Annotated in this window: 90 protein-coding genes, 1 tRNA gene and 2 pseudogenes (2 of these 93 cut by a window edge); 45 read left to right on the forward strand and 48 right to left on the reverse strand. The window is 41.0% G+C overall.

The genetic code is table 11. From position 1 onward, the window contains the following. Nucleotides 1-1615 carry the 5' portion of a glycoside hydrolase family 3 C-terminal domain-containing protein gene (locus EZ456_RS04020; RefSeq protein WP_131527540.1) on the reverse strand. The gene continues 971 nt to the left of window position 1, outside the view, so the window shows 1615 of its 2586 coding nt (coding positions 1-1615); it begins with the start codon at nt 1613-1615; its stop codon lies beyond the left edge, outside the window. A gap of 335 nt (nt 1616-1950) precedes the next feature. On the opposite strand from EZ456_RS04020, the gene EZ456_RS04025 reads away from it, so the two are divergent. From EZ456_RS04025 to EZ456_RS04050, 6 genes are all read left to right on the forward strand, one after another. After that, nucleotides 1951-2850 carry a helix-turn-helix domain-containing protein gene (locus tag EZ456_RS04025; RefSeq protein WP_131527542.1) on the forward strand — a complete coding sequence of 300 codons (900 nt, stop codon included), beginning with the start codon at nt 1951-1953 and terminating at the stop codon, nt 2848-2850. A gap of 281 nt (nt 2851-3131) precedes the next feature. Next, nucleotides 3132-4562, forward strand: a complete 1431-nt coding sequence (locus EZ456_RS04030; RefSeq protein ID WP_131527544.1) for an arabinose isomerase — start codon at nt 3132-3134, stop codon at nt 4560-4562. Nucleotides 4563-4689: 127 nt separating this feature from the next. Further along, complete coding sequence (locus EZ456_RS25775) at nt 4690-4899, forward strand: LytTR family transcriptional regulator DNA-binding domain-containing protein (RefSeq protein ID WP_131527546.1); 210 nt, start codon at nt 4690-4692, stop codon at nt 4897-4899. A gap of 668 nt (nt 4900-5567) precedes the next feature. Further along, a complete protein-coding gene (locus tag EZ456_RS04040; protein WP_131527548.1) occupies nt 5568-6878 on the forward strand; it encodes a tyrosine-type recombinase/integrase in 1311 nt (436 codons plus the stop codon). 213 nt (nt 6879-7091) lie between these two features. Then, nucleotides 7092-7165, forward strand: a tRNA-Pro gene (locus EZ456_RS04045). Nucleotides 7166-7569: 404 nt separating this feature from the next. Then, nucleotides 7570-9021 carry a glycoside hydrolase family 28 protein gene (locus EZ456_RS04050; protein ID WP_131527550.1) on the forward strand — a complete coding sequence of 484 codons (1452 nt, stop codon included), beginning with the start codon at nt 7570-7572 and terminating at the stop codon, nt 9019-9021. A 692-nt stretch (nt 9022-9713) separates the two neighbouring features. On the opposite strand, the gene EZ456_RS04055 is transcribed toward EZ456_RS04050, so the two are convergent. The 8 genes from EZ456_RS04055 to EZ456_RS04090 form a co-directional block, all read right to left on the reverse strand. Then, nucleotides 9714-10433, reverse strand: coding sequence for a LytR/AlgR family response regulator transcription factor (locus EZ456_RS04055; protein ID WP_131527552.1), 720 nt, complete (start codon nt 10431-10433; stop codon nt 9714-9716). Between the two features lie 283 nt (nt 10434-10716). Next, nucleotides 10717-11208, reverse strand: coding sequence for a hypothetical protein (locus EZ456_RS04060; protein WP_131527554.1), 492 nt, complete (start codon nt 11206-11208; stop codon nt 10717-10719). Nucleotides 11209-11218: 10 nt separating this feature from the next. Then, the gene (locus EZ456_RS04065; protein ID WP_131527557.1) at nt 11219-11800 is read right to left on the reverse strand and encodes a hypothetical protein; all 582 of its coding nucleotides are present in this window, start codon (nt 11798-11800) and stop codon (nt 11219-11221) included. 13 nt (nt 11801-11813) lie between these two features. Then, the gene (locus tag EZ456_RS04070; protein WP_131527559.1) at nt 11814-12752 is read right to left on the reverse strand and encodes an NHL repeat-containing protein; all 939 of its coding nucleotides are present in this window, start codon (nt 12750-12752) and stop codon (nt 11814-11816) included. Nucleotides 12753-12763: 11 nt separating this feature from the next. After that, the gene (locus tag EZ456_RS04075; protein ID WP_131527560.1) at nt 12764-13237 is read right to left on the reverse strand and encodes a hypothetical protein; all 474 of its coding nucleotides are present in this window, start codon (nt 13235-13237) and stop codon (nt 12764-12766) included. 26 nt (nt 13238-13263) lie between these two features. After that, entirely contained in the window at nt 13264-14010 is a 747-nt protein-coding gene (locus EZ456_RS04080) for a hypothetical protein (RefSeq protein ID WP_131527562.1), read from the reverse strand. Nucleotides 14011-14056: 46 nt separating this feature from the next. Beyond that, the gene (locus tag EZ456_RS04085) at nt 14057-14731 is read right to left on the reverse strand and encodes a hypothetical protein (RefSeq protein WP_131527564.1); all 675 of its coding nucleotides are present in this window, start codon (nt 14729-14731) and stop codon (nt 14057-14059) included. 62 nt (nt 14732-14793) lie between these two features. Then, on the reverse strand, nt 14794-15543 hold the full coding sequence (locus EZ456_RS04090; RefSeq protein WP_131527566.1) for a hypothetical protein: 750 nt from the start codon (nt 15541-15543) through the stop codon (nt 14794-14796). A gap of 334 nt (nt 15544-15877) precedes the next feature. Between EZ456_RS04090 and EZ456_RS04095 the strand changes: the two genes are divergently transcribed. From EZ456_RS04095 to EZ456_RS04120, 6 genes are all read left to right on the forward strand, one after another. Continuing rightward, on the forward strand, nt 15878-18109 hold the full coding sequence (locus EZ456_RS04095; RefSeq protein WP_131527568.1) for a tetratricopeptide repeat-containing sensor histidine kinase: 2232 nt from the start codon (nt 15878-15880) through the stop codon (nt 18107-18109). Nucleotides 18110-19047: 938 nt separating this feature from the next. Next, nucleotides 19048-19443 carry a hypothetical protein gene (locus EZ456_RS04100; protein WP_131527570.1) on the forward strand — a complete coding sequence of 132 codons (396 nt, stop codon included), beginning with the start codon at nt 19048-19050 and terminating at the stop codon, nt 19441-19443. Between the two features lie 30 nt (nt 19444-19473). After that, complete coding sequence (locus EZ456_RS04105; RefSeq protein WP_131527572.1) at nt 19474-20280, forward strand: HipA family kinase; 807 nt, start codon at nt 19474-19476, stop codon at nt 20278-20280. Continuing rightward, entirely contained in the window at nt 20273-20665 is a 393-nt protein-coding gene (locus EZ456_RS04110; protein WP_131527574.1) for a DUF3037 domain-containing protein, read from the forward strand. The genes EZ456_RS04105 and EZ456_RS04110 overlap by 8 nt, the downstream gene beginning before the upstream one ends. Nucleotides 20666-20975: 310 nt before the next feature. Further along, the gene (locus EZ456_RS04115; RefSeq protein ID WP_131527576.1) at nt 20976-22703 is read left to right on the forward strand and encodes a hypothetical protein; all 1728 of its coding nucleotides are present in this window, start codon (nt 20976-20978) and stop codon (nt 22701-22703) included. Nucleotides 22704-22864: 161 nt separating this feature from the next. Further along, complete coding sequence (locus EZ456_RS04120; RefSeq protein ID WP_131527578.1) at nt 22865-26302, forward strand: hypothetical protein; 3438 nt, start codon at nt 22865-22867, stop codon at nt 26300-26302. A gap of 462 nt (nt 26303-26764) precedes the next feature. Here the strand turns inward: EZ456_RS04120 and EZ456_RS25485 are convergent, their stop codons facing one another. The 4 genes and pseudogenes from EZ456_RS25485 to EZ456_RS04135 form a co-directional block, all read right to left on the reverse strand. Next, on the reverse strand, nt 26765-26932 hold the full coding sequence (locus tag EZ456_RS25485) for a hypothetical protein (RefSeq protein ID WP_225876472.1): 168 nt from the start codon (nt 26930-26932) through the stop codon (nt 26765-26767). Between the two features lie 20 nt (nt 26933-26952). Then, nucleotides 26953-27075: pseudogene (locus EZ456_RS25780) on the reverse strand (hypothetical protein); the annotation flags it as partial. 8 nt (nt 27076-27083) lie between these two features. After that, nucleotides 27084-27302: a S41 family peptidase gene (locus EZ456_RS25625; protein ID WP_131527580.1), complete on the reverse strand. Its 219-nt coding sequence runs from the start codon at nt 27300-27302 to the stop codon at nt 27084-27086. A 389-nt stretch (nt 27303-27691) separates the two neighbouring features. Continuing rightward, nucleotides 27692-28105 (reverse strand): hypothetical protein, encoded by a 414-nt coding sequence (locus EZ456_RS04135; protein WP_131527582.1) that lies wholly within the window; start codon nt 28103-28105, stop codon nt 27692-27694. A 138-nt stretch (nt 28106-28243) separates the two neighbouring features. Between EZ456_RS04135 and EZ456_RS25260 the strand changes: the two genes are divergently transcribed. Then, complete coding sequence (locus tag EZ456_RS25260; RefSeq protein ID WP_205945020.1) at nt 28244-28417, forward strand: AraC family transcriptional regulator; 174 nt, start codon at nt 28244-28246, stop codon at nt 28415-28417. 385 nt (nt 28418-28802) lie between these two features. Here EZ456_RS25260 and EZ456_RS04145 read toward each other — a convergent pair whose 3' ends face one another. From EZ456_RS04145 to EZ456_RS04155, 3 genes are read right to left on the reverse strand one after another with little or no spacing between them, the layout of a single operon-like run. Further along, nucleotides 28803-29555 carry a LytR/AlgR family response regulator transcription factor gene (locus tag EZ456_RS04145; RefSeq protein ID WP_131527584.1) on the reverse strand — a complete coding sequence of 251 codons (753 nt, stop codon included), beginning with the start codon at nt 29553-29555 and terminating at the stop codon, nt 28803-28805. Continuing rightward, complete coding sequence (locus tag EZ456_RS04150) at nt 29556-31058, reverse strand: sensor histidine kinase (RefSeq protein ID WP_131527586.1); 1503 nt, start codon at nt 31056-31058, stop codon at nt 29556-29558. 16 nt (nt 31059-31074) lie between these two features. Next, entirely contained in the window at nt 31075-32346 is a 1272-nt protein-coding gene (locus tag EZ456_RS04155) for a TlpA family protein disulfide reductase (RefSeq protein ID WP_131527588.1), read from the reverse strand. Between the two features lie 519 nt (nt 32347-32865). Here EZ456_RS04155 and EZ456_RS04160 point away from each other — a divergent pair. Then, complete coding sequence (locus EZ456_RS04160) at nt 32866-33330, forward strand: Lrp/AsnC family transcriptional regulator (RefSeq protein ID WP_131527590.1); 465 nt, start codon at nt 32866-32868, stop codon at nt 33328-33330. A gap of 381 nt (nt 33331-33711) precedes the next feature. Beyond that, nucleotides 33712-34629 (forward strand): sigma-70 family RNA polymerase sigma factor, encoded by a 918-nt coding sequence (locus EZ456_RS04165; RefSeq protein WP_131527592.1) that lies wholly within the window; start codon nt 33712-33714, stop codon nt 34627-34629. A gap of 386 nt (nt 34630-35015) precedes the next feature. Here EZ456_RS04165 and EZ456_RS04170 read toward each other — a convergent pair whose 3' ends face one another. The 4 genes and pseudogenes from EZ456_RS04170 to EZ456_RS25505 all read right to left on the reverse strand — a co-directional run bounded on the left by EZ456_RS04170 (nt 35016) and on the right by EZ456_RS25505 (nt 38073). Then, the gene (locus EZ456_RS04170; protein WP_131527594.1) at nt 35016-36671 is read right to left on the reverse strand and encodes a protein-disulfide reductase DsbD family protein; all 1656 of its coding nucleotides are present in this window, start codon (nt 36669-36671) and stop codon (nt 35016-35018) included. Between the two features lie 14 nt (nt 36672-36685). Next, a complete protein-coding gene (locus tag EZ456_RS04175; RefSeq protein ID WP_131527596.1) occupies nt 36686-37135 on the reverse strand; it encodes a protein-disulfide reductase DsbD domain-containing protein in 450 nt (149 codons plus the stop codon). A gap of 26 nt (nt 37136-37161) precedes the next feature. After that, nucleotides 37162-37772 (reverse strand): annotated as a pseudogene (locus EZ456_RS25495) (PLP-dependent cysteine synthase family protein). Nucleotides 37773-37785: 13 nt separating this feature from the next. Next, nucleotides 37786-38073, reverse strand: a complete 288-nt coding sequence (locus tag EZ456_RS25505) for a pyridoxal-phosphate dependent enzyme (protein WP_225876462.1) — start codon at nt 38071-38073, stop codon at nt 37786-37788. Between the two features lie 755 nt (nt 38074-38828). Here EZ456_RS25505 and serC point away from each other — a divergent pair. The 3 genes from serC (at nt 38829) to EZ456_RS04195 (ending at nt 42246) form a co-directional block, all read left to right on the forward strand. After that, nucleotides 38829-39935 (forward strand): 3-phosphoserine/phosphohydroxythreonine transaminase, encoded by a 1107-nt coding sequence (gene serC, locus EZ456_RS04185; RefSeq protein WP_131527598.1) that lies wholly within the window; start codon nt 38829-38831, stop codon nt 39933-39935. Nucleotides 39936-39937: 2 nt separating this feature from the next. Continuing rightward, nucleotides 39938-41113, forward strand: a complete 1176-nt coding sequence (locus EZ456_RS04190) for a DUF1015 family protein (protein ID WP_131527600.1) — start codon at nt 39938-39940, stop codon at nt 41111-41113. Nucleotides 41114-41778: 665 nt separating this feature from the next. Next, entirely contained in the window at nt 41779-42246 is a 468-nt protein-coding gene (locus tag EZ456_RS04195) for an Lrp/AsnC family transcriptional regulator (RefSeq protein ID WP_131527602.1), read from the forward strand. Here EZ456_RS04195 and EZ456_RS04200 read toward each other — a convergent pair whose 3' ends face one another. After that, the gene (locus EZ456_RS04200) at nt 42247-42447 is read right to left on the reverse strand and encodes a hypothetical protein (RefSeq protein WP_131527604.1); all 201 of its coding nucleotides are present in this window, start codon (nt 42445-42447) and stop codon (nt 42247-42249) included. It abuts the gene before it with no gap. Nucleotides 42448-43103: 656 nt separating this feature from the next. Here EZ456_RS04200 and EZ456_RS04205 point away from each other — a divergent pair. Beyond that, on the forward strand, nt 43104-43817 hold the full coding sequence (locus EZ456_RS04205) for a hypothetical protein (protein ID WP_131527606.1): 714 nt from the start codon (nt 43104-43106) through the stop codon (nt 43815-43817). Between the two features lie 8 nt (nt 43818-43825). Here EZ456_RS04205 and EZ456_RS04210 read toward each other — a convergent pair whose 3' ends face one another. The 3 genes from EZ456_RS04210 to EZ456_RS04220 form a co-directional block, all read right to left on the reverse strand. Further along, nucleotides 43826-44941 carry a sensor histidine kinase gene (locus EZ456_RS04210; RefSeq protein WP_131527608.1) on the reverse strand — a complete coding sequence of 372 codons (1116 nt, stop codon included), beginning with the start codon at nt 44939-44941 and terminating at the stop codon, nt 43826-43828. Between the two features lie 242 nt (nt 44942-45183). Further along, the gene (locus tag EZ456_RS04215) at nt 45184-45924 is read right to left on the reverse strand and encodes a LytR/AlgR family response regulator transcription factor (RefSeq protein ID WP_131527610.1); all 741 of its coding nucleotides are present in this window, start codon (nt 45922-45924) and stop codon (nt 45184-45186) included. Nucleotides 45925-46313: 389 nt separating this feature from the next. Then, complete coding sequence (locus EZ456_RS04220) at nt 46314-46571, reverse strand: helix-turn-helix domain-containing protein (RefSeq protein WP_131527612.1); 258 nt, start codon at nt 46569-46571, stop codon at nt 46314-46316. A 731-nt stretch (nt 46572-47302) separates the two neighbouring features. Here EZ456_RS04220 and EZ456_RS04225 point away from each other — a divergent pair. From EZ456_RS04225 to EZ456_RS04235, 3 genes are all read left to right on the forward strand, one after another. Further along, entirely contained in the window at nt 47303-47575 is a 273-nt protein-coding gene (locus EZ456_RS04225) for a hypothetical protein (protein WP_131527614.1), read from the forward strand. Nucleotides 47576-48087: 512 nt separating this feature from the next. Further along, nucleotides 48088-48333 (forward strand): hypothetical protein, encoded by a 246-nt coding sequence (locus EZ456_RS04230; RefSeq protein ID WP_131527616.1) that lies wholly within the window; start codon nt 48088-48090, stop codon nt 48331-48333. Nucleotides 48334-48908: 575 nt separating this feature from the next. Next, nucleotides 48909-49406: a hypothetical protein gene (locus EZ456_RS04235; protein WP_131527618.1), complete on the forward strand. Its 498-nt coding sequence runs from the start codon at nt 48909-48911 to the stop codon at nt 49404-49406. 27 nt (nt 49407-49433) lie between these two features. Here EZ456_RS04235 and EZ456_RS04240 read toward each other — a convergent pair whose 3' ends face one another. After that, a complete protein-coding gene (locus EZ456_RS04240; protein WP_131527621.1) occupies nt 49434-49949 on the reverse strand; it encodes an RNA polymerase sigma factor in 516 nt (171 codons plus the stop codon). Nucleotides 49950-51365: 1416 nt separating this feature from the next. Here EZ456_RS04240 and EZ456_RS04245 point away from each other — a divergent pair. From EZ456_RS04245 to EZ456_RS04250, 3 genes are all read left to right on the forward strand, one after another. Continuing rightward, nucleotides 51366-51557 (forward strand): cold-shock protein, encoded by a 192-nt coding sequence (locus EZ456_RS04245; RefSeq protein ID WP_131527623.1) that lies wholly within the window; start codon nt 51366-51368, stop codon nt 51555-51557. 423 nt (nt 51558-51980) lie between these two features. Further along, nucleotides 51981-52127 carry a hypothetical protein gene (locus EZ456_RS25035; RefSeq protein WP_165501239.1) on the forward strand — a complete coding sequence of 49 codons (147 nt, stop codon included), beginning with the start codon at nt 51981-51983 and terminating at the stop codon, nt 52125-52127. Between the two features lie 345 nt (nt 52128-52472). Then, nucleotides 52473-53216 (forward strand): DeoR/GlpR family DNA-binding transcription regulator, encoded by a 744-nt coding sequence (locus tag EZ456_RS04250; protein WP_131527625.1) that lies wholly within the window; start codon nt 52473-52475, stop codon nt 53214-53216. Here EZ456_RS04250 and EZ456_RS04255 read toward each other — a convergent pair. The 6 genes from EZ456_RS04255 to EZ456_RS04280 form a co-directional block, all read right to left on the reverse strand. Next, nucleotides 53213-56203 carry a glycoside hydrolase family 3 N-terminal domain-containing protein gene (locus EZ456_RS04255; RefSeq protein WP_131527627.1) on the reverse strand — a complete coding sequence of 997 codons (2991 nt, stop codon included), beginning with the start codon at nt 56201-56203 and terminating at the stop codon, nt 53213-53215. The two genes, EZ456_RS04250 and EZ456_RS04255, sit on opposite strands and share 4 nt — an antisense overlap. A gap of 111 nt (nt 56204-56314) precedes the next feature. Further along, nucleotides 56315-58261 carry an outer membrane protein assembly factor BamB family protein gene (locus EZ456_RS04260; RefSeq protein WP_225876463.1) on the reverse strand — a complete coding sequence of 649 codons (1947 nt, stop codon included), beginning with the start codon at nt 58259-58261 and terminating at the stop codon, nt 56315-56317. Continuing rightward, nucleotides 58255-59961 (reverse strand): RagB/SusD family nutrient uptake outer membrane protein, encoded by a 1707-nt coding sequence (locus EZ456_RS04265; RefSeq protein WP_131527631.1) that lies wholly within the window; start codon nt 59959-59961, stop codon nt 58255-58257. Before EZ456_RS04265 ends, EZ456_RS04260 begins: the two co-directional genes overlap by 7 nt. Before the next feature lie 16 nt (nt 59962-59977). Continuing rightward, the gene (locus EZ456_RS04270; RefSeq protein WP_131527633.1) at nt 59978-63253 is read right to left on the reverse strand and encodes a SusC/RagA family TonB-linked outer membrane protein; all 3276 of its coding nucleotides are present in this window, start codon (nt 63251-63253) and stop codon (nt 59978-59980) included. A gap of 39 nt (nt 63254-63292) precedes the next feature. Continuing rightward, on the reverse strand, nt 63293-64519 hold the full coding sequence (locus EZ456_RS04275; protein ID WP_131527635.1) for an exo-beta-N-acetylmuramidase NamZ family protein: 1227 nt from the start codon (nt 64517-64519) through the stop codon (nt 63293-63295). A gap of 23 nt (nt 64520-64542) precedes the next feature. After that, a complete protein-coding gene (locus tag EZ456_RS04280) occupies nt 64543-65388 on the reverse strand; it encodes a phosphodiester glycosidase family protein (protein ID WP_131527637.1) in 846 nt (281 codons plus the stop codon). Nucleotides 65389-66035: 647 nt separating this feature from the next. Between EZ456_RS04280 and EZ456_RS04285 the strand changes: the two genes are divergently transcribed. After that, nucleotides 66036-66491 carry a JAB domain-containing protein gene (locus EZ456_RS04285; RefSeq protein ID WP_131527639.1) on the forward strand — a complete coding sequence of 152 codons (456 nt, stop codon included), beginning with the start codon at nt 66036-66038 and terminating at the stop codon, nt 66489-66491. A gap of 86 nt (nt 66492-66577) precedes the next feature. Here the strand turns inward: EZ456_RS04285 and EZ456_RS04290 are convergent, their stop codons facing one another. The 4 genes from EZ456_RS04290 to EZ456_RS04305 form a co-directional block, all read right to left on the reverse strand. Continuing rightward, nucleotides 66578-67066, reverse strand: coding sequence for a lipocalin family protein (locus tag EZ456_RS04290; protein WP_131527642.1), 489 nt, complete (start codon nt 67064-67066; stop codon nt 66578-66580). A gap of 207 nt (nt 67067-67273) precedes the next feature. Further along, nucleotides 67274-67558, reverse strand: coding sequence for a hypothetical protein (locus EZ456_RS04295; protein ID WP_131527644.1), 285 nt, complete (start codon nt 67556-67558; stop codon nt 67274-67276). Between the two features lie 214 nt (nt 67559-67772). Further along, nucleotides 67773-68174, reverse strand: coding sequence for a hypothetical protein (locus EZ456_RS04300; RefSeq protein ID WP_131527646.1), 402 nt, complete (start codon nt 68172-68174; stop codon nt 67773-67775). A 272-nt stretch (nt 68175-68446) separates the two neighbouring features. Then, nucleotides 68447-68680, reverse strand: coding sequence for a hypothetical protein (locus EZ456_RS04305; protein ID WP_131527648.1), 234 nt, complete (start codon nt 68678-68680; stop codon nt 68447-68449). A gap of 421 nt (nt 68681-69101) precedes the next feature. Between EZ456_RS04305 and EZ456_RS04310 the strand changes: the two genes are divergently transcribed. The 3 genes from EZ456_RS04310 (at nt 69102) to EZ456_RS04320 (ending at nt 71525) form a co-directional block, all read left to right on the forward strand. Then, a complete protein-coding gene (locus EZ456_RS04310; RefSeq protein WP_131527650.1) occupies nt 69102-69671 on the forward strand; it encodes a Crp/Fnr family transcriptional regulator in 570 nt (189 codons plus the stop codon). A 79-nt stretch (nt 69672-69750) separates the two neighbouring features. Further along, entirely contained in the window at nt 69751-70614 is an 864-nt protein-coding gene (locus EZ456_RS04315; RefSeq protein ID WP_131527652.1) for an SDR family oxidoreductase, read from the forward strand. A 560-nt stretch (nt 70615-71174) separates the two neighbouring features. Next, on the forward strand, nt 71175-71525 hold the full coding sequence (locus EZ456_RS04320) for a nuclear transport factor 2 family protein (protein ID WP_131527654.1): 351 nt from the start codon (nt 71175-71177) through the stop codon (nt 71523-71525). A 259-nt stretch (nt 71526-71784) separates the two neighbouring features. Here the strand turns inward: EZ456_RS04320 and EZ456_RS04325 are convergent, their stop codons facing one another. The 4 genes from EZ456_RS04325 to EZ456_RS25040 all read right to left on the reverse strand — a co-directional run bounded on the left by EZ456_RS04325 (nt 71785) and on the right by EZ456_RS25040 (nt 73784). Next, nucleotides 71785-71970 carry a hypothetical protein gene (locus EZ456_RS04325; protein WP_131527656.1) on the reverse strand — a complete coding sequence of 62 codons (186 nt, stop codon included), beginning with the start codon at nt 71968-71970 and terminating at the stop codon, nt 71785-71787. A 483-nt stretch (nt 71971-72453) separates the two neighbouring features. After that, entirely contained in the window at nt 72454-72777 is a 324-nt protein-coding gene (locus EZ456_RS04330) for a hypothetical protein (RefSeq protein WP_131527658.1), read from the reverse strand. 220 nt (nt 72778-72997) lie between these two features. Beyond that, complete coding sequence (locus tag EZ456_RS04335) at nt 72998-73549, reverse strand: cyclic nucleotide-binding domain-containing protein (RefSeq protein ID WP_131527660.1); 552 nt, start codon at nt 73547-73549, stop codon at nt 72998-73000. A 61-nt stretch (nt 73550-73610) separates the two neighbouring features. Then, entirely contained in the window at nt 73611-73784 is a 174-nt protein-coding gene (locus EZ456_RS25040; protein WP_165501240.1) for a hypothetical protein, read from the reverse strand. Nucleotides 73785-73936: 152 nt separating this feature from the next. Between EZ456_RS25040 and EZ456_RS04340 the strand changes: the two genes are divergently transcribed. The 4 genes from EZ456_RS04340 (at nt 73937) to EZ456_RS04355 (ending at nt 76833) form a co-directional block, all read left to right on the forward strand. Further along, nucleotides 73937-74542, forward strand: coding sequence for a Crp/Fnr family transcriptional regulator (locus EZ456_RS04340; protein WP_131527662.1), 606 nt, complete (start codon nt 73937-73939; stop codon nt 74540-74542). 125 nt (nt 74543-74667) lie between these two features. Continuing rightward, the gene (locus tag EZ456_RS04345) at nt 74668-75981 is read left to right on the forward strand and encodes a serine/threonine protein kinase (RefSeq protein WP_131527664.1); all 1314 of its coding nucleotides are present in this window, start codon (nt 74668-74670) and stop codon (nt 75979-75981) included. A 22-nt stretch (nt 75982-76003) separates the two neighbouring features. Then, the gene (locus EZ456_RS04350) at nt 76004-76489 is read left to right on the forward strand and encodes a MauE/DoxX family redox-associated membrane protein (RefSeq protein WP_131527666.1); all 486 of its coding nucleotides are present in this window, start codon (nt 76004-76006) and stop codon (nt 76487-76489) included. Between the two features lie 59 nt (nt 76490-76548). Further along, nucleotides 76549-76833, forward strand: coding sequence for a hypothetical protein (locus EZ456_RS04355; RefSeq protein ID WP_131527668.1), 285 nt, complete (start codon nt 76549-76551; stop codon nt 76831-76833). A 40-nt stretch (nt 76834-76873) separates the two neighbouring features. Here the strand turns inward: EZ456_RS04355 and EZ456_RS04360 are convergent, their stop codons facing one another. From EZ456_RS04360 to EZ456_RS04370, 3 genes are read right to left on the reverse strand one after another with little or no spacing between them, the layout of a single operon-like run. Further along, nucleotides 76874-78199 (reverse strand): TlpA family protein disulfide reductase, encoded by a 1326-nt coding sequence (locus EZ456_RS04360; protein ID WP_131527670.1) that lies wholly within the window; start codon nt 78197-78199, stop codon nt 76874-76876. Between the two features lie 7 nt (nt 78200-78206). Continuing rightward, complete coding sequence (locus tag EZ456_RS04365; RefSeq protein WP_131527672.1) at nt 78207-79625, reverse strand: RagB/SusD family nutrient uptake outer membrane protein; 1419 nt, start codon at nt 79623-79625, stop codon at nt 78207-78209. Between the two features lie 12 nt (nt 79626-79637). Beyond that, nucleotides 79638-82604, reverse strand: a complete 2967-nt coding sequence (locus tag EZ456_RS04370; RefSeq protein ID WP_131527674.1) for a SusC/RagA family TonB-linked outer membrane protein — start codon at nt 82602-82604, stop codon at nt 79638-79640. 873 nt (nt 82605-83477) lie between these two features. On the opposite strand from EZ456_RS04370, the gene EZ456_RS04375 reads away from it, so the two are divergent. From EZ456_RS04375 to EZ456_RS04425, 11 genes are all read left to right on the forward strand, one after another. After that, the gene (locus tag EZ456_RS04375) at nt 83478-83774 is read left to right on the forward strand and encodes a helix-turn-helix transcriptional regulator (protein ID WP_131527676.1); all 297 of its coding nucleotides are present in this window, start codon (nt 83478-83480) and stop codon (nt 83772-83774) included. 225 nt (nt 83775-83999) lie between these two features. Then, nucleotides 84000-84380: a Panacea domain-containing protein gene (locus EZ456_RS04380; protein WP_165501241.1), complete on the forward strand. Its 381-nt coding sequence runs from the start codon at nt 84000-84002 to the stop codon at nt 84378-84380. 2 nt (nt 84381-84382) lie between these two features. Further along, nucleotides 84383-84736, forward strand: a complete 354-nt coding sequence (locus tag EZ456_RS04385) for a hypothetical protein (RefSeq protein ID WP_131527680.1) — start codon at nt 84383-84385, stop codon at nt 84734-84736. Between the two features lie 659 nt (nt 84737-85395). Then, complete coding sequence (locus EZ456_RS04390; protein WP_131527682.1) at nt 85396-86046, forward strand: hypothetical protein; 651 nt, start codon at nt 85396-85398, stop codon at nt 86044-86046. 571 nt (nt 86047-86617) lie between these two features. Next, nucleotides 86618-86863, forward strand: a complete 246-nt coding sequence (locus EZ456_RS04395; RefSeq protein ID WP_131527684.1) for a helix-turn-helix domain-containing protein — start codon at nt 86618-86620, stop codon at nt 86861-86863. Nucleotides 86864-86895: 32 nt separating this feature from the next. Beyond that, nucleotides 86896-88629 (forward strand): DNA phosphorothioation-dependent restriction protein DptF, encoded by a 1734-nt coding sequence (gene dptF, locus EZ456_RS04400; RefSeq protein WP_131527686.1) that lies wholly within the window; start codon nt 86896-86898, stop codon nt 88627-88629. After that, nucleotides 88626-90035 (forward strand): DNA phosphorothioation-dependent restriction protein DptG, encoded by a 1410-nt coding sequence (gene dptG, locus EZ456_RS04405; protein ID WP_131527688.1) that lies wholly within the window; start codon nt 88626-88628, stop codon nt 90033-90035. The genes dptF and dptG overlap by 4 nt, the downstream gene beginning before the upstream one ends. Nucleotides 90036-90037: 2 nt before the next feature. Next, nucleotides 90038-95191 carry a DNA phosphorothioation-dependent restriction protein DptH gene (gene dptH, locus EZ456_RS04410; RefSeq protein WP_131527690.1) on the forward strand — a complete coding sequence of 1718 codons (5154 nt, stop codon included), beginning with the start codon at nt 90038-90040 and terminating at the stop codon, nt 95189-95191. 119 nt (nt 95192-95310) lie between these two features. Continuing rightward, a complete protein-coding gene (dndC, locus tag EZ456_RS04415; RefSeq protein ID WP_131527693.1) occupies nt 95311-96633 on the forward strand; it encodes a DNA phosphorothioation system sulfurtransferase DndC in 1323 nt (440 codons plus the stop codon). Then, nucleotides 96633-98705 carry an AAA family ATPase gene (locus EZ456_RS04420; RefSeq protein WP_131527695.1) on the forward strand — a complete coding sequence of 691 codons (2073 nt, stop codon included), beginning with the start codon at nt 96633-96635 and terminating at the stop codon, nt 98703-98705. The genes dndC and EZ456_RS04420 overlap by 1 nt, the downstream gene beginning before the upstream one ends. Then, on the forward strand, nt 98698-99096 hold the full coding sequence (locus EZ456_RS04425) for a DndE family protein (protein ID WP_131527697.1): 399 nt from the start codon (nt 98698-98700) through the stop codon (nt 99094-99096). Before EZ456_RS04420 ends, EZ456_RS04425 begins: the two co-directional genes overlap by 8 nt. Nucleotides 99097-99219: 123 nt before the next feature. On the opposite strand, the gene EZ456_RS04430 is transcribed toward EZ456_RS04425, so the two are convergent. Both EZ456_RS04430 and EZ456_RS04435 read right to left on the reverse strand, forming a co-directional pair. Next, complete coding sequence (locus EZ456_RS04430) at nt 99220-106071, reverse strand: AAA domain-containing protein (RefSeq protein ID WP_131527699.1); 6852 nt, start codon at nt 106069-106071, stop codon at nt 99220-99222. Nucleotides 106072-106078: 7 nt separating this feature from the next. Continuing rightward, nucleotides 106079-109729 carry an AAA family ATPase gene (locus EZ456_RS04435; protein WP_131527701.1) on the reverse strand — a complete coding sequence of 1217 codons (3651 nt, stop codon included), beginning with the start codon at nt 109727-109729 and terminating at the stop codon, nt 106079-106081. Nucleotides 109730-111364: 1635 nt separating this feature from the next. Between EZ456_RS04435 and EZ456_RS04445 the strand changes: the two genes are divergently transcribed. Beyond that, nucleotides 111365-111694: a hypothetical protein gene (locus tag EZ456_RS04445; protein ID WP_131527703.1), complete on the forward strand. Its 330-nt coding sequence runs from the start codon at nt 111365-111367 to the stop codon at nt 111692-111694. A 94-nt stretch (nt 111695-111788) separates the two neighbouring features. On the opposite strand, the gene EZ456_RS04450 is transcribed toward EZ456_RS04445, so the two are convergent. The 4 genes from EZ456_RS04450 to EZ456_RS04465 all read right to left on the reverse strand — a co-directional run. Then, a complete protein-coding gene (locus EZ456_RS04450) occupies nt 111789-112697 on the reverse strand; it encodes a trypsin-like peptidase domain-containing protein (protein WP_131527705.1) in 909 nt (302 codons plus the stop codon). 338 nt (nt 112698-113035) lie between these two features. After that, nucleotides 113036-113683: a nucleotidyl transferase AbiEii/AbiGii toxin family protein gene (locus EZ456_RS04455; protein WP_131527707.1), complete on the reverse strand. Its 648-nt coding sequence runs from the start codon at nt 113681-113683 to the stop codon at nt 113036-113038. Then, a complete protein-coding gene (locus EZ456_RS04460; protein WP_131527709.1) occupies nt 113683-114186 on the reverse strand; it encodes a HigA family addiction module antitoxin in 504 nt (167 codons plus the stop codon). Before EZ456_RS04460 ends, EZ456_RS04455 begins: the two co-directional genes overlap by 1 nt. 176 nt (nt 114187-114362) lie before the next feature. After that, nucleotides 114363-115343 carry the 3' portion of a hypothetical protein gene (locus tag EZ456_RS04465; protein ID WP_131527711.1) on the reverse strand. The gene runs 153 nt beyond the window's last position, so only the last 981 of its 1134 coding nucleotides appear in the window; the start codon falls outside the window, past its right edge — the gene reads right to left on this strand; the stop codon is at nt 114363-114365.

The raw sequence follows: 115343 nt of genomic DNA on the forward strand, positions 1-115343 counted from the left end.
CAAACCAGGTGCGTGATCCATCGTCAGAACTTACTGCCAATGTGTATTCGCCACTTCTATCAGGCACCAGCCAGCCACTCCAGCGTATAGATTTCTTTCCTGCGGGGATAAATGGATCAGGCGGGTTTTCTTTGGTGCTAAAATTTACCTGTGCATCGATTCTTTTCTTAGGTATTCCCTCCAGAAATTTATTGTCAAAATATTCAGCATCAAGCCCATTTTGCCCACTCTGTGATAATAACTCAGCTGAAGGTATCATTTCTACATTGAACAAGTCGAGTTTAGTGGGTACATAGTTTATAGTTGTTCCACTTCCAACGATATTTTTTATGCCCTGTAATGGGGTAATTGGTGTGTTTAAAGGAACACCGCTATAGCCCCCAAAAACGTTGATGTCAGCATTATGTCCAACAACAGCTATCGATTTGATCTTGTCTGCCTGGAGCGGAAGTATGCGTTTGTCGTTTTTTAAAAGTACTATACTTTCTTTAGCAGCAGTTAGGGCCAACTGCTGATGTGCAGCGCTACCTATCACCGAAGGGCTGATCTTGTCGTAAGGACCATATCCTAACCTATCGAACAGTCCAAGGCGGAATCTTACCCGTAATACGTTTTTTACGGCATTGTTTATTTCCTCATCACTTACCAATTTTTTTTGCCATGCCAATTTTAAATAATCCCTGATTAAACTACATCCGGCTGCACATTCCATATCCATGCCAGCTTTTATTGCGGCTGCTGCTGCTTCTTCCAGCGAGCCGGTAAACTGATGTTTACTAAAGATATTGCAGGGTGCACCACAGTCACTCACAACAAAGCCATCAAATTTCCATTCTTTGCGCAATACGTCTGTTAAGAGCCACCTGCTTGCTGTTGATGGTATCCAGTTCACTTTATTATACGCAGACATGATGCTCTGTGCCCTGCCTTCAGTTATACTGCTTTGAAAAGCCGGAAGATAGTATTCTCTAAGCGTTTTTTCGGAGATAATGGCATTTGCAGCAAGACGGTTGTTTTCCTCGTTATTGGCTGCAAGGTGTTTTGGAGTGGCTACTACTTTTATGTGGTTAGGATCGCTGCCCTGCAGCCCTTTGATATAGGCTACTGCAGCGCGTGAGGTGAGATAGGGATCTTCACCATAAGTTTCTGCTGTCCGGCCCCACCTGGGATCTCGGGCCATATTAATTGTTGGAGACCATAAGGTGAGCAAATCACTAAATGGCGCAGTTTGTTTCCTGCCTTGCCCGAGTTCATTCCATTTGCCCCGGGCCTCGTCAGATATTGCAGTCGCGACCTGATTGATCAGAGTAGGGTTCCAGGACGCGGCCAGACCGATGGATTGTGGGAAAACCGTAAATTTTCCGGGGCGCATTACCCCATGCAGACCTTCATTGCCGTAATAGTATTTGGCTACTCCCAGACGTTCTACCGGTAAGGATGTTTCTGATAACATACCGATTTTTTCATCGATGGTCAGTCTTTTCATCAGGTCCTGCAACCTGGTTTCTACTGGCAAGTTAGTATGGTTAAATGGAAACGGACCCAATTGTTGTGCAATGCCTAGGAAAGGGGAGATGCTCAAAAAGATCAGTCCCAAAGAAAATTTGATTTTCATCTGAAAATAATAGTTTTATGGTGTTAGGGTGAATATAGTACTGGTTGGTAACGGCATAAAATTCTGCTGCAGATAAATCAGTCTTGCATTCATCTTTACTGAGTTATTTGGTTAAAATTAAACCTGGCGATTACACCTGGCCGATAAAGTTGTCATTTAAATGCCTCAGATAGTAATATTTGTGCTGAATTATTTACGTAAACGATTTAGTTGTTGCGACACTGTCTTGAAAGTTTGCATGTTTTGGGTTTTTTAATGCACTTTTTGATATTAATTATCAGAACTTGTTTGGTAACGGAGTGTTTTGCTTAAATTAGGTACTTGAACTAACCAATATGGACACTTTCCGAAAATATATAAATCCAGGTGCCGGAGAAGATGCTAATCAACCTGATTGGGGAATCTCGATATTAAATGTGGGCCATTATATCCATCCTGCTGGAAAAATATATCCAGATGCCGTACATCCGGATGAATACTTTTTCGATTATGCAAAAGGCCGGGTACTCTCCGAATACCAGTTGGTGTACATCGCATCGGGGACAGGTATTTTTGAAGCCGAATTTATCGGTCAGGTAAATGTACAGCCAGGAACCATTTTTTTTCTGTATCCAGGGATATGGCATCGGTTTAAACCGGATGAGGAAAATGGCTGGAGCGAATATTGGGTAGGTTTCGGTGGTAGTTATGCCAATCACCTGATGAAACAGGATTGTTTCAGCCCTGAACACCCCTTGATATATATGGGCTTTAATGCCGAATTTATCAATATTTTTATCCAGCTGATTGATACCATAAAATTTGATGGAATGGGAAGCAATCAGCTTGCCGGATGTTTAACGATTCAGCTTTTGGGACTGGTATATGCCTCAGCGCTTTTAAAATTGCAGTCCAGTAGCCGCAAATCTCAGATTATCAATAATATCAAATATAGCATCCATGAAAATTTGAACAGTGATATTTCGCCGGAAAAGCTTGCAGAAAAACATAATGTAAGTTATGCGTGGTTTAGGAAATCGTTTAAAGAAATTACAGGCCAGTCGCCCGGACAATACCAGCTGAACCTCAAAATCCAAAAAGCAGCCAAAATGCTGCTCGAAACTGATCTGGGCATTTGCGATATTGCCTATCAGAACGGCTTTGAATCTGAATATTATTTTTCCAGGCTCTTCAAATCTAAGATGAATCTTTCGCCATCTAGATATAGAAAGGAATTCCTGAGTAGGAAAGAATGAAGTTCTTCCTATTGATAAGTTTATAAGCGCAATAAAAATCAAAATATGAATCTCAATGATCAAAAAGTGTATTTCTTCATCACTGACCAAGCAGTAGATTTAGCAGAAAATAATTTGAAAGATTTTACCTGACCAAATAGATAAAAATAATAGGATTATTTAAGTTAAAAGCACCTACTATGAAATCGTTTCCGATTGCTTAACCATTGCAGGGAAAAGCGGTGTTGGTAAATTTCAAAGAGACATAAGCTGTCCATAAAAAAAATAGAAACTAAATAAAGATGCGCAAAAATTCATTGAAGATTGGTCTCTTCGGTATTGGCCTTGATACCTACTGGGAGCAGTTCGAAGGTTTGGAAGACAGATTAAAAAATTATCTTTCTACTATTGAAAAAAAAATTAACACATTTCATCCAGATGTGATCAATCTTGGTATTGTAGACAATATTGATAAGGCATTTGATGCAGGAGACCGTTTCAGGAGTGAAAACGTAGATCTTATATTTCTTTATGTGAGCACATATGCACTTTCATCAACAGTTCTGCCTGTGGTGCAAAAGGCTAAAGTTCCTGTTATTATTTTGAATGTATCGCCTGAAGCTGCTATAAACTATGAAACGTTTAACCAGATGGATGATCGTGTAAAAATGACAGGAGAGTGGCTGGCATTTTGCGCGGCCTGTCCGGTTCCCGAAATTGCAAACGTTTTTAACCGCACAGGAATTAAGTTTCACCAGGTTACAGGTATGCTCAATGGAGATGAAGAGTTTTGGGAGGAGGTATCAGCATGGGTTGAGGCTGCAAAGGTTAAAAATATCATGTCGTACAACCGCATGGGCTGTATGGGACATTATTACAGCGGTATGCTGGATATCTATACCGATATGACAAAACAATATGCATATTTTGGAGGGCATATTGAAATGCTTGAAGTGGAAGAACTTGCCTCGCTAAGAAAAACGGTTACAGAAAGTGAGGTTGCGGAAAGAATTGAGCATTTCAAGCTACAGTTCGATATGCAGGCCGATTGTTCTCTCGAAGACCTTCAAGAATCCTCAAGAACATCAGTTGCATTGGACCTACTTGCCGAAAAATATAAACTTGGATCATTTGCATACTATTACAAGGGAACGGGAAACAAAGAAAACGAAGATGCGATCAGCTCGATTATCTTAGGGAATTCGTTGCTCACGGCTCGCGGCATTCCAGTGGCAGGAGAATACGAAATAAAAAATGTTCAGGCGATGAAAATCATGGATAGCTTTGGAGTTGGGGGGTCTTTTACAGAGTATTATGCCATGGATTTCAAGGATGATATAGTTTTGATGGGGCATGATGGCCCTGGTCACATAGCTATTGCGGAAGGAAAAACAAAAGTGAAGCCGCTTAAGGTATACCATGGAAAAGTTGGCAGAGGCTTATCGGTAGAAATGTCTGTGAAGAATGGCCCCGTTACCTTATTGTCAGTGGCCGAGACTAATGACGGTAAGCTTATGCTTCTGGTAGCGGAGGGAGAATCGGTGGAGGGACCTATTCTGCAAATTGGAAATACCAATAGCCGCTACAGATTCAGTATTGGTGCCCGTAAGTTTGTGAACGCATGGAATCTTAACGGGCCGGCACATCATTGTGCAGTTGGGGTAGGTCACATTGCCGATAAGATCGAGAAACTCGGGGAACTATTGGATATGAAAGTTGTCAGGGTCTGCTGATCGTAAGCCCCTGGCCCTTTAAAATTAATGTAAAATCTATTAAGTTTTAAATGGCTTATAATAAAGCAGATTTGTGAAAGAGGTAATTTTTTGTAAATAAGAACATGGAGTACATCCGGTCTGATTAATGGAACTACAGTTATTAAATAAAAGATTTCTTAGAATCCACAGGTCTTTTTTAGCTGCTATCGATAGTGTAAATGCTTTTAATACAGTTACAATTGAAATTAATAACTACAAGCTTCCTATTGGCAGAAGCTATAGGAAAATTGTACATTCTGTTTTATCAAACCCGTATCCATCTCCAGAAACGGACTTGGCCTTGGTTACAATTTAGAGATCCAATATTTATACACTATTTGATCTTGTATCTTATCCTCTTCAGTCAAAATGCCCAACCTTTGAGCAGGAACCGGGGAGAATATCATTAAATAACATCGAAAGTGAAAACGGTGTGTAGGGAAAAGTGAGGTGGAGTTTCACAGGCTGCCAGTGTTTAGTAAGATGTAGCTTTAAAAGCTCAAAATTGTGTTAGCTATCCCCTGAAAAATCATTATGGATACTATAAGATAAACCAATTTCATTGATTCCGCTCCGCTGATTGCAAAGTCTCTGAAAAATACTGATTATTAGAATTAATCAATAATTTGTTTTTGGTTAAGAAGCGTCAATAGGTTGTGGTTTCTTTAGGGTAAAGTTAATATGTGTGAATAATAACGAGTTACGTAAAATAAAAAACGAGACAAACAGCATGAAAACTGATTTGTCTCGTTTAGTGCTCCCGACGAGATTCGAACTCATATCGATGGTACCGGAATTTTGGGTCTTTAATGTGAAAAAGATTGTATAAATTTATAATAATAGGCCTTAAAGCCATCTATAAGCCAATATTTTTCATTAAACTCAAAAATCTAAAATTTGATTTTTTTGAGTTCAACAGGCTTTTTTGATGAATTAAACAGCCCTGTTTTACAAATAATTTACAGTTTTTTTTATTACATTATTATGGCAACAATAAGTGCAGTGGTACTCAAACATCAGATGAAAAAAGATGGGACCTTCAATGTAAAGATTCGTCTAACACATAAAAGACAAACCCGCTACATTGACACCAAGCAATTTGTAGTTAGAAAACAATTAGACCAAAATTACAACATTAAAGACATGTTTGCCGCGAAGCCAATCTACGATACAGTTTTTAAATATCGTGAATCTTTAACAAATTTAAATGATAGGGTAGATTATTATACCTGTGAACAATTGTTAGAATATATTCAGGCGGATGGAGAGAAAGTCGAGTTCATCTCTTTCGGTAGAAAACATATTGAAAAGTTAAAGGCTGAGGGACGTAAGGGAACTGTAACAAATTTCAGAAGCGCGGTAAATCACCTAATTGATTATTTTGAAAGGGAAGAAGTTTTTATCGATGAGGTTACCTCGAAGATGTTGAAGGATTACGAGGCTTATTTAAGAAAGCCCCGGACCTTGAACCGTGTCCATCGTAATGGTACTAAATTTCAAATCAAAACTGTAGGCCTTTCTGATGCCGGAATAGCGGGTGCAATGCGCGATCTTCGAGGGCTTTTCAATGTAGCAAGAGATACCTATAACGATGAGGACCTGGGAATAATCAGGATTCCCCATTATCCTTTTAAAAAATATAAAATTAAGCCTGCTCCCGAAACGAGAAAAAGGAATATTGATATTGAAACAATCAAGAAAATCAGGGATTACAAGCCAAGGATTGAAGATGGTATTGAAGCGACAACAAGGGATCTGTTTATGCTTTCCTTTTATGCATGCGGCACTAATGCTGTTGATATTTTTCATTTTAGAAAAGAGAATATGTACAATGGTAGGCTCGAATACAATAGGATGAAGACTAAGTCTAAAAGGAGAGATAGAGCTTTTATAAGTATCAAAATAATTGATGAAATGAAACCCATTCTCGATAAATATGTCGGAAAACTTCATGAAAGATTTTCTTCTGCAACGGGCATGAATTCAGCACTTAGTCAAGGCTTTAACAAGATCTGCCGAGAACTTGAAATCCCAAGAATTTCATTTTATTGGGGAAGACACAGTTTTGCTACAATAGCCAGAAATAAATGTCGAAAAAGTAAAGATGATGTTGCTCTTGCATTAAACCATGTAGATGAAACCCGAAAGACTACTGATATTTATATCGAGAAGGATTGGGATATTCTGGATGAAGTTCAAAATGCGGTTATAAGTCTGTTAAGAGATAGTCCACTTGGATACAGACCATTTTCATCGAATTTAATTTCTGGATTAAGTCTCTCCACTTGCCGTTAGATGGAGTCTGGAGTCGTAAATATTTGATTTTTCTAACATTCTACTACCAAGTATTAAATGCTGCTGGACACCCTATTGTAGATATCTTGTTTATTGGAGAATCTCCAAATTAATTTATTGTAAAATGCAAAATGTACTGAATAAAGAAATTAAGCAGATGGTGCCATATCTGTTAAGTCTTGTAACAGTCGCTTAATTTTGGGATCGGTTAATCGAGATGTAGCGTAGCCAGGTATCGCGCCAGCATGGGGTGCTGGAGGGTGGAAGTTCCAATCTTCTCATCCTGACTAAACTGAAAAACGATGTTAGAATTATTATTCTACTTCGTAATTGAAGAATTTTATGGTAAATGCTTATTGGGTATCTTCAACCTGTAAAGGTTGGAATTGTCCTGGTCAACATCAGCATGGGGATAACAAATTTACTGAAGTATGTCTTATCGGCCTTTGCGTAAAGATAACCTCCGGACAGCATCACAGTAGTTTCTCCCAACAATATCATGAGGGGTGGAGTAAACGTTATCTGGCCCAGTTTTAATGCTCCAGTAGTATTGTAGAATAAAGGCAAATAACCTTGTCGCAAATTAAGTTCAAACCATTGCAAATTATGGTAAAGAATATCAGCTCACTAAAGAATAGATTTGCTTAAACCATTTATAAACCGCATACGATGACATTTGACCTGCCTTAACATGAAGAGAACAGTCCTGTATTTTGTCTTCTTATTATTTGTATCATCTTGCTACGCCCAGACTTATAATATCCGAGATTTTGGTGCTAATTCCGATAGTACCAAACTTAACACCAAATCGATACAGTTTGCAATTGATAAATGTAATAAAGATGGAGGTGGCGAAGTTCAGGTTCCAGCTGGGACCTACTTTACTGGAACAATCTTTCTGAAGTCCAATGTATATCTCCGGCTACTTCCTGGTGCAATATTGCAGGGGAGCTATCACGTAAGCGATTACCCTGAACATGACATTTCATCCAAAAAGAAGCATGCTACAATCACACACAATGGAATGTACGTGGCTTGGTTAAAAGCCTTGATTATTGCAGATAATTTGACGAACGCTGGCATCATTGGCGAAGGAACAATTAAAGGTGCTGGTGAAGGAAGGGCATTTCAATTAGGTGAAAACAAGAATGGTAAGCCGATGAATGTTCTTTTTATCGGCTGTAAAAATGTGGCGCTTAAAGGTGTACGCATTCTTAATTCTGCACAGATTACAGTCTCTATATCCGATTGTGAAGAGATGTCTATCGATGGACTCTACATCAATAGCTTTGTTAACTGGAATACTGATGGCATGGATATAGATGGTAGAAACATTACTGTAAGCAATTGCATCATTGATTCGGAAGATGACGCGCTATGTTTTAAAAGTGAGTATACGGACAAGCCATGTGAGAATATTACAACCAACAATTGTGTGTTAGCCTCTAATTGCAACGGTTTAAAGTTTGGCACAGGTTCGAGAGGTGGCTTCAAAAACATCACGGTTAGTAATATTGTAATCAAAAAGCCGTCTCGGGACCTCTTAAGAAAGTGGAATATCTTGCCAGGCATTGTTAAAAAAATCAATACGAATAGCGTAAATACCGGAATTGTGATTTTAGGAGTTGATGGCGGTATCGTGGAAAACATCAATATTTCCAATGTTGTGATGACTGATGTAATTAGCCCAATAATGATTAGGGTGAGCAAACGTTTTTTGAACGAAGATGGAAAGCCATCAATTATGCGCAATATCTCAATTCATGATGTGTTTGCCGAGTCGCAGAGCATTATTCCTTCAGTTATTGCTGGCTTGCCGGAAAGCGTTATTCAAGATATACGGATTTACAATGTTAGGCTAATGTTGCCCGGCGATGTCAATTCCACAAAAGACTTTCCTATACGGGTACCTGAAAACGACAGGGGTTATCCGGAAAACCGGATGTTTGGACTGAAGCTGCCTGCAAACAGTTTGTACGCGCGTCATGTAAATGGTTTGTATGTCACTAATGTTTCTATCACGACTCAAGCACAAGATATCCGCCCTGTGTTCGTTTTTGATAACGTAAAAGATGCCATTCTAGAAAATATCCGGTTTAATGGTAATACCATTAAAAACAAGAGTATAGGCGGTACGAAATAAGTACTCATTGTGGCGGATAACTAATTTTCCCTACAATTCACCCTAAAAGAACACTCAATACATGTCAAGTAAGGTTAATTTTGAAGCAAGTGTAACTCGGAGCTATGTACTTCTTACCTGCATTTTTACAGCAGCGTAAATGCGCAGACTAAATCCAATCAATTTTCGGTAATAACTGGAAAAATACCTAACGATACGCTTCAGGTGGCTGTTAAGGACTTGCAGCGTTACATTACTAGAACTGTTCCCAATGCAAAAGTAATATGCTAAAAATGCCTGCCACAGGTCAATTGAAAGCATTTGCCGTCAAGACTGAAATTTAACGGTGTAATCTGTTTTGCTAATAAGGCCATGTATATTTGGTCAGCGTTTGGTTGAATTAGACCTTAGAAAGTGATAATCTGCTGAAAGCCGGATGCAGATAGACTGAGCTTATTTTTGGTGACAGGCGTTTATGATTACAGGCCTTGCCATTAAAGTAAGAAGCTTTAGAACCTAGGCTCCATCCCTCGCTTTCAAAATTTTTTTGCTGTTATCTGGGTTAATAACGGAACATGCATCCATTTTGTGTGTTCAAACATCAAAGTGAAGGTTAAATTCCGCTTACCAATATTTGCTTCATAATTTTATATTGGTTATGTGATCGCTGTATGGGTTGGCCCGGACATTATAAATTGATAAAAGAAGATCACTTAGAATAGCTTTTGCAATAACATTTCTTTACGCTGTGGCGAAACTTCTACCTCTGCACCATCACTGAACTCTAAAGTGCCTCCGTCACCTTTGCGGTATTTAACCACATAACTCAGGTTTACAATTACCGAACGGTTAATGCGCATAAAAAAATCATCGTTCAATTGTGTTTCATATTCTTTTAGTGTTTTTGAAACGATGATTTTCTTGTTGTCGGTAAGCAGGAAAACACTATAGTTGCTCATGGCTTCTACCCTGATAATGGTTGTTTTATCGATAATATAAATTCCTTCGGCAGTGGGTAAGGCTAGTCTCGCATTTAGAACTTCAGATTTCTTGCTTGGTTGCCTCATTCTACCAGCAACGCGTTTACGCAAACGGATTATGGCGGTTTTTAGATCATCTTCATCTACGGGTTTCATGAGGTAATCCACAGCACTTAAACGAAGTGCTTCCAGCGTATAGCTATCGTAGGCGGTGGTGAAAATTACCTCAAAACTAAAACTTCCCAAGCGCTCTAAGAACTGGAATCCGTTGAGGCCGGGCATTTCCACATCAAGGAACAGCACATCCGGATCTAACGCAATAATTGCAGCCAGGGCTTTTGCAGGTTCATTAAAAACACCCACAACCTGAAGTTCATCTTCGAAAGATTGAAGTTTCTGTGAGAGTAGTTTACTTCCTCGGGTTTCATCGTCTAAAATAACTGCCTTTAACATAGGGAGATGTGTTAATGCTAAAATTCGGGTTTTAAATCCGGTTAGCCAAAATTATAATGAGATTTTCTCTGCCACCAGGCGGAGTGGTAATTTTATTTCATTTGCTATAAAGATTGCGTTACCAATAATAATCTGTACAGACTATTCAATTGGAAAATTGGCTTCGCAACGACGACCTCTTACCGACAATCATCAAACTCTTTATTCTTTTTAAAAACTGACTTTTAACGATCTTCCTAAAGAAATCTTCATAGCGTAGAAAGACAGTGCTTTACGCCATTGCTCAATTCACCTGAGTACGCTTGTATGGCCTGAAATTTTTCAGGTAAAGGTACACCTCAGTACCAAAATCGCTTTCAGAACACATAATGGTTTGTTTTACTACCTCATTCTCTTTGCCAAAAACGGTTTTCCATGTGTTTTTACCTGGCTGGCTTGTGACCATACTATTTGCTGTTAAATCTATCGCTCCTGCTTTAACAAAACGGATCTCAATCATAAAATATTTAATTAGGCCATTAGTCTTGCGGTCTAAAAATAATAATCCAGCCCGATAATTAACAGGTTGTTTTAATGCAGCTAGCCAATTACCTGGTCCCTTTTCCCAACCACCATCATCATGTAAGGTAGCTGGCTGTGGAAAAGATATCTTAATTTTTTCTATGTCAGTCTGGCTTGTGGGTAGCTGTGTTTTTACCGGCACCTGTGAGCGGATCTGTGCACTACTGCCCAGGTATGTAAAGCCTAATAGGGCAAGGATGAGCATCTTTTTCATAACCCGCCGTTTAGAATGTATATTTTACGCCAATCCCACCATTTTCGGCACTGAAACCTCCGCCACTATTAAAAGTGAATACAGGCTGCCAATCGGCACTAATGGCGATGGGAATACTTTTAAGCTTATATTCCAGTCCTAAAACACCTAAAGCACCGATGGTAGTAGCTGGATCAACTAAATCATCATCGAACGAAAAATATTCGAAATGACCACCACCACCAACATACCATTTCAAGTTTGGTGCCCCATTAATAGGCTGGTGGTATTCGTACGCTACACTCACGCCAATCTGGGTGCCCAGGCCGTTAAAACCCCTGTAGGTAAATATGCCCTCTAAGGCGTGCTTTTCTTTTAAAAAGTGCTTTGCGGTGAGCGATATACCATATAGAAATTTTACCCCTACAGCAGTTTTGTAGTTGTTGGATGTGCTATAACTAATTGGTTTGGTGCTCGCTTTGGCTACCGCTGTTGTTTTTGCAGCTGGTTTGGTAACTGTTTTTGCTGCCGGTTTTTTTACCGGTGTTTTTTTTGTCTGTGCACTGATATTTATTGCTAAAGCACATAAAATGATGGTGAAGATCGTTTTCATGATTAATGTAGGATTAAGGTTGATAGAATAATATTTTGTTCTGGTTATAATGCGCTGCCAGGAGTCCGTAGCCTGTTGTTGTTTTTACGAAGGCTAAACCATAAATATCACCCGTGCCTGAGAGGGTTTTGGTACAGCCGCTGTAAGTAACTTCAGATGTTTGGATCTGGTTACTGTTTAAAAGCGTAATACGTTTGTTGCCCGGTGAGGCACCTGCAACAATATTTCCATAAGTTGCCACATCAACCAGTTTTGGTAAACTTACCACCACACTTTTACCAAGGCCGCCTGCTGCTGTTAATCCATATTTGTAAAGGCGATCGCTGCTGTAGCCGGTAAGGTACAGGGTGTCGTTAGCAATGGCCAGTCCCTTCGGACTTCCGAATACGCCAGCCACAACACTCATGGAACTGCTGTTTAAAGGGTCATTAAAACGTAGTAACCGATCCTTACCATCATCTGCAAGATATAGACGGTTTTTGCTGTCAAAAGCAATTCCCCGGGGATTAACAAAACCCTCCTGGATAACACGTAAGTACTGATAGGTTTTTACTCCATTGACCGTAGCCATTTTATAAATTACGATCCGTGCATTTTGCTCGGTTTCTGTAATGTACAGGTTTTCGTTATTGTCGAAAGCGATTGCTTCGGCACCCACACTTTGAAAGCTTTGGGCAGGTGCTTTCTTTGCCAGCAGATCACTGTAGCTGTTCCAGACTTTGGTTATTCCGGTAGAGCCATAAGGTTGTTTATACTCTGTAATGGCTACTTTCCCACTTGCAGATACGGCAAGGCCGCATGGATTTGACACATCAACAGAGGCAGTTAATTGCAGATCCGGGATGCCGCAGGTATCGGTGGGTCCACTTTTATCCTTCTTTTTGCAGGACATAATTGCTCCTGCCGCTAGCAGCAGGAACATTAGGAGAACGAATGATTTCAGGTTTTTCATGATTGATCTGATTAGATTTTTTTCAGTTCACCGGTATAATTTCCTTTTAACGGGCCTTTTGCGGTAGTAGCATTGAATGTAATGTTGTACTTATCTCCATCTTTGGAAATTACCACACTGCCGCCATTAATCTCGTCAGTGACATTGTTTATGGTTACCGCGCCTCCGGCAAAATTTGTGGCGGTGTTGTAAGGCGCCCCGTTTTTATAGGTGAATGAACCGATCGGAATTACATAGTTACCAAGATTTTTAAAACGGATCTGAACCGAGTTAAATTCTGGCGTAAGGAAATAAAGCCACGCGCCATCGCCATTTCCGCCCCTATAATCTCCGGAGTTGATGTTGTTGCTGCTGTTCTGGTAGTCAAATTTTCCGGCTATTGTTCCTGCTCCTTCGCCTTCTTCTTTATCTTTTTTGCATGAAGAAAGGGTAAAGAAAACGCCCAATATGATGAGCATTTTCATGATGGTTTTAAAGTTTTTCATTTTATTCGTTTTTTTAAGTGGATGAATTATTGTTTATTGGCCTGATAGGTAATGTTGTTCCGTTCTATAACCATAAGAGGACTATTGATATTTTTCCAGCTGGGTACCATGGCACCGATGAAATCGCTGTTGGCTTTAAAACTGCCGGCGGCCAGGGCATAATAGGGTACAGATACTTCGGGAGTAACAGCCATGATCGGCAAGACCTGGTTAATTGGAGGTGGATAATATTTTGTTCCGATCTGTCTTTCTTTGATGTCCCAGTCAATTGTTTTCGTACCTGTAAACCTGAAAAGTAGAGCCCCTGCCTTAAAATCGGCGTTTTCATAATTTTGAGCAGTATTGGTGTTTGCCAGGACAGCGAATTCAAAACCTTGGGCGGTATTGCCCTTATCAGTGTACTGGTAAGATTTTAGTGTCAACTGCCCTGATGCACTCTTTTCCAGCGCAAAACGGTAGGTGTAGGTTCCTGTTCCGTCTAGATCAAAAGTCAGCGTATTTTCGGCAACATCTGCAGTCATACTTCTTAAGTAGCCCTGGCGGTGCAGGTTAACTTTCAGCCCAGTCCCCTCCTGCGTGAAGGTCATTACTGCCAACTTCTGGTCGCCGGTTTTACGTGCTGCAACGATGTAATAAGGTAAAAGATCCGCTGTGCTTACTTTTTGGATGTTTTCAGGATTGTTTGGATCGTCAGGATCATTCGTGCCTTTTTTGCAGGCAGCGAAAAGCGCCATCAGTATCAGGACGCTTAGCATAAGTTTTAATGTTTTCATGTTTTTTTAATTAAGGTTTGATAATTTTCTATTATAGAGTGTTTAACTATTGATCTTTAGTAAATGCCGCGAAGAAAAAATTTGCTGGCGGATTTACACCGAAGTTGTACCTGCTAACCATCAGTTTGCCATTGAGGGCCAGAAAATACCTGGCTATACCATTCTCTGTAGCAATGGCCATTACATTTTTAATGGCTGTATAAGTATAAGTGGTAGCGGAAATGTGCACTGTTTCCTGATATTGGCTATCGGTGAACTTGTAGGAGAAAAACATCGAAGAACCGTTTTCTCTGCTCATCATGATGCCGCTATACCAATTACCCGTAAATTGATTGGTGCCCGGTATTTTATAAAGGTTGCTGCTCAGGTAATATTGTTGTAAGCCTTCAGCTTTGCTGATGTTTTCGTCGGCTATGGTAAAAACCCAATTGCTGGCACCTCCATAATTAACCGTAATTTTATTATTTTCGAAGGTATAATTCACCGCGATATTGCTCACCGCGCCCCAATCGTAAATTTTAGCCTGGCCATTTTCTTCAAAAGTAACCAGATAGGGATGTTCGAAATTTTTATTCCCGATAGTTCGGAGGTAAGTTCCAGAAATAAAATACTGTTTAATGTCAATAGTAGCTTTAGGTTCTTCCTTTTTAATTTTTTCCTTTTTGCAGGCGCTAAAAGTGAGTAACAGAATTGCGGTAGTGAGGTAGGTTAAGTTTTTCATGAGATCAGATTTAATTTTTCTATGCAATGTTTTAATCTGGAATTGACTGTTATTGGTTCTACTTAATTCAGCCAAACCACCATCTTATTATACATTTTATCAGTCCAGTCTCCACCACAGTGTGTACTGCAACCGTTATCTGTTATGCCTTCACTTTTGGCTTTAATTGGCGAATTTGCCGGGATTTGGTCGTAAAGGCTTTTTCCGTAATACTCTCCTTCATTGTTGCCACTGCAATTAATAGCGAAAATTGGAACCTTAAAATTCTGTGCATTCCAGGCGCCGCTACCCCCACACGCGGCCAGTACGCCTTTGCAATAACTAAGTGTGTTATTTGCTGATATGTCACTGAAGAGCATATATGAGGCGAAAGAATAGCCCCCAACCACAGCCTTTGTTTTGCTAATGTTGTATTTACCTGCTATAGCTACAATACATTTATCATAATCTTCTCCGATCATTTTTGCACTGGTATTCCAGGTCTCGGAGTTGGTATTGCCAGGGGTTCTACGGTATTTAACAATGGCTGCGGCATAACCGTTAGTGGCTGCTTTTTCGCAGATGGCCGTTTCTGCTGCACCGTCTAAGCTGCCTTCGTTAGGATTGTTTTCATCGTTGCCGCTGCCCATCACCAAAATGCCTTTAAAAGTTGTGGCATCTTTGTTGGTAAAGATTTTATAGGTAATGCCGTTTACAGTTTCAATGGTTTCTTTCAGATCGCCTTTAATTACTTCCTGAGTTTGATCAGTGTTTTTTTTGCAGGCGATAGCAAGTATAATGCAACAGGCAATCGCGATGGTTAAATTTTTCATGGTTGTATTTTTTGGATGATGTAATATTTATTTCCTTTTTGCTGATACAAGTTTAGCTAGTCCGTAAAAGGTATTTTTTCACAATGATTGGAGAAGAAGGATGGATGAGTGAACAGGTAGATGGGCTGAGGGAATGCCGGGATTAAAAAAGTCGGAAAACGAAGGCCGGTCACTGTAGCAGCAGGAGAAAAAATGGGGCAAGAATAATCTTTTCTGTGAAGCACCCTTTACAGTGAGTGGATGCCCAGTCTCATTTAGGGAAGGGGAATAACTATCCAATTAATTTTCTGTTATTTTGGGTAACCGGTCCGTTAGCAGTTTAATATTTAAAAGGATGAAGTCTCTTTTTCAATTTTTATATAGCATTAGCCTTGCCTTAATTGTTATTGGTATTGTAAATACTAAGGGATATGCTCAACAGAAGAAAATCGATTCGCTTGAAAGGGCGGTGCTCGGAAATCTTTCTAATAATGATCAAAAAGCAAAAGATCTTTTTTTTCTTGCTGCCAGCTTAATAAATTCTAATCCCAAAAGGAGTTTGGGTTATATTGATCAGATCCTATCTTTCGAAAGCAACATCAAAGGTTTTGCTATAGTTGCAAGTAGCTATAGGGTAAAAGGAATTATTTTAAATATGCTTGGAAGATTTCCAGAGGGAGTATCGGCATTAAGCACTGCATTGATTAAAGATAGGGCTGATAAAAATGCCTATGGAATGGCTGGTGATCTTTCCAGTTTAGCCACTATTTATCTTTATCAGTCTAATTTTCCGCAAGCTTTGAATTATTACCAACAAGCCACTAAAATACTGAGCCAGATCCCTGAAACCAATCCCGTAAATTACAGGGATAGAAAGCGGGATTTGGCTTCCATTTATGGCAATATAGGATTGGTTTATATGGAAACCAAGGATTATGTTAAAGCAATCAATCATTTTCAGAAAGCAATCGCATCTCATGAAAAACTGAATAATAAATTAGGTATCATACCCTCCCTGGGAAATATCGGATACGCATACAATAAGCAAAAAAACTTTGAAAAGGCTATTTTTTATTCAGATAAGGCCATGAAATTAGCGGATTCGATAGGTGATAAAGTAAGCTATGCCCGTGAAACTGGGAATTTGGCGGCTTATTTCAGTCAGAGTGGAAGATATGAGCAGGCCTTAAACTCCGGGCTAAAGGCCATCGCCCTAAACAAATCATTGGGAAATGCCAAAAGCATAGGTTTTAATATGCAGAATGTTGCAGAAGCTTACGCCAAAAAAGGAGACCTCGAACAAGCAAAATTTTACGGATTGGAAGCATTAAAAGTTGGACAGGATCTAAAAATACCTGAAATACAAAAAGATGCCAGTGAGGGATTAAGCAGATTATATGAAAAACTTAAATTGACTGATAGTGCACTTTTATATTATAAGCAATATGTGGTTTTTAAAGATAGCATTGATAACAGTAAAAAAAGAGATGAGATAGCCAGGTTGGGCATACAATATGAGTTTGATAAAAAGGAAGTAACCTATCAGCAGCAGCAGGTATTAGCCGATGAGCAGATGAAACAGCAGCGGTTACAACTGGCCTTAAACGCTGAACAGTTGAGTGCCAGTATGCGTTTAAGAAGTCTTCAACAAGCGCAGTTGCAGTTCGAAAAACTGGAAAAGGAAGAAAGACAGAAGCAATTGCTAATCTCTATCAATAACGGAAAGCTTCAGTCTGTTAAGGTAAAACAACTCTCTCAACAGCAGAAACTGAATAAATTGGAACTGAAACAGTTATGGCTTTATGCAATACTCGTTGTGCTGCTGTTAAGTTCTGTTTTATTGTTTTTATACAATAAGTACAGGATCAGGCAGTTACGGTTTAAAAATACACTGCAGCAGCAGCAGGCAGCCCAGCTTAATAGTGAATTGCGCTATCAGAACCAGTTGTCTGAAAGTGAGCTGAAAGCCATACGCTCACAAATGAATCCTCACTTCATTTTTAATGTGCTAAATTCTATCGAGTCTTATATTATGGATAATGATAAAAAGGTGGCTTCCAGATTGATCCAAAAGTTTGCAGCTTTAAGCCGTCTAATTCTGGAAAATTCAACCAAAAGCCTCGTTACCGCCGACCGGGAATGGAAGGCTATTAAGCTTTATACAGAATTGGAGGCGATGCGTTATGATAATGCTTTCAGTTATACCTTTAATATTAATGAGGACCTTGAACTAAAAGAGTTACTCTTGCCGCCAATGCTGATCCAACCCTTAATCGAAAATGCCATTTTACATGGGCTGATTGAGTCTCCACAGCCAGAAGCACATTTGGATGTAGACTTAAATCTAGAAACAGACCATATTTGTATAATCGTTACAGACAATGGAGTGGGTTATCGCAAAAAGACAAAACCACTGCTTCCGAAAGGTATAAAAGAAAAATCAATTGGACTCAAATCTATTTCGGAAAGGATAGATATGATTAATAAACAAAATCAAGCTTACAAAGCAACTTTCGACATCCATTTGGGCGATAATGAACACGGTACAATAGCAACAATTTGTTTGCCGATTATTAAGGCGGAATAAAATATTTTCACAACCATCATAATTATGAAGATCTGATAGCTTCCGATAATATCAGGTCATCTTCGATATTTCTGCTGAAACACCCGATCCCTTTAAGAAAGCAATGGTGGTTTAATTATTTATCATACAGATAAAATTTCCAATGGTTATAAATGATGCCTCGGAATAGGATATATATATAGTACATCTTCCCACACCAAACATCAAGGCCTGCGGTCAAATTTGTTTCTACCAATTCTGCTCAATTGTTTTATGATGTATTTCTTTAATGCCAGCTCTGTTTAACTGTGTCCGGTCGCTGCAATATATTCGGGATCAACCTGTATTGAGGTGTCGGCGGGCGAATTTTCTAAATAGGTTTTATCGACATCACCGAGGTATGCTTTCAGGTTTGCAATCCGATCAGTTATAGCTGCTTTCTTGCTAGATAGGCAATATCCTGGTTTATAGTTTCTTAGGTTAAAAGTGCTGGGTAGGTATCGCTGCTTATCCCTGTTATGGAAAAAAAGTAATTCAAGAAGCTGATATAGTTTTCAATACTTAAAGTTTCTGCCTCCTGGAATTGCAAAGACTAGCTGAGCACCTTTTTCTGGGAGATCTTTAAGCCGGAATATGGGACTGTTCTTTCATCCTCTTAATAAGATTTTAGATGCGAAAGAGTATTGACCAAAGTAATGAAGGACTCGATCGACTGCCCTCAAAGGTTTGACCTAGGCCATTTGATGGAAATGGCCAGGAATATGAATTTACTTTTTTGTCAATAACAATTGAATACTAATGTTCCGGCTTTAACTGAAAAATTTTAATGCTTACTGCTTTAAATACTTGGAGAGCCTTAACATATTGGTATATTAAAATATTGTTCACATAAAACGTTACGTTATTTAAAACTACAGAATAAGTCTTTTTTTTATTATATTGCAGTATACGCTTTCTATATGTTCAGATTACAAAAAATCCACGCTACCATTATTCCTAAAGGGATGGCTGTAAGACTTTCCATATTTCCATGTGTGAATGGATTTTGGATATTGGATGGGGAAGATTTCGCTAAACACGAAACACTTCCAGACCAGGTGATTAATTGTGATGACAGTTTTATCATTGAGGCAATTAACAAAGAAGATTTGAAAGAAGACTGCACAGCTAGAATTGATATTTATGACTCCAGCAAATGTCCGGAAATTCTGATCGGAAAACTAATACTCTCCATAACGGTAAAGTGGTCTACCTTTTATGATTGGTTTCCTGAATCCAATGATTACGTTACCCAAATGCAGGACTGTTATCATCCGCCAGCAACATTCCGCATTATAAAGGCGACCAGGTCGTGAAAGATAAATTTAGCCAGCTTATGATTTTTTATGTTAAAGGTTTATAAAGCTTTATCCTTCCAGGGGGTTGTCAAGGGGAGCAAAACCGCTCCGTGGCTGGTCCTTGTAAACGCAGATGGTGAGGTAAAACCGTATGTTATCAAGTTATTCGACCGCGAAAAACATTTTGAAGGCGATGCCCTAAGCCGAGAAGTGATGGGAAATGTGCTTGCGGGACAGTTTGGCCTAGACGTTCCCCATTGCGCTTTGATAGATATCAACGGTTCCTCATTCGAATCTTCAATTTTAAATGGTAAAGCACTTGAACGGTTTAACTCCCTGCAAATTAAGATTGCCTTCGGAACTGAATATTTATATCCGCATTTTTGTTTTTTTGACGGCATTCTGCATTCCAGGGCCGTTATGGACAACATCAAAATTCCTTCCCTTTTTGCATTCGATATCATGATCAGAAATACGGACCGGAGTTTCAAAAGACCAAATCTGTTGATACATTCTGGCTTAACTTATCTTATTGATTTCGAATCTAGCTTTCAATTTAGAAAAGATCCTTTAGGAGATGTGTTGATAAGGACTAAAACCCACACCTATTATTATATGCATGTGTTCCACAGGCTTTTGAAAGATTTGGATATTGATAAAAAGTCAATAGTTTTTGATGATTTTATAATGAAGCTCGGAGCCACCGAGTTTTCTTTCCTCAGTCCATATCTCAACCAACTGACAGGATTCGGTTTTGTTATCCAGGAATACCATCAGGCGGTTGATTACCTTGAAGCCATCAAGCAAAATAGATTTCGGTTTGATACAGCATTAAAATCATTGTTGGATGAATAATACTTTTGCATACATCATTTTACAGTATTGCCACTCTATCCTGACTAGGGAAGCCATCAATGTGGGCATACTGTTTAAGTTCTCCAATGAAAACGGGGTGAGGTTTTACCTGAAGGAAAAACATAAACTGGACCTGATTTACCAGGAATTTGATAAAACAGCTTTTGATTTAGCGTTAGGGAACATCTCTCAGGGCATCATCGACTATAATCAGGAAATAAAAGAATCCGAGGTAAAACTCGATCAGAACTTCACGGAAGTGATCAGAAACAAACTGAAATGGCAAGACTCGCTTTTACAGTTTTCGGACCCTTTTATCTCGGTTGCCATTGATAGCAATGAATCAACAATGTCCTGTTATATTAAGTTGCTGTTAAGTAATTAGTCCAGAAGCTTTGTTATTTTCTGCTTTTGCTCAAATAGTTGATTTTCAGCGTAACAACTTTGTCTCAGACGAAAAAAAGATGTCTGATTCGACCAATTTATTTGCTTATCAAAAAAAATCAATTCATCTTTATATTATGTAAGTTTATATTGCTTACGTGATCTAATTTGTTTTACAATCGTCTGTCTCGTTAAGTTTATGGAAGTGGAGTCCTGAAGCCACTTTTAAAAACGGGGCCAGCGCGGAGGCGGTAAAAGCGAAGGTGTAACCGAAAAGCCTTTAATCGAGTAGGAAACTTATCGCTTTATCTATGAGCATCACATCATCTAATCTCGGCTCTTCGGTTAATTTTACCGTTGCCACAACGCTTGAAGCCATCAATGCAACTATGTTTGAGTATCTATCCGGAACGGATTTGCCACTTATCAGCCTGTGTTGGACACAAAGTGGTGCCAACCAACCCTACGTACTGATTTCACTTGAGGATTTAATGAATCAAGCTGCCCCAGGCGGAACAAACGGAACAAATCCTTTTAATGTTCCTGGCTGGATAAGTGGGGATCCTGTAACAGCGGACATTACCAATATGCAGCAATCTCATTTTGTCTGCGGAATACAGATACAACTAGGTATCCCTCCAGGCATGGCCATGCCTGGCGCGCAAAACCCAAACAACTTACCTGTTTTGCCTCCTATACTGGCAATTAATTCGTCCAATACGAATACAGCAATATTTACTTTACTTTGCCAGCAGTTTCAAGTTGTGTATCCGACATGGGGCTTTCAAGGCTCTTATGCTTTCAACAATGAACACCAACCTGTACAAACGGTCTGGGCCATCATACTCAATGTGCCTTTGAGCTCCATCACAGTCCCTCCAAATGGTAATAACGTCCCATCCAATGTTACCAACCAAATCAATGACTTTGGACCGGATATGTTTAGTATCCAGCAGTTATTCCTTGATTTTTCCAGTGCGGTTTTCACAACTGTACCAACCTTTACAAACAATTTTCCTGCTGGTGTTTCCAATCAGATCACGCCTGCTATGGTTCAGGAACTTTTTGAGAACGATATCAATCAGGGACTGTCTGTACTGGGATATACGATCACGCAGAACAATCCCAATCTGGAGCCATCCACGCTAACCGTAGGATCGCTGACATTGGTTTTCGATGAATATAATCCTGCAAGTGCATCCACAATGGGCCTGAGTACTTTGAATTATTTATGTAACCAGGGCACAACAGCTCCGCCGCAGAATTATTCGGGTATCAAGTGGAACTGGATAGACAGTGGTGGGGATGGGGCTCAATATGACGGTGCAGTAGCAATCAGTAATGATGTTTTTACGCCATATTTTGCCAGTCTGCTAGCGCCTTTTGTCCAGGCAAACTGTAATGTGCCGGTCATGGCACTCAATTACAGCGGCCTGGATATGTACTACAATTATTACCTTGTGCCCGGCACCGCTCCAGCCTACACGGTAGGGTCAGGAGGTAACATAATTAATTATTCGTTCAATAGTGGAATGGTTGAAGCTAGCTGTGGACATCACGGATTATTGACCTATTATGAGTTTAAATCATATATAACTTATACCATGGCCGTAACGGTAAGTGGGAATGAGCTCACTATCGTCCAGCAGCTGGTGGTTTTTGCTTCTGTTAAATATGAATCAAGTTTGACTGAGTGGAGTGGCAATTACATTGATACGACCTATACCGATGTTTACCAGCTGAATGCAGGGGAGGGTGGTGCGCTTGTTTTCAGCAGTCCCGCACAGACAGTTGCCGTCAACGGTCAACAGCCGCCAAGTAGCGGTGTAGCTAATTTCATGCTTGGCATAAAAAAAATGACCGACCTTATCAACGAACGGGTTCAATTTGCTTCTACAGAGATAACCGATGTGCCCGCAACCAGCATAGGGACTTTCGTTTTTCCGGGTGGACAGACTTTTAGCTTCGCTGATGCGCAGTTCTCCGACAGCAATGACCTCGTCGCTTACATCACCTACAATGATCCGTTAAACGCCTAACTCCAGAAAACGATTATTAGCTTTTCTTTTAATCTGGCATCAGGGATCTTTATTCCTGATGCCGGGCTATCACTTACCTGGTCACTTCGCGCTAAGCGGCAGTGTTTGCCTGGCCAGATGGGCCAAGGTAGGGAAATTTTTATACACCTATAAAACATATCATGAGCAATACAATAAATTATTCATCGGAAATGATGACCAACTATCTTCAGGCTTCAATTATGAGTCCTGATGCAACATTTGAGGTTTTACAGAACAGTCTGGGCAATGCCCTGCTGTTTTCCATCGGTACAGATGGTGTATTTTATGTGACCTATGAATCGCCAGCGGACAGCAGTGCACCTACTGGCTGGACCCGGCTAGACCTTAGCACCCCGGCGTTGACTGGGCAGTTTAGCGGGGGAATCTGTACGAAAATAAGCGTGGCCCAAAACCAACAGGTGGGGACCACAGATTATAGCACGATTGGGCTGGCAATGGTGGTGACAGTCAACGGTGAAGACAATCTTTTTTTGTGCACTGGCAATTCAGATTCGGACATGTCCTGGTTAAGTGCACCGGTGTGGGTCTACGCAGCATACGATTCACAATCGACACCGCCCAGCCCTTTTGTTATTGCGAACGTATTTATCAGCGAAACAGACCAAGGACAGTTTATCATAGCAGATCTGGATAACCAGGGTATTGTCGACAGGTTTTATATCGCTCAAAACAGTAGGACACAGTGGTGGAACAACAATTCACTGCCGATAGATCTGAATACAAATGATTATATGGGCTGTATTGGCCGTGCATCAGTAGGGGGAGCTGTTGATGGAATGTACACCGGGGGCTCAATAGATGGAACTCCACAGCTGATTTATTGCCCGGTCTATAATGCCTTCGGCGCAGCTCCGCCGAGTCCCTCTACCCTTTTTCTGCCTGGAAATCTGGTACCCCAGGCGATGGCAGCTTTCCGCAATGGAAGCAGTAATTGTACCTCTGACCTCCTGGTAACATCCGTTGCTGATGGCGAGGGGAGCCTCTATTATTTCGCCTATGATAACCAGTCGTCCAACGCTACAGGGGAGCTATTATTGCAGAACAGTCTTCTCATTAACGTTTCCTATCTCCAGGCCGCCATGACCGATAATATACTAACCGTATGGGGACTTAACGGCGCTGACGAGCTTTTTTATTTAACCTGCCCATATACCTTGGGACAGCCCGGCACCTGGTCAGAACAGACTCCGCTTCCCATAGCTACAAAAGTTAACCTTGTTTCGCCATACGTAAATCTCAGCAACGACGCAAACACCATATTTGCCGTAGCCGTAAATACCCTTTTTATACTGACAAGATCCATCGAGACCAGTTTGTGGACGACCACGCAGGTGATACTGCCCCCTCCATTGACTACCTCGCCCGCTTTAAGTTATAATTCTTATACGACCACAATACAGCTCTTAAACCAGTATAACCAGCCAATGGCAGGTTCCCCTTTAATGCTAAGTTCGGATACAAGGGCAACGTTTTATATTAATAACCTTTATTATGTGCTTGACACTACACCCGTACCTGTAAATACTGATGGCTCAGGAAATGTTACGATAATAGAGAGTACTACAGACCTGACAGGAACACTATTGTATGTCTCAGAAGATGCCAGCGCTGCTGTTTCTATTAACCCTATGGATACTGTGTTCAACAGTGTGGCCCAGCTTAACACAGTGACATCCTTGCAAAATGCTGTTGTTACGGATCAATACGGTAATACCACACCATTGGTACCTGCCGGTACCTCAACCGAAAACCTGCAGACGGTGGCATCATCAAACCAATCACTGGCCACTGCTTATAACAGCTTTTCATCACCGGAGTATACGCTGGCAGTATCACGCTTTAACAGATTCAATGCGCCGGTGCTGGTCGGTTTCGAGAGTGCGATCATGGTTGATGCAGGCGACCTGTTCCGGATGCTGGACTCGGCGGTTGATTATGTGGTGCATGTTGTTCAGGATGCGGCCAGCGGGGTTTGGAATTTTATAGCGGAGATCGCAGGAGACATTTACCAGGCAATGCTCACCACTATTTATGCTGTCGCCGGGGCAGTGGAATGGGTATTTAAGCAGATTGAGGTAGCAATAGAAGATCTGATTGCTTTCCTTAGCTTTTTATTCAGCTGGGAGGATATTGTTACCACCCACAAGGTGATGAAAAATATTTTTATTCAATCTACCCAGCAGGCCATAGATAGTCTGGAAGGCTTCGGAACGGCTGTGCCCGTTATATTCACCGAGCTGATCAATATGATCAACGGATGGGCAGACATCCCGACCCTTAATCAGACGGCAGATAGCACTACGGCCGGCAACGCGCCACCAACGGCCCAGAATAGTAGTCCTTCCACTTTTATTTCATACCATTTTCAGGGAAACGTTTCCAGTGCCAGCACATCCTATAGCGCCCCTTCATATGGCCAGGAAATATTCCAGGACTTGTTAACGCTTTTAAAAAGTGAAGAAGGGACGCTGCAGGACGGTTTCGAAGCCATCTATACCCAGATCATTGAACCTTTTACCACGCTAACAGCAACAGAAATCATCCAGCGGTTTATAGCCATAGTTACTGATACTTTGCTTGAAGCAACTGAGGCCATTATCATAGCTATAATACAAGTGCTGGTCCAGATTACCAGCGGAATAATAGAGCTCATGACAGCGCCGATAAATTTTCCGGTGATTTCTGATATATACAAGTGGCTTACCGGTGATCAGCTTTCCTTCCTAGACGCGGTCTGTCTCGTAGCTGCCGTTCCTACCACGCTTTGTTATAAAATATCAAATGATGCCGCTACAGGTTCAAAAGCTGCACCTTTTCCAAATGGGGCAGCCTTGACAAACGCTTTATTAAATGCCAACAGTTTCGCTGAGGTTCAAAATGCATTTTACAGTACCGCTCCATCAAGCAGTCAGATTGGAACTGAAATACTTGCCGCTGATGCGTCTCCTGTACTGAACGAATCGGCAATGAAGGTGTTTGGTTTCGTAACGGACTTTTTTGCCTTGGGCGGCTGTATTGTCTGCGGCATTACTTCATCCCTGCTGAAAGGGCTCTCGGCTATAAAGTTGCCGCAACCGAAGTTCCTGCTGACCATAAATGCGATCGGGAATGTCGCCTATGTATCACCGAACCTACCTGCCTGGATCAATATAAAAACTGATGATGCCTCTACTGATCTGAATAACGGTCTGACCGCTATTTCCATAATTAAAGGTTTTTCGAACATATTCTTTTCAAGCTATGAGACCTATTCAAAATTGTCCTCAGCTATGGAAACGATAATAAACTTTGTATGGAACGAGCCGGTGATCGCAACGATCATAGAAAACGCAGATAATGTTGATACCACTTATAAATCATTGATACCTGCCTCGATGGGAAATTTTGCGTTTAATTTTGGAGGAATGTTGGAGCTGCCTATAGCTTTCGCTGAAAGTAAGCCGATAGCATGGGGCGTACTCGTTACCGCACAGGACGGTTTGATGCTTACCTACGGTCTCTGCATGCCAATAGCCGGAGGTATTTATGCATTTAAGCCAGGTCAAACGGTTAACTAAAACTTAGTAGTTTTTTCAATAGTTTAGCGGTTATTTAAACAAGTGGGACCTATATGATGGTTCCACTTGTTTGTCGATCTTTATCTTACTTACCCCCGATGTTGTTGCCGCTTTTTTCTTAGTGTTGATACGAAATATTCTTGCTGATAATGTCTATAGGTGTAGAAGAATACAAATTAAGTGCATTAGGGATTTACAAGTATTCGCTAAGCGAACTTTATAGACCTTGTGAATTAAGTTTTGAATATATCAAAGCTGATTACCAACCACTCTTCGCTTTTTATGAAATGGAATATAATGCTACCGAAAGTCATATCGAGCTGGGAGTAAAGTCATATCTGAACTTATTAGTAAGTATGAGGAACTACTGATGGAAGCGATTCTTAATAATAACTGGATCTAGGTCAGTAAGCATGCGAAACTCTACTCTTGAAGCTGATTCTGAACAGGGTTGCTCAGTTTTTATTTATTGCTTTGTAGAAAATCAATTACAATTTTAAGTACAAAATCTTGACCCATTTCAACATCTTTACGTATGTTTATTGCAACAACATCAACAGAAACACCAACAGATTCATGACAGATTTTATCTCTGGATAAACATTTTTCATTTGATAGGAATATTCCCATCCATTAGGAAGTTTTTCTCCCATCATACTTGAAAACACACCTCCGGTGTTTTCGCTTAAAATTGTTACATCTTTAAGTCCTTTCAGGCCCATTGCAAAATGGTCTGCAACAGATATACTGGCGCCGCTGGTTAATAAAACGATCTTTGTTTTTACATTATTTTTTTATTTAGGATGTAAAAGTATTCTTGCAAAGGAGTAAAATCATTTGCTCCAGATCCGATTTTCTTTTGTCCATATGAAGCGACTAATTTTTCAGATAGAAGTCTGCTCATCACTGTATTAACAAACTCAGGTGAACCACCCCCATTAATACGGATATCTATAATGATTGCTTTTCTATCATTCAGCCCAGCAATCATATCATCCAATTGTGCTTGAAATTTCTTCTAAGGCAACCCCCAAAAGCCGTTTAATTGCAAATAGCAATAAATATCGTCGTAGGAATAATAGCCAATTTGAAGTTGCTTGCTATTGAACTTCTTGAAGTTTTTAAAGCCCAGCTGATTCAATGTTTAAATAGTTGCCTCTCTTAAAGCAATTATGGGTGATTTATCCGGAAATCTTTCATAAAAATTAGAGTATTTCGCACTTGCTAAGGGTCGTTTTTAAGTATCCCATTGTTAGTCTTATAATGCAATGTTCTTATTGGGTAAGGTAAAAAAAGATTTAGCAATACTAGGGTAATGTTAATTTTATTAGGAACATCAGTATGTTAGGTACTTTTTGTAGTCGCTTTTTCTTTGAAAAGTAAACATCCCTATTTAGTCATTCCCATCTGATCGACTTGTTGTAATTCGCCTTTTGCAAGCGTAAAGGTTAGTTCTTTCCAACCGGTGCCTTTAAGCCCTTTTAATATTATTCCATCCTCTGTTTTGGCTATTGTAAACAGAAAGTCTGCTAATTTTGGATCATAGCCTGTAGATTTATCAATCTCTGTCATGCCGTATTCATCCACAGCCTGAAGTCGGTAATTGTTTATTGTAAATCTTAATTTGGTCCAAGCACTTCCTTTTAAACCATTAATTTCTAAGCCATCATCGGTATTTTTGATAGTCATCTTAAATTCTTGTAACTTAGATGAACCCTGGTTGAATGATGATGTTGCTAACAAAAGCATTAAAGCTATTGAGGATTGCACAACTATGCTGATTGATCTGGATCTGGTTTTCATTTGGACTATATTTAGTTAGTTGAATATACAGAAAGTTAATTAAACAAGCAACCTACGATTAAAATGCTCACCTTCTGCGAACTGACGAAATGTATCAGAATCAGTAGTTGCAGTGCAACAAGATTCGATTCCGGAGATATGATAACTGATTTAAATCAACAGTATTACAACCTAATTTATGTTGGAACCACTCAAAAAATATACCAGGCTAAACCGGTTGAGGTATGTAGGGAGGTAGGTTTTGAAAATCTATCACATTTCTCTGTTGCATTCCAGAAGCAGTTTGATTATGCACCAAAAGAAATTTTATAAAACTCCTCAAAATGCCAAAAAGAAGTTTTTGGAGCAGTTTTTAAGTGATGCATAAATCAGATATTCCCTATTTGTAAATATAAATAACCCAAAGTCAATGTCTTAATTGATTGTTGGTTTGATGGTCAGAAACAAATCTGCAGGTATTCGTAATTGGGAAACCCGGATTCACCCTCTTCTGGAAAGGTATAAAATTAAAATCTTTATAGTAGAAATTCTGGGTTGTTATGTTCTGTTTCTGCAGATCTGCATCTGGACCTGCAAGGTTTGCTGACCCTGCTTGCTGTTAGGATTACCATAGAAACTGGAGTACTGCCTGAATCTCCGGATTTTCAAAATACTTTTGCTGACTGGAGTTTAATCCAATATAACTGTAATATCAGCACTATAAGTTTAGCATGGCTTTTATATAGGTTTTTCTTTGTCTTGAAATAGGGATTTTCTGATCTGTGTGGCTCAAAATTAGGTATCCAGAATCCTCGTAAAGTATGCTGGTTACATAGGCCCTGTTCACGAGATGGGATTGATGGCAACGGATAAATCCATAGGGGCTCAGCATTTCCTCATATTCATACAGTGGCTTTGATATGAGGTATTGTTTGCCGTCAGAAAGAAAAAAGGTCGTATAATTATTTGAGGAAACACATCTCATAATATCTTTTACGGGGACAAGATAGGTTTCTTTTAGGGTCGCCAATGCTATCTTTTCTTTTCCGCTGATTTGCTCCTTATCCAATATATTCAGCAGGTTATTGAGCCTTACGTTCTGTTTCCTGGCCTTCACTGATCTGATGATCTTATCAACAGTTATTTTAAGTTCGGCAATATTGATCGGTTTCAATAGGTAATCAAGTGCTGAAAACTTGACCGCCATAATGCCGTATGCGTTGTAAGCGGTTACAAAGACAACATCAAAATCAGGTCTGTTTAAGGATCTTAAAAGGTCAAAACCATTTTTGACAGGCATTTCGATGTCCAGAAATACAACATCAGGGTTAAGATTAAAAATGTGTATTTCCGCCTCATCTGCACTTTGTGCAGTAGCTACCACATCAATTTCTTTGCAGTGGCGATTAAGCAGGGCCTTTAGGTTATCGATATTGATCACCTCATCATCAACAATTAATGCACTTATCATTTATATATCAATCCAGTTATCAAAAGTTAAAACGGCCTGTGTACCAGGCTGCTTGTTGAATTTAAGCGTTAAATGTTGTTCATTGTTTAGCTTATTAATCGCGCGGATGCGTTCTTCTGTTATCGAAAGTCCGTACCCTGAAACAGAAATATTATCCAGCCATATCCCATTGTCTTCTATAATGACAGCAAAAGAGTTATCCTGATTTCCTTTTTTACAAGAAACAAGTAGCTTACCTTTTTCGCCGAGATTTGAAATGCCATGTTTAACTGCATTCTCTATGAGTGGCTGTATGATTAGGGTCGGTATTTCAATTTCAGAGGTATTGATCTCAGCATCAATTTCGATATCCCATATAAAATTAAAACGCAAAGCTTCCAGTCGGATATATATCCGCATCATTTCCAGTTCCTGATCTAAGCGATTATAAACATTTTGGCTTTTTGCCAAAGTTTCTCTCAATAATAAGCTAAATTCTTGGAGATAATGATTGGCGTCATCTATACGGTAGGTGTTGATCAGTCCCTGTATAGAGCTCAATGCGTTGAAAGTAAAGTGTGGATTGAGCAATGACTGTAGCCTGATTGCAGCTTCTTCCATTTTTTGCTGCTTCTTTTCTGATCTAATCACCTTGTTCTTCAGACCTCTGGCAACTAACAGGAAAGCAACTATCAGTATGAAGATTGCCAATATCACATAGGTAGATACAGACCTGTACAAATGGTGGCTAACTTTTATGGAAATTATACTGGAAAGTTCTGTTTGAACAGCATAGTTCACCCTTAGTTCATAGGCAGTGTTTGCCTCTAGTTTTAAATCATCAATGTCACCTTGAAGGATTCCGCTAACCGATTTTCTAGTGCTCAAGTTGATGAACCGGTAAGCAACATCAAGATTTTTGAAATCATTTCTGACTGGGGCATTGATGCCGGTCTTTTCTGTGGGGGACAGGCTTAATTCACCATATTGGGCGCTTTGCGAAGAGGTATGGAAAAGTATTCTTTGACCGTTTACAAATTTATAGAAATTGATTTTAGGGATGAGTTTCGGCCTTTTAATGACGTACCTGTAGACCTGTCGACCGCTTTTCTCCTCCAGGATATCAATAAAGAATTCTGAACCCGGTAATAGGTATAAGGAGACATCCGGATTTAATATGTTTTCTGCCTGCGTTTTTTGTTGCGTGTTTATCAACCCGCCGGAGCTAGAATTCTTAAAATTGGTTTTATAAACCAGGCCAGTGAAGTCATCAGGCCGTTTTATTCTTATGAATCCTCCAGAGGTGTAAACATAGCTAATCCCACCCTTCACATATTCATTGATCTGGCCGCTAGCTGTAACTGCTGTTTCAAAATGAAGATATTGTTTTTCCCTTGTTGATGAATCCTGCCCAAAAACAACTTGAATGCAGCTGAAAAACAGAAAGATTGGCCAGGAATATTTTTTGTGATTCATCGGCTTTGCCAGTATTTCTTCTTCGTCTGTAATCTGCAAATATAACATTTATTAATTTTCTCTTTTATTGTTTCTTGGCGATATAGATCATGGTCTCCAGTTCATTCATTAACTCGGTATCGCTTTCAAAGCCACCTGCCTTGAACCGTATTTTTCCTTTGGGATCGATAACCACTTTGAGTGGGATTGCGGTGACCTTATAAGCGGTGGAAACCGGGAACTGTATTGGCTGCTCACTTGAAGGGCTGTCTACTAAAGTATCTTTTGGAAAACCACTTTTTTCAATATAGGATTTTATTCTGGAAACCGCATCTTTACCCTGCTCCTGGGTGGCCACGAAAAGAAAAACTACTTCTGGATGAAGGCTGCTTATCTTTTTCATTGCAGGCATTGATGCAATACAAGGTGCACACCATGTGGCCCAGAAATCCAACACTACAACTTTTCCTATCATTCTGCTCAGGGATACTTTTTTTCCTTCCAAATTTAACAGAGTGAAGTCAGGGGCACTGGTATCGGTATGCATTTTTTTCAAAAGCTCCGTTTTGTAGCTAGGCGATATGTTTTTCTCGATAGAATCCAAAAAAACCGATGCTTTTTTATTTCCCATCTTCCTCACGGTCAGGGTTCTCAACAGTGCTTTCATCTCAAGGCTTGATTTTCCGATACTTGCCTGTTTGAGCAGTATCTGGTAAGCTTTTTCCTGCTGTCCCTGAGATACTAAAAGCGCTGTGTATACGTCTAATGAAGATTGTAGGACGTTTTGGGGATCTTTGTTTAGCAAAGCCTTTTCCGCATACAACAGTGCCTGTTTATCTTTTTTGTTTGCGCGAAGGATTTCTGCATAGACCTGATAATAGGGATACGCTGCCATCACCATAAATCTGTTCCAGTCCTCAATAGGAAAAGTGGCAGGTCTAGCAAGTGGTTGATCTTTATAGGATTCATAAAGATCGACTGTTTTTTTTGCCAACACCTCGGCGTAATTTAGGCGGGATCTGTCTTTCAGTAACCTTTCTGAAGCCATATTCAGGTAAGATGTCTGATTGAATTTATTTTTTATCAGGCCGATATATTTCTCAAACTCGGTATCGTTTGATTTCCTTAGATAAGATAGCGCAACCTCGCCTTTGAGCACGTCTATATTTTCTGCATTGTCAACAGTATCAAGTTTAAGGTCTCTGATGGCAGAATAAAGTGTTGCTACATTTTTCAGTGGATTCTGTTCTTCTGTAATCAGTTTCAACCTGTCCGAAAAGGAAGGTTTGACCTGTGCCTTTGCACCACAGGAAATACAGATGAAAATGGTCCACAATAGATTTTTAATAGTTTTCATGACTCTTTTTTTAAGGATGAGTAAAGCAGCGAATGATTGCGCTTTCAATTGTTATCGGGGTCAAAATTATGTAATAGCAAACGCAGTAAAAGTCCTACTGTGAATACTGGCTATATAGATGTGAATCCGGTTAAAGATAATGTCAGGTAAGTTGTCAAAAGATGAATATAGATGAGTCGCTAATATGGTGTCGAAAGAAGGAAAGGACATTCAAAATATGAATTGGTCAAAATAACCCTGAGTATAATCTGTTTATGATCTTGTAGTATCCAGGCTGCAGTTGGCATGAGATTAGAACAGGCTTTTGCAGGGAAGGTGCGAGACTATACCCACTTTGAAAACGGAACGAGCGGCCATTTTTCCTGAAATACCCACCTGAATGACTGTGTTCAAAAAACGAAATATGGAAGGAATTTCAGTTTGTTATTAATAGTTTTTGTTTTATGGTCGATTTTATTCAGCTTTGGGTTATTAGGTCGTAAAATGGGGCCAATAGTCTTTCTTTTTAAATCACTTATTATGTCTATAATTTTAGATAAAACCGACATCCAAATACTGCAGATCCTTCAAATAGATGCCGCATTAAGTATTGAAGTTATAAGTAATAGGGTCAATAAGTCTGCCGCGACTGTTCATGCGCGTATAAAAAGATTAAAAGAAAGTGGACATATCAAACGGATGGTCGCTATTCTTGATAGCCGACTTATAGAAAGGAATTATATCGCTTTTTCTCAGGTTTACCTCAAGTCACACACTAAGGAGTGCTTGAACGAATTTAAGGATGAGGTTGTTAAATTTGATGAAGTGATGGAATGTTTTCAGATGACAGGTGCTTTTGATTTTATCCTTCGGATTTCCACACAGAACATGGATCACTATAATATGTTTTACAATGAGAAATTGGCGACCTTATCGAATATAAGTACGATCCAGACTTCATTTGTGATGTGTGAAGTTAAAAGTGATACTGCTTATCCTCTTTAACTGCAGCGTAATAAGGAGCCTAAACTTTAAGTAAAGGAAGGATCAAAAGTCTTAGAAATAAAATGTATAATCTACACATCATAATATAACTTTCTTACTCAATATGAACAATTGAGCTTTTTCAGACGTGTACTTTTTACAATAAACCCCATGTTTCACAGCTCAAAAGAAATTAAATTTCGTGATTCCCTTAATCGGAATCTTGGTACAGAATATCAGAAAAGTCAATATGACCAGAAACAGTAAATTTCACTTTTTTTACTGCTCTGGATGTAAAATACGCTCAAAGCATTGAACTTTATAGCCATATAAATAACCAAATATCACTTTTTCAATGCAGAAAAAATACAATTTAGGTGTAGATCCATATACCTGGATTAAATGCAATTGGACAGAGAAACAGGGAATCAATCAACAATATTTCAAGTGTCGGATATGCGTGAGTTAAGGATTACCAATCAGATTACTTCCAGGAACCAGGATTCCCTGAACCGTTATCTTAACGAAATTGCCAAGTTCCCATTACTTGATATACAGGAAGAGATTAGGCTGGCCAAAATGGTAAAGGAAGGAGACAAGGAAGCAGAGCGAAAATTGATCAAAGCAAACCTGAGGTTTGTAGTTTCTTGTGCCAAAAAATATCAATGTTTGGGAGCATCACTAGCGGATCTTGTAAATGATGGGAACATGGGGCTGATGAGGGCCGCAAGTCTGTATGATGAATCTAAAGGGTTTAAGTTTATCTCTTACGCTGTGTGGTGGATCAGGCATAGTATGTTAACTGCGGTCAACGAACATATGCGTTCTATTAGAATTCCAATGAATCAGGTACATAACCTGAAAACCATTAAGGACGCCAGGGATAGGCTGGAAGCAAAGATTGAACGAACAGTAAGCCTTTCTGAAATCGCCGAAGAAACCGGGCTACAAGAGGATTTAATAATGGAAATCGAAAAATTGGCCTATGGTACAAAGCTATTAGATGACTTGCTCCTGGGAAAGAGTGATGCCGCGCACTCACTGATAGATTCAATTCCTTCAGTAGAGATCGATCCCACAGTGAGCTGGTATACTGAAGAATCGCTTGGGATTGAGCTTAAGCGAGTATTGAAAAAATTGACAGACCGGGAACAGTTTATTATTACACATTTTTATGGCCTGTTTGGGATTACAGAGATCGGGCTGAGTGAAATTGGATCACGCTTAAATATTACTGCTGAAAGGGTGCGGCAATTGTTACAGATAGCAATCGTTACACTGAAGCAAAATGGCGTCGAATCGCTCAGGGAATATGTTTAAATGCATAACTCTTATCTGTAATATGCCTTGTTAATTTTTTAAAACTAATTTCTTTTGTCATCCGTTTCATAAACTATATCATAAAATACGATAAACATTTTCGTTCAGCTATGACCTTGGAATGAATATTTCATTTGCAATACTTTATTGCTTTGCTTTTGCTTAAGCCTGTATCTTAGCATTGGGTTGATAAAACTTAACCAACACGAATTCCGAAAAACAATACCTTGATACGCTGACTAGAGAAGGCAAATGGAATTGCCTGCCCAAGATATTAATGATTGCTTTTTTAATAATAGTGGGCACGCCATCCGGCAATGCCCACTATTAGTTTAAAAAAAAATCGCAAAAATTGAACCAACAGGAGTTCTACGACCTGTTTTTCTTCATTGAGATGCTAAGGCTGTTACCCCACTCACCAGAAATTTTTTATAATCGGCTATTTCATAATCTGCACCCTGTGGCTGTGCCAATAATGTTTCTGTTTTAGGATCGAGCAGTACATAAAACGGCTGCGAATTGGATTGAAATTTCCTGGCCTGGAGATCGCTCCATTTCTTACCAATGGTATTCAGTTTTCTTCCTTCGGGTGTAATAACAACATCTTCAGAAGCCAGTTCCGATTTATCATCTACATACAGTTGAATGAGCACATAATCCGTGCTGAGCATCTTATAAACATCCTGATCAGGCCAAACATTGGCTTCCATTTTTCTGCAGTTTACACAGGCGTGGCCAGTAAAATCGATCATTACAGGCTTATTCAGCTTTTTAGCTGCGGCTAAACCTTCATTGTAATCGAAATAGGCATTTAGTTTTAGCGGCGCATGAAATTTATCTGCATATTTATGTGGACCATCATTCGTAGCCGTTTGTTTTCCGGCTAAAAGCCCAGTAGTATAAAGATCGAAATCCTGGGTTTCCTGTGACGGAAGAAAGGCCGATACACTGCGTAAAGGTGCTCCCCACATACCCGTAATAAGATAAATAGTAAAAGCCAACACTATGGTAGCAAGGAAAAGTCTCGGTACAGAGATAGAGGCTAGTGGACTATCATGAGCGAATTTAAGTTTCCCTAAAAGATAAATCCCCATCATGCCGAAAATTACGATCCAAAGGCTCAAAAATATTTCCCGATCAAACCACTCCCAGTGATAGGCTAGATCTACATTGCTCAAGAACTTTAGTGCAAAGGCCAGCTCGAGAAATCCCAGCACCACCTTTACACTGTTTAACCAACCTCCGGATTTGGGAAGTTTGTTCATTGCAGAAGGAAATAACGCGAACAGCGCAAATGGAATGGCTAATGCTAAAGAGAAGCCAAACATTCCTATTGCAGGGCCCAATAAAGCACCGGTTGTTGCAGCTTGTACCAATAAAGTGCCGATAATTGGTCCGGTACAGGAGAAGGAAACCAAGGCCAAAGTTCCAGCCATGAAAAATAAACCTGCAATGCCACCTTTATCCGAATTGGCATCCATTTTATTTACCCACGAAGCGGGGAGGGTAATTTCAAAAGCCCCTAAAAATGATGCGGCAAAAACAACCAATAACAAAAAGAAAAAGAAATTAAAAATGCCGTTTGTGGATAAACTGTTCAAGGCATCGGCACCAAAAATTACGGTTACCAGAAGGCCGATTACCACATAAATGAGGATGATAAAAAAGCCATAAATTGCTGCACGCCGAAAAGCTTTTCCTTTTTCTGATCCTTTAGTAAAGAAACTTACCGTTAAGGGCAGCATCGGGAAGATGCAGGGCATTAACAAAGCAGCCATACCGCCAACAAAACCGGCAATAAAAATTCCCCATAAGGTTTTATGCTCTTCTTTTGGCTGTTCAATTGTTTTTTGATCGAATGCAGATACAGCTGTGTTTATTTTAGCAATTGTGTCGACAGTTTTAATTGTGCTATCGATTGTTTCTGGCTTAATTTCTGTAAAAGTGAGGTCGTCGGTACCGGTGCTATCCTGTGCATATCCATTTAAGGATATGGCACAAAATAATAGCAATCCGAGACAGATTTTCTTTAAGGATATCATATGTAGCGTTATACTTAGTTTACAGGGATACTAAAATCTACTTCTTCTGGTGGCAAACATTGCTTATCATCGCACACCATAAATTCTATGCTGCCTTTTACGGTTGCACTTTTGCTTTTAAGTTTCACCCTTTGCTGAAACACTACCGACTTTTCAAAATAACTTACATCCATTTTAAAGGTAGATTCATACTTCGTAATGGCTTTTGGTTCGGTTGTGGTGCCAACTAAGGTATAAGCGGCTGATGATGGGAAGGTAAAGGTTGTTTTAACCGGTCCGCCATCTTTAACAAATTGTGAATATAAATGCCAGCCCTGATCTACTGTTGCTTTAATAAATACTGTAGCGGTAGTAGGGCTTGTTTTTTTCGCTGCGTAACTCCAGGTTACCGGTTTTAAGATTTGGCTATATGCACTAAACCCGATCAGGCATACGACAGAAAGTAAAAGAATGATTGTTTTCATGTTGTGGTTTTATTGATTTATGTTGATTATTGTAATCTGCTAAAGGCCTGATAATCGATAAAATCTACCTCAGGAGTTAGGTATCCGGCTTTAATGGGTTCCTCTTTCATTAAATCGGTACTTAAATATTTTTTGTTACTATCCGAAAAGATGGTCACTACACAGTTTTCGATGCCCATTTTTTGCTGTTGTTTGATAGCGCCGATTACATTTGCACCAGATGATATACCTACTGCCAAACCCAGTTTTTTGGCTAGTTTTTGCGCCATTAGTATAGCATCGCCATCGTTTACCTGTATGACTTCACCCAGTTCGCTCAGTTTTACAATTTCAGGAATAAACTCGTCAGAAATCCCTTGAATTCTGTGACTGCCCACTTTATAGCCAGTAGTTAGGGTAGGTGATTCTGCAGGTTCTAGGGGGTGTATTTTAATATTGGAGTCTTGTTTTGTTAAAAAATTACCCACACCATGATGGTTCCTCCTTTGCCTACTCCGGCAACAAAAGCATTTGGCGAAATATTTTTTAAACGCAACTGTTCCCAAATTTCTTTACCTGTGGTGTATTCGTGTGCTTCTGGATTGGCAATATTTTCAAACTGTTTAGGTAAAAATATATTTGGATTATGCACAGCCATAAATTCTGCCAGTTTAATGCTTCCTATAACCACCTTCTTCTTTGCTCACCAGGATAATTTCGGCACCTAAACTTTTAATAATATCCATGCGCTCTTTACTTAGCCAATTGGGCATGATTATCGTGACGGGATGCCCTAGTGCCTTACCTATGGCTGCAAATGCAATTCCGGTATTGCCACTGGTGGCTTCAACAATTCTGTCGCCGGGTTTGATCTTACCTTCGGCATATGCTTTTTTCAAGGTGTAAAGCGCCATCCTATCTTTAATGCTGCCGGTTAAATTGTAGTGTTCACATTTCACATAAATTTTGCCAATACTGCCATGATACGCTTAGGTTAGCTCTAACATAGGTGTATTACCAACCAGGAGCGATAAATGTTCAAATTTTTCCGTCATGGCGGAAAGTGGTTTGTTTGCTGTTGATGTGTTCATGGCTCAATTATTAGACGGGCTTTGCCTCTGGTCCGATCTGGTTTATTTTTGGCTAAGTTGAGTGTTATGCTAGTTTATATCAATAAATGTTGTTTTTTACAGAAATTCTCTTGTTTTAGCCCAAATTATTAATGTTATATTCAGTTTTGGAATCTTTTTTATGTTGGTATCGAGTATTTATTCAGTAATGATTATCCAAGTTGATCTGGTGTAATAAGCGTATCCCGAAAGATTTAAGCTGATATGCAATCCCGGGGTTATTCCGGGTAGTAAATAAACCTAATTATAGTATAATCCATTACCATATATTTTTTCATTTAGATCAGTGCTAAAAAGAGCTTTGTGTATTTGTGTTATTTGTTGATTAGAAGAGTATGCCCTTAAAGGCTAGTCTAGTCTATATAAGGCTAGTAATGCGTTTCGCTTAGTGTATTTATTACATGAAAAAATGATTTTAGCGTTGTCCGATAGAATTAAATTTGGCATCTACCTGCAAAACCTTAATCAAGCCAAATATTAGCAGCTTATTGGAAAGCTAAATAGTTAATTTCACTGAAATTTAATGTTTGGAATGATTAAAATGTTATTAGCCTGAGCTTTACAGATAGTAATTCTTTAATATTATGACAACCAAACACAATTTCGGAGCAGGTCCTTGTATCTTGCCTCCCTCGGTCATGGAACAGGCTGCCAAAGCAGTAATCAACTGGGGAGATTCGGGGTTATCCATATTGGAAATTTCTCATCGTTCAGCTGAATTTGAAAGTGTAATCCTAAAGACCCAACTGTTGGTTCGCGAACTGCTTAACGTACCTGAAAATTATTCAGTTCTCTTTTTGCAGGGCGGTGCAAGTACGCAGTTTTCAATGATACCATTAAATTTTCTGGTAGGAAAACAAAAAGCGGCCTACCTTGACACTGGTTATTTTGCTCAAAAGGCAATTAAAGAAGCTACACTTTTTGGTGAAGTTACCATTGTGGCCTCCTCGGGGGATAAAGGTTATGCCTATGTTCCTGATAACTATAATTTAGAGAAAGATGTGGCATACCTCCATCTTACTTCTAATAATACAATTGAAGGTACGGAAATTTTTGATTTCCCCAACTCTAGTGTTCCGGTAGTGTGTGATATGTCTTCTGATATTTTTTCCAGGAAAATCAACGTCAGGGATTTTGACTTTATATATGCAGGGGCACAAAAAAACATGGGGCCTGCTGGAATGACCTTGGTAATTGCCAAGAACTCCTTTCTCGAAACAGTTGGACACCCGGTTCCCGCAATGTCTGATTATCGTATCTTCAGGGATAATCAAAGTATGTACAATACACCACCTGTTTTTTCTATTTATGTGTCAATGCTCAATCTTATATGGTTGAAAAGTGTAGGTGGGGTGGAAGGGATCGAGGCTGTAAATAAAAAGAAAGCCGAACTTTTATACCGGGAAATTGATCGCAGCCCTATTTTTACAGGAACAGCCAATGTTGCCCACCGTTCAAGGATGAACGTTACTTTTAGAACCAATGACCAGCTGACAGAACCCGAATTTTTAAAGTTTGCTACGGACCGCGGAATAGTTGGCATCAAGGGATACCGTACAGTTGGTGGCTTTAGGGTTTCCCTGTATAATGCACTACCACTTTCCAGTGTAGAGTTCCTGGTCCAGGTAATGTATGAATTTGCAGAATTAAAAAAGGATGTCAATAGTCTCAAAATAATTAAACCGGCGTAAATATGGCAACAATTAGAGCTTTTTCTGCCCTTAGACCAAATATGGCATTGATAAATAAATTGCTGCATAAATATTCAACATATAAAATTGAACAGATGATTGCCCGTTTAAAACGAGGTTTGGAACCAAAATACCCGCATAGCCGTTCAGTTAATTCACTTGATGAATGCCGTATTATATTAAAAGAGTTAGTTTCCACGAACTATTACGCTATACATCCCAAAGCAATTTATATTTATGAATCACAATGCATGATCGGATCCCAGTGTGGAATATGGGCAGAGATGAATTTAGAAGACGTTATAAACGAACGTTTAGAGACCCATGAACGGACACTTACTGAACAGCAGGACAGAATTGCGGAATACCGTAGGACAATAGGTATTGAGGGTACCCCGATCCTGTTAACTTATCGTTCACGTTCAGGGGTTGATATGCTCATTGCCAATCTGAAAAGTAAGATCAGTCCGGATATCTACCGAAAAGCTGGTACCGTCTACAGGATTTGGCCTGTAACCGATACTTTGGATGTGGAGGGTCTTAAACGAGTATTTAATTCAATTGATAAAGTATTTTTAGCTGATGGTCACCACAGGTTGGCTGCAGCACTTAATATGCATCTGGCGGAAGCCCAGTGGATCAGTGCACTATTTGTTGCCGATAACCAGATCCGTACCTCGGCATTCCATAGGACCTTTTTGCCAGAAATGAAAATTGGTACAGAGGCTATTCTCCAGGAGATCGGAAAATATTATTACATTACCCTTATTTCTGGCAATTACCCATATTTTCCTGATAGGACACATAGGATGGGGATGTTTTTAGCCGGAAGCTGGTATCAGCTTGACCTAAAAAATGACGATGGGCTCATGCAGCAGACAGATGTTAATATTTTGCAGGACAAGATTCTGGCGCCGGTATTTGGCGTATCGGATCCAAGGTGCGATAACCGGCTGTATTCAACACCCTTTAGAGAGGAACTATTGGAGCGTACCCAGTCTGATTCAAATCTAATTGCCTTTACTTTATGTAGGATCGATGTCGACCATCTGATTCAAAGAATTGAATCTGGTACTGTTTTTCCTCCAAAATCCACCTACATAGAACCTAAAATCCCATACGGGCTAATTTTAAGCGATGTCAAACAACTCATTGACCATAATCAGGATGAACTATAGTATGCTAGTATTGGAAGATGCGCTTGCCGCAATCCTTTTAACAATAATTTTGGTGTACATAATAATATATAAACGCATTCGCAAAAGGAAAAAAACTCAGACGAGGACTATATGTAATGGCTTTAAAATCGGGCTTCCAAAGTATTAATATGCTTCTAGCATACCTTTCTATTGGTTCAATAATAGAATAGCCGGCTATTCTGATTTACAGTAATGACAATATTAAAAGACTGTTGTTTAAAATATCCCATTAAAATTTGTACTACTAAAACTAATTAAAACCTAACTGCCACATGGCATTTACCGATCTGATCTTAGACCTATGAAAAAATCAACTTCTATAATAATGCGTTTGATCTGCTCAGCGGGTTATCCGTTCCCGCCGCAAATGCTAATGACTATCTATGTTTATATGAAAATTGATGGCGCAAATATCGATAGAAAGATGGGTGATCTATCAGTTGTGATGAGTTTGGAGATTTTTGCCGTTTAGGTAGTTTTTTCCAAATTTTATTTTAATTAATTTTTCAATTGATCTTTTTGTAAAATATTGTTTTGTAATTTAAGGTTATTTGCATATTTGTGATACATCTTTAGAACAAAACTTGTTATATTTGAATGACCATTATAGCTAACCAAGCATTCATAATTTCAAACCATTTATAATGGAATCTTTTAGTCCAGATCAGACAGATTTTGGTATCCTTAAACTTTTGCAGAAGGATGCACATCTTACCTACAAAGAACTTGCATTCAAGTTGCATCGGTCTCAGACGCCTATAAAAGAGCGGATTGAGAAACTGGAGAGGAATGGGTATATAAAATGTTATGTTGCGCTTGTTGATTACCGGAAGGTACCCGACTGCATGATGGCATACCTCCATATTCAACTGAACGATCATTCTCAGGAGGCATTATCCAAATTCCAAGAGGGGGTGTGCAATTTTCCCGAGGTAGTTGATTGTTGCAATTGCACGGGAGCATATGATTTTATCCTAAAAATCATTACAAGGAACATGAATACATACAATGAATTTCTCATTCATAAAATTGGCAAACTTAACAATGTCGGTTCCCTTAATTCATCGGTTGTGATTGCCCAGATAAAGCACGATACAGCAATTCCTTTTTAACTAAGCCCGTTTGTAATCTCTCTTCCAACCAGAAGACAATTTCATAACTGTTTCTTTGGTAGCCATTTTTGCCGGACTGGATTCGCTTACCGTTAGAGGTATGCCTTCTTTGTGTACCTGCTCTCTGAGCACATATGCATCATGTGTAATGCCCGATAAAATTATTTTCTCTGATAAAAGCCATATATCGGGGACGTCCATATTTAGTCCTGGCGTTATGCTCTAATTAGTTGACCTTTCCGGGCTTACGGACGTGACATGGATTTGAGGTATTTTATAAACCCTGTTCAGAATCCCCGGATTCGATGGGAATATTCTCCAAATATATTGGATTTCTGCGAAAGTATAAGTATAATATTGGCTACAATGGAGGTAACATCAGCCCCAGCGACATTTTCCAAAATAGAAAAACTGAACAATATCCCATCTTGGTTTTATACTTAATAAGCACGTAAGGCCTTTACCGGATACTAATCCTACTGGTAACCGAATGCATATCCTTATCCGGTTTAACCGAAAATGTTACCTTTTAATAATTGTTAAGTGGTGTGAAGGGTTTGGTCAGGACAGCATTTGCCGATCAAAAAGGACAGTCGCCGTCGTACCGTTGAGGAGTGCAGTTTAACGTATTGTTTAAATTTTTTCGGAAAAAATTAAACAAAATGGCGTCTTCATCTGGCAGTTTTCAAGCTCTCTCAGATCAGTTAGAGCCACTTACCTCAGTGCGCTGTTTGTTCAGCTGAGCGAATTCTTAAACCTCAAAATTAACGATGCATACGGCCTGAAACCGGATTGCATCTGGAAACAAACCGTTAGCTGAGCTAGCTTAAGTAAACTTTATAAAGCTAATTTTGGCTATGGAAATACAAAAAACAAACGTGTTACTAACAGTTCATGAAAGGCTTTACGCTTTCACGCGAGAGAAATCAAGTTTTTATAACAATTATCTGGGGAAATCATCGCCCAGGAAGCTAAAATGGGCAAGGATAATGCTATTTATCTTTTGCCTGATCTTTACAATGCTTCTTATCCTAACGATGGCAGACCTAACCAGTGCTAGTTTTTATCTCTCGTCTGCCGCAACGGTGATCAATACTGTAATTATGTTAAAAGTGTTTAAGCTAACTGACCTCGAACGCGGAACGCAGCTGTTTTCGGCTGCCTTCCGGCACCAGCTCGCGGTTGAAACTTTTGTCGTCAATCAGATTGGTCTTAAAAAACGCGAGATAGCCGGGGTTGCAGCGGTCTGCCTCAACCTGTCTCAATATTACAAAAGAAATTACTACAGGTGGGAGATCCCCTTGGGACTTACAAGTGTCATTGTAACAATACTCTGTCTGATCAAAGGGGCTGGTATTGTGGAGTTAACGAAGGTAGCGGTAGTGATCGGACTGGCACTTTTTGCACTCTGGAACGCTTTTGCAAAGCTTGCTGACCTGCTTGACAGACGAAGCGAGCGTTATTTTGGTTTATATCTTCTCCTTGAGGACCTTCAGAGGAACCCCGGGTACCGTAAGATGCGCAAAGATTATAAATGTAGCATGAGGGCTGCAGAAAATGGGGAAGATTAACCCCGAATTTATTTATAATCTTTTTTTAGGGTTTCGCCCGACTTTTTTGTTAGGTCAGTGTTCGTTAAGGGGACGCTCACCTTTGTAACGAAATGGTTGCCGTTTTCTCTTCCATAGTAAATCGTCGCCCGGTTTCCGTACATATTTTGCAGCCTTTGTCTTATGGTGGAAAGGCCGGTATGGAATCCGGTGTCGTTAATTCCCGCACTGATCAGGTTACCGGTCTGGATAACCAGATTGTTGTTCAGAACGGATATGGAGATCTTTCCAGGATCAGTGATAAGGCTGAGATTGCCGTGTTTGAGCATGTTTTCAGCTAATGACAAAAGAAGGAACGGAATAACTTCAGCTTCCGCAAGGTTGAGGTCGTAATCAAAGCTGATAAAGGTCTGTGACTTTCTGATCTTGGTGATCTTGAACAAGTTTTCGATCTGTTCGATTTCTAGATGAAGTGGTATTTTATCCGGACCGCGCTCGCTCCCAAGCGCGTAGCGTAACAGTTTGGAGAGATGAAGAACGGCTTGTCCCGCTTCTGGCTCGGATAGCCTGGTGCTATCATGGATATAGCTCAGGGTACTGAGCATGAAGTGTGGGTTGATCTGGGCCCTTAAATAGGCGTTCTTGGCTTCTACCAGTTCGAGATCAAGCTGTGCGCGGTGAACATCCTTTTCGGCGGATTCTTTTTCCAGCTCATTGCTGCGTTCGAGTATCGATATACGGTTCTGGAAGAGAAAGAGTGTGATGCCAAAGCCCGTGAAATAGATTCCCCTGTAGACCGTGCCGCTGATAAATATTTTAGTGATCGCGGTATCGCCAAAGAATACTTCGTTACTGATGTTTCTAAGGATAGAGTCGGCAAGGTTACTAATTATCAGGAAAATCAACATGGATAAGGGCGCAAGGATCAATAAAAAAGGATAGTTCTTTTGCTTTTTTCCAATGGTTTTTGGCAGTATAAATTTAGCCACTAGGTAAACCAGTGCGATGTTGATCGGGTAATGCATCAGGTAGTTTTTCGGACTACCGTAGACGCCGGTAATAAACTTTACCGAGGTAACCTCGTAGGCGATAAAGCAGGCCCAGAATGCAATGTGCCAAATGTAGTTTTTTATAAAAGGTCTCATTTTTTTTCTTGTCGGTTTGGAGCTTCGCCACGGAAGTATATCACTTGGCCAAGGGCGGTCTTTTTGGGATTTTTAGCGGGCTAGTTTTCTTTTATGAAATCGAAAAATAGCCCCAAATTAATTAAGAAGACGGTATTTATATTCCGCTCTTCTTTATCAGCAGATCGTCTGACGACTGATCCGACAGTATCAACAGTGACAATAATTACAACATCCTATGCCGTTTTGAGCAACAGGTGAAATTACTTTCTTTTTGTTTTTAGCCAGATGCTGTTGACCCAGTTCATAAACTGGATATTATAATTGGGGGACATGAGCACATCATACTTTCCGACATTTATAATGTTCCCTGAAATACCCTTGACATGGCTGCAATTGATGATATAAGAACGTTGTATCCGGTAGAAATTTGGACTGCTGGATAAGCGATCTTCGATTTCGGTAAAGGTCATGTAGACCGAATAATTTTCTTCTTGGGTGTAGATATGGATATGGTTGTTGGAGCCTTGTATGTAGGCAATCTCGCTTTTGAGCACTCTGGCAAGTTCGGTCTTTTCTGGTCCGGTGCGCAGGAAGAAAGAATCTTCAGTTTCACGTTCCAGCACAAGGGGATTAAAAAACTCTTTTAATACCACTTCAGTATATTTCACGAATTTTGGGAGATCGAATGGCTTCAGAAGATAATTTCTTATTCGAAGTCCAAAGGCATCAAGAGCGTAGCCCGGATAAGATGTTGTGAAGATAATGTGGTGTTGTGTATCGCGCAAGCTTTCGGCAAGGTTCATCCCCGAAAATCCTGGCATATCTATGTCTGAGTAGATCAGGTGTGGAGCGTTCTGCGCGGACATCTCTGCCAGTGCCTCTAACGGATCGGTGTAGGTTTTAATTAGGGTTAGTCTTGGCATCTGAGCGACATAGTCGCTAATGGTGCGGATTGCACCTGTTTCGTCATCGATGATGATGCAGGGAACTGTGTTTTTCATGGTTCATTAATTTAGGCATCTCTAATCTAATTATTATTCTATTTAAGAATGTATTTGTAATATAATTGATATAAGATATGTAGATATTTGTCTACTAGTTGGTGTTTGAACGAACCAGAATGATGCTTGAAAGGAAGATCACCAGTTTTTGGATTCGGCTCCTGAAGGATATGCGCTCAATAATAATGCGGGGATGCTAAAGAATCCGGTACATTTTCATCATCCTTCCGGGATAGAGAGAGATATGACCGTTGCCTTGGTCGTCTGTTTTTGACAAAGTGTAATCGGGTTGGGAGGCTACATCATGGGGAAGTCGATGCTATTTATGATGCTTTTCTAATTGACTTTAATCTCAGGGTTAATTGTGCACCCTGTATCGTACTTGGATTTCATTCCAGGCCTGCTTCGAAATCTACCCCGAATTCAAAGCTGAATAGCTCGGATGGATGGACTTTTAAACCTACCGCGAGTCTTTTGATTGTAATGAAATCCGGCGCGGTGATGCCATTTTCATATTTTATAATATCTCCTGTATTAACACCGCTATTGGCATAAAACTGTCTGTAAGAAAGGTTTCTGGCTTCTTTTAGTTTTTTTAGGTGCGTTCCGAATCTTTTTAGGATTTCTTTTTCTTTCTCACTGACCATCGGTAACTTTTGAGATCGCCAATGTCAAATTTTATCCCATTTCAGGTGTCATGTAATTACTTGACAATTCTGATTTTTTTGGTAAATTTACGCGTTCCTGTGAAAGGATAGGGCAGGTCTGCTTGCGCAGGGTTCATGATTTAGGCAAATAATCGTGCCTGCCCTTTTTCTTCTATGCCGGACCTATATAACTCTGCCAGACAAACTTGGTATTTAGGACAGGTCCCGTTTTGCTCTGATTTTGTTGAGGGTATCATGATCTTTTTAACCCTGCCTGCTTTGGAGTCAACTGCTATCTTTCAGACTGCAATGAAGCCCAAGATCTCCTGACAAATGGTTATTATCTAATACCGGTGTTACTGCTAACCGATAGGCATTCTGTATTAGCGCTATAAAAAAGGGGATAATCAAATAAATGATGTATCCCCAATCTAAATTAACGCTCTCTGGCTTTCGCCGGATGTAGGGCTCTCACCCCCTACATTACAATTATACAAAAAATATTTTAATGGTTTTCTCTTAGTATAAATCAGTTGAAATATCCGTTTACCAGGGGTTTGCTCCAGCCGTTTTTTACACCGGGTTTTGATTGCTGACGCCATATTTTTAGTTGCAAATGTACAGGACAGTTAAGCTGTAAAAGGACTTTCGCGGCATAAGCGCTACGCTATTTATTCCACGGTTCCCTGTACAATTTAACTTGATTCTGTCTTTGTCTGGCAAAAAAAAATATGGCTACTTTAGATCACACAATCGAAAACGGATTCGGTGAAATCTTTCACAAATCCTTGGTGACAAATCAATTTATCTTCTTCACCAACGACGGTGATGGAATACTGATGTTTTACGTTAAGGACCCCGAGAGAAAACCGCTTGGGGGCTATGGAGCAGAGGAATTACTGATCAGGGTGATCCTTAAAAAGGACTGGATCTGGGCCAGTAAGGATATGAAGTACAATATCAAATGCATTTTGGAGGATAATTTGGATTGGGATTATCCTTGATCGCAATTGGAATAAAGGTTTCCAGAGTTTTGAAATAATTGCCTTATGTTTATCCTTGTCAAAGCCCTGAAAAAAGTCGTTTTATCTTTGCTGGAGGGTGTTGCAGGCCTTTAAGTTTACCGTAATCATTTGGCCATAAATGTTATCCAGACGCAACCAAATACTGGCATTAAAATGAAAAATATTCCTGCTTTCTTGATGATATTGTTGCTGCTATATGGCTGCAGTGCAGAATCTACAAGAAAAACTTTCAGTTTTATAGCGCTGACAAACATACTGTTGCGATAAATAAGCCTGACGCAGTGCTTGGTGTACATGCTATACCAGAGGAAGGCCTGTTGGAAGAAGGAATACTATGTTGTGAATGTTCGGGACATCTCGGCCTTTTCCTGTGTTATGTTTCTGAACAATGCTACTAAAAGGCTGTCCATACTACTCCGATATTTCAGGGTAGCCAAGATGCCACATATTGTCTTTGCTAAGAATACAGATGCGGTTATGGTGGTAAAGCTATGAAGATGATATATGGTGAACTGAGCTTGAAGGAGCAGGTAAGAGAACTGCAATTTATTCTACGGTCACTTTCAAAAGAATATCACCTGAATGATCTTAAATATGTCCGGATGTCACTGAGTACATTTAGGCAGTTATCACAGGATATTACAAGGGAGTATACTAAACATTACAAGGCGAAAATCAATAAAATAAGCAGTGAAGAAATGCGGAAGTCGATTGCGCAATCAGGCATGGTAGCGTAGCTGGAAAAGATACTTTTGGTTTATGGTATAACAATTGGTAAAATATCCGCAAATGAACTTGTTTATTACGCTCAGTGGAATGGTAATGAAACGGGAGGCGCTGTAACAGATAGAGCGCGGCACAAGATCATAGATGGGCTGGTTGTTTTTTCTTTAAGTCCCGGAAAATAATATCTGTTATAGAAAAGATGACGCTTACTAAATGTAATGAACAATAATGCTTAAGGAGTGCTGGCTTGCCCTGTGTTTAACGGGCTGGTCTTTCTCATCTTCGTGTAGTAGGTGACGATCAATACCGCAGATAGGGGTAGTCAAAACTCAGGGCTGATTTTTTGATGTTTCCAGGCGCTTAAAGTATATTATGGTGTAACCTTTCGCGGATTGGCGATCATTGTAATCGCCATTTTAGTTAATTTTAGTAATGCTACTTGGATCGCGGTTATGATAGCGCAAAAGATATCAATAATTGCTTCTCGCAACATGGTACACAAAATATATTTGGCATTTGAAAAAGGGCATTTTATGATTTTGCAGTTAATAAGCATTATTTTTATAAAAGATATATAGGTCAGAAAATGAAATTGGGAAAATCGACAACCGCAACTGTTGTATTAACTGTTCTTTTAATGTTGGCGCTTCTCAGCGTCGCAAGATATGGCCGTTTGATGAAGGCTGACCCCGAACGTTCGGTGATTGGTGATAAAGGCACTATTGTCCCTGCAAAGGTGTTTTTAAAGGATGTCGGACATGGCTCAACGGCCGTAAAAGAAATCGTTGTCATTTTCGACAAAAGCATCTCAATAAAAAAGAGTTTTGAGGTAATGGTTTTTGCCCCGGAACGAAAACTGATCGGTATACCCGAAAATGGACGGAATGCCTTTTTGCATCTTTCCGATGGTTATGTCTTTCAGAAAAGCAGGGATTCAGATAAATTTACTTCGATTTTTAATAATTATACTTTTTTCATAGATCCACCTATAAAGCAAGCGCAATTTGAAAACAAAAGAATAGTTTTCAATAGCTTTGATGCTCTTAAGGGATTTGGGAAACGTATTACAGTTTCTTGGAAATAATGTATGGGTTAACTGGATAATAAGCCATTAGTTGATCCTTTCTTTGTATACCTTCAGCATTTTAGAGAGGTGTTTTCGGGCCTCGTGAATCCGGGTTTTAACAGTTCCCAATGGGATATTAAGCTTGTCAGATATCTCATGGTATTTGTAACCTTCAACATACCTGATAAAGGGTATAGACAGGTGTGCGGGTAGCTTGTCCAACGCGCCTTTGATGTCGCCCATCACAAAATTATTTTCTGCTTTGTTTGAGGTCGCACTGTATGATAGGTTTTCATACGTTATGTCTTCCGATTGGGTAATCAGATCGCGGCTTTTAACCCCTTTACGGTAGGAGTTGATAAAAGTATTGCGCATGATGGTATATAGCCAGCCTTTAATATTGGTGTCTTCTTGGAACTGATGAAAGTGACGGACTGCCTTCACCAATGTATCTTGCATAAGGTCATTGGCATCGTCAATATCCTGAGTGAATTTCATTGCGAAGTTTCTCAATTCGTTGTCATGCTTGGCAATAATTGATGTGAATTGGTTGATTGTCATAGATCTCGGTATGAGGATTCGTTTTTATATACGAACACCTGTGAGCCTAAATTGTTGTGGGGTTATATAAAATTAACGGATACCAAACGACAAAACAGGCTCAGAGCGTAACTGGTAGGTGTTTTTGATTCTAATCCTATTTTCGGGAAAATAGCTGATCCTATTTGGAAGATTTGTATCGCAAATAGTCTCATTCACATAAAACTATAGATACGAACTTTTTATACCAAATAAATGATTCGAAGATTATATGAAACAGACCAATAGTTTGAAGATATATCCTATTACATTATAAACCCAATCGCAACCGATCTGAAAGTTTGGTCGGCAAACTATTAAACAGATGGTTTATAATTCAAGAAAACTCAATCCAAAGTATGTCATTGATGATACGATCAGCGATTTTTTAAAGGCTAGGGGATTGCAATATTAAGATGGCGTGGAGATGCAACATGAAGTTTGTCCTTTCCACTCTCCAAGAGACAAAAACTCTCTGAGATTCCCCATTTTAATCCCAGTTAGTAAAAATGAATTGCAAATCGATAATATTACATTTCGAGGGGCTTATGGTCGGAAACAAAACTATCATATGCACTGTCGGTAAGTAAAAAGTACTTAATTTTGCCCTCTGATGTCAACCTGTAGTTTTGACCTATCTTTCTTATGATGAAGGTACCTTTAGGGAAGGTTAGTGTGCCCAAACCCATTGAGTAACTGCCAACCGATACATCTGCAATATTCTTGGATCTGTTCTTGTAGGAATATATTTCGACCCTGTCATTGTGAAATTGGCAAAGGACATCACCTTTAAAATTTTGTAAATTTCCGGGTTCAACCAGATGAAATTCCTGAGCTGAAATAGTATTCTTTCTTTTGCAGCCAATTAACAGTGCAAGAATTATAATGGGGAAAAGTAGCGTCTTTCTCATAGTTGCCATATAACTTTTTACAGAGGAAAAATATTGATGGAGGTGTTTTTTTATAGGACTGCAATTTTCAGATAGTCTCTTTATTATTGCGTAATTAAACCATTTGAAGAATTAATTAACACCATAGTGAGTATTTTGCTGCCGATTTAGTTTTCCAGATGTCTTGATTTTATTTTTTTTGCGCAAAAAAAAATGATTTTCAGAAAGTATATTTTTTCAAAAGTGGGCGAAGACATGGTTGCATGAAGATTCATTTTTATTCTAATGTGGAGAAATCCCTACTGAAACACTCAGCTTGTCTGTCTTTTTTATTTTTTTAAATATCTTCTCTCAAAGGTTTATCTGCCAGCTCGGTTCGTTCTGCAACGATGCTGTCACCTTTTTTTCATCTAACTTCCACGTGCAAGTGATCTCGCACTATATTGATGAACTTTACCAGTTATTTTGATAACTTGCATGTTAAACATCTTAAAGAAAAACAGTTATTATGGCATCAGGTAAAGTAAAATTTTTTAATGAATCTAAAGGATTTGGATTTGTAGTGGAAGAGGGTACAGGTAAGGAGTTTTTTGTTCATATCTCCGGTCTTAAGGATGATGTGAGGGAGAATGACGAAGTGACGTTCGATATCCAGGATGGCAAAAAAGGGCCAAACGCTGTGAATGTTAAATTGGTATAATCATTGCTAAAGTTAGAGTGTAAAGTGCAGGTTAGTTTCAGCTTCCTGCATTTTTTTTATTCAAGCTGTATGCAACCTGGTGATGCGGTCCTGATTATTTTAGGTGGAGTCTTTATGGTTATTTAGACTGTTTTTTGGTTGCCCCAGTGGACCGGCCCATTTTTTGTTCCAAAAGGATGCCGCGTCTGTCCCTGACAGGGAAGGAAAAGGTTTTTTGGCGTTCTATTTTTATTGTCTGATAATTGATGTGGGGTGGGGATTCATTCAATCCAGGTACAAATTTAAGTTTCATACCGGCGCGCTGAAGGAAATTCCGGCATAAACCCTCCTATAGCCTTGGTCCACTTTTCTATTTATTCCGTTGTTTCTTCCAGCTTTGGCGTTCATTAAACCTTTGGCTGCACCATAATTAATTCAAATATTATGGAAAAGGTAAATTATCAGGTTGCAGAAATTGAAATCAGTTATAGACCTAAATTCAAAGTGGCGGAGCGGCCAATGATTATTTCCTCCGGAATGGCTTATAAAATTTGCTGGTTAACTGGGATGCTGCCAGGATTGATCACCTGATTGTTTCGAACTATCGGTATTTTAGCTTTAAGGATGAGGAATGATGTGGGTATGTATGTTATAAGCTGGTCAATCTCGCTGTTTAGAGATTATCTGACTTTTCATTGTCTGCTTTCTTTTTTTTGGATGTAAAGCTGTCCCGGCAGGAAGGAATGTGCCTGCAATTGATCCAGTCTGAGTATTTTGGATCCTGTTGTAACGCCAGAAAATAAGGATCTGGTCTTCGCTTGCGATTCCTATACCTTGATCGCTGACCATAAACATACAGCAGCACCTTGGAAATAATCTTATTGTGTAACTGAAAAGTAGTGATCATATTCATCATAATTATATAATTTTACAGCCATGTTAAAAGAAGAAAGGCAGCAGTACATCATCAGTCAGTTAAATATTCATAACAAAGTACTCTCCACTGACTTGAGTGCCCAGCTGGATGTTTCAGAAGATACGGTTCGCAGGGACTTAAATGAACTGGCCGATCTGGGGAAGATTTTTAAGGTTTATGGTGGTGCACTTTCCAAATCCTTTCACTATCCTTTCTCCGCCCGCGAGGTTTACAATAAGGAAGGAAAAAAAGCTATCGCACGTAAAGCACTCGGCCTGATCGAGAGTGGAATGGTCTTAGTCGTTAGCGGTGGAACCACCATGCTCGAGCTTGCCCGGATGTTTCCTGAAGATCTTTACTGCACAATTTTTACCGTTAGCCCCCTGGTCGGAATTGAATTGGCTGAACATCCTAATATCACGGTCAATCTTCTGGCCGGACGGCTTGAGCTTAACTCCCATATCGTTACCGGTTCGCAGGTGATCAGCCAGCTTTCGGAAATTAAGGCTGATCTCTGCTTTTTGGGAACCAATGGAATTTCACTTGGCAACGGCATATCAGACTCCGACTGGGAAGTTGTGCAGGTGAAAAAGGCTATGATCAACGCAGCCCACAAGACTGCTTTACTGTGCATATCAGAAAAACTGGATTCTTCAAAACGCATGAAAATATGCAATTTTAATGCGGTTGACTATCTGATTACTGACCTGCATCTGGATAGTGCCCTGATTGAAAAATACGCAGCCAAAGTCACAGTGATTTAAGGTCTGCGCCTGTTTGCTGGTTTCAGCTGCTGACTTTGAATCGCCCTGGATGACCCCGGGGTTTTATCTTCCTCTATGATCGCTTTGTAAACTACTTCCTGGATCGCCCCGCGCACATCCGTGCTCAACAGTTTGGTGTTTTCACCTCCGTCAGGGTTCACTCTGTTCGAAAGGAAAATGTATAATAGATTTTCTTTCGGATCTGCCCATACACCGATCCCGGTGAAGCCTGTATGACCAAAGGCTTGCGGTGATGCACTTATCGTTGGATAAGGTGTAACTCTGGTAGCATTGTCTTTCTCGGGCTTATCAAAGCCGATTCCGCGTCTGCTGATGCTACTTTGGTATGCAGTAAAATAAGCTATGGTCTCTTTTTTCAACAGCCTTACACCATGAAGTTCGCCGCCATTTAACAGTAACTGGTAAAGCTGTGCCAGATCATAAGCATTACTGAACAGACCGGCATGACCCGCAACTCCGCCAAACATCGCCGCGCCCGGATCGTGTACATCTCCTCTGAGCTGCTGCAGTCTGAACGACTTTTCTATTTCCGTCGGTGCAATTGTATTTAGCGGTGTGTGCTCCAATGGCTTAAATGCCGTGTTGGTCATTCCTAGTGGAAGATAGAATGTGTTGCGAACATATTCATCCAGTGTTAAACCAGTAATCTGCTCCACGATCATACCCAGAAATATAAAATCATTATCACTGTAGACGTATCTGTTTGCTGGGCCCATTTTGCTCTTAAGTATCCTGGTTTTGATCGTGTCCGCATAGTCTTTACGCAGATACATGCCCTCGGCTACCCTGATGGTATAAATGCCCCCTGGCTGGGCCTGATAATAACCAGCTTTCGGCTGACCTGTTTTTATCTCTATCGTTTCGCGGTAAAAGGGGATGAAAGAGACCAGTCCTGCCTGATGGAGCAAAATATCAAAAACCTTTAAGCCTGCCTTATCGGTGCCCCGGACCCAAGGTAAATAATCCCCAAGTGTTTTCTGCAGATCAAGTCTTCCCTCTTCATATAATTTCATCACCGAAATATTGGTCGCGCTGATTTTGGTTACGGATGCTAAATCATATACCGTCTGCAGGGTAGTTTTTTCTTTCTTGCTATAATCTAAGTGCCCATAGGCTTTAAAAAAGCCTATCTTGCCGTTTCTAGCGGCCAGTACAACGCATCCTGGTGTTGCCCCATTTGCAATCGCGTTTTTGGCAATACTATCAATGCCCATTAGTGTAGCACTATCGAGTCCTGCGCGTTCGGGGCTGACAACAGGCAGATAAAAGTTAGTGGTTATTCCTGTTCCGAAAGGGAAACGGTCTACACTTACCGGAAGCTTGCCTTTAGCTGTTATTTTTCCCTCCAAAAGATCTATCGCAGTATCATGCATCAGCTCGTCGTCTTCATAACAGGCGATGATATTTTTAGCCTCTTTAAAGTCTTTTATCGCATAAGGGTTGCCGAAAGCAAAACTGATCACATTTGCCTTTTTTTGCAGTTGGTCCAGGAGATAAAAAGTCGCACCGCTGATGCCAAAGTTTTTTGCCGGAAAACGCGCATAGCTGTGCATCCCGATGATCACTACATCATAACCAGCGGTCTGCTGCAATAAATGCTTTGCACGGGTACTGTCACTTTTAGATCCCAGATAGTAGCAGTCCGCTTGGTATAATTTGCGGAGCTGAGCAGCAAAATGATTTTCCTGTTCAATGCCCAGGCCGACGAAGGCAACCCTAGTGCCATGTTTCAATGGCAGTAACTCCGCATCCTGCAGAGCGAGTAGGGTGATGGAATTTTTATAGACTTCTTTTTTTAACTCATCAACCCCCGCGTTTAGCCTTAAAGATAGGTTCAGGGTGTCAATAGGTTTTAGCGTGTCCAGACCAAGATGGTATTTTGCTAAAAGTACTTTCTTAACCCGGCGATCGATCTCCGGCCAGCTTAGTTGACCTTTTCGGATGGCCTTCCGGATTTTTTTAATACTACCCTTGATATCGCCCGGAAGGCAGAGCATATCGTTGCCCGCAATCAGGGACTGCGCTGCGGCCTCTCCTTTGGGGTAGAATTTAGCAACCCCTTTCATTTCCAGCGCATCGGTAAAAGTGATGCCCTTGAAGCCGAATTGCTCCCGGAGAAGGCCTGTAACATTGCTTTTTGATAGCGAAGTAGCCCGGTTGCTCGTTGTATCTATCGCTGGGATATAAAGATGGGCAACCATTACACTGCCAACATTTTCCCTGATCAGGCTTTTGAAGGGAAAAAGCTCCAGGGAGTCCAGCTGGGCCAGCGACTTGTTGATCACCGGCAGATCCAGGTGGGAGTCTACCGATACATCCCCATGCCCTGGAAAATGTTTTGCACATGCCATGATACCCGCATCCTGCATACCCGAGGTGATACGGCTTCCATAAAGAGAAACCTTATACTTATCCTGCCCGAAGGAGCGGAAATTTATAACCGGGTTATCCGGGTTATTGTTAATGTCAACAACCGGCGCATAATTAACCTGTATTCCTGCATTTTTGCATTGTAAGCCAATAGTTCTTCCGACCCGGTAAACTATAGATGCATCATTCATAGCGCCCATCGTCAGTTGGTCTGGAAACGGTTTTATGTCTCCAAAGCGCATCCCAACACCGGTTTCTCCATCAATACAAACCATAAGCGGTACTTTTGATAACGCCTGAAGTTGATTTAAAACCAAAGCCTGCTGGACTGCGTTGCCCTGAAACAGGCAAACTGAACCAATTTTGTATTTTTTGATGTAACCTGCGACCTCTTTTTCAAAAAAGACAGCTTCATTACCACGTTTTTCTGAAAGGCGCACCACCATCAGCTGCGCAATTTTTTGGCGCCTGTTGAGTTGACTGAAGTTTTGATCTACCCATTTTTCACCCAAGGCCCGACCCTTTGTTTTTTGTTGCCCCTGGGTGATTATAGAAAGCAGGAGCAGCGACAGCAATATTAAGTTTTTTCTTGTCATAAAAATTAACGGTTTATTCGGTTACAATTTCGGAGCAATCCAGGTCCATGGATAATCGTCCTGGACTGTAGATTTTAGTTCGTTTGTTCATTCTGGTTGCCCGCGATAACGCTATAGGGATTTTTTCTTTCTCTTTAAGGCGTCTTTGTTCCCATTTGTGATTGCCGTTCTGATCAAACAGACAACTGCACCATCGGTTGCACTTACATATACCTGATTGCCTGATGGCAAAACCGGATTGACCAGGCAGTTTGAGACTTTATATTTCCAGGTCACAGTACCACTGATGCGATCAATGCCATATACTACTCCGGACTGGGACGGTACATAAACCACGCCCTTGTCTTCGACAATCGCCGAAGGGCAAAGTTCATACGGTAACTGTAGCGCCGATTTCCATGCGACCTCCATCTCTGGAGCAGAAGCAGAGATGCCCAGCAGGTTGCCGTCCATTGTTTTTACATAAATCAGCAAACTGTCTGACGAAAGCCCCATCGATTCCCTGACCCTTAATTTCACGTCCTGCTTGCGCCAGATCACTTTCCCGCTTGAAGCGTCAAAGGCAGTCATATATCGGTCTGGAGCTACCACAAACACCCGGCCGTTTGTGGCAACCGGATAACATGCAGCAGGAGATAGCATCCGGTTTCCGGCGCCATTGTTCCATTTCCAGACCATACGTCCGCTTTGGATGTCCAAGGCGTAAAAATCATTATTCCAACAACCGAAGTAAATTATCCCTCTATAAATCAATGGCCTGGTCACCACGAACCCTGCAACCTCATCAAAATCCCATTTCAGCTTACCCGTCTTCAGTTCAATTGCCCTGAAATGACCATCGGAGCTACCCGAAAAAACGACGTCATCCTGGATCACAGGGGAACCGACCACAGCCTTTGAGGTTGCAAATTTCCAGATCAGTTTGCCGCTGATCGCTGAGAGACAGTATATGTATTGATCAGAGGATCCGGCAACAACAAAGTTTTTTGATACCACAGCGGTGGAATAAACTTTCCCCCCGGTAGCAAAGGTCCATAAGCGCTTTCCGCTCCGTTTATTCAGTGCATAAATGAGCCCTTTGGTGTTGCTGAGAATAATCGCATTTTCACTCTCTGCCATGCCCGAACCGATATCGCTCTGATCCTGAAAGGTCCATAGTGGCCTGACCCCTTCGAGCTTTTCATTCATCGCATAGGACGGTCTGAAAAATTCCGCAGTGTCCTTCTCGGGGGGGAGTTGCTTTAACGCCACCTTTGCCCATGGATTATCCGTGCCAACCATTGGTCTTCGCAGCTGGAAAGAAGCCAGGTTATTTTCGAAAGTTACAATGTTATAGCCTCCGATACTGTCCTGTGCGCGCAAGTTAGAACGGCCCATAATTCCGGGCACCCCCTCAAAGTTGTACTGATGGTTCTGATGTCCATGCCCGCATAAAATCAGCTGCAGGTTTTTCTTTTTCAAGCGGTCCATAACGTTATACCAGTTATTCTGCGCCGAATCCTGGGGATAATGATTCAGGTAAATAACTGGGATTTTAGTAGGTGTTGCTTTCAGTACCGAATCCAGCCATACCACATTTTCCCTAGGTACCTGCCCGGGGCCCATCCGCATATTAGGACCGGAACCAAGCCCGGTAAACAGATATCCCCCATATCGGAAAGCAAATGTCTCAGCACCGAACACACGGCGGAAAGTATTGCTGCCACTTTCCGACCAATTTGTATCATGGTTGCCCGGAATAATAAACCATTTCTTGTTTAAGCTGTCCAGGATCTGTTTGGCAAGGCCAATCTCACTATCGGATCCAAATTCGGTGATATCACCGGTAATGACCACGAACTTAAGTTCACTGTTGGCATTTATGTCGGCAACGGTTCTGCGCAGGTCTTCTGCAGCGGTTTTACCGCCAATATGCGTGTCTGACACAAAGGCAAATTTAAAAGATTGCCCATTCGCAGCACATGCAATAAGCAGAAGGCAAAAAAAGGTGATTAATTTTCTCATATTGTTGTACTCCCATTGGAGCATGTTTTTAATTTTCAGCAAGAAATTTACCATCCTGGGTTTTGCTTCAGCTCCACGCCCCGGTCCTTATAAAGTTTAATCTGATCAAGGGGTAAAGGGCTCAGGTATACCCTGGTATTATCGAATATCCGCTGCGTCTCTGCCCTTGGTGCAGGTATAATGTAGCCCTGGCCGGCATTGTTCTGGATTGTCGCTGTTGTGCCCGGAAAATCTGCTTTATTTATCCAGGCGCCCAGATTGATATCAGGATTGGCTTTGGTATCCAGGTATTCATATTTTTTCCACCTGCGTAAATCACTATTCCTGAATCCTTCCATCATGAGTTCAACCCGGCGCTCGCGGCGGATTTCCCAAAGTAATGGGGCTACGGCCGGGTCTCTTTTAGGATCATTGTAAACGGTATTGTTTACAGCTGGCAAGCCACCGATCACCTGCAGGTCAGGCATATTAATATTTGTTCTTCTCCGTAGTTTATTCACTGATAAATCCAGATCGCTCTGTGTTAGCGTACCCAATTCTGCGCAGGCCTCAGCATAGGAGATCAATACCTCCCCAAGGCGGATAACAGGAGCTTGGGTGTCATTCAGACTGCCATTTCCATTGGTGAGGTCCTTGATGTCCTCATTCAAAAATTTTAGTGTAGAATACCCCGAAGTTGAGTAATTGCCATTACGGCCAACAAGCCTGATATCATTGGTGATTGTCGCCTTCAAACGCGGGTCTCTGTTCATCAATACATTGCTTATGTTCTTGTCACCCTGGTAAAGCGGTGAGATGGAAATAGGAAGGCCGTCATTACCTAGGTAAGATTCGACAGCATTTTTGGAAACCCCGGTCTGTAGCTCTTTATTAACATAGCTGTTTAAGCTGTGGGTGAGCAATCCGGTCTGATATTTTCTGTACATGATGATCTCGGTATTGGAAGCTAAGTCCAGAGAATTGAACAGTTTTCGGTAATCCCCCGCAAGGGCATACCCACCTTTGCTCATCACTTCACTGGCCGCAAATTTAGCGGCCTGAAGGTATTCGTTTGCCTTGGATAGGTTGTTTTCCTGATACTTCTGCCAGGTTCCTTCGTATAGGAAAACCCGCGACATAAAAGCCAGGACAACATCCCGGTTTACAATAAGCTTCTGCGGGCCCGTTGAAGCATCACTTACACGTACGTTGGCCACAGCATACTGAAAGTCTGCCAGCACACTGTCCATCACCATCGTGCGCGGATCTCTCGGCCTGTAAAGTGCGTCATTATCCACATTGGACAATTCTTTATTATAAAAAGGGTAATCTCCAAATGCTTTAACCTTGCCAGCATATTCCAATCCTCTAAAGAAACGGCCGACGCCCGTCCAGTGTTTCTTGGCTTCTGCGGACATGGGTACATTTTTTATGCGGTCGATGAAGATATTGGCCTTACGGATATCAGTGAATGACCAGCCTCCACCACTCTGGGGAACCTGCCGGGTCAATACGGTTGGGGTGGTCGGCGCGAAATCATCATTCAGGCTTTCTCCGGAAAAATAACCGCCCCAGCTTAAGTTGAACCCTGATGCATATCCTGGAAAATAGCCTGCATAGAAACCATAGGCGAAAGTTCTTACATTTGCCTCACTTGTCCAAAAGGTATCATTGGTCAGGTCATCAAGTGGTGGACGGTCCAAAAAATCGTCCATTTTTTTGCAGCCGAAAACCGCAACAAACATTGCTATAAATAAATATTTTATGTTTCTCATCTCTGTTTTTTATCAATTAAAAGGTAGCCTGTAATCCCAAAGAATAGGTTTTTCTATAAGGATAAACCCGCCCGAAGCCAGCACGGTCATTATTCAGTTGTGACTGGGAAAAGTCTGTTTCCGGATCAACTGGTATATCACCCAAATGATCGAAGGTCAGCAGGTTCTCTCCACTGAAGTATATTCTGATTTTTTCCATTTTGATGCGCTTGATTATATTTTTAGGAAGCGAATAGCCCACACTTAGATTTTTTAAACGCAAATAGGCCATGTTCAGTAAATACCTGGTCTGGGGCTGGAAGTTCCACCTGTCTACACTTGCACCATAGTCGGTAGGGCGGGGATAAAATGCGTCGGGATTTTGAGGTGTCCAGTAATCCATCTGGTTGGAATACCAACCTTCAGCTCCCCTGAAACCCGGGAATACCGTCGGGCCACTGGCCCAAAGATCTCGCTTGGCCACCCCCTGGAAGAAGACATTCACATCAAATCCTTTCCAGTCTCCACCCAGCCTGATGCCGTATAGATAGCGTGGTGTTGAATTTCCGATTACCTTTTTATCGCCCGGATCATCAACAGTATTGGTGCCGGAATAAATCACCCCATCGCCATTGAGGTCTTTGTATTTAATATCTCCAGGTCCAAAATAGAATGAGCCGCTTTCCAGTTGGGCCTGGGAGGCTACTCCCGGAGCATATATATACCTGCCGGCAGCATCCCTTCCTGAGAAATCACTCTCGGTGAATAACCGGTCGGTTTCATAACCCCATATCTCTCCAAGCTTCATACCTTCGTAATAGCTGGAACTGATCTCTGAAATCGGTCCCGGTAGGCTTCGCGTGGCATTCGCAAATTTGCTAAGCTTTTCTGTAGCATCTGATAGGGTTCCGGAAAAGCTGATGTGTAGTCCGCTTGAAAAGTGGTGGTTGTAGTCAACAGCCAGCTCCCAGCCCGTTCCCTGCAGTTCCCCAAAGTTAACTCTCGGAGCCCCGGTGCCAAACGAGGCCGGCAGGGTGGCGCCACTGGTCAACATGCCGCTTGTGGTTCTTCTGAACACATCAAAGGTAATCCCCAGATCATTGTTCAAAAACCTGGCATCGATCCCAAGGTCAGCAGTACTTACTTTTTCCCAGGTCAGACTTGGAGAAACAAAACCAGGCGTGCCTACGGTGATGGCACTGCCGCCGGGAAGCAGCCATCCAGAATTAGAAGAAGACATTGTAGCCAGGAACGCATAACTCCCTGGTGAGCCGACAATCTGGTTGCCTACCGACCCATATGAGGCTCTCACTTTCAGAAACGACAGCCATGTTTTGCTGTTTTTCATAAAGGATTCCTCACTGAGCAGATAGCCCGCGGAAACCGAAGGAAAGAATGCATATAAGTCATTACTGGGAAAGCGTGAAGACCCATCATAACGGCCGTTGACCTCCAATAGGTATTTGTTTTTATAGGCGTAATTGATCCTGGCGAAATAGCCCAGCGTAGCGAAATGATTATGTGCCCCATTGGCGAACTGATCACCGCTGGCCAGCGGAATCTCTCCATAATCCGGGTCGAGCAGGTTACGTTTTTCAGAATAATTACTCGTAGACTCATTGTACTCAATATCCCCGCCCAGAATTCCCTTAAACGAGTGTTCATTGATTTCTTTGTTATAGGTCGCATAAACTTTGCCGGTATTGATGCGCGTCCATGCGGAATTATAGGAGACCTTATTGAATGAGGCATTCTGGTAAGCGGTGTAATTCAGGTTCGTGCCATTAAAAGACCAAAAGTCGTAAGCTGATGTGTTGCCGCCGGTCTGGTGCAGGTGCGCCTCTGTACTGGTATAAAAATAATCAGCATCCAGGTTTAATCCTTTGGCAAGTTTAAATGTACTACCCAGTTGTATTCTCGCGGTACTGCTTCTGTTTTCATCCATCTTGGCCTGTTCCACTTCGGTGATCGTCCCCCTGAATGGCAGACCATTAAAGGTGCCATACGGATAACTAGATGGCCAGCGGTACAGATAATAATAGGGACCATACTGGGACCCGGAAAATGAAAAGGGACTGGTAGTTTTGGTATTGGAAAAAATGATCTTTCCCCTTACATCCACCCATGGTTTCGGGCTGGCATTTACGCCTAAAGTAAAATTGTATCGGTCAAAGCCATCAGGATTTACCTTAAGCACGCCTGACTGTCCAAGGTAACCAGCGCCGAGATTATAGTTGATCTTTTCACTCCCTCCGCTCAGGCTTAAGTTGTGGGTCTGCTGGGGAGTCCATTCCTTTAGATATAATTTAGCAGGATCCCAGGTACGGTAAAAATACAGGTTGCCTCCGGTAATATCAAAATCACGTCCCTGTACCATTTCATTGCCCAGATCCTGACCCAGATAGTTTCTTTCCCATTCCCGCATTTTTTCAATCGCTGGGGCATCTACCGTATAGCCGATTACCTTGAAACTGACCGCGCTAGGATTAAAGCGTTGCAAGGCCAATAGGGTGGCCTGCGAATTTTCGGATGCAAGCGACATTTTTGGGGTATTCAGCGGGGTTGCCCATGCCAGGTTATTGGAATAGGTAATGGTGTTGGTTCCGTTTCTTTTGCCGCTTTTTGTGGTAATCAGGATCACTCCGAATGCCGCGCGGGTTCCGTATATTGAAGCCGAGGCCGCATCTTTCAGCACAGAGATCGATTCAATATCATCTGGATTAATCAGTTGTAAACTCGGAATTTCCGCATTGTCCACCAGGATCAGCGGCGCCGCGCCGCCTGCGCCGGTATTAATTGAGCCCCTCAGACCACGAAGCCTGATCTTGGGATCTCCGCCAATATCCCCGGTGGCCGTTGTAATGGTAAGGCCAGGCACCACCCCCTGTAGACCCCTGCCCACATCGGTAATTGGTCTGGACTGAAGTGCCTTGGTATCTACGGTGGTCACCGCACCTGTAAGGTTTGCTTTTTTTTGGGTACCATAACCGACCACAACCACCTCGTTAAGTGATTTAGTGTCTGCAACCATTTTTACGTTGATCACACTGCTAGTTCCAACAGTAACCTGCTGATCGAGACTTCCGATAAAACTGAATAAAAGCACCTGGCCGCTTTCTGCTTTTATGGAATAGGAGCCGTTGGCGTCCGTGACAGTTCCACCGACTGCACCTTTTATCCTCACCGAAACCCCGGGGTTAGGATTTCCGTCATCGGCAGAGGTAACCTTGCCGCTGATAAGCTTTTGCTGGGCGAAAACCTGCACAGAAAAAAAGAACAGTGCAAAGAATATCTTAATTAGTTTGTTTTTCATATTGTTTTAAAGAGTTTGTACATTCGTTTGAATGCCCGGTTATGGATAAAGTAAATACTGTTTACGCATCTTTTTGAATTCGGATAAACCAGGTTCCCAGCTAGCTCTGATCTCTTTCTCGGTTTTGCCCGCTATAATCTGCTCTTTGAGCGCGGTGGTTCCGGCCAGTTTATCGAAATTTCCCATCTGCTTACTTTGCCTGAAGTCAAAAAAACGCTCCTTGTAAGGATAAGCCTTGTAAAGATCCAACAGCCAGCTCAGGTTGATCCGTTTACTCCGGATGAGTTTTTTAGTATCGTAATTTCTTAAATCAAGGCCATAGCATTCCTGGTTTATAAAGAGCGGGCTTTCGCTCATTCCCGGAATGCTTCTTGGAGTGAAGGCAAAAGTGTATTTGCCGTTAAGATCAGGGTTTCCCAGCACGGTAAAGGGATAATCGGTTCCCCTTCCCTGACTGATAATAGTCCCCTCAAACAAGCATATTGAAGGGTAGAGTAAAATGGATTGCTGGGTATTCAGGTTGGGTGAGGGATATACAGGTGGGCTGTAAGGCATCTCATGATCGTAACCTGTCATCGGGATTATTTTAAGTTTACATTTGATTCCCCCTGCCATCCATCCCTGGCCATTGATCATTTGGGCATATTCGGCAACGGTCATTCCGTGTGCAATGGGCACAGGATGAAATCCTATTCCAGATTTAAGTTTCATATCCAGCACAGGGCCATCTACCATGTAGCCATTCGGGTTTGGTCTGTCAAGTATCAACAGCTCTTTATTGTTCTCTCCGCAGGCCTCCATCACCCGGTGAAGGGTAGCCAGGTAAGTATAATACCGGGCGCCGACATCCTGAAGATCATAAATCATCAGGTCAATTTCTGTCAGGTCCTTCGCGGCAGGCTTTCCCGATTTGCCGTAAAGCGAAACCACCGGAATGCCTGTTTTTGGATCAGTACTATCATCCACATGTGCCCCGTTACTGGCATTTCCCCTGAAACCATGCTCCGGGCCGAAAATCTTGACAATGTTTACCCCCAAGGTATTCAGGCTGTCAACGCTGGTTTTTCCTGCAATTAAAGAGGACGGGTTGACCACCATACCGATGCGCTTTCCCTTTAGGTAAGGCAGGTATCTTGTGGTCTGGTCTGCGCCGGTGAGCAACTGGCTTGAGGCGACCGCCTCCTGATCAGGGCGTATTTGTGCTTTGGAAGGATTGTGCCACAAGATTGGCGCAATCATCAAAATGGAAAGTAATGCAATTTTCATTATTTAGTTTATTTAAGAATTTATTATCGGTTCAACAGGATTACGTTAGCAACTTTTCGCTGGTTCTCATTGCTCCATTTACCACCATCGGAAGGGTGATTCACCACACCGTCCCGATGCTCCCATAAGGTCGTGGAGCCGCCGCCGTCCAGATTTATACCGTCTTTACACTCAAGCCATGGCAAGATTTTCCGGAGCTCAAATAAACTCATGCCGGCCGAATTCTGGTTTCTTCCGTCAATGGTGATCAATAGTATACGGTTGTCCTTCTTTAATCCGATTGCTGAACGGGGATGCCTAAGCACGTTAAAACCTGCTGTATCGAGTGAAACCTCCCTGCTCTGTTGGACAAGCAGTGGGCCTGTTAACATGACCTCTTCGCCATCAAGTTGTTTTTCCCAGTCAGCACTCCCATCCCATTTTTCGATGCGCATCCGGCCATTTTTTATCACCAAAGCTGCCTGCTGATGCCTGGCCCTTGATGCGCCGGCTAAAAGGCGGTTTTCGTTTATGATCTTTCCTTCCGATTTGATAAAGTCTACCGAGCCACCATTCTTAACATCGAAAAAAGTTCCGTTGATTGCTGCAACGGCATGTTTTTCAGTGGCAAATTCGCTCGTGGTTTTCTTTTGCTGAAGTTCATAGGCTAAACTAAACCGGTTTCTCTTGCGCTGCTTCACTTCAATAATTGAAATGAACTGTGAGGATCCGAAGAGGTTTTTCTCCTTAAACCAAGCCTGCTTTAAAACCACCCCAGGCGCAAGACGCCTCTTGGTCCAGTTGATTTTTTTGAAAATGATTGAATCGCTCTGGGCTGATACAAAGCTGAAGTTGAATATCAGGAAGGTAATTAAGGTAACTAAACGCATAGATTTGATTTTATGTAACAGAGGTATTAATTAATTTTTTAAAAACGCAAAATCATGCATAAATATCGAAATTTAATGCCGTATTATCCATTTTATCTAAAATATAGTTCATTAACATGCGGTTTTTATTTTGAATAACGCATAAAAACGCATTTCACTGCAATGATAGGCAATTCATTTTAAGCGAAAATTACTCATATGTTAACTCTAGATACAGTTTTCTCATAATACTTTGAACGGGAAGCTGTATAAATCTTCGGTAAGTTTATCCTGGTAAAGATTGAAGACGGTTCAGGAGAAGCCTCCTGTACACGAAGTTTATTCGGTCCGATAGTCGCTGTGGAACGCAGATATAAGGTGACAATGGTTGTTAAAGTTCCCATATCTGATCCTATGGCCCTCAAATTAGATTATTTCATCTCCAGGCAAGAAAAATGTGTTTTGCTTCCCGCTTTTATTAAATCATAATTAATGAGAAGGAGGATTAATTCAATCCTTGTACAAATTTAGGTTTCATGGCCGGCATGCGGAAAGAAATTCCGGCATAAACCTTCCTGTGGCCTTTGCGTTTTTCCATTTATTCCGTTGCTTCTCCCGGCTTGGCTGCCATGAAATCTCTGGATGCACCATAATTAAATTCAAATATTATGGAAAATGTAAATTATCAGGTAGCGGAAATCGAAATCAGTTACAGACCTAAATTCAAAGTGGCGGAGCAGCCGAAGGTTACTTCTTCGGATATGGCTTTTAAAATATTGTTGAGGAGTTGGGATGCTGGCAGGATTGAACTGTTGGAGGAGTTTAAGGTGGTATTGCTGAGCAGGCAGAACAGGGTGCTTGGAGTTGTGGATATATCCAGGGGCGGCTTTTCAGATGTGGTTACCGATCCGAAGGTGATTTTTTCCATTGCATTGAAATCCTGCGCAAGCAGCCTGATCGTATCACATAACCATCCAAGTGGGGAGCTGCGTCCAAGCGCTGCGGACATTTTGCTTACTTCAAAACTGGTCTCGGGAGGGCAGATCCTTGGAATTACCGTTCATGACCACCTCATTGTTTCGCCTTATGGGTATTTTAGCTTTAAGGATGAGGATATGATGTAGGGTATATATGTTATAAGCTGGCCAATCCATGATTTGAGATTGGTTGGCTTTTTTTGTGTCTGGTCATCGCATTTGAAAACTGATATTTAGTTTTGGCAGTATGGATCACCCGTACTGCAGCTTTCCCGGGTAGCATAGATTTCTAATTGATCAGTTTTACCATCTCCATCATAATCAGTATTGATGAGCACATCAAAGTTACTTTGGGTAAGTCTTAATATTTTGTAGCTGAACTGATGCTGGCCGAAATTCAGAATAAGGTTTTCTCCTTTGAGTTTCCAGTCCATATTAGTTGTGGAGAGGGCGCAGTTGGAATTGAGGTGGATCACCTCGATATAATCATGGTCCTGGCTGGGCCTGTTCAGAAAATAAAAACAATCCTTCCCGCAACCGCTTCTATGCGGGTAAGGGTAGCTTGTCCCATTGACTTTCAGACTTTGGTACACCCATTTTCCAATGACTTGTTGATCGTTATAAAGGTTGACTTCAGGTGGCCGGGGATCGCTGGAGCTTTGCTTTTTACAGCTGAAATGGAATATCAGGAATAAAAAGAGAAGCGTTAAGTATTTTTTCATGTTTAAAGATATAAAAAATCACCGGATGCAATAAGAGCTAATAATAAGAAATCAAACAGTGATTTTTTTTCATGAGAGTGCGATTAAGATTAAGAAGGTTGGTTTTTATACTGCACAATTATCTGGCTCTATTTACGCACCATAAATCCTGAACAGCCTGTATGTACGTACAAGATCATGGCAGTAAAACAGCCGTTAGAAGATTTTTTAAAAACGGATAGCTGTAAGTTCTGCGTTGATAGAAACAGCGTCTGTTTCGGCCGGTAAGGCTTCAACTTTTGCGCTAAAGGTCAATATTTTTGATTCCTTTTCTTTCAAGGGATATTTACCAGCTGGATAATTGCAGAGCGGCAGGGGAAGCTTTTGACTGCCAGTAATAATTACATACCTATACTCAGTAAGGGTAATACCACTGACTTCATTGGTAAAATATACGGTGCCCTGTTGGTTTTCGATACCGGTGAGTTTGCCCGTTAGGTTACATTTTTCCAAAGCAGTGGATTCGGAAGATGGGATTTTGGAACACTGGGTTACAGAAAGGGACAGTAGTCTCCAAAACAAGAATATAAGCGTTTTTCATTAGAATGTTCTGTTTTAATATGATTAGTTCAGTTTAGTCGGTTTTTATATGCAATGATATGTTGACGAGCTTCAGTGCTTTTTTTCTAGTGACACATTAGATGAGTAGATAGGTTAATCTGATCTGTCAATTTGCGATACCTATAATATTTTTTAAACGGATTTTTGTAATGTTAAAATTTACTGGGTCTGTGGCGTCGCATTCCTGTTGGGGCGACTTTCCATCCAGATAGAATTCGAAAAGGTAGCGTTTGCCTACAACTTTGGCGGAGTCGCGAAGTTGATAGGTCTTGACAACGTTGGAATATACTTTGCCATTGTAGATTATGTCTTCTCCGTATGTTTTGTTCCCGGCGATAGGTTCTGCAAATTGGACCAGCCAGGCATTTTGAGAGTGTATGCTTCTGCAGTTCTCTGAACTAATTACAGAACCAACAGCATTTTCATAATCTGGTTGAAATGGTGGCTTTTCTTTACAGCTGGAATAAATGAGGATCAGAAGTCCTAATACATGTAGTTTTTTGACCATAGATATTTAATTAAATTCCATATTATAATCCCTGTATGTAATAAGAACACTACTTTTTTGTATTTATACTAATAAAACGTCTTAATTTTCAATACGCTACCTTCGGCTCTGAAATGCGCACTTTTGAGTATGCCATCGGTTGATTTTAGTGTTTTTAAGCTTTGTTGTTGGCGTTTTGGACTCATATATTATTTGTGGAAAAAAGGTTTTTTTAGGAGCTAAATTGCCTATATATTTTTGATGGATTCTTTCAATTCTCGCATGAAGCAATATTAGCGATAAAGGAGTAGAGCTGCCATAGAAAGAGCTAATCCAGTAATCAGCAATATCTTGATTAATTTTTTTCCCCAGGAATAGGGCGAGAATACTAACATAAGTAGGCTTACAATCCCAAATGGATAGGAGATAAAGAGAGCAGCATATGATGACCACATCCAAGATGTGAGCACAAACCACACACTAAAAATAATAGCTAATAAATTTAATCCTTTTTCTGTTTTATTCATGTTTTAATTTATGTAAAAAAAATAATAAGGACAATCTTTCGGCAAAGTACTAAGAGGTTTTTTACCTTCAAGTATTTCCAAAAAAACATCCCATTGCGGCCGAAATGTCTGCGCTGGCACTTTCGTAGCGTCACTTTGATGAGAATTCATCGGATTGGTAAAAAGGAATACCTTTAGCAAATCCAAAAAATTGTGGAGCAATAGTCTTTTTTTCAAAAGTATGCCTCGCCTGTGAATGAAGAGAAAGAATATTACATGCTCTACTAAAAAGCGGAAATTAGATTACTGAGATAATAAGTGGTAGCCTGGCACGGTATAACAGTTGATTAGCTTCGTGTTATTATTATATTAGTTTATGCCCCGCCTGAATTTTTTATCAAATGGTAAATGAACTGCAATCAATAATCGCGAAATTTGACTTATGGAAGGTTTTATCAATTATTTACTACAGTTTGGCAATTTGAACAAACAGCAAACAGACTTCATCATGAGCAAAGCAAAAATGCTTGAACTTGCTAAAGAAGAATATTTTTCGGAAGCAGGAAAAATCCCAAACCACGTTGGATATCTTCTCGACGGTGTGGTTCGCTTCTGCTATTACAATAACAAAGGCGAGGAGATCACACATCATTTTATCGACGAGAACAACTTTGTTTCAGATCAGCAAAAGTTTGAGGCGCAGGTAGTGGCTTCCGAGTATATACAGGCTGTTACAGATTGCAGGTTAATTGTTTTTTCAAAGAAAGACTGGGATGAGATCGAAAATACGATTGTTGGCTGGAGTGCCATTACAGGCCTGATCTTAAAAAATTGCCTGTTAAAAACGATCGAAAGAAGGAGCCCTTTGATTTCAGAAGATGCGACCACACGGTATCTTTCGTTCTTTGAATATTTTCCCGCTCTTGTCAACCGCATTCCACTCTCTTACATCGCATCTTACCTGGGTATAACCCAGCAATCCTTAAGCAGGATAAGAAAAAAATTACGCTGAGGCTGCTTTTTTACCAAATGGTAAATGCTTTAATTTTTCTAATGCCAACATTTGCATTATTATTTTAAAGAAAAAGAAAATGAGCAAAAAAATTGTTTTAATTACAGGAACGAACAGCGGTTTCGGCTGGCTTGCCGCCAAGTCGGTTGCGGCATTGGGACATAAAGTTTATGCCACCATAAGAGATACAGAAGGTAAAAATGCTGATCGGGCAAAAGCTTTGGCACAGATAGAAAATGTAACGGTTCTGGATGTGTCCTTAACCGACCATGCAAGCGTAAAAAAAGCCTTCGACACGGTTATCGCAAAAGAAGGGACTATAGACGTATTGGTAAACAACGCCGGATCTGCAATCTTCGGTGTCGCCGAAAGTTCCACCACAGAGGATGTGGAGCGTCTGTTCGATGTCAATTTTATCGCTCCCTGGCGATTGATGAAATTGGCCTTGCCCTTTATGCGTCAGCAGTCTGAAGGTCTGATAATCAATGTTTCGAGCGGATGGGGTAGGTTTTCCGCTCCATTTACGGCCATGTATGGTGCGTCAAAATTTGCACTGGAAGGTTTAAGTGAAGGCCTGCACTATGAAGTAAGACCGCTTGGTGTTGATGTAGCCATCGTTCAGCCGGGTGCTTTTCCTACTGAAATGTCGCAAAAAACCCAGTTTGGTTCTGATGCATCTGTTGTTGACAAATACCAGGCGATCTCGGATGTTCCCAATAAACTCTTCGCAGCCATGGGGCAAATTTTTGAAACTAAGAAGCCAGACCCGCAGGAAGTTGCTGATGCCATAGTAAACCTGATAAATCTGCCCAAAGGTCAAAGACCATTAAGGACTGTTGTCGATACTACCGCAGGAGAAATTACTAAAAGGGCCAACGACGCTGTTAAAGCTGAATATGACAATGTGTTAAGAGTATTCGGGATGGAAGACCTTTTGGCTTAATGGATCCGGCTCCTGCCTTTTATAAACCTTTTTTAGTGGATCAATAAGCGGGGGAATCATAGAATGCATCATTCATGTTCCCTAGTTAACAAAACTTAAAAATGGTGTGCATTTTGTCGGGATCCTGAATTCTCTGCTTTATAATAGCTTTTAAAAAAACCGATCAGGTAAGCATGCTTACCTGATCGGTTTTTTTTATTATCCAGCCTGTACTGTATTTGGCTCTTCCCACCACGTTAATCATCTGTTTCATCACAGTGGTGGCAGTTTTTGATTACCCTTACTTAATTTTCCGGGCAGGATTGGGTATGACCTGCTTATGGTGGGCAGTCCGGATTAATTAACGCTTATGAACTGACCGGAAAAATTTATCCTGACTGTTTTTACTAGCTTGCCGTAAAGAGCTGGGCCTGCTGAATATCTCCTTCAATAGGATGCTGCTGCAGCCGCTCGGGGATAGCTGGAAGTTAAGTCTGGATAGCAAGTCATTACTAATTATTGCAAACATTTACCATGGGTAGGGGTTGATTATTTAATCAGAATAAATAAAGTGAAATAAAATGTCGGAAAGAAACAGATCAATATTGCTCGAGGGCAATGCGGCTATAACTGCAGGTAATCATGAGGGGTTCCTCGAATTATGTACAGAGGATACCAGGTGGGAATTTGTTGGTGACAGGACCATAGCCGGTAAGCAGGCTGTCCGCGAATATCTGGCTGAAACCTATACAGAGCCGCCGAAATTTAATGTAAAAGATCTGATCACTGAAGGTGAATACGTTATTGCAGTTGGGGAGATTGAGTTAAAGGAAAGAGATGGGAAATGGGTCAAATATGATTATTGTGATGTCTGGCGGTTCCGGGATGGTAAGCTGTCAGACTTGCGGGGTTTTGTTATTGCAAAAGGTTAAATTTTGTCTTCTGAACCGGATCCGTTTATTTTAATTATCATTATTTACCTTTTTAACGGAACTAAAATGCAGGATCTGCCTGTGAATTGGTTCTTTGGTCATTTTCTGCACAGATAGCGAGAGCTACCTTGCTCTGTCCGGTGTATGAACTGCTGGAAATACCAATAGGGGTTCTGTTTTGCCCAGTGGGATCAACCTTGTCAGATACTTTAAAACTAAATAGATATTAGTCCGAAGGTTAAACCGGAACAATTGATCTCTAGCACCCTTCTTCACTGTTTATAGTGTGGTCATAGCGGACCTTTTCATAACTTGAGGCCTGAGACCTAAGTTCACGGATCTCGGACATTTCTTCATAGGTGATGGCCTGGCTGCCTTTGTTCATCAGTGTATTGATCCTGAGCAATACCTTTCTATAATCTTCTACCGTTTTGATCGCGTCCATGATATTAAATTTAAGCTAAGTTAGTTCATCATAAATTATCCTGAGCCGCAAAATTGTAAACACCGTGTGGAAAAACTGTTGGGGGGCTGCTGGGCAGGGGTATTGAAAGTATAAAATAAGCTGAATGGCGTTTACACGCAGCTTAATAAAATATTGGTCAGGACCTGTCAAATGGAAACCGCTCGTCTTTGATGTGCACCGGCCGAATCGATGATCTTATTAAGGTCAACCGACTTCTCTGCCATACCTTTGATGATAATTCATGGCATGTTAAGGTTTTTAGTTTCTGTCGCTGTTCATTGATGGAAAGGTTTTTGAGATCAGCTAATAGCCGCATTTCATCTTGTGGGATATAGTTTTTGCTGCTTAATGTCCATTTCATCACGGTAACCAACAGTTTCACCACATTAATGCCGGATTTAAACTTGCGCTTAATTTCTTTGACTGGATTGAACGGGAAAATTTTCTGTTAATTAAAATTCGTTAACTCACGGTGATGAACTGGTTTGGAAAATTTATACTTACTGTTTTTGTCAGCTTTTGCTGCATGATCGGTGCGCTTGGGGCAAAGTATCCCCTTTCAATATTGTTGGTGCTCGCAGCTAAGGGCTGTTGGGTGCTTTTTGTGGTTGCTTTTTTTGGAACAGGGATAAAAGGAAAAGGCTCAGGAGGGAATTTGAAGATTTTATGCGGTGGAAGGACAGGTGGAGGTGAGCCATGGGACAGCTGGTTTAAATTGATCTTATTTGGTTGCGTGACAAGGCGGGTGTTTTGTTGGGTCTGGTAATTTATTTTTATTAAGGTCAAATTTAGCTGGGTTTTCTTGCTGTCAGTTTAGGTCAATTTGATAATGATTGTTGGATGTATCTGGCTGTCCCCTCAGGGGCGGGCCATCTGCTGTATCTTTTGTTCCAAAAGGATGCCGCCACTGTCCCTGACAGGGAAGATAAAGATCATTATAAAAATGGACATTCAGTTAATTATTGATATTGTTCAGTTTTCCAATGTTGATCAGTGAATTTGCTCCTTATTTACTATTCTGCATCTTCAGGTATGAAAGTTGCAGTCCGCACGGTAAGCGTTTAGAAAGGATCGGGTACTCCTGCCTGAACGTGGCGAGCCTTTCTGCTTCGAACCGTATCAGGGTATATAAATACCCCCTGAGCTGACCTGTTAAATGGCTAGCTGAAATCTGCTGATACAGATGGGTACACTCCGGGAAAATCTTTGGAAGGTAATTGAAATGCTTTTTACTGATGGAAACAATGGTCGTTTTTTCAATAAATTTTATTTCAAACTGGTAGCTTGGTCCAAGATCAAGTGAACTGGGGTATGGTAGGAAATCCCCTGTGTCATAAAATTCCAGAACAGATGTCTTTTGGGTTTCCTGTTCTCTCAATATTAATGCTGCAAGCCCGGTTTCGATACTGGCAAGGTAAAGTGGGATGAGCGGGCTATGCTCTATACTCGCGTTTTTTTTAAATTCATGCACCTGCCTGATCGCCGATATATACGCGTTCATACCTATGGGTATTCCCCCAAAACGGTCGAATGCTCCTAAGTAATTTTTCTTTTCCATTTTTCTCTGGTTTTATTTTAAGCAAAGAAAGCTGCTTTTCGGCCTCTGTCAAGTTGCTGGATCAGCAACCCCAAGCAACCAGGCCGGTTCTGAATGCCGGGTATGCGGGTGCTGATTTAGCCTGAATGTGAATTATACTACTGTAAATCCCTGGTTTATTAGTTGTTTTTCTTGCAGAATTACCTATTTCGTCACGGAATTTCAGGGTTTCGCCACGGATGCTTTTGATTTTCATCTGAGATGGATCATTTTATCGTTGTAAACCTTAATCTCCACTGATCGATATGTACCCCGGCAACCTGATTTTTATATCTTCTTCACATATGTTGGCGCTTATCGGTCTGAAGTCCGGGGACGATCTGGTTTCCCATAAACATTCTGCTGATCATGATGGATAACAGCGAGCCCGTGCGCAGATTTTTCCGGTTTTTATCCTCCTATAGAAACCTTCCGGAAGAGCTTCATGGATATTTATTGGACAATATGAGGGGTAAATTCTATCCCGCCAGGGAAATCCTGTTCGAACATGGTGACATTGTAAAAGATGCTGTTTTCATTTTCTCGGGTTACGTTTGCGCCTATGGCTTTAATGAGTGGGGTGGCAGGCAGTTGATCAGTATCCACCCGGGCGGGGCGTTCATTGCCGCAAGGAGTTTTCTTCTTCAATCCCCCTCTGATCTGGAACTGGTGGCGCTGGCAGGTGCCTATCTGATCTTGATCGGACATAAGGAGGTCATGGAGATTTTTGAGCGTTTTGAAGGCACACGGGAACTTGCGGTGGGGATCATAGCGGATTTTGCGGAAAAAGAGCAGATGAGACTTTTGCTTCTAAGCAAGGAAGCCAGTGCCGTAGTTCTTGAGTTTTACCGTTCTCATCCGGAAATCCTGGGCAGTGGTCTCCTGCTTGATGCTGATCTAGCATCGTACATGCTGATCGGAGAACAGACGCTACGTAATGTGAGGATGAAGCTTATAAAGCAGGGAAAGCTGTAGTACTCAGTTTTGAGTATTTGACAGCCAATTGCTTCCAGCGTACTTTTTGGGATGTCTGAAAACGGATTACATGGCGAAATTGGTCTTAGGTAAAGATAGATGCTTTAAACTTACAACCTGAAAACATGGAAAGATCCAGTTCGACAATTTCAATTATCCCAGTGACAGATTATTCCCGGTTGCTAAAACGTATGGGGATCAGCTATCTCACCGATGGGTATTATCTGGTGCATGGGGAAATAGGAAGCAGCGGATGGAAAAGAATTTATCTTTCGGTTGTAATCAGCCAGGTTCCTGGCCTTTTTGCCTTTTTGATTCCCAAGCTGGTTTCCATGGGTATCGCTTTTGCCGTTGTCAGGGATGAACGGAGTGCGGCGATGGTACTGAATGGTGCTGCTGGTGCGGCCCATGTTGGGAAGGTAGTGATTTTGGAAGTTCCTGAGGATGTGGAAGCACTTGTATTAAGGCTTGCTCCGTTAATGGAAGGTTTTCATGGACCTGCTGTTCCGGGCAAACGCCTTCTTTCCAAAAATATTTATGCTGATAACATTGGAACCGCTGGGCCAAAGCATCCCTTTTCAATGGTACAGGTATTGGCCGGCAAATATATTGTGATCGCTTTGTTGAAAGATGATCCTAAGGGCGAGGTATTGAAAGCACTTTTTGTTGGTCGTTCCTGCCTGCCGAAATGGTGCCTGATCAAAGAGGGCAGGCGTTTTATGATATCCGATGCCGCAGGGCAGGATATGGGGGACAGGTTGCGATGGCAGAAACAGATTTTTGACAGGTTCTCGGGAACTTTTCCTATGCCTGCGGTTTTTGATCTATTCTCAGAAAACGGTAACAGTTATCTGGTGATGGAATGGATAAAAGGCAAAAATATCGGAAAAATTATTGATGGGATCTATAAGGGCAGGGATTGGACAGGGCTTACAGTTAAAGAAAAAAAGTTTTTGATGGGGGTGTTGATGGAAGTCATCAATATTGTTGGCAGGGTGCACGCCAACGGTTTCCTGCACCGTGACTTAAGTACCGCGAATTTTCTGGTGACTAAAAAAATGGAGATTTATCTGATCGACTGGGAACTGGCTTTTGATGTAAAAATGCAATTTCCACTGCCACCTTTTGGGTTCGGTACGCCGGGCTTTATCTCGCCCGAGCAGAACTTAGGAGAGATCCCGTCGGCCGGGCAGGATATCTACAGCGTCTGCGCTTTAATGGTAGTGTTTTTTACGGGGATCAGGCCAGTGGATTTATCCCTGAAAGAAAGAAGAGATATGGAGGGTTATATCAATGGTAAGACGGGTGAGCCCGATGTTGCACAAATCGTTTCACGGGGACTGGAAAGGCAGCCGGAAAAGCGGCCGGAACTTGATGAGATCAGGGAGATGGTATTGGAGCTCATAGGCAGGTTTGGTGCGGGGATAAACAAATTTTAATTTTTGCTTAAACTACAAAACTATGGAAACAACTTCAAAAAGGCAGTCTAATCTTTTCAGTTCCATTAAATTTCCGGAGCTGGTTTTAGATCTGGTGATCTACCTGTACATTTTATTGTTTTTTTATACTGCTTTTAGTAAGATGATTACTTATAGTTCTTTTGTAAAGATACTGAGCGAGCTGCCGTTGATCGGTTGGATGCATCTTTTTCTTGCAAGCTTTATCATTGTACTGGAAGTGCTATTCGGGCTTTTACTGATCTTTCCTAAAACCAGGATCAAAGGGTTATGGGTTTCTCTTTTTTTAATGGTCTGTTTTACGATTTACCTGGGTTATCACATCATGGTGCGGAGCAAACTGCCCTGCAGCTGCGGGGGCGTGATCTCCGGGATGACCTGGCCACAACATTTCTTATTCAATATTGCATTTATTCTAATGGCTATAATCGGTCTCCTGGTTAATTATTGGTTAACTAAACTAAAGATATCCACGCGCGGAAACAGGTAAATTCTCTGACCTGTCAAAAGAAACAGGGGAATCTTAAACATAATACAAAAACAAAAATCATGAAAAAGTTAATTTTCGGAATGCTTGTGGCCGTAACGGCTGTGGGCGGAAGCGTAGCCACTTACGCTTCAACAATGTTTAATGCTAATGGTAAACTGACACCTCAATGGTACAGGTACAATGGAGGTTCGCCAACTGATGGTAACAACTATACAGCCACCGTCAGCCTGCCTTCGGAATGTGGTGGATCGGCAACGCTTTGTGCCATCCTGGCACCTGAAAATCCGGATAATTTAGGTCATCCGATCGTAGAACAGAAAACCGATACGGAGTTCAAAAATTAAACAAAAAAGCACGCTGGAAATTTTCAGCGTGCTTTTTTTGTCAACGGTCCCTGATGACAAGCATCTCTGTATCCATTTTTTTCTCAATCAGATCCAGACCGTATCCATGAAGGTCTTTACGGATTACTTCAAGATTAAACATGGTGGATAGGCGCAGCGTTACTTTTCCAGTATATCCTGTGTCATCTGTGACCGGCAGGGCCTGATCCGAATCAATTGCCGATAGCCCGCGGGCAATCAGCTCAGAAAACGTTCCATTGACAATCTCGAATGATCTATCTTTTTTTTGACGTATCGCATGGGGATCGGTTTCATTGCCTGCAAATTTCTTTTTCTTTCCCCTTTTTACGATCGCAAGACAGGTGATGTTCCTTTTTTCAATGGCTATGTGGTATGGAAGGAGCCGGTTGAGGTCGGCCATCATCAGCTCATCACGCAGTGGCTTATTGATGAGCGGAATGGCGACATCATAACACCACTGGTTTTCAGTCCGCCAGCGTGAATTGTCTGCATAGTTTACCGGGTGGTAAAACCTGGTGCTGTCCTTAACTTCCAGGACGAGTCTGTTGTCATGATAAAACTTTTGTCTGTATCCTGCAAGGGTTGATTCCCTGATCAAATTGAGCAGTAGGAAATTGATGCACCTGAACCTGTATGTTTTTGTCAGCGTATCTGTCTCTTCGGCTTTCATTGAATTCTGCCATTCACCTGCCTCCTTATAGAGCATGGAATAAAATTTAAGGTTTTTCAGTTGTCTGCCCCCACCGTCCAGATATAGCGGTGCTTTAAAATTAAAGCTGCCTGTATCCTTCTTGAGTACCAGATCAATCTTTTTTTCTTGTAGGAGTGCATTTACATTTTCGGCTGTGGCATCGGTTCCGCGGGCTATAAACTTCACCTTGCCGTCTTTTCCTATCCAAATGTGATGTGGAACGGCCCGGTGCGGAAAGAGCTGGTGGAGGATGGTATCAGCGGTTATTGAGCCGATGCCCTCAGGTACACCCGGTACGGTATGATCATCGTTCGGCCTGGAGGCAATTGCCTTGAACTGTTTATCGATCTGCGGTTGGGTATTGTTTGTTACCAGTAAGGTACGCAGGTCTTCCTTAAACCGGTTTTCAAGTTTTACCATTTCCGGCATTGCAGATATGCATGCGCTGCACCAAATGTTCCAAAAGTCGAGTATGAGCAGTTTTCCCCGCAGTTCACGGGTATTGATGCTCAGCTGTTTTCCGTTCAGTTTGTAACTGAGATTAAGGTCGGGAATCGTGTCGCCGACTTCCAGGCGCTTATAGTTTTTCTGTTGGGCAAAAAGGGTGCTGCCTGCAAGCATGGCAAGCAACACACAAATTATGATCTTTTTCATCTTACTGTTATTTGTTGTAACCTGGGTTCTGTTCTAAAAATGGATTGAGCCTCAGCTGTTCTTCAGGGATGGGCCAGAGTATAGCTGTTGCGGTCCATGTATCGGGTTTAACTGCTTTTAATATCTTATCTGCCCTTCCGGTGCGCTGAAGGTCAAGCCATCTGTGTCCCATTTCGCACATCAGCTCAGTCTGTCTTTCTTTTTCCATTGCAAGCAGGGCCTCGGCTTTGGAAATGGATCCCGAAAGGTCTGGGACTGGGTTCGGTAAGGTCGGTGCGGGCGCTGGTCTTGCCCTTTTGCGGATTACATTTAAATCTGCAATGCCGTTTTCAATATCTCCAAGCTGGATCCTTGCCTCTCCCCTGATAAGGTACTGTTCAGCCAGGCGAAGCACCATAAGGTATTCACTCAGTACCGAGGTGTTGATCACCCTGTATTTTGCGGGGTAGGCATAGCTCTGGCCCAGGAATATCCGGCTTGCTATCCATGCGCTTTTGCGCAGGTCTGCTGGTTCAAAGGCGGAGAGCAGTGCAGGTGTGATGACGTATTTTGGCTGTTCAGCCGCGGTAGCGGGCAAAAATGTCAGGCCATCTGGGGTGTTCTGGTTGGTCTGGGTGGGGTACAGCTGGAGGATGGCCTCACTGCTGTTCTTGAGGAAAACTTTGGAGGGATCGGTAAGCATTGTATACTTTTTACTTTCTATTACGGCATTGGCGCTTTGCTGGGCCAGGGCCCATTCTCCATTGTACAGGTAGGCCCTTGCCAGGAGCGCCATGGCGGCATAGCGGTTGGCACGCACCTTTTCACCTCCGGTCTGCTCGCCTAATAGTTCTACAGCTTCCTTAAGATCCTCGATAATAAACTGCATGACCTGCGCTTTTGGGCTCCTTGGGAATGTGGCGTTGCTTTGGTAACGGGTGTCTGTGATGAGTGGTACATCGCCAAAAAGGCTGCTCAGGTTAAGATATAGGTAGGCCCTGATAAATTTTGCCTCTCCGGTCAGGTTGGCTTTTAATGCTGGGCTGACTCCGCTACCGGTGTTTAATTCGCCGATTGCGGCGTTTGCAAAATAGATGTACTGGTAGCCCAGGTTCCAGAAATTGGTGTTCAGTGCCGGCGAGCTGATGCGGGTAAGCTGGCTGAGCGCAAACTCCCCCTGGTTGCCGGGTTCATAGTTTACGGTTTCATCGGCATACATTGCGGCATATGGGGTAATGGCCTGGATGAATCCGCTCTGGCTCAAGCGGCTGTAGATGCCGGCAATTGCGGCGGATGCGGTGGCGTCGCTTGAAAAAACGGTAGCGGCCGTCAGCTGGTTAACGGGGGGAGGGATTTCGACGAATTTTTTACAGGATCCCATGGCCAGTGTTAGTCCGGTGAACAGGGCAAAATAGATATGGAGCGGTTTTTTGTGCTGTGATTTCATAATTTCTGTTTTTTAAAGGATTAACTGTAGACCGATGCTTACCATCCGCAGGGGTGGCAGTGTTGATGGACTCTGGCTTTCGGGATCAAGGCCCTCATATGGGGTAATTGTCAAAAGGTTCTGCGCCTGCAGGGAAATTTTTGCCGAGCTCAGACCGGTTTTTTTGATGGTTTTTTCACTCAGGCTGTAAGAAAAGGCAACATTTTTTAACCTGATGTACGAGGCGTCGACGATTGCGGCATCTGATAGGCGGATCAGTGGTCTTGCAGTATTGATCGGCCCGCTATTGGACTGTGAGTATGCCTGGTATTTTGCTCCCGGATTGGATGGGGACCAGCGGTCCAGCAGTGCTTTGGGTACGTTGTTGCGGCTTCCCACCAACCCTGAGGCGCCATAGATCAGATCGGTTCCTTTCTGTTTTGCAAACTGAAAGAAGATATCCAGGAAAAACCCTTTGTACATGAACGTGTTGGAAAAGCCGCCATAAAATCTAGGGTCCTTGGTGCCCAGTAGGTAATAATCGAGGGTGTTGAGCTGCCCGTCCCCGTTTTTGTCCTGGAACTGGTAGGCTCCTGTGGTCTGGTTGATGCCTGTGTAGTGATAACCCTGGAGAACATTTAATGCTTCTCCGATAAAATAAGTGGAAGCGTAACTTGATGCGGCCAGCCCCGGGAATTCCAGCAGCCTGTTGCGCGCAAAAGTCAGGTTGGCAGAAGTTGACCAGGTGAAGGTCTTTCCTTTTAGGTTAACAGTATTGAGTTCTATTTCCAGTCCCCTGTTTTCGATCCGGGCATCAAGGTTCTGCAGGATCGAAGAAAATCCGGTCTGCCCTGGAAGGGAGTAGGATACCAGCTGGTTGCCTGAGAGGTTCCTGAAAAATCCTGTGCTGATCCGGATGCGGTCCTTTAGCAAACCCAGTTCGAGGTTGACTTCCAGTTTTTTGTTGGATTCCCAACCGTAGCTGTCGTTGAACAGCCTGTTTGGATAAAGGCCTGTCTGGCCGGCGTAGCTGAGTGAGGGGATATAACTGTCAAGGTACTGGTAGTTGTTGATCTGATCGTTCCCGGTGAGGCCGTAACTTGCCCGGATCTTTCCAAAGCTGAGAAAGGAAAGTTTGTCCCTTATAATTTCTTCCTCGGAGAATACCCATGCTGCGCCCAGGGCACCGAAATTTGCAAATCTTTTGCCGGGGCCAAACCTGGAGGAACCGTCGCGCCTTGCGGTGAGGTTGATCAGGTATTTACTTTCGTAGTTATAGTTTATCCGGGCAAAGACAGCCTGGTAGCGATAATCTGCGTAGCTGTTGGTTGGCGTTCTGGTTGCGGCGGCGGCCATGGAGCCGATGAGCAGGTCGTTGGTGTATCCTGATGCCTGAACAAGGGTTCCCCTGGTGAATGTTCCCTGCCAGGTGCCGCCTAGCAGCATACTCAGGTTTCCATATCTTTTCAGGTTGAGTGAATAGTCGATCTGCGGCTCTGCTGTCCAGGTCTGGTTAAAGTTGTCTCCAAAGGTAGCATAACCTGTGGGGGCACCGGAGGGGTTCTGAGCGGCGATGGGTGTGGCGGTAAACTGGTTCACGCTGGTTGAATTGAAGCCTGTTGTAAGTTTTAGCCTCAGGCTCTTCAACAACTGATAGCCCATTACTGCATTTCCGTTGAAACGGTTGGTGCGGTAGTCGTTGGGCTCGAATGTCATGGCCAGGGGATTGCTGAAATTAACGCCGTTTTCGCTCCAGATGAGTTTTCCCTCCAAGCTGTAGGGCGATGGTGAGTTGGGTACGGTGGCTACTGCGGAGGAGAGGTCACTGGAATAAAGTGTGTTTACTGAAATGCCGTAACCTGCTGATAGGTTCAGGCTGAACCTGTTGTCGGGTGATTGGTGGTTGATGTTCAGGTTGGCATCTTTTCTGTTTAATCCGGTTTCTCCGGGGAAAACGGTGGTTTCTTTATAGTAGTTTGCGCTGAGGGCGTAGGAGGTCAATGGGCTTCCGCCTGATAGCCTGAGTTGGGCGTTCTGGGTGTGTGCGGTGCCTCCGGTGAGGAGGTTAGGGAAGTTCTGGTCACGGTTTGTGTCCCATGCCAGAAGGTCGGGTGCGTTGGCGATTGTTGGGGTGATTTTGTCATTTGCAAAGGCTTCGCGCCGCATCTGCAGGTATTCTCGGGTATCCATCATTTCTATGCCACGTGTGATCTGTCCTGCGCCGGCAGAGAGGTTCAGTTCGGCTTTTGTGCTTCCTGCTTTTCCTTTTTTTGTGGTGATCAGAATTACGCCGTTTGCACCCCGGGAGCCGTAAATCGCGGTGGCATCGGCGTCTTTCAGCACTTCTATGGATTCGATGTCTGCGGGGTTGATGGTGTTCAGTGGGCTGTTGGCAAAAATGGTGCTGACCTGGGCGACGGTTTCGGAAGGGAAGGGCACGCCGTTGATCAGGTATAGCGGCGATGTGCCGGACTGGATGGAGCTGCGGCCCCGGAGCTGTACATTGAAGTCTGATCCCGGAAGGCCGTTGCGCTGGGTGATGACCAGGCCCGCCACTCTGCCCTGTAGCGCGGCAAGTGGGTTGGAGACTGGTTGGTTTGCTATTGTTGCGGCGTTTACTTTTGCAATGGTTCCGGTGCGCTCTTTATCTTTTACGCTGTAGTATCCTGCGTTGATCTGTATGTCTTCAAGTGAGTTTTCTTTACTGTTAAGGATGATTTTTAGGTTGCGGTTTTCTTGGTTGAAGCTTATTGTCTGGGATATATAGCCGGTATAGCTTACGCTTATTGTTCCTTTTGGTGGGGCTGTCGGGAAAATGAAGTTTCCAAGTTCGTCGGTCGTGGTGCTGAGTTTGGTATCGGTAATGACTAGGGTTGCGCCGCTCAATGGCTTTCCGTTACCGGAGTGGAGCTGCCCGGTCAATCGTATTGGAATCTGTGCATTGAGCTTTGAGATGAGACAAAGCGTGGCCAGCACGATGAATATTGTTGTTTTTTTCATGTGTTTATTAGTTTGGATGATAGGAAAATTCTGGTTGTTTACCAGTCTGTGGAGAGGGAAGCGGGGTTTATGGTTTTGTCTTTTTATGGACAAGGCATAATGGTCCGTTCCTGAATTGGTATCATTCGGGGGCGCAGATCACCAGGACGAGAAGGTTGGAAACTGGGTTTTCCATGTGGGACGGGTTTTGAGCGTGATGGTTTATATTGGTCAAGGTTGATGAAAAGCCTGCCTATATCATTATTAAGAACCTGTTTTGAAGTTGAGGCAGGCTTTTCAGTTGCTATACGGGGTTCTTGGGTTTGAGGGCGAAGAGCCGGTCAAAGGGGCAGGAGGATAAAGAGAGGTGCATGAGCACCTGAAAGTCGAGGATAGAAAAGACATCAATGTGCGAATCTCCTATGTTGGATAGGAGGAGGTTTGATGTTCGCTTGATTAATTGTTTTCTCATTGCTCATATGGTTTACGAGTCACTTGAGATCCATTCAAAAGGCGTGGTTCCCAACTTATCGTTCTGGAGGGCTAGCACGCCCTGAACACGAATAAGAAGGGAGCCCACGCCTTAAGCATGGGCATTCCGGCTTCTTATCTTGTGTTCTTTTAAAAGTGCTAGTTTCCAGAACAAGACCCGAAGCGAATGCTTCAATAATTTCTATGAAGTAAACGCAAAATTATAAAATCATATCATATAAAATCAATTATATGATTTATTAAATCAATGACAATAATAATAATGTCATCTCAAATATAATTAAAATGATTTATTAAATCAATTAATTATTCTAATAAGTTATTTAAATGATCTAATAGGAATTTATAAATACTTGATTAGCAAGCAATTAAAATAATTATATTTGGTTATACTATAATCAAATGAGTAAAGACGATAGACAGATATATAGAATTGCGGCTGTATTAAAGGATAAGGGTATTGATAACAAAGTGTTGGCGGAACTAATGGGAGTAAATCCTGAAACAGTTTCGAGGTGGTGCAATAACGAAATTCAACCAAAGCCAGGAAATCTTTACAAAATTGCCGAGTTGACAAAGTCAAATCTTCAGGACCTTTTGATCCCAACAAAAAAATGGCCAGATGGACCTTCAAAAGCGGAAGAAGCTCAAAGGAAATATGACCAAGACAAAAAGGATGGAAAACTTAAAATTAGATAATACTCTAATTAGTAAAAAAAATCTAAATATATTTTTCTAAGATCGATTTTGATCGGTAGCGTAACAACTTTGTTGCCTTATGTCGCTAGTTAAAACAATTATCTTTGAAATAAGTGTTGCCTTAAAACCACACCTCAATAAAGAAAGGAATATATGTACCCTGCAAATCAGATAGCTTCAGCATTCATCGAGAAAGCGATAAAAGATAAAGCTTATCTAACACACATGAAACTTCAAAAACTGATATATATTGCAAATGGTATCCACCTGGCACTAAATGAAGGTCCGTTGATAAATGAGCCAGTAGAAACATGGGATTATGGGCCAGTGATACATTCCGTTTACCAGAATTATAAGATGTTTGGAAGTACGCGGATCTCGGTAAATCCATTTGAAAACTTGGTGTATCGCTCAAAACTATCAGAAACGGCGAAGAAGGCTATAGACGACGCTTGGGTGGTCGGAAAGGATGTTGATGGGATACAGTTATCTAATTGGACGCATAAAGAAGACTCTCCATGGACAACAGCAAAAGATCAGAAGCTTGCTGTTATTCCCAACAATGAAATGAAAAACTACTTTATGAAATTTTTAGGAAAGAAATAAATATGCCAGATAATATCACAGAAAACCTACGTGATGATCTTGCTGGAACTTCGGCAACGCCTGATCCGGAAACCCGAGCTAGCGAAGAAGATACGTATAAAAATAGGTTTGACGATATTACCCTCCTAAATTTTACTCAAAATGTATCAGCAAGAAAAAGATATTCACACAGAATTTTCCTTATTACCACCGGTTGGTTGATTAGTGTTATAACCATACTTGTTGCTGTCGGCTTAGCAAAATTAAAACTCTCTGATTCCGTTCTAATTGCTTTATTAGGAACTACTACGATCAATGTACTCGGCTTCTTTGTTATTGTAATCCAATACCTTTTTAATAAGGATAAATCAACCTAGCGGATAAGTAAATACGTTGTTCAAAAATCTATATTTCAATTTAACATAGGAAGTCGATCAAGTTGTTTTAAAAGTATTATATTGTATAGAAATCCGATGATACAATTATTATTCAATTTCTTTCTGAAGGAAATGTTATTTTGCTGAAGTATATATTAAATAAATTTACATCGACAAGTTTGCCTTGAAGTGAAAATGGTATTTAAATATGTTATTTGCTGTGATTATAGATGAGATTGTCTCATTTCGAGATATCTCTATACCTTAGCAGTTATAACTTCAATATCGCTGAGTCTCTATGATAAGAATTCAGAAGTCCAAATACTCGGTATTTCTGTTAACATTGACTACCATTTTCTGTAAGTCATCGTAAATTGCTTATGAATGCTATCTTTTAATTCCGTTTATAGTTCTTAACAAATTTGTCTAAGCTATTACATGCTCAAAATAAAGGATTAAAATTGCCTTGCAGAATTAGTATCATTTACAACAAAGGTTTTAATCTTTCCACTAAGTTTGATCATTCCAACCACAGATGTTTTGTTTTTAGCATTTCGCCCCCCTTGTGTTACATCAATTTTTATGATATTTTAATATAATTATGGAATTTTCTAAGCTTAATTTTAAAAGCCTTGATTTTTTGTACATTGTGTGATTATATGGAAGAATTTTTTCACTATCCGGATGATGTCATCTTTCATGGTGATGACAGTCAGGGCTTCACTTTTTTACAGGCGAGAACGCTAAACGATGACAATGAGAAACTCAGAAAACTACAGATCCGTTTAGAGAGATATTATCTGAATGGATTTAAGCGGTCCAGACATGATTTCAACATCTCGGTTATGAGCTGCATAGGTCTGGAAGTATTGGGCCAGGTAATGCTTGGCTTTGATGATAAAGGGAAAACGGTGGCAGATAAGACCTTGCAGGTTTATAAGTGGCTCGATCCCATTTTGGAGCAACAGACCTCTGCGGTTTTCAGAACCAACTATAACCTGAAAAGAAACTATCCCAATCCAGCCGGGATTGATTTCGCTCAGGGACTTTTGACTTATGCCGATATATTTCGCAAGGGGCTCAGAAATTCCTTTAGCCATACCTACCGCTCTTTGGGTGTTTTTTTAGATGATTCACTGACCGAGCTGGTCAAGGTTGATGAGCATGAGGGCCTGCTTGTTATCAATGGCAGAATGCTCAAAATGGCGCTCTTGCGTGAATACCGTGAAAAGTTTAAATCTGCAATCAATAATACAGAACCAGAACACCGTCAAAATGCCCTGCGGTATTTTGAACTTTTGATCAGGTAATATCAGGGCTATTACATGGTCAGATCATTACAGGGCAGGCCTATACAGCTAATTCCTAATGCTATTGCCTCTAAAATCGTTGATTTTCCTGCACCATTGTTTCAAATGATTACAGTATTGTTGAATGGATGTTCTGGCCTGGGAGCTAAGATGATTTCTAGATCCGAAAATCGCCCAACATTCTCTAACCTGACTGATTTAAGCTTCATTTATAATATTAGTTCTGAAATGCCTGATGGTAAATTCTGTTTGCTCAAAAATAGGAATTTTTTTGCGAAACTCTGTCCCTGCAAAGGTTTGGAGCAATAGTCGTACTGACACATATCCAAACGTAAATTACGACTGGCAAAAGACTATCGCCATATTATAGATAAATCGAAAAATATATCGGCAGGATCTATTGATACTATATTGTGGCTAAAATATTTGAACTTATCTTTCTGATGATTTCATTGTTTGGTCAATGGATAAAAAGGATACCTTGATGAGGTATCTATTTTAATAAGTACCGTTCTAGAGCGGTACTTAAAACAGTTCTTAATCACAACATTTGTTTACGAAAATTTCTTAAATGAAAAATCAGACAAATGAAGAACAAGAACTGATTGCTCAGTTAGGTAAACGCCTCAAAAAACTCAGATTACAAAAGGGATATACCAATTATGAGCATTTTGCTAATGAGCATGGGATCTCACGTACCCAATATGGACGTTATGAAACTGGAGACAATCTAAAGTTTCTCACCTTATGTAAAATTCTTAAAGGTATGGATGTTTCATTGAAAGATTTTTTTGAAGAAGGCTTTGAAGACGATTAGTCTCAAAATTTCATTTTCAAATAAAATGCTTTATGAATTTTAAACAATATCTGGACACGCTAAAGTTATCCTCAAAAGACGCTATTGTAGACGGGGAGGAGGATTCGCTAAGTGACCTTAAGAAATATCTGCATATTGAAAGAAATGTGGAGAAAGATCTAGTCAATCAGCTCTTAGCAGCTCAGCAGGCAGAAGGATCTCAACTTATCTTTTTAATGGGCAATGTTGGTGATGGTAAATCACACCTGATGGCCAAAATGTGGGAAGATCATCCGCAATGCATGGCTGAGTTTAATGTTTATAATGACGCTACAGAAAGCCTCTCTCCAGACAAAACCTATCTTGAAAATTTGGATGAAGTCTTCCTGCCTTATACAGATTCAGCCCTTGAAAGCCCTGCTTCTGCCGTTAAAACCATTATAGCAATCAATCTTGGTACGCTGACGAATTTTCTGGAAGAAACCAAGTTGGATTTTGTTCGATTGCGTGATTATATCGTTAAAAACCAGCTTATTGAGCGGAAGGTGCGTTTCGATGAGCCTTATAAAGACACGGCCTTTCAAGCCTTAAATCTGACTGATTATCATATTTTTGTTTTGAAAGTTTCCGGCATGGAATGTCAGGTACTTACATCCATCATTCAAAGAATTACCGCAAAAGATGCTGCAAACCCATTTTATTCGGCATACCTTGAATATTATCAAAACCATCCGCATACTGATCAATGCCCGATAAAATATAACTATGATCTTCTTTCTTCTCCCGTGGTTCAGCAAAGTCTGGGTGAGTTGCTCGTAAAGATTGTACTGTCCGATAAATTGATCGTTTCGGTAAGACTGTTGATGAACTGGATTTATGATCTTATTGTTTCTCCCACATTCTCAAGTTTGTCCCTTGAAGAAATTACCGATCGAACAGGCTTAAGAGCCTTTGTCACGGAGTTTTACGATCATAGTCTTCCCAGTTTATTATTTGATAGCAGCAGCACATCATTTATCTTAAAATCCATCAGGGCCCATGAGCCTGTGAGTACCAGTAATGAAGGATTGGAAATGTTGATGATCAAACTGGGTACAAGTTCATCTCCAGTCAATTATTTTCTTCAGTATAACCTGATCCCGGAAGATGGTATCTTCTCTCAGTTGATCCCTTTAATGGATATTAAACAAAAGCTTCCTTTGTTCCTTCGCTTACATTTTCTGTTGAAATCGGATCTTGGAGGTGGCGTGAACGATGATTATTTTAGGGATTTTCTCCATAATTTATACTGGTTTAACCTTGGTGATTTCATCAAACTTTTACCTCTTTATGAACAGGTGAAATATGCTGTATACCACTGGAACGGTACCGCTGCCCAGGATCATATCAATCTAAATATCGGCAAAAAGCAAAGCGCATATAAAATCAGCCAAAAAATGGAGTTGGACCCATCACCTGTAGATATTGGAAAATCCACCTCACAGGAGATGCAAAAATTCTGCGAATACCTCTTGGTCGGATTTAAGATTTCTCCAGAGGGATATTCGGAGCTAGAAATCGATTATAATCTCTATCGGCTGATCAGAAATATCAATAAGGGTTACAGACCCAACAGAATTGATAAAAGCGTTCATCTGAAGTTTAGTCAGTTTGTCGAACGGCTCACCAAATACCGTTCACAGACTAAGGAACTCACCATTCAGGAATTTACTGGAGAGATCCGGAAAAAATTCAGTCTCCAGTACACACCAGGTTTTGAGCATTTTAAATTTATTGAAATAGAATGAGATTCAGATTAAATAAGGATTTATTGGTTAAAAATATGTTCAATGGCGATAAGCTGAGCCATTCGCCCGGTAACAGTATCAGGCTGTTTCCTTTTGTCGCGAACCGAAAGGATATTAAACTTGTAACTGATGATCTAAAAGATTTTAGGGGTATTGCAGGGGCATGTTTTAGGGAATGCCTCCAGCTAAACCAAAGCAATATTTTCGACAAAACAACTTTCATTAATGATGTCTGTGAGAAAGCGAACGCAAAGGATAACCCGGATCTTAAGGAGCTGATAGAAAAAATGGCCTTCAACGAAAAGGGACAACTTGTTTTATTTGATACCCAGATCTATCCATATGTCCGTAATGGAAACGTTAATAAAACCCTCAACGATATTGCCAAATTTATTATTGCGATATATTTTGACGAAGATGATCGCGCCAGCCTTAAGAAGCTTACCGACAGCGATCCAGAAAATCTTTTCTATAAACTTATTCTCTCCTGTATCAAAAAGCCTGAACCAGGAATAAACAATCTGGAACCTTATTATCAGGCTTCATCCGACTTGAGAAAACAGTTTAAAAATGATCTCCATACACTCATCAGTGATAAAGACCTTTTTGTTGATCAGTTCCATCAGCTGATCAAGTTTTACTTTTTTAAATACACAAGTGAACTGGCACTGCGCCTTAACATGTTTTTTGGTGAGGAGCCTGCTCCGCTTTACTTTTCAGTAAAATGGGAAAAACTCCAGGGCGCGCGCGCATCATTGAAGTTTGGATGGGATCTTTTTGAAGCAAATATTTCTCCGCTCTTTTCTCACGTTATTGTTTTGGAATTAATAAATTATATAGATGGATTCGCAGAGCAGCCTGTAGCATACCGCGAGATTAAAGAGATTGTTTTACATCTGGATGCCCAGGAACAGGATAATTTAATGGTCTGTATCGATGAAGTTATTGAACTTTACCGCTTCGGAAAACAGGACGTTAACTGGGATAACTTTAGAGAAACTATCCCATCGGCCGAACAAAATCCAATCCTTGCAAAGATCAGGTTACTCTATCAGATGATCGAATACCAGTTTGAAGAAAGTTCCAGGGGACGCGCAAAGCTGGCCTATCAGGAGTGGCTATGGGAGTTTACAAAAATTAATTTTACCAAACCAAGGGGGAAGTGGGGAAATTCACTGGCCCTTGGACAGGAATATGTTTTACTCCTTACGAGGCTTTGCGTAGGCAGCAATGAAAAAATCCGCTTAAAGGATCTATGGGCAGGTTTCCAGGCCAGGGGAGTGCTGTTGGACAGCATCTCACGCGACCACATTATCCAGTATTTTGATAAAATCAATCTATTGGAAAAGAAAAGTGATAGTGGCGACGCTCAATATATCCGTAAATTCTCTCAAACCCTTGCTTAGATATGACCGATCATATATTTTATTACATTTCAGAAGTTGTACTCAATTATTTCAAGAACGCTTACATTCAGCCCGGTGAACGGTACCATATCCGATACGAGCAGGAAGATCAGGTAACTGATCAATATAAAATTATGGAGAGTACGGCCACAGACCAGGGTTATGAGATAGTTCCTTTTGAGTTTCATGGTTATGAATCATATGCTGTACAGTTCAATCAGTTTAAACTTATCATAGCTGCAAATACTCCTGGCATTGCTGTTGATTTTCTTACTGGTCTGCGTAACAGGGCTGGAGATAAAAAATTTAAGCAGTTTGCCGATTCAGCTATTCTATTTATACACGATACTTCCCTGGACAGCATTGTTGGAGGAGTCAAAAGTTTAGCCGATGCGGGAATGCCTTTAAGTTCAGCTTATATCAAAACGAATACTAAAGAACGTATTGCCAATGATGATCATTTTCAAAATTTTCAAAAGGCAGTTTTAAGCTACCGCCTCGAGCAGGTTGGTGAAACCAATGATGACAGCTACTCACTTTTTGACTATAGTATTTTCCTGGAAATCCTGGGTAAAAGAACTTTAGATGCTGGTGATTATAAAGCATTGGGGCTGTTTACTGACAATGCTTTATATAAAGAGGACTCTGAAGAAATGAAGAAACGCCTGGAGCAAAATGATAAATGGTTTGAAGAAATTCACCAGGCACATCAATACGGAACACCAGAGAAGATTCTTGAAAAGACCTTTAGTCCCAAGGGGGTAGAAGCCTTGTCCAGTACCGATTGGCTGGACCATGATTTTACCGAGCTTGAAAAATTTAGGGATGAGAAGGATAAGATTCAGGATTTGGAATATATTCCCGATGCCCGGCAGATCACAGACGACCTTATGGTTCTTTGGGATAAAGGTGAGGGTGAAGGAGAGGGGCAGACGAAAGCGAAGAAAAGACTGAGGCACCTGATCGTATTCAATTCCGAGCTGCACCATCGGATAAATATTTCATTAACTTTTGACAATAGGCCGAAAAAAGATGGGATCGCGGGCGAAAAATTTAATATCAATCCTGCAGAACTCGATATCAACGGTAAAAGGATTTTATGGAATATTCAACTCTCAGAACCTGAAAAACCTACTTTAAAGCGCTTTAGCTATGTTCATCCTGGTGGAAGTGCAAGGCATGCTTTTACTTTGTTAATTTTACCTTTCAGGGAACACCTTATTGCAAACGTGAAATCCAGTTACCATTTACGTGTAAAGAACAAGGCATGGCATATTGAACTGGAACCCCATGAGCGGATTACACTTAATTCCGGACAGGAATCTGAACTCAGGAATATACTTAAAAAGGATGCAAGCTATATTCTTACCTCGGACCAGACGTTGGTATTGGATGCCAAAGACCTGCAAACCGAGCAGGAACAGGAAGAGGTCAACTTTAAAATCACCTATGGTCAGGCAGAACTCCCGATAAAACTGGCTTTGGAAGTAAAAAAGCCTGAATATATTTCGGGAAAGGAGCTATGGAATAGTAAGTTGTCTGGTTCGGAGTCTTTTAAGTATAATTCCTCTTTGGATGCAAATAAAGATAAGGAGGTGGTAACACTTTCCCGGGCAACAAGTGTGTATTACCCTTTGGATGATTTTCGTAGGAATTTACGCTACGAATCAATAATGATCGCAAGTGGGGAACTGGCTTTTTTTGAGCGTAATGATGAATTGCTGCCAAATAGTGATGTTGTTTTTAGCGAAAAGATCATTGATGCTTACAAAAAAATAATTGGCTATTTCAGAATCAGGGAATTGCTTCCGAGTCTGACAGTTCCAGATGAGGAGCTTGTGGATTTATACAAAGAATATCTGACCCTCTTTTTAGAATTACTTTCTTCGCTCGAAGAAGATAAGGCATTGACAAAGGAAGAACACGATCTGATGAGGATCGGAACCATTGAAATGCTGGACGGAGAAAGGTTATTTAAATTTTCACCCCTTCATCCCTTAAATATTGCTTACCAGCTCAGGGTAAGGGAAGCCCTTGGTGATGACCAGCTATCCGATTACATGTCTGAAAGATTGCGGCCTGTAAATCTGGTTCCTTATGTAAAAGGGAGAAGAAAACCAAACGATGATGCTTATTTCTATTACCAGCCCTTTGAACAGGACCATTCAGCTGAGTGGCTATATTATTGTTCTGAGGAAGTCTCGTCACAACAGGTTACCAAGCATTTCGTACCGGCATTGGTCCATGAAAAAATCGAGCAGTTTCTAAAACATTTCCGGGCATTATTTTTAAGTGAAAGGGCATGTTTAAGGATTAATCTTTTTAACCAGGGTGATGCCAAGGAAATATTGCTTGGTATTTTTCAATTTTATGCCAGGTATTTCCGCAGGGAACAGGGTAATGCAGATGGCGCTCCGAGAATTGAGATCACCATTTACGGTTCCAAGGGTTATATGACCAAATTTGAGGAACTAACTTTATATGATGATCTAAAAACCCTTGAACAGGCTTTTAAATTTAAACTCTCGGCAATCAGTGATCCAGAGGAACTCTTGGATCTGTACAATAGAAAAGTAACATTTTTTAAGATTGATGATGATCAAAAGGATTATCATTATGCACATTTGTCTTTTTACCAGTTTTCGCCCGCAGAAGTAAAAAAATCCGCCAATAATATGAGGCAGGTACCGTCAGGTATTAGTCTTGGGGGATTGCTCGCTGACGTTCCTTCAACCTTTGATCGTGAGGCTTTTAGGACAGGGTTTGGAACCGAAGGTATCAATATGCAGCAAAATGATTTACTTCGTTTTGCCGCTTCTTTCAATGCGTTGGTTAATGTGACCAACTCGGATCATCAGTTTAACTCTTCAAATGCGATAGCATTGGTGATCAATAAAAAAGCTAGCAAAGGGCTGGAACGGGTTTATGAGAAATCCCAGTGGGTGACCTTTATCGAGCCCAAAGTTGACCTGAGTTTTTTTAAATCCTATAAAGATGTGGTCATTATTCACTATAGTGATCAATATAACAATGCTAGTGGGTACGATGCAATTACCATTACTGGTAAATGGGATCCTTATAAGGTAATTATTCAGGAGGTATTCCGCGAGGAAAAGATAGACCGTCCTGATGACAAGGTCATCCAGATCATTGGAATGTTCAATGCGATCAATGGAGGATGGCTGTTGACTATGAACAGCCTGGGTAAAAACAGTCCTTACTACCGGATGGAAAAACTAAGTCTTTTAAGTGCAGTTAAAACTGCAATGGCTTTTCTAAACCACCCTGATATCACCTGGGTTCCTATATCCATGGAAGAAATCCTACGTGTTTCCGGCGCAATTGGCCTGAGGAAAGGTGATGGGCTTTTTTCGGTCAAAAACCTTGGTGAATCCGGAGAACACAGTGATGATTTATTGATGATCGGGTTGGAAAACAAAAATGGGGAACTTAAAATTCACTTTTATCCAATAGAGGTCAAAATAGGAAATGTGGAATCCACAATGCTGGAAAAGGCAAAAAAACAGGGGCTAAATACTGTAAATCTCATCCGTAGGTTTCTCTTTGATAGCGAAAAGCTATCTGCACAGATTTACCGTAATTTTTTCGTCAAACTGATGCTTATTGGCGCGAAGAAATGTGCACTCTATGATATCTGGCCCGAATATAATTCCCGATGGGCGGAAATTGACCAGCAAAGACATCTATTGCTCCAGGATCAGTTTGAAGTAAGTGCCGGTCTGGATCCAGCCATCAACAAATTTGGTATAATTGCTTTTAAATGGAGTTCAAGCTATTTACCGCGATCAATACAATTTCAGGATGATGCAGCAGTGATCACCCTGCTAAAAAGGGATGGACTGGATTACCTTTTACACGATATGGAAACCTTAAACGAATCTTTTGCTAACGGTTCAATCCCGCCGATTGATGCTGAACAGCTTTTAAGGTCACGTTATCCTGATTTGGCGGTATCATCTTTCGTGGAACCTAAGACAGACCAGTCAGTACCTGTTGTGCCGGAACCAGAAATTTTAGAGAGCGAACCAGCCGTTGCTGAAAAACTTATTTTTAATAAGCTTTCCCATCAGGATGTGGAACTGGCTTACCTGGCTGTTTATGAAAAATTAAATTCAATAGGCGTAGGCATTTCTAAGCAACTGCTTTCTGAAATTAATTTTATTGAAGGTCCTGCGTTTTATCGCCTGGAGATATTGCCATTTGCAAATACTACAATCAAAAAAATCAAAGGTCACGTAGATGAACTGAATATTGCATTAAAGCTCCGTGAGGGCGAATCAGTAAGGGTTTTTAGCGATCTGGGTAAAGTGTGGCTGGAGGTTCCAAAACAGGAGTCACAAAGGGTCGTGGTTACCACAGCACACATCTGGAGTTCTTTTGAGAAAAATGACGATTTCAGGGTGCCATTTGGAACAGACATTGAAGGGCAGGTACAAAGCATAAACTTTTCTTCCAGCAATTCTCCCCATTTGCTTCTGGCCGGTACAACTGGCTCCGGAAAATCGGTTGTCTTGGATACCTTGATTCACAGCGCAACAAGATTTTATACACCAGAAGAATTACAGATATTTCTGATTGATCCCAAGGGGAATGAACTGATCGATTTTCAACGTCTGTCCCATGTACCTGAACCAAATGGCAGATCTTCTTTGGAAGCAATTTCCCTGCTCACCAAAGGAGTAGAGGAAATGGAACATCGTTACCAGATTTTTACAGAAGAGTGGAAGAACACAGGAAGGGCAGCGAAAGACATTATCGAATACAATCATATGGTGGAACAGGACCGAAGAATTCCTCGTTGGTTGATTGTATTGGATGAATATTCCGATCTACTGGATGAGGATCCTGCAAACAAGGTGACTATAGAAACACTGTTGAGACGCTTGGCGCAAAAGGCACGGGCAGCTGGAATTCATGTGATCCTGGCTACGCAAAAACCTTTGGCAACAATAGTCAGTTCGGCAATCAAATCAAATCTGCCCGGCGTCATTGCACTTCGTGTAAGGACAGGGATGGATAGCCGTGTGATATTGGACGACCAGGGTGCTGAAACACTTTCGGGGAAAGGGGATGCCCTTTTTAAGAACGGAAGTGGGGTTATGATCAGGGTACAATGCGCGATATATGTAAGGTAGTTTCCCACATTTTGAAATATTCTGAACATTGTGACATGGGATAAACAACATATATATTAAATTTGCAAGACAATACCGTATTTCTTATTGCGGTATTTTCAATTTAACGAACCGAGGCGATGGCATTAGATATAAGATGGATAATTTCGGAAATCAAGGATCAATATCTTGGAGATGAAAATCCAAGACCCTGGATCATTGGTTTTTCCGGCGGTAAAGATTCCACAATGTTATTACAGGTGGTATGGCTGGCATTGCTCCAGATTCCTATAGAACTCCGTACGCGCAGGATCTTTGTAGTTTGTAACGACACATTGGTGGAGAATCCCAAAATTGCGCAGTTTATTCACCGTACTCTGGATGCGATCCAGACAGAAGCAGCCAGGCAGGGATTGCCATTAACTGTTCATCAGACAACGCCTAAACTTGAAGATACTTTTTGGGTAAATTTATTGGGCAAGGGATACCCCGCGCCGAACAATTCTTTCAGGTGGTGTACAGACCGACTGAAAATTAACCCCACTACCGAATTTATTAAATCGACAATCAGTGAAGTAGGTGAGGCAATTATTCTTTTGGGTACCCGGAGTGATGAAAGTTCGTCCCGTGCAAGGAGCATCCAAAAAAGTAAAATACATATAAATGGCGAACGCCTTCAGAAACATGTTCTGCCCAATGCATTTGTATTTGCCCCAATTAAAGAGGTGCTTACCGAGGAGTTGTGGCCTTATTTACTTCAGGTCAATCCACCTTGGGGCGGAACACACCGCAATCTGATTACCCTATATAACAATGCAACAGGAGGTGATTGTCCCCTAGTGCTGGATAAGACTACCCCGAGCTGTGGCAACAGCCGCTTTGGCTGCTGGGTATGCACGGTTGTAAAAAAGGATAAATCAATGGATGCCCTGATCGATAACGGGGAGGAATGGATGGAGCCACTGGCGGATTTTAGGGATATGTTACAGGATAACCGCAACAACCGGGAATGGCGCCAGAAATGGGGAAGGAATGAAAATGAGGAAGATGAAGATGAAGAGCGCTGGGGACCTTACATTCCTCAGAAACGTGCAGAAATGCTTCAAATCCTTTTGGAAGCGCAGCGGGAGGTACAAAAAACCGAAACTGACCTGGTCATTATCAATTATCAGGAACTGGTAGCAATACAGGTAACCTGGCACCGCGATTCGATCTTCAACTACAGTGTGGCTGAAATTTACAATAAGGTTTATGGTACTGATTTAGACCGTTCTGATTTTAACAATCAGGAGGTTTTTGAAAAAGAAATCCTTAAAGAAATCTGCGATAATCAACAGGATTTTGATTTGATCAACGAACTTCTTGAAATCCAGAAATCCAGATATATTCTGGTCAATAATTATGGTCTACATCATGATATTGAAAATCATTTAGAAAATCATACCCGATTAAATAAGCAATAATGTTTATTGAGCAAATTATATTTAATAATTTCAGGGTCTATTATGGCAACAACCCTGTTGTTCTGGCAGGTGATAAAAACCGCCATATTTCAATAGTTGCAGGTAACAATGGATTTGGAAAAACATCTTTCCTGACCGGGTTAGTTTGGGGACTGTATGGAAAGTTAATTGTAGATGTTGATCTAAGGTATCGGCAGGAAATCAGTGAATCTGGGGGGTATAGAAGGTATTGCGAGAAACTAATGAATAAACTTGCAATCAGTAGTACCACTGAGCAGATTTCGACAAAAGTATTTAGCGTAACCCTTAGTTTTACTAAACTCTTGATTCCTTCTGTTCCCTGTGAACAGGTACAGATCAAACGATCTTATAATATCGAAACAGGTCAGGAAGATGTAGAAATCCTGATAGATGGAATTACGAATGAACTAACCAAAAGTGTTGGTCCGGAAATATTTATAAATGATTTTATCCTGCCCAAGGAAATTGCCAAGTTCTTCTTTTTCGATGCGGAAAAAATTGTTTCCCTATCGGATATTAAGACCGCTGATGAAAAGAAATTTCTAAGCCAGGCCTATGCTGAAGTGCTGGGCATCAAAAAATACACTGATCTAAAGGTCAACTTAGAGAATGTAAGAATGAGGCTCAGGAATAAATCTGCAAGTAAAAGCGATCGGGACAAACTTTCTAAACTACAGAGCCAGCTTGTCCAGAATGAAAAACTACTTGTTTTAAACCAGGATGAAATCAGCGAAAAGTCAGATCTTTTGGCTCAGAAAAGAATGGTATCCGACCGGTATCAGGAACAATTGATCCGTGAGGGATCTGGAATGACCATCGATCAGTTCAAGGCACTCCGGGAATCCCAACAGGACCTAGTTGGAAAACTTTCCAAAACTAAAACATTGTTCAATGATCTTCTGGAACTTGCCCCATTCGCCATTGCTGCTGCAAATGTGCTCAAGGTAAAAAAACAGCTCGAAACCGAACTCACACAGAGCGCAATGTCCCAGACACTGCTTACCCAGAAGTTCGGTATGATCAAATCCCTACTCGAGTCCCAGTCGGAAGCATTGGAAATTCCTGCAGGAAAAAAAGGCGCATTGCTGCAATTGATTGAAAGAACTTTGATGCCTGATTCTAATATAAACCATAAAGCACTTTTAGACTTTAGTTCCGATCAACAGAATAGGTTCCTGAGCATTTATGATAACCTTATTAATTCATTCAGCAAATATTTTAAACAACTCATAGCGGACCAGAAACGGATCCAGAGTAATTATAATCTGGTTAATCGTAAATTACAGGATGCCGAATCCAAGGAAAAGGATACTGTAGTGAGTGCGATACGTCAAAAAAAGCTTCAGGCGGATGCAGAAATCATACAGTTAGAAAATGATATTGACAGGCTTCAGGCACGTATTTCTGGATTAAACACAGATAATCAGTCCCTTTTAAGACAGACTTCAGAACTTTCCAAACATGTTAGACTGGAGGATGCGGATCATAAAAAAGATTTGGTCGCAGAGCGGACAATCAATAACCTGGACCGGTTTATCTTAAAACTAAAGCTACAGAAAAAAACTTCCCTGGAAAACAATATCCATACTGAGCTGAATAGGTTAATGCACAAAAGTAATTTCGTTGGCAGCGTGAATGTAAGCATTCAAGGTGATTTGATCGACATTGACCTCTTTGATCAGCATAACCAGTTGATCGAAAAAGATATGTTGTCAAAAGGGGAGCAGCAGCTTTATGCTACAGCATTATTAACTGCTTTGATTCAGGAATCGAATATTCATTTCCCTGTATTTATTGATAGCCCCTTACAAAAGTTCGACAAACAACATTCAAAAAATATCATAAAAGAGTTTTACCCCCATATCGCAGATCAAGTGGTGCTGTTTCCATTACTTCAAAAAGAACTTAATGAGGAAGAATATCAATGGTTGCTTCCACAGGTTGGGCGGGCTTATCTGATCGAACAGAATGTTAAGTACCAATCAAAATTTACGGAAGTAAATCCAAATGAATTATTTTTGCATCTGAACCAAACCCTGAATCATGTTTAGCAGTATCAAAACTTCAAGGGCCAATAAGGATCTGGTGACCAAATTGACCAACAAGCTGAATTTAGGTGCTGAGAATGTGATCGCCAGGTTGGCATTTACATATTCCCTGTCCCAAGAGAAATTAATGGATCTTTCACAGATCCAGGATTCCTCAGGTAAAGAGTATAGTGTGAAAGTTCTTTTTGGCGACTATGCCGAGTTCTACGTAGCCTTGGTCTGTGTGCACTATGATATCTATAAAACCGACAAGGATATTTCAAGATATATAAAAATGCATATTGACGATGGATTGCAGGGTATTTATGATGAGGTAGAGAATAAAAATTCTATCTCTGGTAATGATTTTATGATCAATCAAGTTGAAATTGGGCTTAGACATCTGGTAAGCTAAGACATCTGTAGGGAGGGCTATCAATTTCCCTTCAAAACAGGATATTCAGTTTATAGTTTACGTTTTTGTTTTCAGGCTAAAATAGATGGGGGATTTCTCCCCCTGATCCATTAAATGCTTTGTTTATTCATCTTCACTTTCCGTCCTGAAGTGTATATCAATGGCATTATAGCTTTCCCTCACAACATATTTCTTTTGTGCCTCGGCATAAATGTTCACCAGTTGGTGCCGATTGGTGAAAATGTTGTTTTCAATATGTTTTTGCTCGGAAAATATTTTCTGCTCTATATCCTTACTATAAATGGTGATTTTGTTTAAATCTATTCCCATCTCTCCATGCAAAATTGATTCAAGGCTACCCGGAGAATTTCTGTTGATCTGTTGAAGGTTACGGATTCCGTCTGTATTCTCATCTGGATAAAAGATAACCAGATAATCCCTTGCACGGCTGATGGCAACGTTGATCAGAAATTTTTTATGAATGAAAGCATTGTAGCCCGGATGTGAAATGCTATAATTCGGCGGGTTGACAATGAAAAATATCATATCACATTCATCCCCCTGAAATCCGTGGACGGTATCAATTATAACCGTTAAATGATCTCCCAGGTCCAGTGATTCGATCATTTTATTGATCAGTGTAGCTTGCGACCGGTACGGACATACAATACCTACCGTCCATGGTTCTTCCCGGTTTACATGTTTTTCAAGGTATCTGATGATCTCATAACTTAAGATTGCAGAATAAAGCTGGTAAGGGCTTTTGGCAAGCTTGGCAGGCTTATACACTGAATCTTCATTATTTACCGGAAAACGTAGAAGGGTGATTGGTTTAATCCCGAGATTTTTAATTGCTTCAGGTAATTTTCTGGAATATTCCCGGCCATCTGTATAATCAGCACGGGCATGGTCGAGCTTATCCCCATAACTATATTTTCCAAATAATGATCCGATGAGTTCTACACTCCGGTATTGTATCCTCAAATTTTCAATTTTATTACCGTAGACAGGAATATGGGACTGTTCCGTCTCATCAAAACTGTCCAGTCCGATCATAGTATAGATATTTTCTTCTTTATTGAAGCCCTCTGGGATATCTTCGTCCGCAAGGTCTACCACAGGCGGGATTTGCAAAGGGTCACCGCTGATCCAGTAATTGGTTTCTCTGTTTTCAAGGTTTGCAGTACACTGATGGATGGCATAAGCGATATATGTTAATGGAATCATTGAACATTCATCAAAAATCACATAATCCCAGTGTACATCTGCGATTCTTGCCGTACCACCATCTGCATCAATAATAAATTCTTCATAGGGTAAGCGGTGGATAGTAGTAGCCAGCACACAGCTGCTCATTAAATCGTGCATGTAAGTGTTGGAATCATACAATATACCCGCATCATGTATGATCCTGGAGAAACTTGATCCATACCTGACCAGCCAGGCAGGGTCTGTAGAATGCTGCAGGATCCTTTCTACCAATACGTCCGCCGCTTTGTTGGTAGGAGTAAGGATCAGAATTTTCATACCTGAACTTTTTTCAATGATCTCTATGACCCGTTCTGCTATTTTGGTTGTTTTACCGGTTCCAGGGGGACCAAAAATAAATTTGATATCAGCGGGTAGGTTATCCTTTAAGTTGTAATTTTCTTCCCATTCATTGGCTGCTGCGATATGTTTGAAAGCTGCAAGAAGCCTCCCCAGTAAGTCTATTGAGCGGGAGAAATGCAAGGTTATCCTTTTGATATTATTGAAGTCAATATTTTCAAGCTGGGCGGTTTTTTTAACCATAGCTAGTACTACCTGCCCTTTTTTGGAAACATCCTGAATTTCAATCTCTGTTTCCCTGCCGTTTTGAAAGGTAATGATAGCTCTAAACTGGGTACAGTATTCAATGGTGGGGGTTACCGTGCGGTTGGGGTCTTTCAGTCTGATAAGCTTTTCGGAACCGGGCTCACGTGCTGCAGCGAAAAACTGGATTTCTTTTTCCGTTGCAAACCTGTCTGAACTACTGTCCTGAAGGGTCTGCAGTTCAATAAAATCCCGGAACCATTTGTAGCTATACGTATCCCGTTGAAGACTCGTTCGAAGTTCATTCCGATATGCTATTGTCTCGAGTTCTTTTCTTCTTTCCGCAATCTGTTTCAGTATATCTTCATCCAGATCCTGGTTGTTCAGGATGTCCATGATCCTCATATTGTGCGCATTGAAGCACTCTTCCAATTCATCAAGTGCATTTTGAGGTAACCATTGCTGGTAACTCATTTTCTCTAGGTGTGCCGCAAAACTGAATTTCCTTGGGCAGTATATTTTTGTCGGACTGAAATGATATTCATCTGTCGCGATTGTTTTGATCTTTTCACCATCTATATATAGATCATCCTGCCTTCCACTGAAATAAAACAGTTTAATCTCTGGGTGTTCTTTTTGCCAGTCGGTATAAAAGGGGTCCGACCACTCTTGCGCATTGCTTAGTTCTTGCTCATTTGTCACCCTTTCGATTTCAATTTCTAGCATCCCGCTTTTAAAAGTTGGGCTCTCCCCCCAGAATGTGGCATCATAGATTTTAAACCCCGGTATGTCCATGAGTTCCTGTATGCTGACGGGGTAACTGCTGAGCTCTTGCTGACTTAGGCTGTCATAATAATAAATATCCGATTGCACACGCCAAAACCGGTTGGAACCGTCACTTTCCGGATTTATGGGTATAGGTAGTTCTGAAGACGTATTCTGAATGCAATGTTTAATTATCGTTTTTAAAATGTGATAGTTGGCAACTTGAGGATGCAGCAGCAGATTTTCATCCAGGCTGATCAGAAGTTTGATAGTGTTGGCAAGCAGATGAAGGTGGATCAGTTCGATCTGTTCAAGCTGGCTGAGCAATTCTGGTTCTTCAATCAGTGCAGATCTTAATTTGTTGATCGGCGACCAGTCAAAATTAACACCCAAGGCAACCAAAAGTTCCCTCTTTTGTTTTAATATGGTGCCATCTGGTTCACGTTTGTTCCATTTAAAAATGTGATCGGGAAGGAGTTCATCAGCTCTCCAGGCAAACTTTGTGGCCACTTTTAGACCGGGATCAAATCCGAAAATATCTGTTAAGGGACGGCTTGTCTTTATGGTACCAAAGATGCGGCCCTGTTTTAAAAGAAATTCCAGAAACTGAATCTGTTGATCATCTGTTAGGTCCCGGGATATTTCCGGTCCCAATAGTGTTCCATTTTCAATTACCGGATAAAGAAATAGGCTGACGTTCCGCGTTTTAAAAAAGGGCTGAAAAGATCCCAATTTTAATAGAGCCTGAAGGCCCCTGTATTGTTGGTCAATATATAAGTCCGGTTCAAATAGATCAAAAACATCTGGGGATAAACCGAAAGAACCTTCAAAGACTACTGGTTCAAGCTGGGTAAACAGACTGTACTTGCTTAGGTCTAATTCAGGTTCTTCGAATTTTGAATACAAAAGTAAAAAAGCAACTTGTTCTGCATTTTCCAGATAGCCGGTATTGGCATGTACATGCTCCAGTTTTGAAAGTATATCGGATTTATCCGGAGATTGACGGATTTCAAAAAGTTGGTTGAGTCTGGGTTTATCGTACTGGTGCCTTTGATTAAGTTCTTCTATTATACTGTCCACAAATTTTGCGTTACCGGTTTCTTCGCTTTCAAATATCCCGGATATTTTGATCATGTATTCTTCTTTTTGAAAATAGATCGTATCTCCTCCAAGATTGATGACATCATTTAGCGTGAAGGATTTTTCGCCCGTAATGACTTTTAGGGATTCTTTAAGAATGGCACCCGGACGCTCATCCTGTGCATCAACTGTGAGTGCGACCTTGACCATATTGGCGAGCATGTTTAACCCACGCATGGTCTCAATATCTAAGTCAATTGTTCCAAATTTGTTTAGGTAAGCAATTTTGACTTCCGCATCTTCGGTGGTAATGACTTCCAGTAGTGATGTATTAAAATCCCCTTCTTTTCCATCCCATTTTTCGATAAGATAATTTGCCAGATCACTTTCACTCCTGGCAATGAGCGGTTTTAGTTCTGCAATCTCTGGAGCAATGGATAATTCTGGATGAAAATTGATGATATGTGTTTTTAGCAGCACATTATTTCCACACCAGACCGTATCCTGACCATTCTTTCTTTTATCCACCATAAAAACTTTACCGGTCTGGAAAATGTAGATTTCATCAAAGATATCGATCCCTGCAAGATGCGATGCGATGGCCAGCAGTTGTACTTCCTCCAGACTGAGCTGGTTTCTTGCCTTTAAACCCAGATTTGAAGATTCTGAAATGCTGAGGGTAAATGGGGAATGTTTAAGATAAGGCAGTGCTTCGTGCTGGGGTAGCTCATGACCAAATAACCGTTTCCATAGTTTGGTTAAATCGATATATTGTCCTTTTGATAATTTTTCCCACTCGGGCTGATAAAAAATTTGTTCTGAGGCAGCAACAAATGTATTATCCAAAGGAATAAAAACTGCGCCCGAAAGTGATTGATTTTGTTTGATTGCTTCCTGATATGCTGTAATGTCCCTATAAAAAGATCGCAGGTCTTTACGGATCAATTTTTGGGGGTCCAGGATCAACTTGTTCCACAATGGAATGACTACATCTGTAAATGATTCATTTTCTGTATCCACTATATAACGATGGAGATAATCTTTATCTTCTGCAGCTGAAATGGCCAGTGGGGCTTGCCATGGTTTAAAAGGCTTGATCAGCATATTTTCCAGGGCGACGATGTCCCCTTGCTGGTTTGAAAATAACCTCAGTACGGACATACGCTGATTTCGCTCCAATTCATTCTCCCCATCTTTAGCCTGTTCGAGCACTTTACAGATCATATGCTTTTCTTCGGGATTAAAGGAAGCTTTCTCAAATTTGAAACTCAAAAATTCATTCAGGACCTTGTAATCGTTATAATCGATTGACTGTCGTTTACGGATAAAATCCTGGATGTTGGAATATACCGCAAGTGAATCCTTGGTTGTAATGAAACCAGCTTTTTCCAGATAGGGCTGTATAGTTTCAATTTCGGCGAATAGTAATAGATAAGTATGTTCAATATTATCTTTTTTGAGGTTATTGATACTTTTTACATTGCCGTCCTGAAATTCAAATAGGTTCAGGTCGTGAAAGTTATCCTTAAAAATCTCCGTCTGCGTATTTGTTCCAGTTACATTCTGGATCTGTTCATTGATTTCCTTGATTAATGTTACACGGATTGCCGGATCAGTGAGCAGTGCCTGGTTTATTTTAGCAGAGGATCCTGCAATGGAGAGGAGGTCAAGCACATCAAACTTTTCAATTTCAAGTATTTCATCTACAGGAACCTTCAGCAATTCATCATCTCCCCAGTAAAACCATTCAAAATCCATCCCCAGTTCTTTGTTGTTCAGATTCAACTGTGTTTTCCTGATCCGGATATTATCAGGATCGGTTGCCATCTTGTAACCGCCACTGGCATTAACAACAGGAATGTTGCTTTTCAAATAGCTATAGAGCTGTTCCACCAAGGGTTCATTGATCCATTTGCGGTCATGGTCTTCACTTTCTGCAGAGAGCAGGAGATTGGGGTAAAGGGTAATGAATTTTTCCCGGTCACCAGGTTCATCCGATTCTGACCAAATCGACATTTTCTCTATCAAACGTTTGGCAAAGACCTCCAACAAACGCTCATTCAACGGATCAGCATGCAGGGATGTTCTGGCTGATTTTTTATAAAAAGCGTTTGAATGAAGTATAAACCTGAGTTTATGTTTTTCCTCGCTTAATGGAAAGAAAAGATAAAAGTTAGGTACATTATCAATCAGGTTTACTGCTGTTACATAATCGGTATAACCCAGCAATAACTGGATGTCAGTGTCTTTCTCCGCTGTTGAAAGCTCATCATCGTTTAGGTTTTCTTCTTTCCCAAATCTGATATAATTGTATTCAGGAGATAGTTTTTGAATCCGCAGGTCTTCGAAGCTAAGCGGTGCATTTTCTATATCTGTTCCGTTTAGGTGGACCTGGTTCAGCCCCCTTGTATTTGAGGCTGATGAATGGTTGAGTATCGATAGCGAAAACCGGATACCTTCCCTTAGGTTTTCATCTTCCAGGCGGATGCTTTTATCTTCACCAAGTCTCAAAAAGAATAAAGACCCTGTCTGATAACTTTTCATCGGAATCTGGTCTTTATGTTTGTTGAGCCAGAAGCGGAGCTTATCAACATCATTTTTGGTCAGCGCATCCTGCCTCTCCACATAATGGGCATCACGGATTTTTTCATCCGGCTGTGTCGGAAAATTGGTGATTAGAATTTTAAACAGCCATGGTTCTTCACCCTCAATCAGATAATCTGGATCACCTTCATCTTTAGGAATAATATTGTAGGTTTGTTCAGTAGGTATCGTAGCGGTGTCAGAATTCATTAACTGCTTGATATCTGAATTTTGCCAACTGAATAGGATCGGCCCATAGTTTTTATTCAACAGCTCATCAATTCCGTTATCTTTTCCAACTAACCGATGTGCAAGTTTGAAACCAATTCCAAACTTTCCAATGGTATGATCTTCGGCTTTTTTGGTTGAAACCCCAACATTGAGGATTGATCTGATCGAGGGAAAATCAAAAGTTTTACCATTATTGAGTACAAGTAAATAATACTTGCCATCTTCATCCTGGCCCCAGATCATCGTAAAATGTGTGCTGTCTGCGTCAACCGCATTTTGCATGAATTCATAAACTGCCTGGGCATCCTGGGCCATTTCCAAAAATCCTTCCAGGAAACCTTTGATGCCCCCGACAACTTCTTTCACCTTGTCCCCATGATAAAGGTCAAAAAACCCGAATACGGATTTCCCGTCTTTTGTTCTGATCTGGGCACCGACAAAGTGCTCATCCCTGTTGGGATCCTTGGTTTCTCTGATTTTATCTTTGTAAAATGTCCTGAATTGGCGTATATCTTTTATTTTCATTTTTTAGTTATAATAATTCTTCAATCTGGTCTATAATCCGCTCTATTGCTTTAGAATCTATTCCACCGGCTTCACTTTCCGTGGTAATGAAAAGAGTTTCACCTTCTATAAAGCCATTATCTAAATAAAACTGCTTTTTTTTCTCCCAATCCGCGCGGTAGCCGGGAACGGACAGCATACCTAAGTGCTCTAGAATGATCAAATCACCAGCTGAATCAGTAAAGCTGAAATCAGGAATTCTTTTCTCTCCGTTTTTGCCGGTATATTGTCGTTCATATTCAAAAGGCAATAAACGGTATTCAAGTTCGTTCGCAATAATGACTTCCGATTTACTGCGGACCATGAGTCCCTCTTGTTTGGTTTTATGGATGAGGCCTTCAACATATGGAACATGTGAACGGGCATCCCTTACCGAATGTGAAAAAATATTTGTATTTCGTTTCGCAGTCTCTGAATATTGTGGTTTAGAGAGATTTATAATCCAATGTGGATTGTCACCTTCAACGAATATGGTCAGTTTGGTTTTTGCCCGGGTTAAGGCCGTGTAAATTAGCTCTCTGGAAATGATTCGGCCAGATTTCGGGATTACCAGAAAGACATAATCAAAATCACTGCCCTGGCTTTTGTGGATAGTAATGGCATAAGCCAACTCAATATTTGCATCTTCTCCCTCGTTACCCTGTGACTTATAACCAAAAGTCAGTCCGTTTTTTATACCAGTGAAGGATACATTAGCATAGCCTTTTGCAATGTTCGCGATTACCCCCAACTGGCCATTCGAAATAGGATGTTTTTCGTTACCAGGAAAACTTTCCTTGCGTTCATTCCGTTTCTGGATGACCTTATCAAAATGCATCATGCGGTTTTCCCCGATCATAACGGAGTCTTTTGTTGGCAACCTGAACTGACTTTGCACAATTCTGTTTAGGCTAAATGTACCCCAATAAGGATTTTTTACGGGTGTAAGGATCTGGAATGCTTCAATCTTGGATGTATCAATATTCCCTTTTGTAACCCCTATAAACTCATTAAATTGATTTATTTCTTCACCGCTTCCTCCGCTAATCAGTTTTTTGGTGGCTGAGACCAGATTTTTCATCAGCTCAGAATCATCCGCCCAGCATTGGATTTCCAGATCGTTCATCAATGCGTTATTACCCAGTTTGGAAAAAATGCTGTCTGCATTTTTCGTTGGCTTAATACCTGAAAACCAGGATGCAAGGGTAAGGGAGTCTGAATTTGCCCCTTCTACTGTGCGTACCAATGCATTAAGACGGGCAAGTGCTGATTGTGCTGTGAAGTTTTTGTCCTCAATTTGTAGTGATTCTAAATAATTACAAAGATCTGCAAAGGGGCGCCCGGCGCCAATAGGTGGTAACTGATAAGGGTCGCCCACCAGAATGATTCTTTTTACATGAGCTAGGTCCAAGGCCTGTAAAAGTGCATATAAGTCATCTTCAGTTAGCATTGAACATTCATCAACAACCACATTCTGTTCACCTTGATACAATGATAATCCAGTGAATCTTGGTTTGAGCAGATCCCAGTCAAACCGGTTTTGTCTGGTCAAAAAATGAGCTATTGTGTACGCATGTGTACTTGCCATATTTCCCAACTTTATACTTGCTTTACCGGTTGGTGCCAGTAAAAGAATTCCTTCCTGTTTGAGCTGTACGCTGCCAAACAGGGCGCCCATTACAGTGGTTTTTCCAGTTCCTGCGGGACCAAGTAGAACGGACAGCTTACTTTCGGTTACCTGTTTTAATGCATTTGTCTGGTCCGTTAATGCAGCCCTGTGCCTCGAATTGCTTGCATCGGTAGTTTTGCCATTGCGGGCCAGTGTATCTCGGATGAGCAGTTCCCAATCCTCGGTTAAAGGGGCTAGTTTTCGTTTGGCTCGTGCAATAAAAGTTTTTCGGAAAAATGTTTCTATATCCGCATATTTTTTAAGCTGCAGGGACTGGGCCTGGGATGTAGTTAATGAATCAAGTTTTTCTTTAATAAAGTCAAGGTTGGCGTTTATGTAATTTTCGGGGATGATTGTGCTGCGCTGTAAAGTTAATCGTGTTAATCTTTCATTGATCTCATTTATAGATAATAATGTGTCGCCGTTAGTAGCGGCGTCTTTCAAAATCATACAGATCAAAGCCCTGATGCGCCTGGGATCAAGAAATGAACCTACTAATTGGGGAGGGGACGGTATGTGCAGCCCCTGGACTGCAGGGTCTTCGAAGATGCCATTATCAATACTCTCCACTGAGATAGGAAAGTGTTCCTGATCTCCAGGATCTTCTTCAGCAATTAAATAAGGATTCAGTAGGATTGATTGGTTACTTATTGTTTTATCAATTTTCGACCGGTGAGCAGGTGCGAACCATTTGGTGATCTGTTTATCGCTTAATTCAAAACGTGATAGAAGTTGTAACAGTTCTATCCGTTCACTACTTTCATCCAGCCATACTGCTTGCATATGGGGAAGATCTTTTCCATAGCTTTTCATACGTAAATTAATTTTACCGTATATGGCATCTTTCCAGGCATCCCAAGGATTGTCTTTGATTCCTAATCCATGTTCATTTCTGAGATCCTCTTCCAATAGATTAGCTTGTTGGAATCCAAAAGCCAAAAGTGCACTTGCAAAAGAAGGAAATGGCCCCATATTCTCTTTAACCTTTCCAATCTCACGGTCGATCCAAGTCAAATGTTCCCTCCAATAACCTTTGACAATACCATGTTCTATGATCCGTTCAATAACTGTACGCAGTTTGCCCAAAACAGATAGAAGTGTGCTGTCATTGACCCATTCGGTACCGTAGGCAAATTCCTCGATTATTTCCTGCCTGCTTCCGGTATCCTGAAGCGTTAGTTTGATTTCGTCAAGTAACTCATATTTCGTTTTCTTCCCGTCTTTGTTTTTTAGCACAAAATCTTCCGGAAGATTCAAATAAGCATGGTATGGGAGCAATATTCCCTGACTCGTTGGCTCATCTGGCCGAATCCCGTGGCTGATCATCCTGTCCCACATAGGATAGGTATAGTCGGCAGTGCTGTCATAACGGAGTACAGATGATTTTTTTATGATACTGCCAATTCCAGCAATCAGCCGTTTGCTGTTTTCATCTATTGGATTTGCTCCTTTAACATAGTAAATAGCTAGTGAAGATTTTTCTTTAACTGGTTCAAAAAAGCGCTCAAGTAATTTGTTTTGCAGCTTTGGCCCATACACCCAGGAAGAATTGAATGGTGAAATATCATCAGTTGGAAGATCGGGATAGGAGGATTTTATGTCTTTTTGATTGATTTTTAGCATCCACCAAAACGGGACTGCAAAACTGCTAAATGCGGGAACCGTTATTGGTGTTGGCTTTAGGGCGGAGTGTGGAATATCTTTCCCTTTTCTATTGTAAGGATGATTAAACATCCTTGAATAAGGGTTTATATTCATAAATGCGCCGCCCTCTGCTTGACACGGAGGAAGAAATCCCTCTGGTAGGGACGCCCAATCATTATTTGCGTGTAGATCTTCCAGTTGATCTTTTTTTTCTTTTAATATTCTTGGTAGATGAATACAATATGTGTTCTGCGATGGATGAAGGCATATTTTTCCATTCCAGGCATTGTCATGCCATGCGATCCGGATCGATAAATGTTTGATCATATTTAACTTGCGCTCGTTGAGTTTTTAATTTAGAAGTAGCTATTTTTTAGGTGTTGTTTGGATGTACTTATCTTTAAAATCGCAGATATAAACAGGCTCTTGTTATACGATTGTTTGCATACACCTAACTTAAAGGAATAAACATTAGCTAATTCAAGATTGCTTTTTAACCCCTTTATTTATAAATAGCTTTTTAGAACTGGTAGAGGTTTTATCTGGACAAGTAGATTTGATCATTACTAATGAGTAAATAATCAATCTTCCGGATATTCTTTTGTGTTGTAAGAGGCATAAGCGTTAATTTTTTAGGAATTAAATTCAAGTTAAATATATAATTTGCTAATGAAACTTCAAACCTTTAGCCTTTTAATAATCATGTGGCATAGACTCCGGCAAATTAATAAAATATATAAATAAACATTAACGTGCAAACTTTAATATAATTTCTGATTTACATCATTCTGAAAAATGGATTGAAGCTTATAATATCGATATATTACACTGTAAAAGGGGCTTATTTTGTGGGAAAAAACAGTTTAGATTCGGTCCATGAGAAGTTAAAAAAGAGCTTAATTGTGTTATTGTTAATTTTAAATCATAAAAATTATGGGTATCAAACCAGGACCGAAAAGGATCGCTGAATCCACAGGTAAACCGGACAAGAGGCAAAGAGACAACAAGGAGACGCTAGGTAATACACCTACGCTGAAGCCTCATGATCATAAAAAAGGAAAATAAACTTGTATTTTCACATTTATGGTCAGCTTCCAACCTTCAGAATACTGCAAGGTTAGGATTATTTAACTCTTGTAGTATTTTTATTTTCCAGAAATTTTTTGATTAAAGGGTTATTTCAATAGAGTTTTATCAAAATGTAAAACAAATCGTTAGTTCTTAGGATTTCCTGGCTTCTGGTAAAAAGCTTAAATTTTTCTTTTTTTATTTAGCAATGTTCAAAAAATAGATCTTTTGTGATCGAGAAAAAACTGCCATTCCATTTTGTGTTCGTGATGTTCAATGCGTTTGCCATACTTGTCCTTGGTACAATTATCTCGCTTCTAAATTCATTCACCTTCCAGTCTAAGGAACTGGTCAGGTTCTGTGGTGGAATGACTGTCGGTTTTCTAATAAGGGCCATTGCTTTCAGGTGGCCGATCTTTCGGTATGAAAACGGAGAGGGGCTTTTAGACACTGTGGTTTAGTGTATCAGGGAGAGAACGATCGTGAAGTAAGTTAATGTATCTATAAGTTTACTAATTTTCCAAGTTTGACTTCAAAATAAAAAAAAATGCTGGTGGTATTACCATTTTTTCTAAGTTTTGTAAACCAATCTTGTTGATGTTATTGGTAACCGGTTCCGACCCTGGCAGTGAGTTCACTGAACAGGCTTGCCCTGTTCCATAATGTTTTGTCTCCGATTACGTAGATGACTTCTTTTGCACGGATTACAGCTACGTTGAGGATGTTGGGCCTGCTTCCTGCCCATTTCCTTGCGCCTGTCTGTTCGGGGGGTGGGGCGCCAAGGACAAATATTACTACTTCTGCTTCGCGTCCCTGTACGGTATGGACAGTTCCGATGCGCTCGGTCGGCCATAGGTATGGGTTTTCTACCCAGCCGTTGAGTATCCGCTGTTTATGATGAGTTTTCGCAGGTTTTCGGCGACGATCAGGAAGGGGCTGATGATGTTAGAGGTCGGGTTTGATCCGGCTGCTTTGGCGGTGTTGATTGCGGACAAGCTTGACCAGATACGCAAGGTGATTGTTAATGGCCTTGATTCAAATTTCCAGCAGCCGGAGATTTTTCGGAAATTCCGTTGGCTTATGGAGCAGTATAATGGGCTTTATATACTAGGCGATAACTTAAGGTTTGATATTATGCCTTTAAATCATCAGATTCCGGGGCATAATGTGCATTATCAATATACGGATGATTTTTATGCCAGGCAACGTGCCGGAAAGAAGTGATCAGGAGTTTTCTGTAAAATTAAGATATGAGCAGGGCAACGGGATTATTTTGCGTGATAACAAAGATGTTTTGATAAACGATTAAGGCAATGACTTACTCCTCAATGGGAGGTGATTTTTCACCTTGTTCACTAAGATGTTGATTGGTAGTGTAGTCGCCTTTGTAGATGGTGCCTGCATGGAATTTCTGTTTTGGGTGGTCTAAGTTTAGATTTTGATCGGGAAACGTATTTCTGATGACCTCAATAATAGGCTCGATCCTAATGGCAACCATGAACCCCTTATCTTTATGGTTTTCGATCATAATCCCGATCACGGATACACGCGGATTGATTACATGTGCTTCATCAAAAGCAGGAATAAAATAGAGCCCTGAGCCGCTAACGCCAGTGGGATTTGCCGCGCGTGTAAATACTTCGCTGCCAAATGCCTGTAGCTTTTGTTGAAATTGAACCAGCATGTGTGTATCTGAGCTAAAGTTGTTTTTTTGATATCTTTTTGGGCTGACGTTGTAAGTTAATAATATGAGTGGTGATGCGGTATAAATGATAACGCCTTCTTTGATTTCCTTTTTGATTTTTCTGAATGGAAATCCGCATACCAAATAATTATCTCCGCTTACTGGAGGGTGGTTTACCATTATTTCATGTTCGGTAAATGGAGTGTATCTTGAAAGATACTTGTGCATTTTTGGATAAAATTTAAGAATGCTAAAATCAATATTTGATCCGTCCTCTTGTGTTAAATAACTAGAATGTAGCTCACCCTGTAGTGTGATCAAACTATTGTTGTCTCCTGGAATAGTTAGTAAATGCCAATTTTCATGGTTTAACAGGTGTGCAGCGGTGACCAAGAATATATCACCATTGAGTTTCAGCAATATTCCAGATCCTAGACCTTCAATATCATTATATTCTCGTACCTGTTTGGATATCACCATTGTCGCGGCTATTACTCTGCTCATCGCGGAATTGACTACCCGGTGAAAAATATGTCCCGCCATAATTTATTCGTTTGTATCTTATTGTTTTGTCTGATTATTTGATGCTTAAATTTACATTTGATCTTTGAAGATTGGGATAGTTTATCTGATGATTTGGAGTAAACCCTGGGGATTCTGTCAAAAAAGTAGTCGTAATGACCATCGCTTGATAAATCTTTAAAATCAATGACTTCGAAAAGGACTTTCGGTCCCAATGGTTTAGGGACTTGACGCCCTGCTTCGTTGATCATACACTAATCAGAATTGTATGTAATTGCATCTTTGAAAATTGTTTGAGTTACATAAACCCTGATTTCTTCGAAACCTGATATAATAGGTCATCCTTGAAAGGCGAATGCCTATGGCTGTTTTAATAATTTTATAAAATCGTCCTTTATAAATTCCCACTCTTTATTACGCAGGCAGACGGGGTTGAAATCGGGATCGGCGATGGAGAAGTCCGCAAAATTTTTGCTTATAAGCGCTGCATCGTGTGTCCACTCAAAACGTTGTTCGTGAAGTTTTATCATCTCTTTTATTGAATAAGATTCAAGTAATTCGTGGAGATCCCAGAAATCTTTTTTTCTCCCACCTCTTTGAATGACATCGACTTTCATCGCGATTATTTCTTCAACCGTTGCAAGCCTTACATTGTCCTCTAAAATTAAATCCTGAAAGAACGGATCCTGTGAATAGTAGAGATCGAGTTTAACCAAATTGTCTTTCGAGGGACCGACCAGATAAGATTTTCCCATTCCGGGCTGTGCTCCAAAGTCCCCCTGGATGCATTTAAAGTTTGCTAGTAGGAAATCTTCCATTGCATCAAAGTCAAGTTTTCCATAGAGTTCTGCATCGGCAAACAGATCAATATCTATGGACATTCTATGTCCAAGATGTAAGCTCAAGGCTGTTCCACCAACTAAGCGCATCTCAGAAAACTCTTTGGCTGCCATTAGCTTTAAAAGTACCTCTTTGAGTAATTCATCAACGGTATTCCATTTTAACATTACTTGAGTTTTAAAGTTTTCATCAGAGGAATCCGGTTTTCTTTTACTCCGCTACGGCCGGTAACAGACTTAATCTTGTTCCTGCCATAGAAATCCAACAAGGTTTTCTTTTCGAGATCGTTTCCTCTTTCAAAAACCCTCTGAATGATAGCGTTTGCCTGTCTTTGCCAATCAATTTTGTCAATATCGGTGTCCCAGAATAACATCTTTCTTAATTTTTGTAGGTCGGGTGTGGATCCCGGTGACCTTTCCTTTTCTTCCTTCAGGTCGTAATGGGCTTGAAGTAAAAGCATAGTACCCTCTTCAAAACCGAGTGCCCTGTCAATTTTCAGGGATATCGCGGGAGTGAGCCTCCTCCGCCCTTTGGTGATATCATTTATGGTTTGGGGGAGTACGCTAAGGGATAGCGCAAAAGGTCTTTTTTTTATACCCCTTTTTTCAAGTTCATGGCCCAGAATTAGTCCGGGATGAATGCCTTGGTATCTGATCATTGCCTTTTCCATATTCAAATATAACCAATTTTGGTTACAAATACCAACGCCATTAAATGTTCAGGGTGTCAGATTACTTGATAACGCCTAATGTTTAAGCGGTGCCTGATTGATATCGGGCAGAAGGTTTATATAAATAATTTAAACACATGCTTGCAGCAGTATTTCTGGTTCTTTATCCCTGCAATTTATAACTTTTCCTGTGCGATGGCCAGCATGGTTACTATTTTATCGATTACTTTTTCCAGGTCTTCTGTGGATGCGCTGTAGTATGCGTTTTTAAAACTTTTTGCAGAGATCCGGTCTGTTTCGTTTGTGCTGTAGTGTTTGGAGATGTATTCATGGAGCAGTTTGGGGCTTTCGGTAATGATGATCTTTGCCTGGACCTGTAGGTGGATGAAGATGGCCAGTTGTTTGACTGTCAGGGTGACTTTGTATCTGTTGTCCAATAGGCCCTGATGGTTGAGGTGTGCTCCGATTCTGTCCATGGATGTCAGGTACTCTGTTTCTGTTGCGAGGTAGTTGAGCAGTGATTCCTGGATCAGGGGAAGACTAGTGTCATATTGCTGGGTGGTTACCGCGAGGGTCTGTTTGATGTATTTGGTGAGGATGTTCAGTAGTCTGTACTGCTGGGATAGTTCTTCGCATTGTTCTATTTCTGTGCTAAAATAGCTGACACAGTATTGATAGAATTTTGGATGGTTGAAGTTCAGTGATATAAGGAGTAGGATAATTTCTATTTTTTGGGTTGTTTCTGCTGGCTCCTGTAGCCTGGTGCACAGTTCTTCAAGTAAAAGATCGATGTAGGTTTTTTGCTGGTAGGTGAGATTGTAGCGGTCTGTATATAGTGGATGGAGTATTTCCTTTACAATTTCAAGTGTCGGAGCCTGAATGTTTTGGTTGAAGAGTGATCTGGTTTTTTCTTCAATGTCTGTTCTGGTTTTTGCGGACAGGCAATAGGGAAGTTTAAGGTGATGGTTGAAATGGTCGGGAAAATGTTTCTGGAGATCGAGGAGTAGCCTTTCCGATGCTGTATTTAAGATTTCATTGATCTGTTTTGTTTTTTCCGTTATATCTTTTTTGGCTTTCTGCAGGCTATGCAGGTCTTCAAGGATGATGTGGATGGTCTGTTGGTGCTGGTGGATGTAGGTCAGGGCTTTTGATGGATC

The organism is Pedobacter psychrodurus (genome assembly GCF_004331735.1).
GTDB classification, from domain to species: domain Bacteria; phylum Bacteroidota; class Bacteroidia; order Sphingobacteriales; family Sphingobacteriaceae; genus Pedobacter; species Pedobacter psychrodurus.

Excerpts from the sequence above, each read along its gene's own strand:
- EZ456_RS04150 (WP_131527586.1), bottom strand. The coding sequence starts at position 31,058 with ATGTTATATTTGCAGATTACAGACGAAGAAGAAATACTGGCAAAGCCG.
- EZ456_RS04460 (WP_131527709.1), bottom strand. The coding sequence starts at position 114,186 with ATGGAAAAGGCAATGATCAGATACCAAGGCATTCATCCCGGACTAATT.
- dptG (WP_131527688.1), top strand. The coding sequence starts at position 88,626 with ATGAGATTCAGATTAAATAAGGATTTATTGGTTAAAAATATGTTCAAT.
- EZ456_RS04050 (WP_131527550.1), top strand. The coding sequence starts at position 7,570 with ATGAAGAGAACAGTCCTGTATTTTGTCTTCTTATTATTTGTATCATCT.
- EZ456_RS25485 (WP_225876472.1), bottom strand. The coding sequence starts at position 26,932 with ATGGGAATATTCCTATCAAATGAAAAATGTTTATCCAGAGATAAAATC.
- EZ456_RS25260 (WP_205945020.1), top strand. The coding sequence starts at position 28,244 with ATGATAACTGATTTAAATCAACAGTATTACAACCTAATTTATGTTGGA.
- EZ456_RS04225 (WP_131527614.1), top strand. The coding sequence starts at position 47,303 with ATGGCTACTTTAGATCACACAATCGAAAACGGATTCGGTGAAATCTTT.
- EZ456_RS04145 (WP_131527584.1), bottom strand. The coding sequence starts at position 29,555 with ATGATAAGTGCATTAATTGTTGATGATGAGGTGATCAATATCGATAAC.
- EZ456_RS04275 (WP_131527635.1), bottom strand. The coding sequence starts at position 64,519 with ATGAAAATTGCATTACTTTCCATTTTGATGATTGCGCCAATCTTGTGG.
- EZ456_RS25775 (WP_131527546.1), top strand. The coding sequence starts at position 4,690 with ATGGAACTACAGTTATTAAATAAAAGATTTCTTAGAATCCACAGGTCT.
- EZ456_RS04255 (WP_131527627.1), bottom strand. The coding sequence starts at position 56,203 with ATGACAAGAAAAAACTTAATATTGCTGTCGCTGCTCCTGCTTTCTATA.
- EZ456_RS04340 (WP_131527662.1), top strand. The coding sequence starts at position 73,937 with ATGATGGATAACAGCGAGCCCGTGCGCAGATTTTTCCGGTTTTTATCC.
- EZ456_RS04450 (WP_131527705.1), bottom strand. The coding sequence starts at position 112,697 with ATGGCGGGACATATTTTTCACCGGGTAGTCAATTCCGCGATGAGCAGA.
- EZ456_RS04435 (WP_131527701.1), bottom strand. The coding sequence starts at position 109,729 with ATGATCAAACATTTATCGATCCGGATCGCATGGCATGACAATGCCTGG.
- EZ456_RS04205 (WP_131527606.1), top strand. The coding sequence starts at position 43,104 with ATGGAAATACAAAAAACAAACGTGTTACTAACAGTTCATGAAAGGCTT.
- EZ456_RS04170 (WP_131527594.1), bottom strand. The coding sequence starts at position 36,671 with ATGATATCCTTAAAGAAAATCTGTCTCGGATTGCTATTATTTTGTGCC.
- EZ456_RS04105 (WP_131527572.1), top strand. The coding sequence starts at position 19,474 with ATGTTAAAGGTTTATAAAGCTTTATCCTTCCAGGGGGTTGTCAAGGGG.
- EZ456_RS04345 (WP_131527664.1), top strand. The coding sequence starts at position 74,668 with ATGGAAAGATCCAGTTCGACAATTTCAATTATCCCAGTGACAGATTAT.
- serC (WP_131527598.1), top strand. The coding sequence starts at position 38,829 with ATGACAACCAAACACAATTTCGGAGCAGGTCCTTGTATCTTGCCTCCC.
- EZ456_RS04430 (WP_131527699.1), bottom strand. The coding sequence starts at position 106,071 with ATGAAAATAAAAGATATACGCCAATTCAGGACATTTTACAAAGATAAA.
- EZ456_RS04200 (WP_131527604.1), bottom strand. The coding sequence starts at position 42,447 with ATGGACGTCCCCGATATATGGCTTTTATCAGAGAAAATAATTTTATCG.
- EZ456_RS04420 (WP_131527695.1), top strand. The coding sequence starts at position 96,633 with ATGTTTATTGAGCAAATTATATTTAATAATTTCAGGGTCTATTATGGC.
- EZ456_RS04120 (WP_131527578.1), top strand. The coding sequence starts at position 22,865 with ATGAGCAATACAATAAATTATTCATCGGAAATGATGACCAACTATCTT.
- EZ456_RS04370 (WP_131527674.1), bottom strand. The coding sequence starts at position 82,604 with ATGAAAAAAACAACAATATTCATCGTGCTGGCCACGCTTTGTCTCATC.
- EZ456_RS04155 (WP_131527588.1), bottom strand. The coding sequence starts at position 32,346 with ATGAAAACTATTAAAAATCTATTGTGGACCATTTTCATCTGTATTTCC.
- EZ456_RS04230 (WP_131527616.1), top strand. The coding sequence starts at position 48,088 with ATGAAGATGATATATGGTGAACTGAGCTTGAAGGAGCAGGTAAGAGAA.
- EZ456_RS04365 (WP_131527672.1), bottom strand. The coding sequence starts at position 79,625 with ATGAAATCACAGCACAAAAAACCGCTCCATATCTATTTTGCCCTGTTC.
- EZ456_RS04190 (WP_131527600.1), top strand. The coding sequence starts at position 39,938 with ATGGCAACAATTAGAGCTTTTTCTGCCCTTAGACCAAATATGGCATTG.
- EZ456_RS04240 (WP_131527621.1), bottom strand. The coding sequence starts at position 49,949 with ATGACAATCAACCAATTCACATCAATTATTGCCAAGCATGACAACGAA.
- EZ456_RS04335 (WP_131527660.1), bottom strand. The coding sequence starts at position 73,549 with ATGGAAAAGAAAAATTACTTAGGAGCATTCGACCGTTTTGGGGGAATA.
- EZ456_RS04090 (WP_131527566.1), bottom strand. The coding sequence starts at position 15,543 with ATGAAAAATTTAACCATCGCGATTGCCTGTTGCATTATACTTGCTATC.
- EZ456_RS25035 (WP_165501239.1), top strand. The coding sequence starts at position 51,981 with ATGGAAAAGGTAAATTATCAGGTTGCAGAAATTGAAATCAGTTATAGA.
- EZ456_RS04455 (WP_131527707.1), bottom strand. The coding sequence starts at position 113,683 with ATGTTAAAATGGAATACCGTTGATGAATTACTCAAAGAGGTACTTTTA.
- EZ456_RS04065 (WP_131527557.1), bottom strand. The coding sequence starts at position 11,800 with ATGAAAACGATCTTCACCATCATTTTATGTGCTTTAGCAATAAATATC.
- dptF (WP_131527686.1), top strand. The coding sequence starts at position 86,896 with ATGAATTTTAAACAATATCTGGACACGCTAAAGTTATCCTCAAAAGAC.
- EZ456_RS04210 (WP_131527608.1), bottom strand. The coding sequence starts at position 44,941 with ATGAGACCTTTTATAAAAAACTACATTTGGCACATTGCATTCTGGGCC.
- EZ456_RS04095 (WP_131527568.1), top strand. The coding sequence starts at position 15,878 with ATGAAGTCTCTTTTTCAATTTTTATATAGCATTAGCCTTGCCTTAATT.
- EZ456_RS04025 (WP_131527542.1), top strand. The coding sequence starts at position 1,951 with ATGGACACTTTCCGAAAATATATAAATCCAGGTGCCGGAGAAGATGCT.
- EZ456_RS04375 (WP_131527676.1), top strand. The coding sequence starts at position 83,478 with ATGAGTAAAGACGATAGACAGATATATAGAATTGCGGCTGTATTAAAG.
- dptH (WP_131527690.1), top strand. The coding sequence starts at position 90,038 with ATGACCGATCATATATTTTATTACATTTCAGAAGTTGTACTCAATTAT.
- EZ456_RS04195 (WP_131527602.1), top strand. The coding sequence starts at position 41,779 with ATGGAATCTTTTAGTCCAGATCAGACAGATTTTGGTATCCTTAAACTT.
- EZ456_RS04250 (WP_131527625.1), top strand. The coding sequence starts at position 52,473 with ATGTTAAAAGAAGAAAGGCAGCAGTACATCATCAGTCAGTTAAATATT.
- EZ456_RS04100 (WP_131527570.1), top strand. The coding sequence starts at position 19,048 with ATGTTCAGATTACAAAAAATCCACGCTACCATTATTCCTAAAGGGATG.
- EZ456_RS04115 (WP_131527576.1), top strand. The coding sequence starts at position 20,976 with ATGAGCATCACATCATCTAATCTCGGCTCTTCGGTTAATTTTACCGTT.
- EZ456_RS04040 (WP_131527548.1), top strand. The coding sequence starts at position 5,568 with ATGGCAACAATAAGTGCAGTGGTACTCAAACATCAGATGAAAAAAGAT.
- EZ456_RS04060 (WP_131527554.1), bottom strand. The coding sequence starts at position 11,208 with ATGAAAAAGATGCTCATCCTTGCCCTATTAGGCTTTACATACCTGGGC.
- EZ456_RS04245 (WP_131527623.1), top strand. The coding sequence starts at position 51,366 with ATGGCATCAGGTAAAGTAAAATTTTTTAATGAATCTAAAGGATTTGGA.
- EZ456_RS04315 (WP_131527652.1), top strand. The coding sequence starts at position 69,751 with ATGAGCAAAAAAATTGTTTTAATTACAGGAACGAACAGCGGTTTCGGC.
- EZ456_RS04030 (WP_131527544.1), top strand. The coding sequence starts at position 3,132 with ATGCGCAAAAATTCATTGAAGATTGGTCTCTTCGGTATTGGCCTTGAT.
- EZ456_RS04085 (WP_131527564.1), bottom strand. The coding sequence starts at position 14,731 with ATGAAAAACTTAACCTACCTCACTACCGCAATTCTGTTACTCACTTTT.
- EZ456_RS04425 (WP_131527697.1), top strand. The coding sequence starts at position 98,698 with ATGTTTAGCAGTATCAAAACTTCAAGGGCCAATAAGGATCTGGTGACC.
- EZ456_RS04290 (WP_131527642.1), bottom strand. The coding sequence starts at position 67,066 with ATGAAAAAATACTTAACGCTTCTCTTTTTATTCCTGATATTCCATTTC.
- EZ456_RS04265 (WP_131527631.1), bottom strand. The coding sequence starts at position 59,961 with ATGAGAAACATAAAATATTTATTTATAGCAATGTTTGTTGCGGTTTTC.
- EZ456_RS04165 (WP_131527592.1), top strand. The coding sequence starts at position 33,712 with ATGCAATTGGACAGAGAAACAGGGAATCAATCAACAATATTTCAAGTG.
- EZ456_RS04445 (WP_131527703.1), top strand. The coding sequence starts at position 111,365 with ATGATGAGTTTTCGCAGGTTTTCGGCGACGATCAGGAAGGGGCTGATG.
- EZ456_RS04110 (WP_131527574.1), top strand. The coding sequence starts at position 20,273 with ATGAATAATACTTTTGCATACATCATTTTACAGTATTGCCACTCTATC.
- EZ456_RS04260 (WP_225876463.1), bottom strand. The coding sequence starts at position 58,261 with ATGGTAAATTTCTTGCTGAAAATTAAAAACATGCTCCAATGGGAGTAC.
- EZ456_RS04385 (WP_131527680.1), top strand. The coding sequence starts at position 84,383 with ATGCCAGATAATATCACAGAAAACCTACGTGATGATCTTGCTGGAACT.
- dndC (WP_131527693.1), top strand. The coding sequence starts at position 95,311 with ATGGCATTAGATATAAGATGGATAATTTCGGAAATCAAGGATCAATAT.
- EZ456_RS04235 (WP_131527618.1), top strand. The coding sequence starts at position 48,909 with ATGAAATTGGGAAAATCGACAACCGCAACTGTTGTATTAACTGTTCTT.
- EZ456_RS04395 (WP_131527684.1), top strand. The coding sequence starts at position 86,618 with ATGAAAAATCAGACAAATGAAGAACAAGAACTGATTGCTCAGTTAGGT.
- EZ456_RS04380 (WP_165501241.1), top strand. The coding sequence starts at position 84,000 with ATGAAACTTCAAAAACTGATATATATTGCAAATGGTATCCACCTGGCA.
- EZ456_RS04325 (WP_131527656.1), bottom strand. The coding sequence starts at position 71,970 with ATGGACGCGATCAAAACGGTAGAAGATTATAGAAAGGTATTGCTCAGG.
- EZ456_RS04135 (WP_131527582.1), bottom strand. The coding sequence starts at position 28,105 with ATGAAAACCAGATCCAGATCAATCAGCATAGTTGTGCAATCCTCAATA.
- EZ456_RS04080 (WP_131527562.1), bottom strand. The coding sequence starts at position 14,010 with ATGAAAACATTAAAACTTATGCTAAGCGTCCTGATACTGATGGCGCTT.
- EZ456_RS04280 (WP_131527637.1), bottom strand. The coding sequence starts at position 65,388 with ATGCGTTTAGTTACCTTAATTACCTTCCTGATATTCAACTTCAGCTTT.
- EZ456_RS25040 (WP_165501240.1), bottom strand. The coding sequence starts at position 73,784 with ATGAAAATCAAAAGCATCCGTGGCGAAACCCTGAAATTCCGTGACGAA.
- EZ456_RS04270 (WP_131527633.1), bottom strand. The coding sequence starts at position 63,253 with ATGAAAAACAAACTAATTAAGATATTCTTTGCACTGTTCTTTTTTTCT.
- EZ456_RS04360 (WP_131527670.1), bottom strand. The coding sequence starts at position 78,199 with ATGAAAAAGATCATAATTTGTGTGTTGCTTGCCATGCTTGCAGGCAGC.
- EZ456_RS04300 (WP_131527646.1), bottom strand. The coding sequence starts at position 68,174 with ATGGTCAAAAAACTACATGTATTAGGACTTCTGATCCTCATTTATTCC.
- EZ456_RS04310 (WP_131527650.1), top strand. The coding sequence starts at position 69,102 with ATGGAAGGTTTTATCAATTATTTACTACAGTTTGGCAATTTGAACAAA.
- EZ456_RS04305 (WP_131527648.1), bottom strand. The coding sequence starts at position 68,680 with ATGAATAAAACAGAAAAAGGATTAAATTTATTAGCTATTATTTTTAGT.
- EZ456_RS04160 (WP_131527590.1), top strand. The coding sequence starts at position 32,866 with ATGTCTATAATTTTAGATAAAACCGACATCCAAATACTGCAGATCCTT.
- EZ456_RS04390 (WP_131527682.1), top strand. The coding sequence starts at position 85,396 with ATGGAAGAATTTTTTCACTATCCGGATGATGTCATCTTTCATGGTGAT.
- EZ456_RS04075 (WP_131527560.1), bottom strand. The coding sequence starts at position 13,237 with ATGAAAAACTTTAAAACCATCATGAAAATGCTCATCATATTGGGCGTT.
- EZ456_RS04320 (WP_131527654.1), top strand. The coding sequence starts at position 71,175 with ATGTCGGAAAGAAACAGATCAATATTGCTCGAGGGCAATGCGGCTATA.
- EZ456_RS04215 (WP_131527610.1), bottom strand. The coding sequence starts at position 45,924 with ATGAAAAACACAGTTCCCTGCATCATCATCGATGACGAAACAGGTGCA.
- EZ456_RS04220 (WP_131527612.1), bottom strand. The coding sequence starts at position 46,571 with ATGGTCAGTGAGAAAGAAAAAGAAATCCTAAAAAGATTCGGAACGCAC.
- EZ456_RS04175 (WP_131527596.1), bottom strand. The coding sequence starts at position 37,135 with ATGAAAACAATCATTCTTTTACTTTCTGTCGTATGCCTGATCGGGTTT.
- EZ456_RS04355 (WP_131527668.1), top strand. The coding sequence starts at position 76,549 with ATGAAAAAGTTAATTTTCGGAATGCTTGTGGCCGTAACGGCTGTGGGC.
- EZ456_RS04055 (WP_131527552.1), bottom strand. The coding sequence starts at position 10,433 with ATGTTAAAGGCAGTTATTTTAGACGATGAAACCCGAGGAAGTAAACTA.
- EZ456_RS04070 (WP_131527559.1), bottom strand. The coding sequence starts at position 12,752 with ATGAAAAACCTGAAATCATTCGTTCTCCTAATGTTCCTGCTGCTAGCG.
- EZ456_RS04350 (WP_131527666.1), top strand. The coding sequence starts at position 76,004 with ATGGAAACAACTTCAAAAAGGCAGTCTAATCTTTTCAGTTCCATTAAA.
- EZ456_RS04285 (WP_131527639.1), top strand. The coding sequence starts at position 66,036 with ATGGAAAATGTAAATTATCAGGTAGCGGAAATCGAAATCAGTTACAGA.